95 protein-coding genes and 1 tRNA gene (2 of these 96 running past the window's edge) are annotated in these 113,382 nt (G+C 73.0%); 42 read left to right on the top strand and 54 right to left on the bottom strand.

Features of this window, described 5'->3' with window-relative positions; genetic code table 11:
- A protein-coding gene (locus AB0L33_RS21680) for a DNA methyltransferase (protein ID WP_365683798.1) crosses the window boundary here: on the bottom strand, positions 1-19 show its start. It extends 3,059 nt beyond the left edge of the window; only the first 19 of its 3,078 coding nucleotides appear in the window; it begins with the start codon at positions 17-19; the stop codon falls past the left edge of the window.
- A gap of 169 nt (positions 20-188) precedes the next feature.
- Between AB0L33_RS21680 and AB0L33_RS21675 the strand changes: the two genes are divergently transcribed.
- The 5 genes from AB0L33_RS21675 to AB0L33_RS21655 all read left to right on the top strand — a co-directional run bounded on the left by AB0L33_RS21675 (position 189) and on the right by AB0L33_RS21655 (position 5,948).
- Complete coding sequence (locus AB0L33_RS21675; RefSeq protein ID WP_365683796.1) at positions 189-1,931, top strand: AAA family ATPase; 1,743 nt, start codon at positions 189-191, stop codon at positions 1,929-1,931.
- 95 nt (positions 1,932-2,026) lie between these two features.
- Positions 2,027-2,755: a response regulator transcription factor gene (locus AB0L33_RS21670; RefSeq protein WP_365683794.1), complete on the top strand. Its 729-nt coding sequence runs from the start codon at positions 2,027-2,029 to the stop codon at positions 2,753-2,755.
- Between the two features lies 1 nt (position 2,756).
- Complete coding sequence (locus AB0L33_RS21665; RefSeq protein ID WP_365683963.1) at positions 2,757-4,805, top strand: HAMP domain-containing sensor histidine kinase; 2,049 nt, start codon at positions 2,757-2,759, stop codon at positions 4,803-4,805.
- Between the two features lie 104 nt (positions 4,806-4,909).
- A complete protein-coding gene (locus tag AB0L33_RS21660; RefSeq protein WP_365683792.1) occupies positions 4,910-5,263 on the top strand; it encodes a sortase-dependent protein in 354 nt (117 codons plus the stop codon).
- A gap of 88 nt (positions 5,264-5,351) precedes the next feature.
- A complete protein-coding gene (locus AB0L33_RS21655) occupies positions 5,352-5,948 on the top strand; it encodes a class F sortase (RefSeq protein WP_365683790.1) in 597 nt (198 codons plus the stop codon).
- Between the two features lie 7 nt (positions 5,949-5,955).
- On the opposite strand, the gene AB0L33_RS21650 is transcribed toward AB0L33_RS21655, so the two are convergent.
- On the bottom strand, positions 5,956-6,780 hold the full coding sequence (locus AB0L33_RS21650) for an RNA methyltransferase (RefSeq protein WP_365683961.1): 825 nt from the start codon (positions 6,778-6,780) through the stop codon (positions 5,956-5,958).
- 110 nt (positions 6,781-6,890) lie between these two features.
- Positions 6,891-6,975: transfer RNA gene (locus AB0L33_RS21645), tRNA-Leu, on the bottom strand.
- A gap of 257 nt (positions 6,976-7,232) precedes the next feature.
- On the opposite strand from AB0L33_RS21645, the gene AB0L33_RS21640 reads away from it, so the two are divergent.
- Positions 7,233-8,537 carry a DUF2254 domain-containing protein gene (locus AB0L33_RS21640; RefSeq protein WP_365683788.1) on the top strand — a complete coding sequence of 435 codons (1,305 nt, stop codon included), beginning with the start codon at positions 7,233-7,235 and terminating at the stop codon, positions 8,535-8,537.
- A 13-nt stretch (positions 8,538-8,550) separates the two neighbouring features.
- On the opposite strand, the gene AB0L33_RS21635 is transcribed toward AB0L33_RS21640, so the two are convergent.
- From AB0L33_RS21635 to AB0L33_RS21605, 7 genes are all read right to left on the bottom strand, one after another.
- Positions 8,551-9,555, bottom strand: coding sequence for a sugar phosphate isomerase/epimerase family protein (locus tag AB0L33_RS21635; RefSeq protein WP_365683786.1), 1,005 nt, complete (start codon positions 9,553-9,555; stop codon positions 8,551-8,553).
- Positions 9,556-9,568: 13 nt separating this feature from the next.
- A complete protein-coding gene (locus AB0L33_RS21630; RefSeq protein WP_365683784.1) occupies positions 9,569-10,783 on the bottom strand; it encodes a Gfo/Idh/MocA family oxidoreductase in 1,215 nt (404 codons plus the stop codon).
- A gap of 50 nt (positions 10,784-10,833) precedes the next feature.
- Positions 10,834-11,874 (bottom strand): substrate-binding domain-containing protein, encoded by a 1,041-nt coding sequence (locus tag AB0L33_RS21625; protein ID WP_365683782.1) that lies wholly within the window; start codon positions 11,872-11,874, stop codon positions 10,834-10,836.
- A gap of 58 nt (positions 11,875-11,932) precedes the next feature.
- A complete protein-coding gene (locus tag AB0L33_RS21620) occupies positions 11,933-12,967 on the bottom strand; it encodes an ABC transporter permease (protein WP_365683780.1) in 1,035 nt (344 codons plus the stop codon).
- Positions 12,964-14,490 (bottom strand): sugar ABC transporter ATP-binding protein, encoded by a 1,527-nt coding sequence (locus AB0L33_RS21615; RefSeq protein WP_365683778.1) that lies wholly within the window; start codon positions 14,488-14,490, stop codon positions 12,964-12,966. The genes AB0L33_RS21620 and AB0L33_RS21615 overlap by 4 nt, the downstream gene beginning before the upstream one ends.
- A gap of 65 nt (positions 14,491-14,555) precedes the next feature.
- Positions 14,556-15,737 carry an ROK family protein gene (locus AB0L33_RS21610; protein ID WP_365683776.1) on the bottom strand — a complete coding sequence of 394 codons (1,182 nt, stop codon included), beginning with the start codon at positions 15,735-15,737 and terminating at the stop codon, positions 14,556-14,558.
- 148 nt (positions 15,738-15,885) lie between these two features.
- The gene (locus AB0L33_RS21605) at positions 15,886-16,836 is read right to left on the bottom strand and encodes a beta-ketoacyl-ACP synthase III (RefSeq protein WP_365683774.1); all 951 of its coding nucleotides are present in this window, start codon (positions 16,834-16,836) and stop codon (positions 15,886-15,888) included.
- 246 nt (positions 16,837-17,082) lie between these two features.
- Between AB0L33_RS21605 and fdhD the strand changes: the two genes are divergently transcribed.
- Positions 17,083-17,955: a formate dehydrogenase accessory sulfurtransferase FdhD gene (gene fdhD / locus AB0L33_RS21600; protein WP_365683772.1), complete on the top strand. Its 873-nt coding sequence runs from the start codon at positions 17,083-17,085 to the stop codon at positions 17,953-17,955.
- Here the strand turns inward: fdhD and AB0L33_RS21595 are convergent.
- The gene (locus AB0L33_RS21595) at positions 17,916-18,938 is read right to left on the bottom strand and encodes a bile acid:sodium symporter family protein (RefSeq protein ID WP_365683770.1); all 1,023 of its coding nucleotides are present in this window, start codon (positions 18,936-18,938) and stop codon (positions 17,916-17,918) included. The two genes, fdhD and AB0L33_RS21595, sit on opposite strands and share 40 nt — an antisense overlap.
- A 117-nt stretch (positions 18,939-19,055) precedes the next feature.
- Between AB0L33_RS21595 and AB0L33_RS21590 the strand changes: the two genes are divergently transcribed.
- From AB0L33_RS21590 to AB0L33_RS21580, 3 genes are all read left to right on the top strand, one after another.
- Positions 19,056-19,949 (top strand): LysR substrate-binding domain-containing protein, encoded by an 894-nt coding sequence (locus tag AB0L33_RS21590; RefSeq protein WP_365683959.1) that lies wholly within the window; start codon positions 19,056-19,058, stop codon positions 19,947-19,949.
- A 336-nt stretch (positions 19,950-20,285) separates the two neighbouring features.
- Positions 20,286-22,085 (top strand): AMP-binding protein, encoded by a 1,800-nt coding sequence (locus AB0L33_RS21585; RefSeq protein WP_365683768.1) that lies wholly within the window; start codon positions 20,286-20,288, stop codon positions 22,083-22,085.
- Positions 22,086-22,189: 104 nt separating this feature from the next.
- Positions 22,190-23,026, top strand: coding sequence for an aldo/keto reductase (locus tag AB0L33_RS21580; RefSeq protein ID WP_365683766.1), 837 nt, complete (start codon positions 22,190-22,192; stop codon positions 23,024-23,026).
- Positions 23,027-23,103: 77 nt separating this feature from the next.
- Here AB0L33_RS21580 and AB0L33_RS21575 read toward each other — a convergent pair whose 3' ends face one another.
- Both AB0L33_RS21575 and AB0L33_RS21570 read right to left on the bottom strand, forming a co-directional pair.
- Entirely contained in the window at positions 23,104-24,039 is a 936-nt protein-coding gene (locus AB0L33_RS21575; protein WP_365683764.1) for a class I SAM-dependent methyltransferase, read from the bottom strand.
- Between the two features lie 70 nt (positions 24,040-24,109).
- On the bottom strand, positions 24,110-24,850 hold the full coding sequence (locus AB0L33_RS21570; protein ID WP_365683762.1) for a class I SAM-dependent methyltransferase: 741 nt from the start codon (positions 24,848-24,850) through the stop codon (positions 24,110-24,112).
- Between the two features lie 103 nt (positions 24,851-24,953).
- Between AB0L33_RS21570 and AB0L33_RS21565 the strand changes: the two genes are divergently transcribed.
- Positions 24,954-25,916: a LysR family transcriptional regulator gene (locus tag AB0L33_RS21565; protein WP_365683760.1), complete on the top strand. Its 963-nt coding sequence runs from the start codon at positions 24,954-24,956 to the stop codon at positions 25,914-25,916.
- Positions 25,917-25,919: 3 nt separating this feature from the next.
- Here the strand turns inward: AB0L33_RS21565 and AB0L33_RS21560 are convergent, their stop codons facing one another.
- On the bottom strand, positions 25,920-26,225 hold the full coding sequence (locus AB0L33_RS21560; protein ID WP_365683758.1) for a 4a-hydroxytetrahydrobiopterin dehydratase: 306 nt from the start codon (positions 26,223-26,225) through the stop codon (positions 25,920-25,922).
- Positions 26,226-26,288: 63 nt separating this feature from the next.
- Here AB0L33_RS21560 and AB0L33_RS21555 point away from each other — a divergent pair, with 63 nt between their 5' ends.
- Complete coding sequence (locus AB0L33_RS21555) at positions 26,289-27,101, top strand: helix-turn-helix transcriptional regulator (RefSeq protein ID WP_365683756.1); 813 nt, start codon at positions 26,289-26,291, stop codon at positions 27,099-27,101.
- 71 nt (positions 27,102-27,172) lie between these two features.
- Here the strand turns inward: AB0L33_RS21555 and secD are convergent, their stop codons facing one another.
- From secD to ligA, 4 genes are all read right to left on the bottom strand, one after another.
- Positions 27,173-29,464, bottom strand: coding sequence for a protein translocase subunit SecD (gene secD, locus AB0L33_RS21550; protein ID WP_365683754.1), 2,292 nt, complete (start codon positions 29,462-29,464; stop codon positions 27,173-27,175).
- A 44-nt stretch (positions 29,465-29,508) separates the two neighbouring features.
- The gene (locus AB0L33_RS21545) at positions 29,509-30,138 is read right to left on the bottom strand and encodes a hypothetical protein (RefSeq protein ID WP_365683752.1); all 630 of its coding nucleotides are present in this window, start codon (positions 30,136-30,138) and stop codon (positions 29,509-29,511) included.
- Positions 30,135-30,947 carry a rod shape-determining protein MreC gene (locus AB0L33_RS21540; RefSeq protein WP_365683750.1) on the bottom strand — a complete coding sequence of 271 codons (813 nt, stop codon included), beginning with the start codon at positions 30,945-30,947 and terminating at the stop codon, positions 30,135-30,137. The genes AB0L33_RS21545 and AB0L33_RS21540 overlap by 4 nt, the downstream gene beginning before the upstream one ends.
- Before the next feature lie 211 nt (positions 30,948-31,158).
- Positions 31,159-33,258, bottom strand: a complete 2,100-nt coding sequence (ligA, locus tag AB0L33_RS21535) for an NAD-dependent DNA ligase LigA (protein ID WP_365683748.1) — start codon at positions 33,256-33,258, stop codon at positions 31,159-31,161.
- A 280-nt stretch (positions 33,259-33,538) separates the two neighbouring features.
- On the opposite strand from ligA, the gene AB0L33_RS21530 reads away from it, so the two are divergent.
- The 3 genes from AB0L33_RS21530 to AB0L33_RS21520 all read left to right on the top strand — a co-directional run bounded on the left by AB0L33_RS21530 (position 33,539) and on the right by AB0L33_RS21520 (position 36,241).
- Positions 33,539-34,471 (top strand): DUF1996 domain-containing protein, encoded by a 933-nt coding sequence (locus AB0L33_RS21530; protein ID WP_365683746.1) that lies wholly within the window; start codon positions 33,539-33,541, stop codon positions 34,469-34,471.
- Positions 34,472-34,541: 70 nt separating this feature from the next.
- Positions 34,542-35,114, top strand: a complete 573-nt coding sequence (locus AB0L33_RS21525) for a DUF305 domain-containing protein (RefSeq protein WP_365683744.1) — start codon at positions 34,542-34,544, stop codon at positions 35,112-35,114.
- A 74-nt stretch (positions 35,115-35,188) separates the two neighbouring features.
- A complete protein-coding gene (locus AB0L33_RS21520; protein ID WP_365683742.1) occupies positions 35,189-36,241 on the top strand; it encodes a LacI family DNA-binding transcriptional regulator in 1,053 nt (350 codons plus the stop codon).
- Here AB0L33_RS21520 and AB0L33_RS21515 read toward each other — a convergent pair whose 3' ends face one another.
- Both AB0L33_RS21515 and AB0L33_RS21510 read right to left on the bottom strand, forming a co-directional pair.
- Positions 36,242-38,326 carry a phage holin family protein gene (locus AB0L33_RS21515; RefSeq protein WP_365683740.1) on the bottom strand — a complete coding sequence of 695 codons (2,085 nt, stop codon included), beginning with the start codon at positions 38,324-38,326 and terminating at the stop codon, positions 36,242-36,244.
- A gap of 83 nt (positions 38,327-38,409) precedes the next feature.
- Positions 38,410-38,814: a hypothetical protein gene (locus tag AB0L33_RS21510; protein ID WP_365683738.1), complete on the bottom strand. Its 405-nt coding sequence runs from the start codon at positions 38,812-38,814 to the stop codon at positions 38,410-38,412.
- Between the two features lie 223 nt (positions 38,815-39,037).
- Here AB0L33_RS21510 and AB0L33_RS21505 point away from each other — a divergent pair, with 223 nt between their 5' ends.
- Together AB0L33_RS21505 and AB0L33_RS21500 are read left to right on the top strand one after the other, a co-directional pair.
- Positions 39,038-39,820, top strand: coding sequence for an MBL fold metallo-hydrolase (locus AB0L33_RS21505; protein ID WP_365683736.1), 783 nt, complete (start codon positions 39,038-39,040; stop codon positions 39,818-39,820).
- Positions 39,817-40,443, top strand: a complete 627-nt coding sequence (locus AB0L33_RS21500; protein WP_365683734.1) for a DedA family protein — start codon at positions 39,817-39,819, stop codon at positions 40,441-40,443. The genes AB0L33_RS21505 and AB0L33_RS21500 overlap by 4 nt, the downstream gene beginning before the upstream one ends.
- On the opposite strand, the gene AB0L33_RS21495 is transcribed toward AB0L33_RS21500, so the two are convergent.
- The 3 genes from AB0L33_RS21495 to AB0L33_RS21485 all read right to left on the bottom strand — a co-directional run bounded on the left by AB0L33_RS21495 (position 40,391) and on the right by AB0L33_RS21485 (position 43,619).
- On the bottom strand, positions 40,391-41,485 hold the full coding sequence (locus AB0L33_RS21495; RefSeq protein WP_365683732.1) for an MBL fold metallo-hydrolase: 1,095 nt from the start codon (positions 41,483-41,485) through the stop codon (positions 40,391-40,393). The genes AB0L33_RS21500 and AB0L33_RS21495 overlap by 53 nt on opposite strands.
- Before the next feature lie 34 nt (positions 41,486-41,519).
- Complete coding sequence (locus AB0L33_RS21490; RefSeq protein ID WP_365683730.1) at positions 41,520-42,770, bottom strand: aminotransferase class I/II-fold pyridoxal phosphate-dependent enzyme; 1,251 nt, start codon at positions 42,768-42,770, stop codon at positions 41,520-41,522.
- Between the two features lie 75 nt (positions 42,771-42,845).
- The gene (locus AB0L33_RS21485) at positions 42,846-43,619 is read right to left on the bottom strand and encodes an IclR family transcriptional regulator (RefSeq protein ID WP_365683728.1); all 774 of its coding nucleotides are present in this window, start codon (positions 43,617-43,619) and stop codon (positions 42,846-42,848) included.
- 113 nt (positions 43,620-43,732) lie between these two features.
- Here AB0L33_RS21485 and AB0L33_RS21480 point away from each other — a divergent pair, with 113 nt between their 5' ends.
- The 3 genes from AB0L33_RS21480 (at position 43,733) to AB0L33_RS21470 (ending at position 46,626) form a co-directional block, all read left to right on the top strand.
- Positions 43,733-45,229, top strand: a complete 1,497-nt coding sequence (locus AB0L33_RS21480) for a phosphatase PAP2 family protein (RefSeq protein WP_365683726.1) — start codon at positions 43,733-43,735, stop codon at positions 45,227-45,229.
- A 176-nt stretch (positions 45,230-45,405) separates the two neighbouring features.
- Positions 45,406-46,215 carry a methyltransferase domain-containing protein gene (locus tag AB0L33_RS21475; protein ID WP_365683724.1) on the top strand — a complete coding sequence of 270 codons (810 nt, stop codon included), beginning with the start codon at positions 45,406-45,408 and terminating at the stop codon, positions 46,213-46,215.
- A gap of 57 nt (positions 46,216-46,272) precedes the next feature.
- Complete coding sequence (locus AB0L33_RS21470) at positions 46,273-46,626, top strand: VOC family protein (RefSeq protein WP_365683722.1); 354 nt, start codon at positions 46,273-46,275, stop codon at positions 46,624-46,626.
- Here AB0L33_RS21470 and AB0L33_RS21465 read toward each other — a convergent pair.
- Positions 46,623-47,159: an AAA family ATPase gene (locus tag AB0L33_RS21465; RefSeq protein WP_365683720.1), complete on the bottom strand. Its 537-nt coding sequence runs from the start codon at positions 47,157-47,159 to the stop codon at positions 46,623-46,625. The two genes, AB0L33_RS21470 and AB0L33_RS21465, sit on opposite strands and share 4 nt — an antisense overlap.
- Before the next feature lie 16 nt (positions 47,160-47,175).
- Positions 47,176-49,143 (bottom strand): DUF5107 domain-containing protein, encoded by a 1,968-nt coding sequence (locus AB0L33_RS21460; protein WP_365683718.1) that lies wholly within the window; start codon positions 49,141-49,143, stop codon positions 47,176-47,178.
- Positions 49,144-49,327: 184 nt separating this feature from the next.
- Here AB0L33_RS21460 and AB0L33_RS21455 point away from each other — a divergent pair, with 184 nt between their 5' ends.
- Positions 49,328-49,663, top strand: coding sequence for a DUF6204 family protein (locus tag AB0L33_RS21455; RefSeq protein ID WP_365683716.1), 336 nt, complete (start codon positions 49,328-49,330; stop codon positions 49,661-49,663).
- 107 nt (positions 49,664-49,770) lie between these two features.
- Entirely contained in the window at positions 49,771-51,639 is a 1,869-nt protein-coding gene (locus AB0L33_RS21450) for a transketolase (protein ID WP_365683714.1), read from the top strand.
- Positions 51,640-51,645: 6 nt separating this feature from the next.
- On the opposite strand, the gene AB0L33_RS21445 is transcribed toward AB0L33_RS21450, so the two are convergent.
- The 7 genes from AB0L33_RS21445 to AB0L33_RS21415 form a co-directional block, all read right to left on the bottom strand.
- A complete protein-coding gene (locus AB0L33_RS21445; RefSeq protein WP_365683712.1) occupies positions 51,646-52,203 on the bottom strand; it encodes a GNAT family protein in 558 nt (185 codons plus the stop codon).
- Positions 52,204-52,273: 70 nt separating this feature from the next.
- Positions 52,274-52,513 carry a DUF1049 domain-containing protein gene (locus tag AB0L33_RS21440; protein ID WP_365683710.1) on the bottom strand — a complete coding sequence of 80 codons (240 nt, stop codon included), beginning with the start codon at positions 52,511-52,513 and terminating at the stop codon, positions 52,274-52,276.
- Positions 52,514-52,635: 122 nt separating this feature from the next.
- A complete protein-coding gene (locus tag AB0L33_RS21435) occupies positions 52,636-53,580 on the bottom strand; it encodes an LD-carboxypeptidase (RefSeq protein WP_365683708.1) in 945 nt (314 codons plus the stop codon).
- The gene (locus tag AB0L33_RS21430) at positions 53,577-55,565 is read right to left on the bottom strand and encodes a prolyl oligopeptidase family serine peptidase (RefSeq protein ID WP_365683706.1); all 1,989 of its coding nucleotides are present in this window, start codon (positions 55,563-55,565) and stop codon (positions 53,577-53,579) included. The genes AB0L33_RS21435 and AB0L33_RS21430 overlap by 4 nt, the downstream gene beginning before the upstream one ends.
- A 24-nt stretch (positions 55,566-55,589) precedes the next feature.
- Positions 55,590-56,933, bottom strand: a complete 1,344-nt coding sequence (locus AB0L33_RS21425; protein WP_365683704.1) for a M20/M25/M40 family metallo-hydrolase — start codon at positions 56,931-56,933, stop codon at positions 55,590-55,592.
- Positions 56,926-57,759 (bottom strand): M55 family metallopeptidase, encoded by an 834-nt coding sequence (locus AB0L33_RS21420; protein ID WP_365683702.1) that lies wholly within the window; start codon positions 57,757-57,759, stop codon positions 56,926-56,928. Before AB0L33_RS21420 ends, AB0L33_RS21425 begins: the two co-directional genes overlap by 8 nt.
- 113 nt (positions 57,760-57,872) lie before the next feature.
- The gene (locus AB0L33_RS21415; RefSeq protein ID WP_365683700.1) at positions 57,873-58,874 is read right to left on the bottom strand and encodes an aldo/keto reductase; all 1,002 of its coding nucleotides are present in this window, start codon (positions 58,872-58,874) and stop codon (positions 57,873-57,875) included.
- A gap of 120 nt (positions 58,875-58,994) precedes the next feature.
- On the opposite strand from AB0L33_RS21415, the gene AB0L33_RS21410 reads away from it, so the two are divergent.
- The gene (locus tag AB0L33_RS21410) at positions 58,995-59,885 is read left to right on the top strand and encodes a LysR family transcriptional regulator (RefSeq protein WP_365683698.1); all 891 of its coding nucleotides are present in this window, start codon (positions 58,995-58,997) and stop codon (positions 59,883-59,885) included.
- Positions 59,886-59,915: 30 nt separating this feature from the next.
- Here the strand turns inward: AB0L33_RS21410 and AB0L33_RS21405 are convergent, their stop codons facing one another.
- The 4 genes from AB0L33_RS21405 to AB0L33_RS21390 all read right to left on the bottom strand — a co-directional run bounded on the left by AB0L33_RS21405 (position 59,916) and on the right by AB0L33_RS21390 (position 66,421).
- Entirely contained in the window at positions 59,916-60,635 is a 720-nt protein-coding gene (locus AB0L33_RS21405; RefSeq protein WP_365683696.1) for a class I SAM-dependent methyltransferase, read from the bottom strand.
- Between the two features lie 97 nt (positions 60,636-60,732).
- Positions 60,733-63,174, bottom strand: a complete 2,442-nt coding sequence (locus AB0L33_RS21400; RefSeq protein ID WP_365683694.1) for a SpoIIE family protein phosphatase — start codon at positions 63,172-63,174, stop codon at positions 60,733-60,735.
- Between the two features lie 155 nt (positions 63,175-63,329).
- On the bottom strand, positions 63,330-65,792 hold the full coding sequence (locus tag AB0L33_RS21395) for an MFS transporter (RefSeq protein WP_365683692.1): 2,463 nt from the start codon (positions 65,790-65,792) through the stop codon (positions 63,330-63,332).
- A gap of 185 nt (positions 65,793-65,977) precedes the next feature.
- A complete protein-coding gene (locus AB0L33_RS21390) occupies positions 65,978-66,421 on the bottom strand; it encodes an SRPBCC family protein (protein ID WP_365683690.1) in 444 nt (147 codons plus the stop codon).
- Positions 66,422-66,569: 148 nt separating this feature from the next.
- Here AB0L33_RS21390 and AB0L33_RS21385 point away from each other — a divergent pair, with 148 nt between their 5' ends.
- Together AB0L33_RS21385 and AB0L33_RS21380 are read left to right on the top strand one after the other, a co-directional pair.
- Positions 66,570-67,616 carry an Rv2578c family radical SAM protein gene (locus AB0L33_RS21385; protein ID WP_365683688.1) on the top strand — a complete coding sequence of 349 codons (1,047 nt, stop codon included), beginning with the start codon at positions 66,570-66,572 and terminating at the stop codon, positions 67,614-67,616.
- A gap of 132 nt (positions 67,617-67,748) precedes the next feature.
- A complete protein-coding gene (locus AB0L33_RS21380; protein WP_365683685.1) occupies positions 67,749-69,326 on the top strand; it encodes an alpha/beta hydrolase in 1,578 nt (525 codons plus the stop codon).
- A 74-nt stretch (positions 69,327-69,400) separates the two neighbouring features.
- Here the strand turns inward: AB0L33_RS21380 and AB0L33_RS21375 are convergent, their stop codons facing one another.
- Positions 69,401-70,000 (bottom strand): adenylosuccinate lyase, encoded by a 600-nt coding sequence (locus tag AB0L33_RS21375; protein ID WP_365683682.1) that lies wholly within the window; start codon positions 69,998-70,000, stop codon positions 69,401-69,403.
- Between the two features lie 319 nt (positions 70,001-70,319).
- Here AB0L33_RS21375 and AB0L33_RS21370 point away from each other — a divergent pair, with 319 nt between their 5' ends.
- The 11 genes from AB0L33_RS21370 (at position 70,320) to AB0L33_RS21320 (ending at position 84,574) form a co-directional block, all read left to right on the top strand.
- Positions 70,320-72,101, top strand: a complete 1,782-nt coding sequence (locus AB0L33_RS21370) for a 3-hydroxybutyryl-CoA dehydrogenase (RefSeq protein ID WP_365683680.1) — start codon at positions 70,320-70,322, stop codon at positions 72,099-72,101.
- A gap of 91 nt (positions 72,102-72,192) precedes the next feature.
- Positions 72,193-73,008, top strand: coding sequence for a TetR family transcriptional regulator (locus AB0L33_RS21365; protein ID WP_365683678.1), 816 nt, complete (start codon positions 72,193-72,195; stop codon positions 73,006-73,008).
- Positions 73,009-73,055: 47 nt separating this feature from the next.
- Positions 73,056-73,868, top strand: coding sequence for a GNAT family N-acetyltransferase (locus tag AB0L33_RS21360; RefSeq protein ID WP_365683676.1), 813 nt, complete (start codon positions 73,056-73,058; stop codon positions 73,866-73,868).
- 371 nt (positions 73,869-74,239) lie between these two features.
- Positions 74,240-75,580, top strand: a complete 1,341-nt coding sequence (gene ccrA, locus AB0L33_RS21355; protein WP_365683958.1) for a crotonyl-CoA carboxylase/reductase — start codon at positions 74,240-74,242, stop codon at positions 75,578-75,580.
- A 9-nt stretch (positions 75,581-75,589) separates the two neighbouring features.
- Complete coding sequence (locus tag AB0L33_RS21350) at positions 75,590-77,602, top strand: protein meaA (protein ID WP_365683674.1); 2,013 nt, start codon at positions 75,590-75,592, stop codon at positions 77,600-77,602.
- Positions 77,599-78,564 carry a CoA ester lyase gene (locus AB0L33_RS21345; protein WP_365683672.1) on the top strand — a complete coding sequence of 322 codons (966 nt, stop codon included), beginning with the start codon at positions 77,599-77,601 and terminating at the stop codon, positions 78,562-78,564. Before AB0L33_RS21350 ends, AB0L33_RS21345 begins: the two co-directional genes overlap by 4 nt.
- Before the next feature lies 1 nt (position 78,565).
- Positions 78,566-79,099: a MaoC family dehydratase gene (locus AB0L33_RS21340; protein WP_330314458.1), complete on the top strand. Its 534-nt coding sequence runs from the start codon at positions 78,566-78,568 to the stop codon at positions 79,097-79,099.
- Positions 79,096-80,301 (top strand): acyl-CoA dehydrogenase family protein, encoded by a 1,206-nt coding sequence (locus AB0L33_RS21335; RefSeq protein ID WP_365683669.1) that lies wholly within the window; start codon positions 79,096-79,098, stop codon positions 80,299-80,301. Before AB0L33_RS21340 ends, AB0L33_RS21335 begins: the two co-directional genes overlap by 4 nt.
- 181 nt (positions 80,302-80,482) lie before the next feature.
- The gene (locus tag AB0L33_RS21330) at positions 80,483-81,130 is read left to right on the top strand and encodes a phosphatidylserine decarboxylase (protein WP_018100353.1); all 648 of its coding nucleotides are present in this window, start codon (positions 80,483-80,485) and stop codon (positions 81,128-81,130) included.
- Entirely contained in the window at positions 81,117-81,971 is an 855-nt protein-coding gene (gene pssA / locus AB0L33_RS21325) for a CDP-diacylglycerol--serine O-phosphatidyltransferase (protein ID WP_365683667.1), read from the top strand. Before AB0L33_RS21330 ends, pssA begins: the two co-directional genes overlap by 14 nt.
- Positions 81,972-82,204: 233 nt before the next feature.
- Positions 82,205-84,574 (top strand): discoidin domain-containing protein, encoded by a 2,370-nt coding sequence (locus tag AB0L33_RS21320; protein WP_365683665.1) that lies wholly within the window; start codon positions 82,205-82,207, stop codon positions 84,572-84,574.
- Between the two features lie 79 nt (positions 84,575-84,653).
- Here the strand turns inward: AB0L33_RS21320 and AB0L33_RS21315 are convergent, their stop codons facing one another.
- The 6 genes from AB0L33_RS21315 to AB0L33_RS21290 form a co-directional block, all read right to left on the bottom strand.
- Complete coding sequence (locus AB0L33_RS21315) at positions 84,654-85,904, bottom strand: ABC transporter substrate-binding protein (protein ID WP_365683664.1); 1,251 nt, start codon at positions 85,902-85,904, stop codon at positions 84,654-84,656.
- Positions 85,901-86,992: a branched-chain amino acid ABC transporter permease gene (locus AB0L33_RS21310; RefSeq protein WP_365683662.1), complete on the bottom strand. Its 1,092-nt coding sequence runs from the start codon at positions 86,990-86,992 to the stop codon at positions 85,901-85,903. Before AB0L33_RS21310 ends, AB0L33_RS21315 begins: the two co-directional genes overlap by 4 nt.
- A complete protein-coding gene (locus AB0L33_RS21305) occupies positions 86,985-87,875 on the bottom strand; it encodes a branched-chain amino acid ABC transporter permease (protein ID WP_365683660.1) in 891 nt (296 codons plus the stop codon). Before AB0L33_RS21305 ends, AB0L33_RS21310 begins: the two co-directional genes overlap by 8 nt.
- Positions 87,872-88,645: an ABC transporter ATP-binding protein gene (locus tag AB0L33_RS21300; protein WP_365683658.1), complete on the bottom strand. Its 774-nt coding sequence runs from the start codon at positions 88,643-88,645 to the stop codon at positions 87,872-87,874. Before AB0L33_RS21300 ends, AB0L33_RS21305 begins: the two co-directional genes overlap by 4 nt.
- Entirely contained in the window at positions 88,642-89,442 is an 801-nt protein-coding gene (locus AB0L33_RS21295; protein WP_365683656.1) for an ABC transporter ATP-binding protein, read from the bottom strand. Before AB0L33_RS21295 ends, AB0L33_RS21300 begins: the two co-directional genes overlap by 4 nt.
- Before the next feature lie 292 nt (positions 89,443-89,734).
- The gene (locus AB0L33_RS21290) at positions 89,735-90,850 is read right to left on the bottom strand and encodes a glycerate kinase (RefSeq protein WP_365683654.1); all 1,116 of its coding nucleotides are present in this window, start codon (positions 90,848-90,850) and stop codon (positions 89,735-89,737) included.
- Between the two features lie 126 nt (positions 90,851-90,976).
- On the opposite strand from AB0L33_RS21290, the gene AB0L33_RS21285 reads away from it, so the two are divergent.
- Positions 90,977-91,468 (top strand): NUDIX hydrolase, encoded by a 492-nt coding sequence (locus AB0L33_RS21285; protein WP_365683652.1) that lies wholly within the window; start codon positions 90,977-90,979, stop codon positions 91,466-91,468.
- 14 nt (positions 91,469-91,482) lie between these two features.
- Here the strand turns inward: AB0L33_RS21285 and AB0L33_RS21280 are convergent, their stop codons facing one another.
- Complete coding sequence (locus AB0L33_RS21280; protein WP_365683650.1) at positions 91,483-91,683, bottom strand: DUF2191 domain-containing protein; 201 nt, start codon at positions 91,681-91,683, stop codon at positions 91,483-91,485.
- A 40-nt stretch (positions 91,684-91,723) separates the two neighbouring features.
- Between AB0L33_RS21280 and AB0L33_RS21275 the strand changes: the two genes are divergently transcribed.
- Together AB0L33_RS21275 and AB0L33_RS21270 are read left to right on the top strand one after the other, a co-directional pair.
- Positions 91,724-92,365: a class I SAM-dependent methyltransferase gene (locus tag AB0L33_RS21275; RefSeq protein WP_365683648.1), complete on the top strand. Its 642-nt coding sequence runs from the start codon at positions 91,724-91,726 to the stop codon at positions 92,363-92,365.
- Positions 92,366-92,604: 239 nt separating this feature from the next.
- Positions 92,605-93,189 carry a TMEM165/GDT1 family protein gene (locus AB0L33_RS21270; RefSeq protein ID WP_365683646.1) on the top strand — a complete coding sequence of 195 codons (585 nt, stop codon included), beginning with the start codon at positions 92,605-92,607 and terminating at the stop codon, positions 93,187-93,189.
- A 69-nt stretch (positions 93,190-93,258) separates the two neighbouring features.
- On the opposite strand, the gene AB0L33_RS21265 is transcribed toward AB0L33_RS21270, so the two are convergent.
- From AB0L33_RS21265 to AB0L33_RS21235, 7 genes are all read right to left on the bottom strand, one after another.
- Positions 93,259-93,759: a methylated-DNA--[protein]-cysteine S-methyltransferase gene (locus AB0L33_RS21265; protein WP_365683644.1), complete on the bottom strand. Its 501-nt coding sequence runs from the start codon at positions 93,757-93,759 to the stop codon at positions 93,259-93,261.
- The gene (locus AB0L33_RS21260; protein ID WP_365683642.1) at positions 93,756-95,246 is read right to left on the bottom strand and encodes an AlkA N-terminal domain-containing protein; all 1,491 of its coding nucleotides are present in this window, start codon (positions 95,244-95,246) and stop codon (positions 93,756-93,758) included. The genes AB0L33_RS21265 and AB0L33_RS21260 overlap by 4 nt, the downstream gene beginning before the upstream one ends.
- A gap of 96 nt (positions 95,247-95,342) precedes the next feature.
- Positions 95,343-97,055 (bottom strand): aldehyde dehydrogenase family protein, encoded by a 1,713-nt coding sequence (locus AB0L33_RS21255; RefSeq protein WP_365683640.1) that lies wholly within the window; start codon positions 97,053-97,055, stop codon positions 95,343-95,345.
- A gap of 36 nt (positions 97,056-97,091) precedes the next feature.
- Positions 97,092-98,393, bottom strand: a complete 1,302-nt coding sequence (locus AB0L33_RS21250; RefSeq protein ID WP_365683638.1) for an MFS transporter — start codon at positions 98,391-98,393, stop codon at positions 97,092-97,094.
- Between the two features lie 31 nt (positions 98,394-98,424).
- Complete coding sequence (locus AB0L33_RS21245) at positions 98,425-99,348, bottom strand: TauD/TfdA family dioxygenase (RefSeq protein ID WP_365683636.1); 924 nt, start codon at positions 99,346-99,348, stop codon at positions 98,425-98,427.
- 192 nt (positions 99,349-99,540) lie between these two features.
- A complete protein-coding gene (locus AB0L33_RS21240; RefSeq protein WP_365683634.1) occupies positions 99,541-100,143 on the bottom strand; it encodes a TetR/AcrR family transcriptional regulator in 603 nt (200 codons plus the stop codon).
- Between the two features lie 56 nt (positions 100,144-100,199).
- Entirely contained in the window at positions 100,200-101,720 is a 1,521-nt protein-coding gene (locus AB0L33_RS21235; protein WP_365683632.1) for an AMP-binding protein, read from the bottom strand.
- Between the two features lie 73 nt (positions 101,721-101,793).
- On the opposite strand from AB0L33_RS21235, the gene AB0L33_RS21230 reads away from it, so the two are divergent.
- Positions 101,794-102,411 carry a TetR/AcrR family transcriptional regulator gene (locus AB0L33_RS21230; RefSeq protein WP_365683630.1) on the top strand — a complete coding sequence of 206 codons (618 nt, stop codon included), beginning with the start codon at positions 101,794-101,796 and terminating at the stop codon, positions 102,409-102,411.
- A 24-nt stretch (positions 102,412-102,435) separates the two neighbouring features.
- A complete protein-coding gene (locus tag AB0L33_RS21225) occupies positions 102,436-104,094 on the top strand; it encodes an acyl-CoA dehydrogenase family protein (RefSeq protein ID WP_365683628.1) in 1,659 nt (552 codons plus the stop codon).
- Between the two features lie 29 nt (positions 104,095-104,123).
- On the opposite strand, the gene AB0L33_RS21220 is transcribed toward AB0L33_RS21225, so the two are convergent.
- From AB0L33_RS21220 to AB0L33_RS21210, 3 genes are all read right to left on the bottom strand, one after another.
- The gene (locus tag AB0L33_RS21220; protein WP_365683626.1) at positions 104,124-107,471 is read right to left on the bottom strand and encodes an AAA family ATPase; all 3,348 of its coding nucleotides are present in this window, start codon (positions 107,469-107,471) and stop codon (positions 104,124-104,126) included.
- Between the two features lie 82 nt (positions 107,472-107,553).
- Positions 107,554-110,451: a WD40 repeat domain-containing protein gene (locus AB0L33_RS21215; RefSeq protein ID WP_365683623.1), complete on the bottom strand. Its 2,898-nt coding sequence runs from the start codon at positions 110,449-110,451 to the stop codon at positions 107,554-107,556.
- Positions 110,451-113,009, bottom strand: coding sequence for a S8 family serine peptidase (locus AB0L33_RS21210; RefSeq protein WP_365683621.1), 2,559 nt, complete (start codon positions 113,007-113,009; stop codon positions 110,451-110,453). Before AB0L33_RS21210 ends, AB0L33_RS21215 begins: the two co-directional genes overlap by 1 nt.
- A gap of 247 nt (positions 113,010-113,256) precedes the next feature.
- Here AB0L33_RS21210 and AB0L33_RS21205 point away from each other — a divergent pair, with 247 nt between their 5' ends.
- Positions 113,257-113,382 carry the start of a hypothetical protein gene (locus AB0L33_RS21205; protein WP_365683619.1) on the top strand. It continues 1,188 nt past the right edge of the window, so only the first 126 of its 1,314 coding nucleotides appear in the window; it begins with the start codon at positions 113,257-113,259; its stop codon lies beyond the right edge, outside the window.

Genomic DNA, 113,382 nt, shown 5'->3' with positions numbered 1-113,382 from the left:
GGCTGGGGAGGTCGGACATCAGGCGGGCTTCCCGGCGGTGACGGTGGGGAGCGGAGACGGGAGCGAAATGGTATCCGAGGCGGTCGGCGTCCGGGACGCCGCTCGCCCGGCGTTGGCTATCCTGACGGCCGTTGCGGATGTGATCACGGGCGGCCGGGGGGCCAGGCGCCCGGCGAGGGGAGAGTCACGTGCGGGGTGCCGCGAGCCGGGGGTCGGCCAGGAAGGCCGAGCAGGCGTGGAACCAGGGGGTGGCCCTCATGCGGCAGGGGGACAACGCGGGGGCCGCCGCGCAGTTCGCGCTCGCCACGGACCACGACCCGGGCGCCGCCGACGCCTGGCTGGGACTGCATGTGACCGGCACGGACCAGAAGGCGGCGCTGGACGGCATGCTGCGCAGTTCGGCGCAGTTCGGGGCCCTGCGGTCGAAGTACCAGTCGCCGTTCCGGTCCACCTTCCAGATCGGCCACTACGTCACCTTCCGCCTGGAGAACTCCCGCGATCTGTGGCTTGCGGCCATGTCGGCGTTCCTGGACGACCGGCGGCTCGACGAGGCGTGGAAGGGGCTGTCCACGGCCCTGCTGGACTGCGACGAGACCCGGTTCGTGTGCACCCGGTACGCGTTCCTGAAGGAGGACTGGCCGCTCGTCCTGAAGTTCGCGCCCGGTATCGGTGACGCCTTCCTGCGCGACGAGGCGCAGTTGTACGTGGGTGGGGCGCTGTTCGCTCAGGGGGTCTGCCACGAGTCGCTGAACGTGCTGTCCGCGCTGCCGGGTCGGCTGGACGCGGGCAGCAGGTTCGACGCCGAGGTGAAGTACTTCATGGGGCGGTCGCTGGAGGCGCTGGGCCGCGAGGAGGAGGCGCTGAAGCGGTACCAGTACGCGTTCCGGTGCGCGCCCGACCTGCTCGACGTGGAGTCGCGCGCCCAGGCCCGCCCGGTGAGCAGGCCCGCCCCGCCGCCTGCCGCCCCGGTCGCGGCGACCGCGGGCGGGGGCCCGTCCCGGGCCGGTTCCGATGGTGACGGCGCGGGCGACGGCGGGCTGTCCGCCGACGAGCGGGCCCGGGTGCTCGCCGAGGCCCAGCGCGCGCTCGACGCCATGATCGGGTTGCAGCCGGTGAAGCGCCAGGTGCTGACCCTGCTCGCGCAGTTGCGGATGTCCGCGCTGCGCGAGGAGCAGGGCCTGCCCGGCGGGGCCCGTCCCCGGCACTTCGTCTTCGCGGGTCCGCCCGGCACCGGCAAGACGACCGTGGCCCGCATCATCGGCCAGGTCTTCGCCGGGCTCGGGCTGCTGAGTTCGGGGCATGTGGTGGAGGCCCAGCGCGCCGACCTGGTCGGCCAGCACCTGGGGTCGACGGCGCTCAAGACGAACGAGGTCATCGACTCTGCGTTGAACGGGGTGCTGTTCATCGACGAGGCGTACGCGCTGTACAACACCGGTACGAGCGGCGGCGACGCCTTCGGCAAGGAGGCGCTTCAGGTGCTGCTGAAGCGGGCCGAGGACGACCGGGACCGGCTCGTCGTGGTGCTCGCCGGATACCGGGACGAGATGTCGGGGCTGCTCGCCACCAACCCCGGACTGGTCTCCCGGTTCAACACCCGGGTCGACTTCCCCTCGTACTCCGCGGAGGAACTGGTCCTGATCGCCCGGTCGGTGCTGGCCTCGCAGGGCGACGAACCGGACGCGGGCGCGCTCGACGTGCTGAACTCGCTGTGCACGGCGATCGTGGACGGCGGCAAGGCCGACCTGGTGGGCAACGCCCGGTTCGCCCGCGAGCTGTGCGCGAAGGCGTCGGCGCAGCGCGATCTGCGGCTGTACTCCGCGCACACCGACTCCACGCCGTCCCGGGAGGAGATGGTCACCGTCCTCGCCTGGGACATCGTCGCCGCGCACGACGAACTGATGGAGGCACACCGGGACGCGGGCACGGCATAGGTCGTGTCCGCAAAGTCCCGTCGTACGCCCGAAGGGCGTCGCGGGCCAGACGGGACTTTGCGGACACGGCCTGGGGCCTGTCTACGATCGATCGCGTGTGCGCACATGTGGTCGTTGCCGAGGACGACGAGAATCAGGCCGAGCTCCTCCGCCGCTATCTCGAACGCGAGGGGCACCGGGTGACCGTCGCGCCCGACGGCCTCGCGGCGCTCGACGCGGTCCGGCACCGGGAGCCCGATCTGCTGGTCCTGGATGTGATGATGCCCCGCGCCGACGGCCTCGACGTCGTGCGCGTGCTGCGCGCGGAGCACCGGGAGCTGCCGGTGCTGATGCTCACGGCCCGCAGCACGGAGGACGATCTGCTGCTGGGCCTCGATCTGGGCGCGGACGACTACATGACCAAGCCGTACAGCCCGCGTGAGCTGATGGCCCGGGTGCGTACGCTGCTGCGCCGCAGCCGGAGGGGCGCGGGCGGCGGGCCGGAGGATGCCGGGGTGCTGCGGGTGGGGGCGCTGGTGGTCGATCCGGTCCGGCACGTGGTGTCGGTGGAGGGGCGGCCGGTGGAGTGCACCCCGGGCGAGTTCCGCATCCTGGCCGCGCTCGCCGCCGAGCCGGACCGGGTGTTCTCCCGGCAGCAGCTCCTGGGCGAACTGCACGGCTTCGACCGCTACATCAGTGACCGGACCGTCGATGTGCACGTGATGAACCTCCGCAAGAAGATCGAACCGGCCCCGCGCAGGCCCGTCCGGCTGCTCACCGTCTTCGGCGTCGGCTACAAGCTGACGGATCCGGCGAAGGCGGCGGCCCGTGCGGCGACTTCGTAGCGTGCGCCGCTCCCCCGGTGCCGGTGCGCGGAGGCCCGTGCCGCTGCGCAAGAGCCTGTTCGCCCGACTCCTTGCGGTCTCCGTGCTGGTCGCGGCCTGCTCGGTGGCGGCGACCGCCTGGCTCGCCGTGCAGACGACCTCGGGCGCGATCCGGCAGGAGCAGGGGCAGAATCTGGCCGCCGACGCCCGGATCTACCATCGGCTGCTCGGTTACGCGGCGGCCCATCCGACCTGGGACGGTGTCGGGGCCACGGTGCGGGAGCTGGCGGAGCAGTCCGGGCGGCGGATCGCGCTGACCACCCAGGGCCGCGCCCCGCTGGCCGACTCGGCGGCCCCGGGCGCGGCGGCGCTCCCGGCCCAGGCGTCGGCGGTGGTCGATCCGCTGTCCGTGGACACCGCGCTGTCGACGGGCGCCGGGGCGGCGGGCGGCACCACCACGGACCGGGTCGACCCGCGGGCGGTGGGGCCGTTCCGGCTGCCCGCGGCGGAGCGGACACGGCTGCGGAGGACCGCGGACCGGGGCGTGGCCTGCCTGGGCGACTTCGGGATCGCCGCGGATGTGGTGGCCGGGGCGAGCGGCCGTCCGCTGATCCAGGTGGTGGGCGGCAACGACCCGGAACGCATCCGGGGCACCGGCTGCGCCGTGGACGCGCTGGACACCCCGACGGCCACGGAGCGGAAGGCGCTGAAGGCGCTCAACCAGCTGGCCGACGCCTGTCTGGAGCGCCAGGGCCGCGACGGCGTCCACCTCAGCCTCGGGCTGTCCTGGGGTCAGGCGGCCGAACCCGTTCCGGCGGAGGCGGTGCCGGTGCCCGCCGCGCCGATGGCCACGCTGCCGCCGACCGCCGAACCGAGCGCGGTCCCGACCGAGGTCCCCCGCCAGGGGCCGAGCGCCGAGCCCAGCGCGGTGCCGGGCCCCGGCGACCAGCAGGCGGCGGCCACCAGCGAGAACGACCGGGCCGTCGCCTCCTGCGTGGGCACGGCCCGCCGGGAGCAGCTGAGTTCGTACGTGGCCTCGCCCGCCCTGCTCTTCATCGGCGATCCGGGCGGCGCGACCGTGCCCGGCTTCGACCTCTCACCGGCGAACACCGCGCGGATCGCGGGCGCGGCGGCCCTGGTGCTGGCGCTGACCGTGGGCGCGTCGGTGCTCGTCGGCGCCCGCCTCGTACGCCCGCTGCGGGCGCTGACGGGGGCCGCCCAGCGGATGCGTGACGGGGAGGACGGCGCGCCGGTGGTGGTGGCAGCGGACAACGAGATCGGGCGCCTCGCGGCCACGTTCAACGACATGTCCGCCCACCGCGCCCGCCTGGAGGCGCAGCGCAAGGCCATGGTCAGCGACGTCGCCCACGAACTGCGCACCCCGCTGAGCAACATCCGGGGCTGGCTGGAGGCGGCGCAGGACGGGGTGGCCGATCCGGACCCGGAGTTCATCGCCTTCCTGCACACGGAGGCGGTCCAGCTCCAGCACATCATCGACGACCTCCAGGACCTGGCGCAGGCAGACGCCGGGGCGCTGCGGCTGCACCCCGAAGAGGTGGACGTGGCCGAGCTGTTGGGGCAGGTCGCCGCCGCGCACCAGGCCCGGGCCGACGCGGCGGGCGTCGCGCTGGGCGTCCGGCCGCCGGACCGCCCGCTGCCGCCGCTGACGGCCGACCCGGTCCGGGTGCGGCAGGCGGTGGGGAACCTGGTGTCGAACGCGGTGCGCCACACCCCGGCGGGCGGGGCGGTGACGCTGCGGGCGTACGGCTCCGAGGACGGGGACGCGGTGCTCGTGGACGTCGCCGACACGGGCAGCGGCATCCCCGCCGAAGACCTGGCCCGCGTCTTCGACCGGTTCTGGCGCGGCGAGAAGTCCCGGTCCCGGCGGACGGGCGGCAGCGGGCTCGGGCTGGCGATCGTGCGGAAGCTGGCGGAGGCGCACGGGGGTACGGCGACGGCGGTGAGCACCCCGGGCGAGGGCTCGGTGTTCACGCTCCGCCTCCCGGCGGGCGACGGCGACCCGGCCGACGGTGCTGCCGACGACCCTGATGCGATGAACACAACGATCTGACAGCTTCCTCACAACTTGGCGCGAGCCTGTCCGCATGCCTCGCGCCGCGGTGCGCACCCGCCCCGTGGCCGCCCCTGAGGCCCATCCGGAACGGAGCCCTGCCCATGCCCCTGCGCACCACCCTGCGTACCGCCCTCCTCGCCGCCGTCGCGGCCGGTGCGGTCTGCGTACCGGCCACCACGGCCTTCGCCGACTCCTCGGCCACCCCCTCCCCCGCACCCACCGAGCCGACCGTGGCCCCGTCGGCCGAACCCTCCGCCGTGCCGTCAGCCGAAGCGACGGAGCCGCCCTCGGCGGTCCCGTCCGAGGCGCCGCGCGGCGGCGTCGCCGCCGGTGAGCAGCCCGCCGGTGCGGGCGGCGGAACGACCGTCCTCGCGGGCTCGGCGGCCGCCGCGCTGCTGCTGGGCGGCGCGGGAACGTTCGTCGTGCGCCGCCGCACCGCCCGCCGCGACGGCTGACCCCGACCGCCCCGGAAGAGCCGCAGTGGCGCCGCCCCTACGAACCGGGCGGCGCCACTGCCGTACGTACGACCTGGAGCCCTGTCCCATGCCCCGCACCACCCTCCCCGTCGCCGCGGCCCTGACCCTCGTCGCGCTCGCCGCCCTGACCGGCTGCTCCGGCGACCCCGCCCCGCGCCCCTCGAAAACCCCCGCGTCGGCGGCGGCCCACGAGGCCCCCGCCCCCGAGGCCACCGCCACCGCCGAGCCGCCCGCCCACGTCTCCATCCCGTCCCTGGGCGTGGACAGCGACATCATGCGCCTCGGCCTCAACCCGGACCGCACGGTCGAGGTGCCCCCGGCCGACCGGGGCATGACCACCGGCTGGTACACGGGCAGCGCCGTCCCCGGCGAACCGGGCGCCGCGGTCCTGATCGGCCACAACGACACCCGCTTCGGCCGGGCCGTCTTCCACGACCTGAAGAAGATCGCCGAGGGCGCGGAGATCGTGGTCCGGGACGCCCGGGGCAACGACGTCCGCTTCGAGGTCACCGCCCGCGAGACGGTGCGCAAGAACGCCTTCCCGACGGCCCGTGTCTACGGCCGCACCACGGAACGCGCCCTGCGCCTGATCACCTGCGACGGCGCCTTCGACGCGGCCGGGCACCCGGTGGACAACCTGATCGTGTACGCGAAGCGGAAGTAGGCGGGCGCTACTGGCCCCGGCGCTTCGCCAGCCGCTGCCGCCGTGCCTCGTACAGCACGATCGACGCCGCGTTCGACGCGTTGAGCGAGCTGGCCGAGCCCGTCATCGGGATGCTGATGACGTGGTCGCAGCGGTCGCGCCAGGCGCTGCTGAGGCCCGCCGTCTCGTTGCCGATGAGGAGCAGGACGGGCTGGGTCAGGTCGAATTCCGAGGCGTCGCACTCGCCGTCCTCGTCGGTGCCGACGACGACCACGGGGCGGCCCCGGTCGCGCTCCGCGTCCAGCCAGGCGCCGACCTCGTGGTGGGAGGGGGTGCGGACGACGGGGAGGGCGAAGAAGGAGCCGGTCGTCGCGCGGACCGCCTTCGGGTCGTAGGGGTCGGCCGCGTGCCCGGTCACGATGAGCCCGCGGGCGCCGAAGGCGTCGGCGGAGCGGATGATGCTGCCGATGTTGCCCGGCTGCGTCGGGCGGTCGAAGACGAGGCCGAGGAAGTCCTCGTCGACGCGGAGGCGGGACAGGTCGTCCGGCTCCATTCCGACCACGGCCAGGACCTCAGGGGCGCCCTCCGCCTTCTCGCTCAGCTCGGCGAGCAGGTCGGGGGCCATGGCGATGCGTTCCGTGGTGATGCCGCGCACCAGCTCCTCCGCCCAGCGGGAGAGCGGGCGGCTCGCGTCGTACAGGAGGGAGCGGATCGTCCAGCCGTGCTCGACGGCCATGGTGATCGGCCGGACGCCCTGGACGATGAACTCGCGGGCGCGACCGCGCTTGGTCCGGTTGGTGAGCAGCGTCTGGAACTGCTGAAAGCGGGCGTTGCGGGTGGTGATCCGCTGCACAGCCACCGGGGGTCCTCCAAGGGGTGATCGGCTCCTCCGGCGGCGGCGCGGGGCCGCCCCGGAAACCAGAAATTCCCACGGTTCGTGGTGAACCGTGGGAACTGGATGAGTGTCCGAGGGGGGACTTGAACCCCCACGCCCGATAAAGGGCACTAGCACCTCAAGCTAGCGCGTCTGCCATTCCGCCACCCGGACCAGGTGATCCGCCCCGGTTTCCCGCGGCGACAAAGAAAACAATACCAGGGGTTTGGGGTGCCTCTCACCTGCATATCCGGTGGCCGGGCGGTGGACATTGCGCTGGTCAGTGCGGTGCGGGCGCGGTGGAGAGGCATTTCGCGACCGCTTCCCGCCGGTCGCGTACGGACGGTCGCCGCGCACGTACGGACCGTACCTCCGGAGGGTCGGCGGCGGGTTCCACCGGCGGCCGGGCGGGGCGGGTTACGTTCGCGACCATGAGTGATCGCGGCTCCCGTCCTCCCCGCGCGCTGTCGCCGCTGCGCGAGCATCTGCGCGAGACGTTCTGGTTCGCCCCGGCCATGACGCTCGTGGTCGCCTGTGTGCTGTGGTTCGCCGCCTCGGCGGTGGACGAGCGGATCGTCACGTACCTGCGCGAGGAGCAGGCGTACGAGGACATCCAGGATCTGGTGAAGGTCGCCGAGGACACGAAGCAGATCGTGGTCACGGTCAGCTCGGCGATGATGACCTTCATCGGTGTGGTCTTCAGCATCTCGCTGGTCGCGGTGCAGATGGCGAGCGGCCAGCTCACGCCCCGGGTGGTGCGGATCTTCGTACGGAGCCGGATCAGCAAGCTGACCCTGTCGGTGTTCCTCGCGACGTTCGTCTTCTCGCTGCTGGTCCTCAGCTCGTACGAGAGCGAGACCGATCCGCGCCGGGTCACCTCGCTGCCGTTCGTGCAGAGCGTGCTGACCGCCCTGCTCGTCGGGCTGAGCCTGCTGCTGTTCATCGCGTACGTGAGCTCCACGCTGCGCCTGATGCAGATCGGGCCCGTCCTCGACCTCATCACCCGGGACACCTTCCGGGTGCTGGGCCGGATGCCCGCAGGACGCCCGGGCGAGGAGCCGCTGCCCGGGCAGACCGGGCAGATTCCGTACGAGGGGCGGGCCGGGGTCCTCCGCGATGTCAATGTGGCCCGGCTGGTCCGGGCCGCCCGGCGCCAGGGCGTGGTGCTCCGGCTGATCCCCCGGCTCGGGGACTTCGTGGTGCCCGGGACGCCGGTGCTCGCCGTGCACGGCGGGGCGGCTCCGTCCCGGAACGCGCTGCGCTACACCGTCTCGGTGGGCGTGGAGCGCACCCTGCACCAGGACCTGGCATTCGGGCTGCGCCAGCTGTCGGACATCGCGCTGCGGGCGCTGTCCGCCGCGACGAACGACCCGACGACGGCGGTGCAGTGCCTGGACCGGATCGTGCAGTTCCTGGCGGCCACCGTGCGGCTGCCGCTCGGCACCGTGCACCACCGGGACCGTTCCGGCGCGGTCCGGCTGGTGCAGGAGGTGCCGTCGTGGGAGGACCTGGTGGACCTCGCCTTCGAGGAGGTGCGCCGGTGCTCGGTGCCCGCCCCGCAGGTGACGCGGCGGCTGCTCGCCGGGATCGACGACCTGATGCCGCTGGCCGGGCCGGACCGGCGTGGGCCGCTCGTCCGGCACCGCGCGCTCCTCGTGCAGGCGGTGGAGCACGCGGTGCCGGGCGCCGCCGAGCGGAATTTCTCGCTGCTGCCCGACCGGCAGGGCATCGGCTGAGAGGTCTGCCCCCCTACTCCTTGCCGCCGAACGCCGCGTCGAAGGACGCGCTCGGCGGGTCGAAGTCGTATCGCTTCAGGGACGCCAGCGCCTCCGGTGCGCCCGCCAGCCGGTCCATGCCGGCGTCCTCCCACTCCACCGAGACGGGGCCCTCGTAGCCGATGGACCGCAGCATCCGGAAGACGTCCTCCCAGGGCACGTCCCCGTGGCCGGCGGAGACGAAGTCCCAGCCCCGGCGGGGGTCGCCCCAGGGCAGATGGGAGCCGAGGCGGCCGTTGCGCCCGTCGAGGCGTTTGCGGGCCTCCTTGCAGTCCACGTGGTAGATCCGGTCCCGGAAGTCGTAGAGGAAGCCGACCGGGTCCAGGTCCTGCCAGACGAAGTGGCTCGGGTCGAAGTTCAGGCCGAAGGCGGGGCGGCGGTCCACCGCTTCGAGCGCGCGGTGCGTGGTCCAGTAGTCGTACGCGATCTCGCTGGGGTGCACCTCGTGGGCGAAGCGGACGCCCTCCGCGTCGAAGACGTCCAGCACCGGGTTCCAGCGCTCCGCGAAGTCCTCGTAGCCGCGCTCGATCATGTGCGGCGGGACCGGCGGGAACATCGCGACCAGATGCCAGATGGACGAGCCGGTGAAGCCGATGACGGTGTCCACGCCGAAGGCGGCCGCGGCCCGCGCGGTGTCCGCCATCTCGGCGGCGGCCCGGCGGCGCACCCCCTCCGGCTCGCCGTCGCCCCAGATCCGGGCGGGCAGGATGCCCTGGTGGCGTTCGTCGATGGGGTGGTCGCAGACGGCCTGGCCCACCAGGTGGTTGGAGACCGCCCAGCACTTCAGGCCGTACGTGTCGAGCAGCGCCCGGCGGCCGTCCAGGTACGCCGGGTCCGCGAGGGCCTTGTCCACCTCGAAGTGGTCGCCCCAGCAGGCGAGTTCGAGGCCGTCGTAGCCGAAGTCGCGGGCGTACCGGCAGACCTCCTCCAGCGGGAGGTCGGCCCACTGGCCGGTGAAGAGGGTGAAGGGACGGGGCATGGGGTCGGGCCTCCTAGAGGGTTACGGGGGTGAGGACGGAGTTCTTCGCGGCGCTCTCCTCCACCGCGGCCAGCACCCGCTGCACCTGGAGGCCGTCCGCGAAGGACGGCAGGGCCGGGGCGCCTCCTCCGGCGATCGCGCACACCACGTCCCGGGCCTGGTGGACGAAGGTGTGCTCGTAGCCGAGGGTGTGGCCCGGCGGCCACCACGCCTCCAGGTAGGGGTGCTCGGGCTCGGTGACGAGGACGCGCCGGAATCCGGCGGTGGCCGCGGACTCGGTGTGGTCGTGGAAGGAAAGTTCGTTGAGGCGCTCCAGATCGAAGGCGAGCGAGCCGCGCTCCCCGTTGATCTCCAGCCGCAGGGCGTTCTTGCGGCCGGCCGCCATCCGGGTCACCTCGAAGGACGCCAGGGCGCCGGACGCGAGCCGGCCGGTGAAGGCGGCGGCGTCGTCCACGGTGACCGGGCCGGTGTCCCCGGCCGCCGCCCCGCCGCCGAGCCCCCCGGACGGTCCGGCGGGCCGGGGCCGTTCGCGTACGAAGGTCTCGGTCAGCGCCGACACCGCGACCAGCGGTTCCCCCGCGAGGTACTGCGCGAGATCCACGACATGGGCCCCGAGGTCACCGAGTGCGCCGGAGCCCGCGCGGTCCTTGTCGAGGCGCCAGGTGAGCGGGGAACCGGGGTCGGTCAGCCAGTCCTGGAGGTAGACGGCCCGCACGTGGCGCAGGGTGCCGAGGCGGCCCTCCACGATGAGCCGGCGGGCGTGGGCGAGGGCGGGCACCCGGCGGTAGTTGAAGCCGACGAAGGCGGAGCGGCCCCGGGCGGCGGCGCGCCCGGCCGCCGCCGTCATGGCCTCCGCCTCGGCGACGGTGTTGGCGAGCGGCTTCTCGCAGAGGACGTGCTTGCCGGCCTCCAGGGCGGCGACGGCGATCTCCGCGTGGCTGTCGCCCGGGGTGCAGATGTCGACCAGGTGCACGTCGTCGCGGGCGATCAGGGCGCGCCAGTCGGTCTCGGCGGCGGCCCAGCCGTGCCGCCCGGCGGCGGCCTCGACCGCGTGGCGGTCCCGCCCGCAGACCGCGGCGAGGACGGGCCGCATCGGCAGGTCGAAGACGTGTCCTGCGGTGCGCCACCCCTGGGAGTGGGCGGCGCCCATGAACGCGTATCCGACCATGCCGATCCCGAGCGTCGGCGGCGCTGCCGTCTGCTGCTGCGTCTGATCCCTCTGGGCCATCCGGGGCTTCCTCCTCGTCGGTGGTGCGGCGGGTACGGTGGCCGGGCGGGTCAGTTGAAGCCCGTCGGCAGGTACTGGTCGACGTTGTCCTTGGTGACGACGGCGGAGTACAGGGTGAGGCTGGTGGGGATCTCCAGTTCGGAGAGGCCGGACACCCCCTTGGACTGGCCGAGGGCGCGGGCCAGGTCGATGGCGGAGGCGGCCATGGTCGGCGGGTAGAGGACGGTGGCCTTCAGGACGCTGTTGCCGGCCTTGATGGCGTCCATCGCGGACTTGGCCCCGGCGCCGCCGACCATCAGGAACTCGTCGCGCCCGGCCTGCTGGATCGCGCGGAGGGCGCCGACGCCCTGGTCGTCGTCGTGGTTCCACAGGGCGTCGAACTTCTTCTGTGCCTGGAGGAGCTGCGCCATCTTCGCCTGGCCCGACTCCACGGTGAAGTCCGCCGCCTGACGGGCCACCAGTTCGATGTTGGGGTAGTTCTTCAGCGCGTCGGCGAAGCCCTTGCTGCGCTGCTTGGTGAGCTCCAGGTTGTCGATCCCGGCGAGCTCGACCACCTTGGCGTTCTTCTTGTCCTTGAGCTGTTCGCCGATGTACGTACCGGCGTTGAGGCCCATGCCGTAGTTGTCGCCGCCGACCCAGCAGCGGTACGCCTGAGGCGAGGCGAAGATGCGGTCGAGGTTGATGACGGGGATGCCCGCCCGCATGGCTTCCAGACCGACCTGGGTGAGGGCCTTGCCGTCGGCGGGCAGGACGACCAGGACGTCGACCTTCTTGTTGATGAGGGTCTTGACCTGGCCGATCTGGGCGGCGGTGTCGTTGGAGCCCTCGGTGGTCTCCAGGGTGACCTCGGAGTACTTCTTCGCCCGGGACCTGGCGTTCTCGTTGATGGCGTTGAGCCAGCCGTGGTCGGCCTGGGGTCCGGCGAAGCCGATGGTGACGGGCTTGCCCGGCTTGTCGTCGGCGGCGGGCGCCCCGCTCTGCGCGGGCGCGTCCTTCTCCTTGGGTTCGTTGCTGGTGCAGGCGGTGAGGAGGGCGCCGGCGGAGACGGCTGCGGTGCCGAACAGGAGCCCTCTGCGACTGGTTTGCGGCATGGCTGTGGAACCCTTCATCCGGTGGGTGGGTGAGCGGGAGGCGAACGGGCCGGGCGGTTCAGGTCTCGGTGCGGGCCGTGCGGCTCTGGACGAGGACGGCGGCGACGATGATCGCGCCCTTGGCGATCTGCTGGACGTCGCTCTGCAGGTTGTTGAGCGCGAAGATGTTGGTGATCGTGGTGAAGATCAGGACGCCGAGGACGGAGCCGGTGATGGTGCCGCGTCCGCCGCTGAGGAGGGTGCCGCCGATGATCGCGGCGGCGATGGCGTCGAGTTCGTAGAGGTTGCCCGCGGTGTTCTGGCCGGAGCCGGACAGGATGATCAGCATGAAGGCCGCGATGCCGCAGCACAGCCCGGACAGCAGATAGAGGTAGAGCCGCTGCCTGCGGACGTCGATGCCGGCGAGCCGGGCCGCTTCGGCGTTGCCGCCGATGGCGACGGTGCGGCGGCCGAAGGTCGTACGGTTCAGCAGCAGCCAGCCGGCGGCGGTGACCACGGCGAAGATCAGGACGAGCGGCGGAATGCCGAGGACGTAGGAGTCGGGCAGGCCCAGGTCCAGGACCGCGTCGACGGTGACGATCTGGGTCTTGCCGTCGGTGATCATGAGGGCGACTCCGCGCGCCGATGCGAGCATCGCCAGCGTCGCGATGAACGGCACCACCCTCCCGTACGCGATGAGCACCCCGTTGACCAGTCCGGCGCCGACGCCGACGAGCACGGCGGTGAACAGGATGCCCGCGAGCCCGTACTCCTGGGTGGCGACGGTGCTGGCCCAGACGGAGGCCAGGGCGACCATGGCGCCGACCGAGAGGTCGATGCCGCCCGAGGTGATGACGAAGGTCACGCCGACGGTGACGACCCCGATCACCGACGCCTGCGTCAGGACGAGTTGGAGGTTCCCGGTGTCCAGGAAGGCGTCGGGTTCGGTGAATCCGCCGACGGCGACCAGTACGGCGAGGATGCCGAGCAGGGACAGGGTGTGCAGGTCCAGGCGCAGTCCGAGGGCGCGCGGGGGTCCGGGCTTCTTCAGGGTCACGGGGGCGGGGCCCTGGTCCGGCCCGCTCTGCCGCGCCGCGGGAACGGGGTGGGTCATGACGTCGGGCTCCCTTCCATCACGAGGTCGAGTACGCGGTGCTCGTCCAGGTCCGCGGCGTCGGCGGTGTGCACGACACGCCCCTCGCGCAGGACGAGCACCCGGTCGGCGAGGCCCAGGACTTCGGGCACTTCGCTGGAGACGAGCAGCACGGCCAGCCCTTCACCGGCCAGCCGGCGGATCACGGCGTAGAGCTCGGCCCGGGCGCCGACGTCCACGCCGCGGGTCGGTTCGTCCAGCAGCAGCACCCGGCAGCCGCGCAGCAGCCAGCGGGCCAGGACCGCCTTCTGCTGGTTGCCGCCGGAGAGGTTGCGGACCGGGGTGTCCGGGTTGTCGGGGTGCAGCGACAGGGCCCGGGTGGCCTCGCCCGCCGCCCTGCGCTCCGCGATGCGGTCCAGCCAGCCGGCCCTGGAATAGCGGGACATGGTGGACAGCGAGACGTTACGGGTGACGGATTCGAGCATCAGCAGCGCCTGGGCCTTGCGCTCCTCGGGGGCAAGGCCGATGCCGGCGGCGACGGCGGAGCGCACGCTCCCCGGCCGCAGCGCCTTCCCGTCGACGGTGACCCGGCCCGCGGTGGCCCGGCGGGCGCCGTAGACCGTCTCCAGGATCTCGGAGCGCCCGGACCCGACGAGCCCGGCGAGGCCGACGATCTCCCCGGGCCGCACCTCCAGGTCGACCGGGGCGAACTCCCCCTCCCTGGCGAGCCCTTCGACGGTGAGTACGGGCGCGGCCCCGGCCCGCCCGGCCGGCGGCGGGATGCGGGGCGGAAAGACGTACTCCACCTTGCGGCCCGTCATCAGCGCCACGATGTCGTGGGTCGGGGTGGTCTCGGCGGGCAGCCCGGAGGCGACGGCCCGGCCGTCCTTGAGCACCGTCACCCGGTCGCCGATGCGGCGGATCTCCTCCAGGCGGTGCGAGATGTAGACGACGGCGACGCCCTCGGCGGTCAGCGAGGCGATGACCCGGAAGAGGTTGCCGACCTCGTCCGGGTCGAGTGCGGCGGACGGCTCGTCCATCACGATGAGCCGTACGTCGTGCGAGAGGGCCCGGGCCATGGACACGATCTGCTGCTGGGCGGCGGAGAGTTCACCGACCGGGCGGGCCGGGTCGATCTCCGGGTGCCCGAGCCGGGCCAGCAGGGCGGCGGCCTCGGTGCGGGCGCGGCGGGAGCGGACGACGAAGCCGGCGCTGGTGAACTCGTGGCCCAGGAAGACGTTCTCGGCGACCGACAGGCCCCGGACCAGGTCGAGTTCCTGGTAGATCGTGGCGATGCCGAGGCGCATCGCGGCCAGCGGCGACCTGAGTTCGGCGGGTGCGCCGCGCCAGGTGATCTCGCCGTCGTCGGGCTGGTGGGCGCCGGCGAGGACCTTGATGAGGGTGGACTTCCCGGCCCCGTTCTGGCCGAGGAGGCAGTGCACTTCGCCTGCCTGGACCTCCAGGTCGACGCCGTCGAGGGCGCGGACACCGGGGAAGGACTTGGTGATGCCGGACATGGTGAGCAGCGGTGGTTGCGGAGCCATGACGAATCCCCTCGGCGGACGAGGTGTGGGTGTATGGGGCCGCCCGCACGGGCGGGCCGGGCGGGTCAGGCGGGTGAGAACAGGTGGTCGCTGATGAGCCTGGCCGCACCGGTGACCCCTGCGGCGGGTCCCAGCTCGCCCAGGACGATCGGCAGGTTGCCGGTGGCCAGCGGCAGGGAGCGCCGGTAGACCTGGGCCCGGACGGCGGCCAGCAGGGTGTGGCCGAGTCCGGTCACCCCGCCGCCGATCACCACCAGGGCGGGGTTGAAGAAGCTGACGAGGCCCGCGATGACCTGGCCGACGCGATTGCCGCCCTCGCGGATCAGGAGGAGGGAGGCGGCGTCCCCAGCGGCCGCGGCGGCGGCCACGTCCGCGGCGGTCAGCCGGCCGGACGCCTCCAGGCGGGCCGCGAGCTCCTCGGACCGTCCGGCGCGGGCGGCGTCCTCGGCGTCGCGGGCCAGGGCGGCGCCGCTGAAGTGGGCTTCCAGGCAGCCGGTGTTGCCGCAGGCGCAGAGCCGGCCCCCGGGTTCGACCTGGATGTGGCCGATGTCGCCGGCGCTGCCCGTCGCGCCCCGGTGGACGGTGCCGCCGACGACGATGCCGCAGCCGATGCCCGTACCGATCTTGACGCAGAGGAAGTCGCCCACGGAACGGGCGACGCCCGCCTGCTGCTCCCCCAGGGCCATCAGGTTCACGTCGTTGTCGACCATGACCGGGCAGCCCAGCTCCTGGCTGAGTGCTTCGCGGACCGGGAAGCCGTCCCAGCCGGGCATGATCGGGGGTGCGACGGGGACGCCCTCGGGGAAGCGGACCGGTCCGGGGACGCCGATCCCGGCGCCGTCGAAGCGGTCGGCGAGCCCGGAGTCCCGGAGCTTCGCCGCCATGGCCAGCACCTGTTCGAAGACCGCGACGGGCCCTTCGCGCACGTCCATGGGGTGGCTGAGGTGGCCCAGCACCTCCAGCTCCGCGTTGGTGACCGCCACGTCGACGGAGGTGGCGCCGATGTCGACGCCGAGGAAGCGCAGGTGCGGGGCGAGCCGGATGTTGTGCGAGCGGCGTCCGCCCCGGGAGGCGGCCAGCCCGTCCGCGACGACGAGTCCGGTCTCCAGCAGCCGGTCGACCTCGACGGCCAGCTTGGACCGGGAGAGGTCGACCTGATCACCCAGCTTCGCCCGGGAGTTGGGCCCACCGTCGCGCAACAGCTTGAGCAGCCGCGCCTGGTGGGCGTTCGCGGGTCGTGCCGTCATACGTCTCACGCGCCCCTCCCGCCTCGTCGGCCTGTCCGTCGGGCTTGGGAGGGGAACGTAGCAGCGGTTGCCGGGGCTGGGAAGAAGTCGCGCGGAAATCCGGCGAACTTTCTCCTCTCTCAGGACAAAGACCGGGCGGCCCCCCGGCTCACGGGCAGCTGATCACCTGTCCGGCGTAGCTGAGGTTGCCGCCGAAGCCGAAGAGGAGGACCGGCGCACCGCTGGGGATCTCGCCCCGTTCGACCAGCTTGGACAGGGCCATGGGGATGGAGGCGGCGGAGGTGTTGCCGGAGTCGACCACGTCGCGCGCGACGACGGCGTTGACCGCGCCGATCTTCCGGGCGACCGGTTCGATGATGCGCAGGTTGGCCTGGTGCAGGACGACGGCCGCCAGGTCCTCCGGGGTGAGGCCCGCCCGTTCGCACACCTTGCGGGCGATGGGCGGCAGCTGGGTCGTGGCCCATCGGTAGACGGACTGGCCCTCCTGCGCGAAGCGCGGCGGCGTCCCCTCGATGCGGACGGCGTCCCCCATGGCGGGGACCGAACCCCAGAGCACCGAGCCGATGCCGGGGCGCTCCGTACCGGGCGGGTCGGCGACGACGACGGCGGCACCGGCGCCGTCGCCCATCAGCACGCAGCTGGAACGATCCGTCCAGTCGACGATGTCGCCCATCTTGTCGGCGCCGATGACCAGGGCGCGGGTGGCGGCACCGGCCCGCAGCGCGTGGTCGGCGGTCGCGAGGGCGTGGGTGAAACCGGAGCAGACCACGTTGATGTCCATGACCGCGGGCGCCTCCATGCCGAGCCGGGCGGCGACCCGGGCCGACATGCTCGGGGAGCGGTCGATGGCGGTGGACGTGGCGACCAGCACCAGGTCGATGTCGGACGCCTGGAGCCCGGCCGAGGCGAGGGCCTTGGCCGCCGCGTGCGCGGCCAGCTCGTCCACCGGCTCGTCGGGGCCGCCGATGTGGCGGGTCCTGATGCCGACGCGGCTGGTGATCCACTCGTCACTGGTGTCGACCATGGCCGCCAGGTCATGGTTGGTGAGCACCTTGGCGGGCTGGTAGTGGCCGAGCGCCACGACACGTGAGCCGGTCATAAACAAAGGTCCCCTCGCTCCAACTGTCAGGAACCAACCAGTCTTGGTCGCTACCGCCCGGTACGGGGGCAGGTGATCCCACAGGAATCCCGGCCCCGGCTTGGAGGGCTCGTCAGCCACCGGTGCTCCGGGACGCGGCCGTCCGGTGGCGACGCGTGGCCGCCGGTGCAGGACAATGGCGGCGTCGGGGCGCACCGCCGGTACGCCCTCAGGCCCCCTCGCCTACAGAAACCGGGTCCAACGTTCATGGGACGGGTCACCGAGCGCCGCCGCACCATCCGCATCCGGGACGGAGCCGTCTCCACCCGTCCCGACACCCTCGTCGCCGAGGAGCCCCTGGAGATCCGGCTGAACGGGAAGCCGCTGGCCATCACGATGCGCACCCCGGGCGACGACTTCGCCCTGGCGGCGGGCTTCCTGGTGAGCGAGGGCGTGATCGGCGGCCAGGCCGATGTGCGGTCGATCGTGTACTGCGCGGGCGCGACCGCCGACGGGGTCAACACGTACAACGTGGTGGACGTGCGGCTCGCGCCGGGTGTCGAGGTCCCCGACATCACGCTGGAGCGCAACGTCTACACGACGTCGTCCTGCGGGCTGTGCGGCAAGGCCAGCCTGGACGCCGTCCGCACCACGACCCGGCACCCCGTCGCCGACACTCCCCCGCTGCTGCTGGCACCCGGGCTGCTGGCCGGGCTGCCCGACCGGCTGCGGGCCGCCCAGCGGGTCTTCGACCGGACCGGGGGCCTGCACGCGGCGGCGCTGTTCTCGGAGACCGGCGAGCTGCTGGACGTACGGGAGGACGTCGGGCGGCACAACGCGGTGGACAAGCTGGTGGGCCGGGCGCTGACGGACGGGCGGCTGCCGCTGTCCCGGTCGGTCCTTTTGGTGTCGGGGCGGGCCTCGTTCGAGCTGGCGCAGAAGGCGGTGATGGCCGGGATACCGGTGCTGGCGGCCGTGTCGGCGCCCTCGTCCCTCGCCGTCGACCTGGCCGCCGAGACGGGCCTGACCCTGGTCGGCTTCCTGCGGGGGCCCTCGATGAACGTGTACGCGGGAGAACACCGCATCGCGCTGGACGAGGGTCAGCCCACGGACACGGCCCGCGGCGACGCCGCCTCCTGAGCGTCGCGGGCGCGCCGCTTGGCGAGCACCGCGCAGACCATCAGCTGCATCTGGTGGAAGAGCATCAGCGGCAGCACCGCGAGGCTCGCCTGTGCGCCGAACAGGACGCTGGCCATGGGCAGCCCGGAGGCCAGGCTCTTCTTGGACCCGGCGAACTGGATCGCGATGCGGTCCGCGCGGCCGAAGCCGAGGCGCTTCGCGCCGTACCAGGTCACCGTGAGCATGAGCGCGAGCAGGACCGCCTCGGCTCCGAGGAGCGCGCCGAGCCGGGCCGGGGTCACCTGGTGCCAGATGCCGGCGACCATGCCCTCGCTGAACGCGGTGTAGACGACGAGCAGGATCGAGCCCCGGTCGACCAGGCCGAGGACCTTGCGGTGGCGGGCGACGAAGCCCCCGACGCGGCGGCGCAGCAGCTGGCCCAGGGCGAACGGCAGCAGCAGTTGGACGCCGATCTTCAGCAGGGCGGTGCCGGAGAACCCGCCACCGCTGCCGCCGAGCAACGCGGCGGCGAGGAGCGGGGTGAGGAAGATCCCGGCGATGGAGGAGAAGGACCCCGCGCAGATCGCGGCGGGGACGTTGCCCCGGGCGATCGAGGTGAAGGCGATCGAGGACTGGATGGTCGAGGGGACGAGGCACAGGAAGAGGAAGCCGCTCTGCAGCTGCGGCGACAGGACGTACGGCACCAGGCCCGCACTCGCCAGGCCCAGCAGCGGGAAGACGACGAAGGTGCAGGCCAGGACCGTCAGGTGGAGCCGCCAGTGGCGCAGCCCGTCCAGCGCCTCGGCCGTGGACAGGCGCGCCCCGTACAGGAAGAAGAGGAGCGCGACCGCGCCCGTGGAGGCACCGCCGGCCACCTCGGCGGCCGGGCCCGAGGCCGGCAGCAGGGCCGCGAGGACGACGGTGCCGATCAGCGCCGCTATGTACGGGTCGACCGGCAGCCAGGACGGCGGCTGCGGGATGCGGCGGCGGCTCATCTGCTCCATGTTTCTCTCGGTCGGGCCGGGCGGCCCCTGGGGCGTGCCCGGGAACCATCCTGCTCGGACGCCCTCCGATCGGGAAACCCGTACACCGCTCTGACTGTCATCACGATCCGCGATAGCCTGCCCGGCATGTACGACCCCGCGCAGCTGCGTACCTTCCTGGCCGTCGCCCAGACCCTGTCCTTCACCGCCGCCGCCCGTCGCCTCGGGGTGCGGCAGTCCACGGTGAGCCAGCACGTGCGCCGGCTGGAGGACGCGACCGGGCGGCAGCTGTTCGCCCGGGACACCCACCGCGTCGACCTCACGGCGGACGGGGAGGCGATGCTCGGCTTCGCCCGGACCATTCTGGCGGCGCACGAGCGGGCGTCGGCGTACTTCACCGGGACGCGGCTGCGCGGGCGGCTGCGGTTCGGCGCCTCGGAGGACTTCGTGCAGACCCGGCTGCCGGAGATCCTCCAGACGTTCCGGCGCGACCATCCGGAGGTCGAGCTGGAGCTGACCGTGGAGCTGTCCGGGACCCTGCACCGGCAGCTGGAGGCGGGCCGTCTGGACCTGGTGCTGGCCAAGCGGCGGACCGGGGACGTCCACGGACAGCTGGTCTGGCAGGACGCCCTGGTCTGGATCGGCGCTCCGGGGCTCCGGCTCGACCCGGACCGTCCGGTGCCGCTGGTCGTCTTCCCGCCGCCGGGCATCACCCGGGCGCGGGCGCTGGAGGTGCTGGAGGAACAGGGCCGCTCCTGGCGGATCGCGTGCACGAGCGGCAGCCTCAGCGGCCTGGTGGCGGCCGCTCACGCGGGGCTCGGCGTGATGGCGCACACCCGGGGCCTGGTGCCGCCCGGCCTGGAACCGGTGCCGGCCCGGGCGGGGCTGCCGGAGCTGGGCGCGGTGGACTTCGTGCTGCTGCACGGCAGGCGCCGGGGCGGTGCGCAGCAGGCGGCGGACGCGCTGGCGACGGCGATCCTGGCGGGCGGTGACCGGCTGATCCGCGGAGTTCGTGGGCGCGAACCGGCATGACCGGCGACCACGAGGGGGAGAATGCCCGGGACGCGACCGCCGGTGCCGGGCGGGCCGGTCGCACCGGACCGGCCATACCGGGGCAGAGCCGCCCACACCGGCAGTGATCGCGGCGTACAGATTCGGTGGAGATTCCCGCGCGAGCCGCTTACCCCGCGGTCCCAAGCGCGCCCGAGCCTTGCCCATCTGGCCGGATTTCGGCCCCTGACCTGTGCATATACCAAGCGGTACGGCCCCTTCCGGACCCTCCCGCGGCGACGCCCGTTGGGGTAGCGTCGCGGCGCTGTGCGGAGCACCCCAAGGAGCAGGTCATTGCGCGAATTCACTGTCCCACCCATGGCGGCCGCGCCCCTCGTGGGCGGTCTCGCCGACGTCGTGTTCGACCACGCCGACGAGGAGCCGCACCGGGTCGCGCTCGGCCGGAAGGACGCGGCCGGAAACTGGCAGGACGTGACGTCGGCCGCGTTCCGTGACGAGGTGCTCGCGCTGGCCAAGGGGCTGATCGCGCACGGGGTGCGGTTCGGCGACCGGGTCGCCCTGATGTCGCGTACGCGCTACGAGTGGACCCTGTTCGACTTCGCACTGTGGGCGGTGGGCGCCCAGTCGGTGCCGGTCTACCCGACGTCGTCGGCCGAGCAGGTGCTGTGGATGCTGCACGACGCCCAGGTGTCGGCGGTGATGGTGGAGCACGAGGACCACGCGATGACGGTGGCCTCGGTCATCGACCGGCTGCCGCAGCTGAAGCGGCTGTGGCAGCTGGACGCGGGCGCGGTAACGGAGCTGGTCGAGGCGGGTGCGCACGTCGAGGACGAGGTGGTGCACCGGCACCGGCGGGCGGTGACCCCGGAGTCGGTGGCGACCGTCATCTACACTTCGGGCACCACGGGGCGCCCCAAGGGCTGCGTCCTCACGCACGCCAACTTCATGTTCGAGGCGGACACCATGGCCTCGCGGTGGGAGTCGGTGTTCCACTCCAGACCGGGCGACGAGGCGGTGACGCTCCTCTTCCTGCCGCTGGCGCACGTCTTCGGCCGGATGGTGGAGGTCACCGCGATCCGGGGCCGGGTCAAGCTCGGGCACCAGCCGGAGCTGTCGGCCAAGGCCCTGATGCCGGACCTGGTCTCCTTCCGGCCGACGTTCATCCTGGCGGTGCCGTACATCTTCGAGAAGGTCTTCAACGCGGCCCGGCGCAAGGCGGAGGCGGAGGGCAGGGCGGGGCCGTTCGACAAGGCCGTCGACATCGCGGTGAAGTACGCGGAGGCGATGGAGGCCCGGGCCTTCGGCACCGGCCCGGGGCCCTCGGCCGGACTGCGGATGCAGCACCAGTTCTTCGACAAGGTCGTGTACAAGAAGGTCCGCGAGGCGATGGGCGGCCGCATCCGGCACGCGATGTCGGGCGGCTCGGGCATGGAGCGCGGCCTCGGCCTGTTCTTCGCGGGCGCCGGAGTGACGGTGTACGAGGGCTACGGGCTGACCGAGACGACCGCCGCGGCCACCGCCAATCCGCCGGAGCGCACCCGGTACGGCACGGTCGGGCAGCCGATCCCCGGCAGCACGGTGCACATCGCGGAGGACGGGGAGGTGTGGGTGCACGGGGGCCATGTGTTCGGCGGGTATCTCGGCGACCCGAAGGCGACCGACGCGGTGCTCCACGACGGCTGGCTGGCCACCGGGGACCTGGGGTCGCTGGACGAGGACGGCTATCTGACGATCACCGGGCGGAAGAAGGAGATCCTGGTGACGTCCGGCGGGAAGAGCGTGTCGCCGGCCGCCCTGGAGGAGCGGGTACGGGCGCATCCGCTGGTGGCGCAGTGCATCGTCGTCGGCAACGACCGGCCCTATGTGGCCGCGCTGGTCACCGTCGACCAGGAGGCCGTGGAGCACTGGCTGGCGATGCAGGGGCGGCAGCAGCTGTCCCCGGGCGAGCTGGTGCGCGACCCGGACCTGGAGATGGAGGTGCGCCGCGCGGTGGTGGCGGCGAACACCGCGGTCTCGCAGGCGGAGTCCATCCGTACGTTCCGCATCCTGGCGCACCAGTTCAGCGAGCAGCACGGGCTGCTCACCCCGTCGCTGAAGCTGAAGCGCAAGGCGATCGAGGCGGCGTACGAGTCCGAGGTGGACGCGCTGTACCGCTAGCGCCTTCCGTTCCGGAAATCGGATCGGCGCGGGCGGGAATGCGCGGGCGTTCTTGATCGTTGTCCCTGGGAAGTCCCACCCCTCAACGTTAGGATCCTCAGCTCGTGAGCCAGGTCCCCTCCCTCACCCTCAACAACGGCGTCGAGATGCCCCAGCTCGGGTTCGGAGTCTGGCAGGTGCCGGACGACGAGGCGACGAAGGCGGTCGCCACCGCCATCGAGTCCGGGTACCGCAGCATCGACACCGCCGCGATCTACCAGAACGAGGCGGGCACGGGCAAGGCCATCGCCGCCTCGGGTGTCGCACGCGACGAGCTGTTCGTGACCACCAAGCTGTGGAACAGCGAGCAGGGCTACGACTCGACGCTGCGCGCCTTCGACGCCTCGCTGGAGAAGCTGGGCCTCGACTACGTCGACCTGTATCTGATCCACTGGCCGGTGCCGGCCAAGGACGCGTACGTCGACACCTACCGGGCGTTCGAGAAGATCTACGCCGACGGCCGCGCCAAGGCCATCGGTGTGTCGAACTTCCTGCCGGAGCACCTGGAGCGGCTGCTCGGCGAGACCTCCGTGGTCCCGGTGCTCAACCAGATCGAGCTGCACCCGCAGCTCCAGCAGGCCGAGTCCCGCGCCCTGCACGCCAAGCACGGCATCCTCACCGAGGCGTGGTCGCCGCTCGGTTCCGGCAAGGGCCTGCTGGAGGTCCCGACGGTCCTCGCGGTCGCCCGCAAGCACGACCGCACCCCCGCCCAGGCGGTGCTGCGCTGGCACCTCCAGACGGGCAACGTGGTGATCCCGAAGTCCGTGACGCCCTCGCGGATCGCGGAGAACATCGACGTGTTCGACTTCGAGCTGGACGCCGACGACCTGGCCGCCTTCGCGGCGCTGGACGAGGGCAAGCGGCTCGGCCCGAACCCGGGCGAGTTCAACCTCGGCGCCTGACCGCCCCGGCTCCACGGAACCGCCGCCCCGCTCCTGCGCGAGCCGGGGCGGCGGTTCTGCTGTTGTACGGGGCCGGGTCAGGCGGCGCGCCGGCCCAGGTGGAGGGTGCGGGCCAGGAGCAGGAAGACGTCCGGGCGGCGGTGCAGGGAGGCCGCGTCCTCGGGGTCGAGGAGCCGCTCGAGCACGGCGTTGTCCTCGGCGTCGAGGTGGTCGCGCAGCCCTTCGCGGCGGCGGGTGAAGTCCGCGACGACCTGTTCGCGGGCCGCGTCGCCGAGGGGCGCGGGCAGGTCGAGCAGGAAGCTGCGGGTGCCCTGCGGGATGAGCCCGGCCGCGCCGAACAGGGCCGCCCAGTCCTCGACCTCGCGGCGGGCGTCCGGCAGCTCGGCGCGCATCTCCTGGAAGAGTTCCGCCTCGGCGGCCTCCATCCGGGCTTCGATCCCGGGCCTCCCGAAGCCCAGGTCGCGCGGGAGCTGCCGGGCCTGGAGCCCGCCCTCGACCAGGGCTACGGTGCCGCCGGGGCGCAGCAGCCCGCCGAATCCTGCGAGCACGGCGCGCTGGTCACCCATGTGGTGCAGGGTGTTCCCGGCCCAGATCAGGTCGGCCTCGCCCAGGGCGGACAGCTCTTCGGGGAGCGTGGCGTGCAGGGTGGTGACGCGGCCGTCGAGCCCGAGGCGCCGGGCCCGGTCCCGGGTGCGTTCCAGGAGGGCGGGGGTGCCGTCGACGGCGACGACCTCGGCGTCCGGGAAGACCTCGGCGAGCAGGCAGGCGACCACCCCGGGTCCGGCGCCGACGTCGAGGACCCGGCGGACCTTCGGAGCGGTGGGCAGGGCGGCGATCCAGCGGGCCGCCTCGGTGTACTGCGCGCTGCTGAGCTCGGCGTTGCGCTCCAGGAGGGGGGCCATGACGTCCCAGTCGGGTTCGGACCCGCCGTGGTGGTGCCCGTGTGCGGAGGGTTCGTGGTGCAGGCCCTGGTGGCCGTCGTGGTGGTGGCCGTGGCCGGAGTGGTTGCTCATGGCACCAGGGTCACCACGCGCGGCCGCTCAGGCAAACATCCTTGCCGTTCCGGCAAGCCGCCGGGGTGAGCTACCCGCGCCGGAGGGCCAGCAGCCGGTACTCCGGCTCGGCGCGCCTGCGGTCCTGGTCCGGCAGGGCGGCCAGAGCCCGGACGAGCTGTCCGGCGGCGCCGTCCGGCAGGCTCAGGCGGGAGGTGTAGTAGCCCCGCCGGACCCCGCCCGCCGCGCTCACCGGCGACCGGCCCTGCCCGTGTCCGGTGAAGAACGCCTCCCCCGCCACCGCGAGGCCGCCCTCCGCCGCGTGGGCGACGACCAGGTCCTCGGCGTCGGCCGGGGTCGGCGCCAGATACGGGGCGAACGCCGCGTCGATGTCGCTGCCCACGTCGTGCGCGGCGTCCTTGTCGACGGTGGTGACGAACACCCCGCCCGGCCGCAGCACGCGCGCCGCCTCGGCGACCACCGCCCGGACCGCGCCCGGTTCGCGCAGCAGATGCAGCAGCCATACGGCGGTGACCGCGTCCACCGCCGCGTCGGGCAGGGGCAGCCGGCGGGCGTCGGCGAGCACGACCGCACCGACGCGCTGCCGGGCGACGGCGGCCATGCCGTGCGAGGCGTCGGAGCCGGTGACCCGCAGTCCGGGCCGGCCCGCGGCGATCCGCCCGGTGACCAAGCCCGTACCGCAGCCGATGTCCAGCAGGGAGCGTGCCGTGTCCGGCACCAGGCCGAGCACGGCGGCGGCCGCCGCCTCGGCACGCGGCAGCCCGCCGCGCGTGGCGTCGTAGACCGTGGCCTCTTGGTTGTAGTCGAGCATCGGGAGGCGACTCTAGGCCACGACCGCCGCTCGTGGGGCGTGAACCAGAGGTCTGAACCACCGACGTATTGCCGTGTGGCCGCGGGGGCCATAACGTGCGGTGATGGAGCTGGAGTTGCGCCATCTGCGAACCGTACGTGCCATCGCCGACACGGGCAGCCTGACCAAGGCGGCCACCGCGCTGGGGCTCGCACAGCCCGCGCTCAGCGCACAGCTGCGGCGGATCGAGAAGGCGCTCGGCGGCCCGCTGTTCGACCGCGACCACACGGGCGCGCGGGCGACGCCGCTGGGTGAACTGGTCCTGGAGCGGGCGAGGATCGTGCTGCCCGCCGTCAGCGAACTCCAGGAGGAGGCCGTCCGGTTCGCCAACGCGATGGGCACCATGGAGCGGTTCCGGCTGGGCGGCACGCACGGCCCGCTGCTCGGCGGCCTCGTCGACCGGCTGGCCGCCGCGCACCCGACGGCGCCGGTGTCCACCTACACCTCCTGGTCGGTGGCCGAGGTCGCCTCGCAACTGGTGGACGGGCGGCTCGACTTCGCGCTCATCGGGACCTGCGGCGAGAGCGCCCCGCCGGACGCGGAGCGGCTGGAGTGGCAGGTCATCGGGGTCGATCCGGTCTTCGTGATGCTGCCGGAGACCCATGCGCTGGCCGCCCGGAGCGAGTTGGAGCTGTCCGAGCTGGCGGACGAGTGCTGGGCGGACGTGCCGGGCGACGGCTGCTTCGCGGACTGTTTCGTGGCGGCGTGCGCGCGGGCGGGGTTCCGCCCGGTGTCGGTGTACGAGACGGACACCTCGTCCGTCGTCCATCTCGTCCAGGTGGGGCGCGCGGTGGGGCTGTGCCGGGCGACGTTCCCGCCGACGCCGGGGGTGGTGACGCTGCCGGTCGCCGGGGCGCCGCTCAGCTGGCGCCATCTGCTCGGCTGGCATCCGCGCTCGGCCGCCGCGTCGGCGGCGGCCGGTGCGGTGAGCGGGCACACCCGGGCGGCGTACGCCCAGGCGGTGGAGCGCAGCGAGAGCTACACGCGCTGGCTCGCCACCCATCCCGGGTTCGGCGCCGCGGTCTGAGGGCTACTCCGCGCCGTGGCCGGCTGCCACCGCCGCGACCCGGGCGGCGAGGCCGAGGTCCTTCTCGGTGACCTTGCCGCCCGCGTCGTGCGAGTTCACGGAGAGGGCGACGGTGTGGTAGCCCAGCGTCAGGTCGCTGTGGTGGTTCAGCTCGTCCTGGACCGCGGCGACGTGCATCGCGAACGCGGCGGCGGCGAAGTGCGAGGGCAGCCGGTAGGTGCGGGCGATCCGGTCCCCCTCCAGCGACCAGCCGGGCAGCTCGCGCAACCGGTCCTCGATCTCGTTCTGCGGCAGCGGTGCGGCGGGCATGGGGCGGCTCCCTCACTGGTGGTCGATGCCGGTCGGCGGTTCCGGTGACGTTACGGTCTCGGTATGACAACTGTCGCGCTCGACACGGGGGTAGGGCCGCTGCTGCGCAGCTGGCGGGAGCGGTGCCGGGTCAGTCAGCTGGAGCTCGCGCTGCGGGCCGGCTCGTCGGCCCGGCACATCTCGTTCATCGAAACGGGGCGCTCGCGCCCCAGCGAGGAGATGGTGCTGAGGCTCGCCGAGCACCTGGACGTTCCGGTGCGGGAGCGCAACGCCCTGCTGGTGATGGCGGGTTACGCCCCGCACTACACGGAGACCGCGCTCGACGACCCGGCGATGGGGGCGCTCCGGGACGGCCTCGACCGGCTGCTGCGGGGCTACGACCCGTATCCGGCGTTCGTCGTGGACGGGACCTACACCGTGGTGGCGGCCAATCAGGGGATGACCCGGCTGCTCGACGGCGTCCCGGAACACCTCCTGGCTCCGCCGCTGAACGCGATGCGGCTCACCCTGCACCCGGAGGGCCTGGCCCCGCGCATCCGGAACCTCCGCGAGTGGCGCGGGGATCTGCTGGCCCAGATGGAACGCCAGATCGCACTGGTCCGCTCGCCCGAGCTGCGCGAGCTGTACGAGGAGGTGGCGGGATACCCGCTGCCGCCGGGCCCGGGCGGGGAGGAGGACTGGCAGCCGCCCTCCTCGTCGGTGCCGTTCGCCCTGCCGCTGGTCATCGAGCACGAGGGGCACGTCCTGTCGTTCGTCGCCTCGATCGCCACGTTCAACACGCCGATGGACGTGACGGTGGCGGAGCTGGCCATCGAGACGCTGCTGCCGGCCGACGCGGACACCGCCGCGTATCTGCGCTCGCTGGGGCCTGTCTGACCCTTCCCGTCGTCCGCCCGGAGGGCGGACCGGGCCCGTGTCCGCCGGTCGGTGACACGGGCCCGTGCGCGCTACACCCGCGCCCCGTTGTCGTGCGCGTCCCGGCGTCCGGCGCGCTGCCGGGCGCGCGGGGCCCGGGTGCGGGCGGGCGGCGGGACCTTGCTGGTGCGTTCCAGCAGCAGCGCGGCCGGGACGGCGGTCATCACCGAGGAGTACGTCCCCACGACGATGCCGATCAGCAGGGCGAGCGCGAAGTCCTCCAGCGAGTCGCCACCGAGCACGGCGAGCGCGGTGAGGATGAACAGCGCGCCCATCCCGGTGTTCACCGTCCGGGGCACGGTCTGCAGGACCGCCCGGTTCGCGACCTCCGCCAGGGGTTTGCGGCGGGCCTTGGCCCACAGCTCCCGCACCCGGTCGAAGACCACGACCGAGTCGTTGACGGAGTAGCCGATGACGGTGAGGAGCGCGGCCAGGAAGATGCCGTCGACGGTGCGTCCCAGCCAGGCGAACACCCCGATCAGGATGATCACGTCGTGCACGAGCGCCCCGACCGAGGCGACGGCGAACGTCCAGCGGAACCGGACCGCCAGATAGGCCAGCTGGACGAGTACGGCGATGGCCAGGGCGATCAGGGCGTTGCGCCGCAGTTCGTCGCCGAGGCTGGGGCCGATCAGCTCGTCGCGGACCTTGGTGGTCTCGCCGCCCTCGGCGGCCAGGGCGGCCCGCAGCGCGTGTTCGCCGTCGTTGTCGAGCTCCCCGGTGCGCACGGAAATGTCGCCCGCGCCGGCCGTGGTGACCTCGGCGCCCCCGAACCCGGCGTCCGCCAGGGCGGTGCGCGCGGTCTCGACGTCCACGGGGCGGCTGGTGGAGTACTCGACCAGCCGGCCACCGGTGAACTCGACGCCCAGGTTCACCCCGCGCACCAGGACGCCCGCGACGGCCACCGCGACCAGGACGGCGGAGACCGTCAGCCAGCGGCGCGGGAAGCGCATCACCTGCGGGTCGCGCCGGGTGAGCCAGGTCCGCACCCGGCCCGGGATCGCGATGCCGTTGACGCCCCGGTAGTCCGCGACGAACCGCGAGCGCGCCGCGATCTCGGTGAGCGCGCGGGCGACGACCAGCGCGGAGAACATCGACGCGAGGACACCGATGGCGAGCGTGACGCCGAAGCCCTTGACCGGTCCGGAGCCGAGGAAGAACAGCAGCCCGGCCGCGATGAGCGTCGTCACGTTGGAGTCGGCGACGGCGGTCCAGGCACCCTTGAACCCGGCGGCGAGCGAGGCCCGCAAGCTCTTCCCGGGCCGCCCGGCGTACTCCTCCCGGGCCCGCTCGAAGACCAGGACGTTCGCGTCGACCGCCATGCCGATCGCCAGCACGAAACCGGCGAGCCCGGGCAGCGTCAGGGTGACGCCGAGGACGACGAGCGCCGCGTAGGAGATCACCCCGTACGCCGCGAGCGCCACGGCGGCGAGGGCGCCGAAGAGGCGGTAGATCACGATGATGAACAGGGCGGTGGCCGCGGCACCGATCAGGGCGGCCCGCGCGCTGGCGTCGATGGCGGCGGCACCGAGCGTCGGGCCGACCGTCCGCTGCTCCACGATCTCGACGGGCACGGGCAGGGCGCCGCCCTCGATCAGCAGGGCGAGTTCGCGGGCCTCGTCCGCGCTGAACGAGCCGGTGATCTGGGTGGAGCCGGAGGGCAGGCCCGAACCGCAGGAGACGGTCGGCGAGACCTGGGGCGAGGAGATCACCCGCTTGTCGAGCACGATGGCGACCCTGCGCCGCTCGTCCTGCACCGGGTGGCAGGCCGCCTCACCGGTCAGCCGGGTCCAGACCCGCCCGGCGTCCTTGTGGAAGTCGAGCGCCACGGTCCAGCCGGCGCCCTGCTGGGCGTCGAAGGACGCGGACGCCTCCTTGACCCCGGCGCCGGAGAGGGCGGCGGGGCCGAGGGCCAGTTCGCGGCCCTGCTCGTCGGGCAGGGTCAGCCCCTTGCCGTCCCCGGCGGTTGTGCCCGGGCCCTGGACGGCGTGGAAGGTGAGCTGGGCGGTCCTGCCGATCACATCGGCGGCCTTGCGCGGGTCCTGGACGTCCGGGAGCTCCACGATGATCCGGTCCTCGCCGGACCGGGTGAGCGTCGGTTCCGTCACTCCGAGCGAGTCGATGCGCCTGCGCAGCACCTCCAGGGTGCGGTCGGTGCTCTCGCGGTCGGCCTTCGCGGTGTCGGAGTCCTCGGCCTGGAGCACCATGCGGGTGCCGCCCTGGAGATCCAGGCCGAGTCTGGGTGACATGGTCAGCGTGATGAGCACGGAGACGAGCAGCACGGCCGCAGCCAGAACCGCCCGCACCGTGGTGGCGCGTGTCATTGCGGGTTTCCTCCGAGGGGGCGCCGGGCACGCCCCTCACCCGGTCAGGACGGCGGGAACGGCACGGCGTTGATGGATTGCGGGACCGGCAGGCGGTCCCCGGGCCGGTGGACACCGGCGCCAGGGCCTGTGTCGAGTTCCCCGTCGTCCGCCCGGAGGGCGGGGAACTCGACCCAGGCCCTGGGAGGTCCGCGCACGCCGGGCAGCGCCACGCGCGGGCGCTGGACGGCGGAGGCGGGGGCGGTACGGACGGACCAGGGGACGGAACACGGCAGAGGGGCCCGTGCGGGGCACGGCACGAGCCCGCCGGGGCCGGGCGGGGGCAACTGGTGTGCGGTACGGGGGTGCTCGGCGGCGGCCCACGGGATGGCGTCCGGGCCCCGGTCGACGGTGGCGGGCGGGGGTGCGGGCGCGGTGGTCCGGGGTGCCCCGGCGGCCGTGTTCCCTACGGGGAGGCCGGGGGCGGTCGGCACGGGGGCCGGGGACGGGGCGACCGTCACGGACAGGGTCGCCGTCGCCCGTACGGGCAGGGCCGCCACGCCCCCCGCGGACGCCCCGGCCGCGCCGCCCACGAGGGTGAGCGCGGCGAGCAGCAGCGCGAGCAGGCACCGCCGCACGGCGGTGGGCCGGCCCGGGTGCGCGTTCCCCGGGAGCGGCCCCGGGAGCGGGGTCACCGGGGGCGGCCGGGCAGGGCGGGCGCCAGGCCGTGGCGGAGGACGGAGCTGAGGACCAGTCCGGCTCCGCGCACGACCGTGGTCGCCGGGTCGTCCGTGCGCCGGACCGGGGCGCCGAGGCGGACCGCTATCCGGTTGGTGACGTCGGGGCGCAGCGCACCGCCTCCGGCGAGCAGCGGGCCCCTGCGCAGGGCGCCGAGCAGCGCGCCGTGCGGGTCCTGCCGCCACATGGCCATGACCATGTCCAGGACGGCGCGGACTGCGGCGGTGGGCGGCTCGCCCGGCTCCAGGTCGCTGAGCCCGGTCTCGGCGAGGCGCGCGTCGCGCACCAGGCCGTCCACGAGCAGGGTCGCCTCGGTCAGTTCGGCTCCGATGTCGAGGACGAGGAGGGGGCCGCCGTCCCCCGGCCCGGCGCACGCGGCGGCGGCGCGGGCGCTGTCCAGGACGATGACGTCCGAGGGGCCGAGCGCGCGGAGCAGGTCGCGGGCGGCGTCCCGGTGTCCGGGGCCGGCGAGCACGGGATGGCTGAGCACGATGACCGCGTCCTCGCGGCGCTCGCCCAGGGCCCGGTCGGCGATGCGGGCCAGCATCCGGCCGCACGCGTCCGGGTCCACGATGCGGCCGCGCCGGACGGGCCGGTCGGGGCCGTGCTCACCGGTCCCGTGGACGGTGTCCGCGACGACGCCCCGGCCGGGGACCCAGGCCCGGGTGCGGGAGCTGCCGAGGTCGAGGGCCAGGCCGCGGGTGGCGCCCCGGAAGTGCCGGTGGACGGAGCGGTCCTGCCGCCGTCCGTCGCGCAAAGAACGCATCGCCCCTCACCCCCGGCACGCAGCCGCGGCCGTACACACACCCAGTGACCCGCTGATCGCGAGGCATGGCCGAGCCCTCACTATGCAATAGGGAGGCAAAGAAAGCCACTCCCCGGCAAAATCGAAGGACACGACCCGCCCCTCTTCACAGCCCGCCCCCTCCCGGGCCGCCCGCACGCGCCACGTGCTCACCCCCGCGCGGTCACGCGCGTCACGCGTCGGCCGGCAGGAACTCCGCTATCAGCTCCGCGAACTCCTCCGGCGTCGCGATCCGCACCCCCAGGTCCTCCGCCTTGGACCGCTTGGAGCCCGCCTTCTCACCGGCCACGAGCAGCGTCGTGCGCTTGGAGACGCTGGAGGAGGACTTGCCTCCGGCGCGCTCGACCAGCTCGTTCATCTGGTTGCGCGACAGCTTCTCCAACGCGCCCGTCATGGCTCCGGTGACCACCACGGTCATCCCGGCCAGCGGGGCGCCCTCGGCACCGGCGGCCGTCTCCCCGTCGGCCTCCTCGCCCGGTGCGGGGGGCGGGGTCGCGCCCGGTTCGGTCATGTTCACCCCGGCGGCGACCAGCTTGTCGATGAGCGGGGCGAGCTCGGCCAGCTCCGCGACCACACCGGCCGCCTTCTCCTTGCCGATGCCGTCGACCCGCTGCAACTCCTGCTCGTCGGCGGCCCTGATGCGGTCCATCTCCGCGAAGTAGCGGGCGATCCGGCGGGACATGGAGCGCCCGGTGCCGCGCACACCGAGGGCGCAGAAGACCCGGGAGAGCGGCTGCGAGCGCGCCGCGTCGATCGCGGCCAGCAGATTGTCGGTGCTGGTCTCCCCCATCCGTTCCAGCGTGAGCAGCTGTTCGCGCTCCAGCATGAACAGGTCGGCGAAGTCCGTGACGAGGCCGGCGTCGACGAGCTGGACGACCCGGGTCGTGCCGAGCCCTTCGATGTCGAGCTGGTCGCGCCCGGCGGCGTACGAGACGGAGGCGACGATCCGGCAGTCCCGCCCCCGCACACAGCGCCAGCGCTGCTCGCTGCTGTCGATCTCCGAACCGCACTGGGGGCATGACTCGGGGAAGGCGATGGGCTGTTCCTCGCCGGTGCGCAGATGCGCGACGGGCGCCTCGATGCGGGGGATGATGTCGCCCGCCTTGTAGACCATCACGTGGTCGCCGATGCGCAGGTCCCGGCGGGTGATGTCGGCCGGGTTGTGCAACGTGGCGTAACCGACCGTCGATCCGTCGATCTCGACGGGCTCCAGCACGGCGCGCGGCGCGATGATGCCGGTGCGGCCCACGTTCCACTCGACGCCGAGGAGGCGGGTGACCTTCTCGACGGCGGGCAGCTTGTAGGCGATGGCCCAGCGCGGGGCCCGGGTGCCGGAACCGGCGTCGTGCCGGTCGGCGGCCAGGTCCGCCTTGATGACGATGCCGTCGATGCCGAACGGCAACGCGGCCCGCAGCGCGGCGACTTCCTCGATCCGGGCCTGGACCTCCTCGACGGTGGCGGCCGTGCGCGGCGCGGCCTCCGTGTCCGCGGCGGTGTGCACGCCGAGCTCCGCGACCCGGGCGAGCACCCGGCTGTGCGGCAGCTCGGCCAGCTCGGCGCCCGCGTCACCGGATTCGGGCAGCGCCAGGGCCCCATAGGCAAAGAACGTCATCTCCACCGTGTACGCCCGGTCCTTGGCGCGCAGGGTGCCCGCCGCGCCGTTGCGCGCGTTGGCGAAGGGGGCGCCGCCGTGCTCGGTGCGGACCGTGTTGGCCTGCTCGAACTGCTCGGTGGTCATCAGGATTTCGCCGCGTATCTCGATCGTGACCGGCTCCGCGAGCCGGGCGGGGAGCCCGACGACGGTCCCGATGGCGTGGGAGACGTCCTCACCGGCGGTCCCGTCGCCCCGGGTGATCAGCCGTTCCAGACGGCCCTCGCGATACCGCGCGGCGACCGCGAGTCCGTCGAGCTTCGGCTCGACGCTCCACGCGGTGACGGGCCGTCCGATCCGGCGCTCCAGCGAGGCGGTCCAGGTGGCGAACTGCTCGGCCGAGAAGACGTTGTCGAGGGAGAGCATCGGCACCGTGTGCGGCACGTCGCCGACGGCCGCGCCGCCCGCCACCTTGCCGGTCGGTGAGGCGGCCAGCACCTCCTGCGGGTGCTCCTCCTCGTACGCGGCGATGCCGCGCGCCAGGCGGTCGTAGGCGTCGTCGTCGAGCGTGCTCTCGCCCGTGGCGTAGTACGCGGCGGCGGCCTGTGCGGCCTCCTCGACGGCGGCGGCGTAGGAGGCATGGTCGGCGAGCACGACTGCTGAGTTCGTCATGTCCTCCATCCTGCCGCCCACCACTGACAACGCCCTGGCCGAGCCAGCCCGGAGAGCGCTCTCCCCCATCGGCGGCACGAGGTTTCGACCAAGAAACGCGCGAGAGAGCGCTCTCCTGTGGTTCACACCCCCAACGGCCCCTCTATGCGGCGAAATCGAAGGTTCGTCAGCCGTATTGACATGCCTTGAACACGCTCCTACGTTCCCTGGGCAGAGAGCGCTCTCTCACCTGATCAGACCGCCCATGATCAGGGCACATCCCCCCACCACTTCCCCGAACAGGAGTGCCGTGCTCTTCTTCCGCCAACGACGCGGCGGCGACAGCCACCGCGGGACGCCACCGCCCCGGCGCCACCGCACGGCGGCGCTCGCCGCCGCCGCGCTCGCCCTGACCCTCCTTCAGGCCACCACCGGCAGCGCGTCCGCCGGGCCTTCCGCCCCCACCGCCGAGGCCGCGGCCGACGTGGTCCGGGTGGCCGAATTCCTCGCCGAGTGCCCGTACACCCACCGGGCACCCGACGACCCGATCGTCTTCCCGGGCCTGCCCGGCGCCTCGCACATGCACAGCTTCTTCGGCAACGACTCCACGAACGGCCACTCCGATCTGGCCTCGCTGGAAAAGGCCAGGAGCACCTGCTCACCCGACATCGACCTCTCGTCGTACTGGGTGCCGACCCTGTACGACGGGGACAAGGAGGTGGAGCCCACCGGCACCACGTTCTACTACCTGGGCGAGGGTGTCCGGGACGACGTCATCCGGCAGATCAAGCCCTTCCCCCGGGGCCTGAGGATCGTCGCGGGCAACGCCAAGGCGTCCGGCCCAAACGACAACACGATCTCGCGCTGGTCCTGTCTGCACCACGGCGAGGTCAACCCGTCGCACGACTTCGTCAACTGCCCGTCCGACGCGATGCTGGAGTCGTACCTCGACTTCCCGCAGTGCTGGAACGGCAAGGACCTCGACTCGCCCGACCACAAGAGCCACATGTCGTACCCGGTCAACGGCGAGTGCCCGGCCACCCACCCGGTGCCGGTGCCCAAGCTCCGCCAGGTGCTGCGGTATCCGGTCAACGGTGACCCGTCCCGGTTCCGTCTGGCGTCCGGTCCCGGCTACACGATGCACGGCGACTTCTTCAACGTGTGGCCCGAGGCCGCGATGGCGCAGCGCGTACGCGACTGCATCAACGCCATCATCAAGTGCGGGGCCGACGGCACCCCCTGAGACACCCCCCGTCCCCACCCGCCCGTCCGGGGCCGCCGCCCCGGACGGGCCCTCCCCGAGGGAGCCCGCGATGAAGGCGGTCCGCCGCGCGGCGACGCTCACCCTGCTCCTCCTCCTGGCCGGCTGCGGGACCCCCGCGGCCGACACGGGAACCACTCCCCCGCCCGCCCCGTCCGCCACCGGCGCCCCCGCCGATCCGACGGACGCCGCGTGGGCGCAGCTGATGACCCCGATGAACGAGTCGGCCGTGGCGCTCCTCTCGCTCGCCGCCGACCGTGCCGACGACGCCTCGGTGCGGCGCTGGGCGGCGGAACTCCGCACCTCGCAGAACGGCGAACTGGCCCGGCTGCGGCCGCTGCTGGCCCGGATGGGGCTTCCGGACACCAATGTGCACGAGGGCCACCACATGCCGGGCATGGTGACGGCCGATGACCTGGCGCGGGCCCGCACGCTGAAGGGCGCGGCCTTCGAACGGTTCCTGGTGGACCGGATCGGCGGCCATCTGCGCCGGACCGCCCAGGTGTCGCGCTCCGAGACCGGGGCCGGCACCCGGCCGGACGCCAAGCGGCTCGCGGCCGCCCTGGTCGCCGCCCGCCGGGCCGAGATCGCCCGGCTGCCCGTCCCGTCCGGCGCTCCCGGCTGACGGCCGGGTCAACGTCGTCCCAAGGCAGCCCGGGCTGTTGCCCCGCCGGTCGTACCACCCGGTATAAAGACTGCATGCCTGCCGACGTCCCGCCGCCCGCCCGTCCCGTGACCTTGGAGGACGTCGCCGGAGTGGCCGGGGTGTCACGGGCGACGGTGTCCCGGGTGATCAACGGGGCGACCACGGTGGACCCGGCGCTGCGGCGGACGGTGGAGGCGGCGGTGGACGCCACCGGTTACGTCCCCAACCGCGCGGCCCGGTCGCTGGTGACCCGGCGGACCGACTCGATCGCGCTGGTCGTCTCGGAGCGGGAACGGCGCACCGTGCCCGAGCCGTTCGTCGGCCGGATGTTCTCCGATCCGTACTTCGGGCGGGTGGTGACCGGTCTCCTGGAGGTGCTGCGCCCGGCGGGCATCCAGCTGGTCCTGATGCTGGCCGACGACCAGGAGTCGCGCGACCAGCTCGTTTCGTACCTGCGCCACGGGCACGTGGACGGGGTGGTGCTGATCTCGTCGCACGCGGAGGACCCACTGCCGGGGCTGCTGCACGGGACCCGGCTGCCGGCCGTGCTCGCCGGTCAGCCGCACCGGCCGACCCCGCTCACCTATGTGGAGGCGGACCAGCGGGCCGGGGCGCGGCTGGCCGCCGACCACCTCGCCGCGCTGGGCCGCCGCCGCATCGGCACGGTGTCGGGCCCGCAGGACATGCCGGCCGGCCAGGCGCGGCTCTCCGGGTTCCTGGACGCGCTGGCGGCGCACGGCATCCGGGATGTGGTGACCGCCGAGGGCGACTTCACCCATGCCGGGGGCGCGGCGGCGATGCGGCGGCTGCTGGCGGAGCGTCCGGATCTGGACGCGGTGTTCATCGCGTCGGACCTGATGGCGCTCGGGGCCGTGCCGGTGCTGCTGCGGGCCGGGAAGGAGGTCCCGGACGACGTCGCGCTCGTGGGCTTCGACGACAGCAGTGCGGCGCTGGCCTGTGATCCGCCGCTGACGACGGTCCGGCAGCCGGTGGAGGAGATGTCGGCGGAGATGGCCCGGCTGCTGCTCAGGCAGATCGGCAAGCCGGCGGACCCGCCGCCTTCGGTGATCTTCCATCCGACGCTCGTACGGCGGCAGTCGGCCTGATCAGGCGCGGCCGGGCCGCTCGTCCTCGGTCAGCGGCACCTGGGGCCCGGACGCCTCCTGGAGCCAGCGTCTCAGAACCCGGTGCACGGCCTCGGCCCCGACGAGTTCGTCCGGGCGTTCCCCGTCCTCGCCGGTGACGGCGTCCAGCGGGTCCGTCAGCTCGCGCGGCCACAGCAGGAACGGCCGGGACTGCTCGCCGCCCAGGCCGCCGTGCGAGCCGATCTGCTCCTCGAAGGCGTGCACGGTGCCGGTGCCGGGGTCGTACATGGAGTTGACCATCACGTCGGCGACGTGCGGGAAGGTGTCCGTCCGCCGGATCGCGTCCGCGGCGCCGGGGCCGTAGGCGGCGAGCGGCCCCTCTCCGTCGGCCAGTTCCGCGACGGGCACCCGGACCCCGTCGCGGGCCAGCACCACCGAGCCGTGGCGCTCGCTGCGGACGAGCAGGAAGCCGATGCCCGGGTGGTTCGCGAGGGTGGAGAGCAGCGCGGGGTGGCGGCGCTCCAGCTGTTCCTGGGAGGCGCGGCCCTCGATGTCCGGGAAGGAGATCAGGCCCAGATTGCCGGAGGCGAGGACTATCGGGTCGGAGGGTTTCGCGACGCGCTCCTCCTGTCCCTCGGCGACCGGCCGGTGCAGGGCGATGCGGACCGCGTCGCGTGCTTCGGAGGCGCTGCGGGTGCGCTGTGCGCGCCGGGGCACGGGCAGGCCGCTGCCGGCCCGGACGAGGTCCTTGAGCGTCAGCCCGTACGCCCCGGCGAAGGTGTTCCCCGGGCTCTGGCCGTGGTCGGACAGGAGCACGATCCGGTAGGTGCGGGGCGCCTGCTCGGCGACCTTGGCGATCAGGGCGAGCGCCCGGTCGAGGCGGGCGAGCACCTTCTCCGCGTCGCGGCTGCGCGGTCCGGAGTGGTGCGCCACTTCGTCGTACGCGACGAGGTCGGCGTAGACCGCGGTCCGGCCGGCGAACATGTCGCCGATGACGGCGGCGACCACCACATCGCGTTCGACGACGGTGGCGAAGGCGCGGATGAAGGGGTACAGGCCGCCGCGCTTGATGCGGGGCGTCTCCTTGCGGAGGCGGGAGCGGGTCGACTGGGCGATCTCCCGGCAGACCTCCGCGGCGAAGGAGCCGGCGGTGCGGACGGCGTTGGCCGGGTCGGAGAAGTAGGCGAAGTACCCGGCCCGGGAGCGTCGGCCCTTGCCGCGCCGGGCGGCCATCGACAGGACGAGCGCGAGCTGGGCGGCGCCGCCGCTGAAGAGGTTGCCCCGGCTGGCGCCGTCGAGGGTGAGCAGTCCGCCGTCCCGGGTGCGGGCGACGGCGCGGCGCTGGAGTTCCAGGGCGCTCGCGGGCTTGCTGGAGACCATGACGAGGCCGGTCTCCTTCTCGTACCAGCGGAAGGCGGGCACGTCGTGGTTGCTGCCGTGCAGGATGCCGAGCTGGCTGGCGCCGGTCTGGCTGGACCAGTCGGTGCGCCAGGGCATGAGCCGGTGCCCGCCGGCCAGCCAGTGGGCGACGGTCGGCATGACGCCCCCGGCGGCCGCCGCGAGGAGGGCGTCGTGGCCGACGCCGTCGAGCTGGATGAAGACGGTGCCGGGCGGGCCGCCGCGCGCGTCGCCCGTGCCGGTGCGCCGGCGGCGCCGGTCGGCCAGGCGGGAGAGGCGGCGGCGGTAGGCGTTGTCGTCGCGCACGGCCAGGGCGGTGGAGGTCGCCGAGGCGACGGCGGACATCACGGCCGCGACGGCGACGGCGGTCTCCGGGGCCGCGGCGCCCCGGCCGTCCGGGATGAGCCGCAGCGCGATCAGCAGCAGGGAGCCGTTGAGGAAGAAGACGAGCGCGCCCAGGACGAGGGCCGGGACGATGAGCAGGGCCCGTACCAGCACGGGCCAGACCAGCGCGGAGAGCAGTCCGAAGGCGCCCGCGCCCCAGGCCGCGGTGAAGGCGGTCTTGGTGATGCTGTCGCCGTCGTGCGACTGGAGCCGGAAGTCGGGGAGGATGCCCGCGAGCGCGAGCATGGTGAGCGTCGAGACGGCCCAGACCGCGATCACGCGCATCAGGGCGCTGCCGGCTCGCCGCCATCGCCTGTCGCCCACGCCGTCTTCACCTCACGTCCGGGCCCTGCCGTTCCGGGCCCTTTCCCAGCCTTTCACAGCGGGTCCCGGGGCCTTGCGGCCGGTCAGCAGCCGTCGTACCCGGCGGTCGGCATGGAGAGGCGGCGGTGCACTCCGGCCTTGCCGTCCGCGGTGTAGGACGGCTCGGCGAGCCCGGCGATCTCCAGGCGTACGCCGCGCCGCTCGCACTCCGCGGTGAATTCGGGCACCGAGGCCAGGGCGCGGGCGAGGACCCGTTCGCAGGGGGCGACGAAGAGCTCGACCTCGCCGCTGTCGATGCCGTCCCAGAGCGCGGGGTGGTCGGGGCGCAGCCCGTAGAGCCGCAGCTGGCGCGTGACGACGTAGCCCTGGTCGGCGGCCCAGCGGGCGCACATGGCGTGCTGGCCCCGGGTGTCCACGAGGAACGGATCGCTGTCCAGCTCCTCCAGCGGCGTCAGGCTGGCGATGGCCGCCACGCGTACGTCCCCCATGTCCCGTCTTCCCCCTGCTCGTCGTTCCCCGACCCTATGCGCCGGTACGAGCGGGCCGAGGGAGCGTTCCGGGGCGGCGAGGGGGCGCACGGGCGCACGGGCCCGGACCGGTGATCAACGGGTGCGCCGGGGTGCGCCGACCGCCCGGGCGTGACTGGCCGTAGGCTCGTCGGGGCAGGTGTGGTGGGGGCCGAGGGCTCCGGTGAGCAGGAGGAGGCGGCGCGTGCCGGTGGAGATCACCTGGTGGGGTCATGCCACGTGCACGATCGAGGACTCCGGTGTCCGCCTCCTGACCGACCCCCTGTTCGTACGGCGCTTCGCGCATCTGCGGCGGCGCCGGGGCGAGCTGCCCGGTCCGGACGCGGCCGTGGCCGATGTGGTCCTCATCTCGCATCTGCACTCCGACCATCTGCATCTTCCGTCGCTGGCGCGCGTCGCGCCGGGGGCGCGGGTGGTGGTGCCGCGCGGTTCGGTGCGGTCGGTGCCGGGGCTGCGGCTGCTGCGCCGGGCGCGCGGGCTGCGGATCACCGAGGTGGTCGCGGGCGACGAGGTGCGCGTGGGCGGGGTCCGGGTCCGGGCCGTCCCGGCGCTGCACGACGGCCGTCGTCTGCCGCTGGGCCCGCACCGCTCCCCCGCGCTCGGTTACGTGGTGGAGGGCGCCGCTCGTACGTATTTCGCCGGGGACACCGGGCTCTTCGACGACATGGCGCGGGCGGTCGGCCCGGTGGACGTGGCGCTGCTGCCGGTCGGCGGCTGGGGCCCGTATCTGGGCCACGGGCACCTGGACGCGGGGCGCGCGGCCCAGGCGCTGACCCGGCTGCGTCCGCGCGCGGCGGTGCCGGTGCACTACGGCACGTACTGGCCGATCGGGATGGACGGGGTCCGGCCGCACGAGTTCCACGCGCCGGGCGAGGAGTTCGTGCGGAAGGCGGCGATGGTGGCGCCGGAGGTCGTCGTGCACCGGCTGGCGCACGGCGAGCGGGTGCGGCCGGAGGGCCGCGCGTGATCGAGTTCCTGCGCCAGACGGCGCAGCTGCCCGCCGAGTCGACCCAGCAGGCGGTCGGCTATCCGTCGTTGTTCCTGCTGGTGGCGCTGGGGGCGCTGGTGCCGGTGGTGCCGACGGGCGCGCTGGTGAGTTCGGCGGCCGTGGTGGCGTTTCACCAGTCGTCGCCGTTCGCGCTGCTGGTGGTGTTCGCGGTGGCGTCGTCGGCGGCGTTCCTCGGGGACATCTGCCTGTACTGGCTGGGACAGCGCGGGGTGCGGTCGAAGAACGGGTCGCGGTGGCTGCGGGCGATCCGGGACCGGGCGGCGCCGGAGCGGCTTGAGCAGGCTCAGCGGAAGCTGGACGAGCACGGTGCGGCGGTCCTGGTGCTGTCCCGGCTGGTGCCGGCCGGGCGGATTCCGGTGATGCTGGCATGCCTGCTGGGCCGGATGGAGCTGCGGCGGTTCGCCCGGGGCGACATACCGGCGTGTCTGGCGTGGGCGGCGACGTACCAGCTGATCGGCATCCTGGGCGGTTCGCTGTTCCCGGAGCCGTGGCAGGGGGTGGTCGCGGCGGTGGGCCTGACGCTGCTGATCAGCGGGGCGCCCGCGGTGTGGCGCCGGACGCGGACGTGGTGGGCTCGGTGACGCCGTCCGGCCGGGGCGCCAGCAGGCGGGAGCCGCCGATGGGCAGGTCCCAGAGCCGGTCGCGGGGGTGTCCGGCGCGCTGCCAGGCGGTGCGCAGCCGGGTGAGCGGTTCGAGGACCGGTTCGGCGGAGAGCAGGAAGGTCGCCCAGTGCATGGGCGCCATCGCTTGGGCGCCGAGGTCTTCGTACGCCTGCACCGCCTCCTCCGGGTCGGTGTGGACGTCGCCGAGCCACCAGCGGGGCTCGTACGCGCCGATCGGCAGCAGGGCGAGGTCGATGCCGGGGTGGCGGCGGCCGATCTCGGTGAACCAGTGGCCGTACCCGGTGTCGCCGGCGAAGTAGATCCGGGCGCCGCCGTCGCCCGCGCGGGTGGTGTCCTGGATGACCCAGCCGCCCCACAGCGAGCGGCAGGTGTCGGTGAGGGTGCGCCGCGACCAGTGGTGGGCGGGCACGAAGTCGAAACGGACGCCGTCCAGCTCGGCGGATTCCCACCAGTCGAGTTCGGTGACCGTGCCGAAGCCCCGGCGGCGGCACCACTGGCCGAGTCCGGCGGGGACGAACAGCGGGGTGTCCCGGGGCAGCCGGCGCAGGGTGGGGGCGTCCAGGTGGTCGTAGTGGTTGTGGCTGATGACGACCGCGTCGACGGGCGGCAGATCCTCCCAGCGGACCCCGACGGGCGTGATCCGGGCCGGGGTGCCGAGGATGCGGCGGGACCAGACGGGGTCGGCGAGGACGGTGAGGCCGCCGGTGCGGATGATCCAGCTGGCGTGCCCGGCCCAGGTGACGCACGCGGCGCCCGCCGGGACGGCCGGCAGCGGCTCGGGGGCGTACGGCAGGCGGTGGATGTGGCGCAGGCCCTCCGCGTTGGGCCGGAGGGCGTGCTCGCGGGCCAGCCGGGGCATGCTGCGGACGCCGGGGAGCGGGGCGGTGAGCCGGTCCGCGAAGCTCCGGGGCCAGGCGCGCACCTCGCCGAGTGGGCGCGGGGTGACGACGTCGCCGCAGACCACAGGTGGTGCGACGGGGATCTCGGTCCGGTCCGTCATCGGGGCTCCCGTCCAGGAGTGCGCCGGCGCGGGGTCAGCGCGGTGTGTCGAGGGCTGCTCGGAAAATGCTCAGCGCTGCCGCGATGTGCGGCAATTCGAGCGGGTCCGGGGCGGTGAGCGCCTCTGTCTGACGCTCCGGGTCCGTGCCGAGGAGCGAGCCGGTGCCCAGCCGGACCCGGAGCGCGCCGAGTTCGTCGCCGAAGCGGTGGCCGCCGGGGGCGGGGGTGCCGAGCCGGGCGGACAGGAACTCCTCCAGTTCGAGGGAGTCGGTGACGCCCCTGGCGGCGAGCCGGGAGCGGAGCGGGCCGAGGTCTGCGTAGAGGTGGCGGCCGGCCTGCGGGGGCCGGGCGAGGGCGCCCCAGCCGAGGACGGCGCGGTGCGCCCCGGTGGCGAGCCGGGCGTGCAGGGCCGCGGAGCGCCGGGCCCGCTCGGTGACGGCGTCGGGTTCGCGCAGCGCGTGGGCGGCGGCCGCCGCGACCGGTCCGGCGACCGAGGCGCCGAGCGCGGTGAGGACGTCGAGCGTCCGGGCGTGGCGGGCGGCGGAGCGCGCGGTGTCCGGGAAACGCGCGACGGCGACCGGCCAGGCGGCCGGGGTCAGCGCCCCGTACAGGCCGGAGACCACCGTGACGTCGTCGGGGCACATCTCGGCCGGGCTGACCAGGACCGTGTCGTGCGGGCGGTGCAGGGTGTCGCGCCAGGTCTCGTCGCTGACGATGTGCAGCCCCTCGGCCACGGCGGCCTCGCACGCCTCGCGCACGAGTTCCGGCGGGGCGACCGTGGCGGTGGGGTCGTCGGCCATCGAGAGCAGCAGCAGTCTGGGCCGGCCGCCCTCGGCGCGTACCCGCCGCACGGTTTCGAGGAGGGCGTACGGGTCGGGCACACCGCCGCACTCGGCGGGCGTGGGCACCTGGTACGCGGGGCGGCCGAGCAGCCTGGCCTGCGGAATCCAGGAGGCGGGGCAGGGGCGCGGCAGCAGCACGTCGCCGCCGTGCGCGGCGATCAGGGCGAGCAGCAGGGGCGCGGTGCCGGGGGCGGCGGCGACGCGCTCGGGGCCGCCGTGCAGGCCGCGCCGGGCCCAGTAGGCGCAGGCGGCCTCGCGCAGGGCGGGCGATCCGCCGGCGGGTTCGGGGGCGGCGCGACCGGCGGCGGAGGCCAGCACCTCGGCCAGCTCCGGCAGGACGGGCAGTCCCGGCCAGGGGGCCGGCGGCCCGTACCGTACGGGGCCGCGGTCCTCCCGGACCGTCTCCGTGCCGTGCTCGTGCCGCCCGGTCCGCTCCCGGCTCATCGGGCCTCCTTAGCCGCCCGCCCCTCGGGTCCCTTTATACGAGGGAACGGGGCGGGGCGCCTGCCCTGACCGGCCTCACACCGTGCTCCGGTCGTGTCCGAGGCTGCCCGAGAGCTCGTCGGCGGCCTCGACGGCGAGGGCGGCGAGTTCCCGCTCGCGCTCCTCGGTCCAGCGGATCATCGGGACCGATACGGAGAGGGCCGCCACGACCCGCCCCGACCGGTCGTGCACGGGTGCGGCGACACAGCTGACGCCGGGGTCGGACTCCTGGTGCTCCGTCGCGACACCGCGCTCGCGTACGGCGTCGAGCGCGGCCCGCAGCTCGCGCTCGCCGGTGAGGGTGTGCGGGGTCAGGGCGGCCCGTTCGAGGCCGTCGAGCCGGGCGTCGAGCTCCTGTGCGGGCAGCGAGGCGAGGAGCATCTTCCCGGCCGACGTGCAGTGGGCGGGCAGTCGGTGGCCGGCCGCCGACACCGTGCGGACGGCGTGGGTGGAGTCGGCCTGGGCCACGCAGACGGCGTCGGTGCCGTCCAGGATCGCCACGTGCACGGACTCGCCGCACCGCTCGGCGAGGCGCCGGGCGACCTGGCGGCCCTCTGCGGCGAGGTCGAGCTGTTCGGCGTACCGGCTGCCGAGCTGGTAGGTGCGCACGCCCAGCCGGTAGCGTCCGGGCCGCTCGGGGTCGGTGACCAGGTAGGACCGGGCGGCGAGTGTGGTGAGCAGCTCGTGGACGGTGGTGCGGGGCAGCTGGAGCTTGCGGGTCACCTCGGGGGCGGAGAGCGTGCCGTCGCCGTGGAGGAAGAGTTCGAGGACGTCGAACGCCCTGGTCACCGCCGGCACGAGTCGCCCCATGGCCCCGCATTCCCCCTTGTTCGGTTCCCGGCCCGCGACCGGTGTGACGAACCTCAGGCTACCTTCGGCGTGGCCGCTGGTTCGGTGCGGCGATGCGGGGTATCCGCTGTCGCATGTCGTCAGCGAGCAATGCTTCCGTCCCGTCCCGGATCGCCGGGCTGCGCGACCGGTTCCACCGGCGCGATCTCGCCGTGTTCCAGAATCTGGCCCGGCGGCACTGGCCGGCCGCGGGCCCGGTGCTGCCCCGTCTGAGCCGCAGCGCCAATCACGGGCTCCTGTGGTTCGGCGCCGCGGCCGGCATGGCGGCCTTCGGGGGCAGCGCCCGGGCCCGGCGGGCCGCGCTGCGGGGCATCGCCTCGCTCGCGGTGGCCTCGGCCGCGATCAACACGGTGGGCAAGGGGGCGGTCCGCCGGGAGCGGCCGATCCTGGACGCCGTGCCCGTGATACGGCAGCTGAAGCGGCAGCCGGTGACCACGTCGTTCCCGTCCGGGCATGCCGCGTCGGCCGCCGCGTTCGCCACCGGGGTCGCCCTGGAGTCGCGGGGCTGGGGGGCGGTCGTGGCGCCCGTCGCGCTGTCGGTGGCGGCGTCCCGCGTGTACACCGGGGTGCACTATCCGAGCGATGTGCTGGCCGGGGCGGTGCTCGGTGTGGGGGCGGCGTTCGCCCTGCGGGGGGTGATACCGACGAGGGGGCAGCTGCCCGCGCCGGGCAGACCGCCGGCCGACGCGCCCGCCCTGCCCGAGGGCCGGGGGCTCGTGGTGGTGGCCAACGAGGAGTCGGGGTCGGCGACCGCGACGGCCTCGCTGATCCGGAACGCGCTGCCGGAGGCGGAGATCGTGGAGTGCGCGCCCGGCCGGCTCGCCTCGGAGCTGGCGCAGGCGGCCGGCCGCTGCACGGCGCTGGGGGTGTGCGGCGGCGACGGCACGGTCAACCTGGCGGCGTCCGTGGCGGTGGAGCACCAGGTGCCGCTCGCGGTGTTCCCGGGCGGGACCCTCAACCACTTCGCGTACGACCTGGGCATCGAGACCGTCGCCGACGCCTGCTCCGCACTCGTCGCCGGGAGCGCGGTGCGGGCGGACCTGGGCCGGTTCCGGCCGGGGCCGGACGGCGCCGACGGCTACTTCCTGAACGCCTTCAGCCTGGGCGTGTATCCGGAGCTGGTACGGATGCGGGAGCGCTGGTCGCCCCGGATCGGCGGCTGGCCGGCGGGAGTGCTCGCCGCCCTGCACGTCCTGCGCGGCGAACGCCCCCTGGAGGCCGAACTCGAGGGCCGGTGCCGCCCGTTGTGGCTGTTGTTCGTCGGGAACGGCCTGTTCCAGCGGGTGGGCCCGGCGCCGGGCCGGCGGCACAACCTCGCGGACGGGCTGCTGGACGTCCGCGTGGTGCACGGCGGACGGACGCCCGGCCTGAGGCTGCTCGCGGCGGCGGTCGCGGGGCCGCTGACCCGCTCCCCGATGCACGCGGCGGTCCGCCGTCGACGGGTGCGGATCTCCGGCCTGAAGCCGGGGACGCCGTACGCGTACGACGGTGAAGTGGCCCACAGCGAGACGGAGTTGGTGGTCGACAAGCTGCCGGAGGCCCTGACGGTGTACTGCCCGAGGCCGGCGTAGGGGCCCGGGTCCGGGGACCGAAGAGGGGCGGTCGACGAGGAGTCGGCCGCCCCTTTCGCACACTCGCCCCATGTCCACATAGCAAGATACGTATCTCATTATTCGGCGTCAGGCTCTACGGTGGTCCTACCGATCAGCGCTTTCGCGGTTCGCGTTTCGAGAGAGGATGCACGGCCATGCCGAAGGAGACCGCCGTCTACACCCACGGCCACCACGAGTCGGTGCTGCGCTCGCACCGGTGGCGCACCGCCGCCAACTCCGCCGCCTACCTCGTCGGCGAACTGCGCCCGGGCCTGGACGTGCTGGACGTCGGCTGCGGCCCCGGCACCATCACCGCGGACCTGGCCACGCTGGTCGCCCCGGGCCGGGTGACCGCCGTCGACACCACCGACGAGATCCTGGCCCAGGCCGCCGCGGTCGCCGCCGAACGCGGCGTGGACAACGTGGAGTTCGCCGTCGCGAACGTCCATGCCCTGGACTACCCCGACGACTCCTTCGACGTGGTCCACGCCCATCAGGTCCTCCAGCACGTCGGCGACCCGGTGCAGGCACTGCGCGAGATGCGCCGGGTGTGCCGCCCCGGGGGCGTCGTGGCGGCGCGCGACAGCGACTACGCGGCGATGACCTGGTATCCCGAGTCGCCGGGCATGGACCGCTGGGCGGACCTGTACGGCCGGGTGGCCCGGGCCAACGGCGGCGAGCCGGACGCCGGACGCCGGCTGCTGTCCTGGGCGCAGCGGGCCGGGTTCACCGACATCACGCCCACGGCGGGCTCGTGGTGTTACGCCACGCCGGAGAACCGGGCCTGGTGGAGCGGGCTGTGGGCCGACCGCACCGTCGGCTCGGCCTACGCGAAGCTGGCGGTGGACGGCGGGCACGCCACGGCGGAGGAGCTGGCGGAGATCGCCGGGGCGTGGCGTACGTGGGGCGCGCAGGACGACGGCTGGTTCATGGTCCCGCACGGCGAGGTGCTCTGCCGCGTCTGAGCGCGGCCGGGGCCGAAAGGATCACATGGCGGCGGGTGGCCAACTAACCTTGCCGCCATGGAGATCCTGGGAACCACGCTGCGTATCTGCGTCGCCGACCTGGAGGCCGCGGTGGCCTTCTACGAGCGGCTGACCGGCGCTCGGGCCCTCCGCTTCGAGCGCGGCGGGGTGTCCGTCGCCGCGATCAGCTGCTTCCTGCTGATGAGCGGTCCCGAATCGGAGCTGGAGATCCTGCGCAAGGTCACCGCGACCATCGCCGTGAAGGACGTGGACGAGGCCCACGAATCCCTGACCCGGGTCGGCGCGCGCGTCATCGCGGGCCCGGTGCCGACCCCGGCCGGGCGCAACCTCATCGCGGTGCACCCGGACGGCTCGGTCTTCGAATACGTCGACCGCAACGTGCCGGTCTAACGGAGACCGGTCCGCTCCAGCACCAGGCGGGCCAGCTCGTCGGTCGGCAGCTCGCCGTCCAGCACCACGGTGTCCTCGCGCAGGCTGCCCACCGCCGCCACGCACTCGGCGATCCGCGACTTCCCCCAGCGTCGCGCCGCCTCGTCGCGCTCCGGGTCGTCGGGCATCAGCACCCGGTCGTGCAGCCGCCGTTCGAGGACCGGGGCGGAGACGTCGAGGAAGAAGTGGTGGACCGGGACGCCCGCCTTCTCCAGGGCCCCGAAGACCTCGTCGGCGTACTGCCTGCGGACCACGGTCATCGGCGCCAGGACCGGCCGGCCGTACTCCTCGACCAGCCCCTGGGCCAGCGACGCCACCTGCTTGCGCCACAGCGGGATGTTCTGGAAGTCGCCGCCCGGCACCTCCACGATCTCGCGCAGCAGGAAGCCGACGTACTCCGGGTCGAAGACGAGGGCGTCCGGGAGTCTGCGGTGGAGTTCGGTGACCAGGGTGGTCTTGCCGCTGCCGAAGGCCCCGTTGATCCAGATGATCATGTGGTGCTTCTCCTGCTCAGGCGCGCGGGCGCATCCGGTAGTCGTACGCGTCGGGCAGCGGTTCGTCCATGAGCCGCTGCCACACCTCCTCGAGGATCTCGGCGCCCTCGCGCAGGTCGGCCACTTCGAAGCCCGCGTCGAACACGGCCTTCGCGGCGTCGGGGCGGCCCTCCGCGAGCAGCAGCTGGGCTTCCAGCAGCCGGAACCGGCCGCGTGCCCGGGCCTCCGGGGGCAGCCCCTCCCACACCGTGCGGGCGGCCTCGGCGCGCCCCGCCGACAGCAGCGCGTCGATCGCCTCCCGGCCCAGCGCGTCGGCGGCCGCGGTCCACGACGCGACGCCCTCGCGGCGCTCCGCGCACAGCCCGTCGAACGCCTCGGCGTAGTACTCGGCGGCCAGTTCGCGCTGGCCGCTCACCAGGGCGGCGACGGCCAGGCAGCGCAGCAGCGGCCAGCGGGAGGCGGCCGTGGCCAGACCGCGTTCCCAGCTGCGGACGGCCTGGGCGCGGTCGTCGGCGTGCCACTGCGCGATGCCGAGGTGGTATTCGGTGAGCGGTTCGGCGGGGGCCGTCTCCAGCATGTCCCGCCAATGCCGGGAGACCAGGGTGGGCCCGGGGACCGCCCCTCCGGCACCGGGGAACGCGCCCTGGTCCAGGAGTCCGAGCCAGGGGGCCTGCTCCTCACCCAGCATGTCGTCGGTGAACGGCGTGCCGGGCAGCTCGTACCGGCCTCGGCGCACCTCCAGGGCGCCCCAGCCGGAGCCGGTGGCGAGCCGTTCGCCCGGTTCGGCGTCGGCGTGGGCGCGCCAGGCGGTGTACGCCGCGTCCACGTCGGCACGCGGCAGGGCGTCCGCGAGCCGCCGCTCGGTCTCGGCGCGGGCCGCCGCCCAGTCGTCGCCGTGCACGGCGGAGGGGTCGGCGGCGAGCGGCCCGTACGACTCCAGCCAGCTGAACTCGCCGCCCGGTTCCAGCGGTATGTGCTCCAGTTGGGTGCGGGCCAGTCCGGCCTGGATCTCCGCGTAGCCGCCGGTGCCGGGCTCGGTGAGCCATTCCTGCCAGCGCCGCCCGCCGGACCCGCTGCCCCAGAGGAACAGCTTGCGGCCCCGGAGCAGATCGGTGGAGGTCTGGACGAGTCCGTGGCCCTGCTCGTCCAGGGCGGCGATCCAGCGGCGGGCGCCGTCGGGCACCTCGTAGAAGTAGTCGGCGGGGTACTCGCTGCGCAGCGGGTAGGTGCGGTCGGTGCCGCCGCTCTCGGGGACCGGGACCTTGGTCAGGCTGCGCTCGTAGCCGAAGTGCCAGGCCTCGTCCGCCGGGGCGATCACCCGGGTGCGCGCGTCCTCCGGGACGGCGGTGTTGGACCACCAGTAGACCGGTGCGGGCTGCTCGTGCGGGTTGCGTATCCGTACGCCGACGTGCAGGAACGCGGAGTCGGCGGGGAGCCACAGGTCCACCTGGAAGGGCAGGTCGCGCAGCCGCTCCCACTCCCAGAGCCGGACCATTACGCCGCCGTCGGGAGCCGGGACCAGCGCGGCGTGCAACGGGGCGCAGGAGAGCGTGGTGTGCCCGGTCGCGCCGATGTTCCACTCGATGCCGCCGGAGAACCAGGCGCCGTTGAGCGCGAAGTCGGCGGGCTGGAGGACCGGGTTGGCGTAGACGAGGTCGCGGCCGGCCGGCTTGTGGACGAGCGAGTGGATGCGGCCGCCGAGGCCGGGGAGCACGGTGACGCGCAGATGGTCGTTCTCGATGACGATCGCGTCGAGGTCCGTGCGGACGCGCTCACGCCCGTAGCCGTCGAGGAGGCGTACGGGCAGCACGGTGGTCAGCGGGGCGTGGCCGAGTTGGCGGGCCATGTCGCGCGGAAGCCCGGACCGGTCCCGTGCCTCAATGACATGCGTCTCGTCCAGCGGCCGCAGCGCGGGCAGCGGGTTCTCCGGCCCGGTCGCCGCCGCGGGCAGGGTCAGAACGGCACGTCGTACGGTGGTGGCCAAGGCAACCTCGCTTCTCGCGCGGGCCGCCACAGGTCCGGGCGCCCCCCGATGACCATGGAACACGCCGGTCGCCGCCCCGACAAGGGGTGTCTCGGCGCCCGGAATTCCGTTTCCGTCCCGCTCACCACACCCGTACGCTCGCTGCGGACACCGGACACAGCGGGCGAGAGGGACAGCACGACAGATGAGTACGCAGCACACCTACCGGGTGATCGTGCGCGGCACGTTCCAGGAACTGACGGACGCGGCGCGCGAGCGGCTGCTGGCCGAGGTCGAGGAGCACGGGCTCGCCGCGATGCAGTTCACCGAGGAGGGCTCGCTCACCTACGACCGCGTCCTCAAGCACTTCAGCTTCCGCTACGTGGTCGTCTCGGACGCCGAGGACGGCGAGGAGATGGCCGGCGCCATCGCCGAGGACCGGGCGCAGACGGCGCTGCGCGAGGCGGGGTACGGCCACGGCGAGCTGCGGTCCACGGTGACGGACATGGACACGATGAAGATCAACTACAAGCGGCGGTGAGTCCCTGGGCCGCGCCCGATGGGGGCAACCTGCCCCCGGAAGGTGATGGACCGCGTGGATTCGGGAACCCGTTCCGTCGTCCCGCCCTCACGCGAAAGGTCCGGCCCATGACCAGCGAACAGTCCAGCACGCTCGGCCCCGACAGTGATCTGACCCAGGTCTTCGAGCTCGCCCAGCAGCTGCGGGTGGATTCGGTGCGGGCCAGCACCTCGGCGGGGTCCGGGCACCCCACGTCCAGCCTGTCGGCGGCCGATCTGATGGCGGTCCTCATGACCCGGCATCTGCGGTACGACTGGGACGCGCCGGAGAACCCGGCCGGTGACCACCTCGTCTTCTCCAAGGGCCACGCCTCGCCGCTCCTGTACGCCATGTTCAAGGCGGCCGGCGCGATCGACGACGAGGAGCTGATGACGACGTACCGCCGCTTCGGTCACCGGCTGCAGGGCCACCCCACCCCCGAGCTGCCCTGGGTGGACGTGGCGACCGGCTCGCTGGGACAGGGCATCGCGTACGGCGTGGGCATCGCGCTCGCCGGGCGGGACCTGGAGAAGCAGCCGTACCGGGTGTGGGTGCTGTGCGGGGACAGCGAGATGGCCGAGGGGTCCGTCTGGGAGGCCCTGGACAAGGCCGGCCAGCACAAGTTGGGCAACTTCACCGCGATCATCGACGTCAACCGCCTCGGCCAGTCCGGCCCCACCGAGCTCGAATGGGACACCGGCACCTACGCGCGCCGCGTCGAGGCGTTCGGCTGCCGCGCCCTCGTGGTCGACGGGCACGACCTGACCGAGATCGACCGGGCCCTGAGGACGGCGGCGGACGGCAGCGCCCCCACGGTGATCGTCGCGAAGACGGTCAAGGGGCGCGGGGTCGGCGAGGTCGCCGACAAGGAGGGCTGGCACGGCAAGCCGCTGCCCGAGGACCTGGCCGGGCGGGCGGTCGAGGAGCTGGGCGGCGTCCGCGACCTGCGGGTGACGGGCCCCCGGCCGCCGAAGGCCGCGCCCGCCGCGAAGCGCGCCGGAGGCACCGTGGAGCTGCCGCGCTTCGAGAAGGGCGACGAGGTCGCGACCCGGGTCGCCTTCGGCAAGGCGCTGGTGGCGCTCGGTGCGCGGCCCGAGGTCGTCGCCCTGGACGCCGAGGTCGGGAACTCCACGCACTCGGAGGACTTCAAGAAGGCGTACCCGGACCGCTTCTTCCAGACGTACATCGCGGAGCAGCAGATGGTCGCCGAGGCCGTCGGCATGGCCGTGCGCGGCTTCCGCCCGTACGCGACCACCTTCGCGGCGTTCCTCACCCGGGCGCACGACTTCATTCGCATGGCGGCCGTCTCGGACATCACGATGGCGCTCTGCGGTACGCACAGCGGGGTGGAGATCGGGGCGGACGGTCCCTCGCAGATGGGTGTCGAGGACCTGGCGATGATGCGCGCGGTGCGCGGTTCGACCGTGTTCTACCCGAGCGACGCGACCTCGGCGGCGGCTCTGACCGCGGCCATGGCGGACATCGACGGGATCTCGTACCTGCGGACCACGCGCGGCGCCTACCCGGTGCTGTACGGGAGCGAGGAGACGTTCCCCGTCGGCGGCTCGAAGACGCTGCGGCACGGCGACGCGGACCAGGTCACCCTGGTCGGCGCGGGGGTCACGCTGCACGAGTGCCTGGCCGCCGCCGAGCTGCTGGCCGAGGACGGCATCCGGGCCCGGGTCATCGACCTCTACTCGGTCAAGCCTCTCGACGCCGAGGCGCTGGCTCGCGCGGCCCGGGAGACCGGCGCCCTGGTCGTGGTCGAGGACCACCACCCCGAGGGCGGCATCGGCGAGGCGGTGCTGTCGTCGCTGGCGGAGTCCGGCAGCCACCCGGGCTTCGTCCACCTCGCCGGGAGCAACCTCCCCGGGTCCGGCACCACGGCGGAACTGCTCGACGCGGCGGGGATCTCCCGCACGCACATCGCGGACGCGGCACGGAGCCTCGTCAAGTAGCCGGTGTCAGGCGGGGCGGCGCATCTCTGCGGTGATCGCCCAGCGTTCGTGGTCGCGCCAGGCGCCGTCGATGTACAGGAAGTCCGGCGAATAGCCTTCGAGCCGGAAGCCCGCCCGGCGCACCAGCCCGGTCGACCCCGCGTTGTCCGGCTGGATGTTGGCCTCCAGGCGGTGCAGGGAGAGCGGCCCGAAGGCGTGGTCCAGGACGAGTTCCAGTCCTTCGCCCATGAGGCCGCGCCCGGCCGCGTGCGCGAACGCGCCGTAGCCGAGGGCGCCGCAGCGGAAGGCCCCGGCGACGATGTTGTTGATGTTGATGAACCCGGCGATCGGTCCGGCCCCGCCCGCCGCGTCGCGCTCGCACACCAGGAATCCGGCCCGCGTCGGGTCCTCGATGAGGGCACCGGCGTAGCGGGCGTACGCATCGGGGGTGGCGGGCGGGAAGAGCCAGGGCCGGTGCAGGGCGGCGCTCTCCCGGGCCCGGGCGGTGAACTCGTCGGCGTCGCCGGGGGTGAAGGGGCGGATCGCCGTGCGCGGCCCCTCGGCGAGACAGCGGGTGTCGGACATCGCCCCAGCTTAGGACGGCCGTGCGGGGCGGGCTCGGTGAGCCCGCCCCGTACGGCCGATGTCCGCGCTCCTACTTGGACCGTCGCCGGAAGACGTACGCGCCGCACGCCATGCCGGCCGCGAACATCACGACCAGCCATACGTAGAGCGGAGCCGTCACCAGCGGGACGATGAGGCGGACCTCGACGTCCTTGGTGTTCTCGGCGATGAACACGATCGACAGGACCGCGATCACGAGGACCAGGATGCGGGCGGGGGTGAAGGCCCCACTGCCGCTCTTCCCGCTGCTCGACACGTCCTTCGGGCTCATGAGCAGCCCCTTTCCCGGCCCTGGTACGGCCGTCGCCCCGGGGCTCCAGCATGGCTCCGCCCCCGTCCCCACCGGCGGAGATGTTCGGCCATCCGGGTGACGGGGGCGGCCGTCCTGGCAGGTCAGAGCAGTGCGGGCACCTCGACGGTGAGGGTGGCCGGGCCGCCGTCCGCCGGGGCGTCGAGCACAGCGGGGACCCCGAGCGGGATCGTGAGCCCGGTGGGCCCGTGGCCGAAGCCCAGCTCCTCCACGACCGGGACGCCCAGCCCGCCCAGCCGGTCCGCGAGCACCGCCCGCACCCGGTCGTACGGTCCGCACCCCGCCCAGGACCCGCAGGCCACCCCGGCGACCCCGTCGAGCGCCCCGGCCCGCAGCAGCTGGGTGAGGATGCGGTCCAGGCTGTACGGGTCCTCGGTGGTGTCCTCGATGACGAGCAGCCCGCCCCGGGCCGAGGCGCGGGCGTGCGGGGTGCCCAGGTCGGCGGCGAGCAGGCTCACACAGCCGCCGTAGGTGATGCCGCGCGCCCGGCCCGGGACCAGCGCCCTGGCGTCCTCCAGGCCCAGGGTCAGCTGCGTCCCCGGGTCGAAGAGCGTGGCCCGCAGGGACTCCTGGGTGCGCGGGTCCTTGAGGAAAGTCTCGGTCCCCACCATGGGCCCGTGCAGGGTGGCGAAGCCGGTCCGCAGCGCGAACGCCTCGTGGAGCACGGTGACGTCGCTGTAGCCGACGAACACCTTGGGCCCGGCCGCGCGCACCGCCGCCCAGTCCACCAGGTCCACCATGCGGTGCGCCCCGTACCCGCCGCGCGCGCAGATCACCGCGTCGACGGCGGGGTCGCACCACGCGTCCCGGAGGTCCCGGGCCCGGGCCTCGTCCGTACCGGCGAGGTAGTCCAGGTCCCGGTGCACGTCCAGCACATGGGGCATGGGCACGGGGTCGAGGCCCCAGCCGCGCAGGATGTCCAGGCCGGGTTCCAGCCGGTCGGCGGGGACCGGCCCGGACGGGGAGACGACGGCGACCTTCGCCCCGGGGCGCAGCCGGGCGGGGCGGGTCAGCGGGGTGAGGGTCACCGCTTCAGCTCCAGGGTGGCCACATCGGGCCGGTCGAAGCCGAACACCTGGGCGTACAGGGAGAGTTCGGACTCCAGCGCGTCGATCATCGTGGTCGCGCGGCGGAAGCCGTGGCCCTCGCCCGGGTAGGTGCGGTACGCGTGCGGGATGCCGCGTCCCTCGACGGCGGCGAGGAAGCGCTCGCACTGCACGGGCGGGCAGATGGGGTCGTCCTCGCCCTGGAGGAGCAGGAACGGCACGGTGAGCCGGTCGGTGCGGCCGACCGGGGAGCGTTCCCGGTAGCGCTCGGGGACCTCGGCCAGGGGGCCGACCAGCGACTCCAGGTACTGGGACTCGAAGTCGTGGGTCTCGTCGGTGCCCCATCCCGCGAGGTCGAGGATCGGGTAGATGATGGTGCCGCAGGCGTAGACGTCGGTGCCGGTCAGCGAGGCGGCGGTGGTCCAGCCTCCGGCGCTGCCGCCCCGGATGGCGAGCCGGTCCGGGTCGGCGGTGCCCTCGGCGGCGAGCGTCCCGGCGACGGCGGCGCAGTCCTCCACGTCCACGACGCCCCACTGCTCGCGCAGCCGGTTGCGGTAGGCCCGGCCGTATCCCGCGGATCCGCCGTAGTTGACCTCGGCGACGCCGATGCCGCGCGAGGTGAAGTAGGCGATCTCCAGGTCCAGGACGAGCGCGGCGTGTCCGGTGGGGCCACCGTGGGCCCACACCACGTACGGCGGCAACTCGCCCTCGGGGCCGGTGTGTCCGGGGTTGCGCGGCGGGTAGACCTGGGCGTGGATCTCGCGTCCGCCGGGTCCGGTGAAGGTGCGCAGGACCGGTTCCGGGTAGTACGCGGGGTCGACGGCGTCCTCGTGCGGGGTGCCGGTGATCCGGGTGTGGCCGGTCGCGGTGTCCAGTTCCACGAGCTCGTAGCCGCTGTGCGGGCTCGCGGCGACGCCGGTGACGCGGGAGCCGCGCACGGTGAGCGTCGGCGCCCACTCGGTCCAGGGTCCCGCGATGTCGACCAGATCGCCGGTCTCCGGGTCGAGTATGCCGAGGGTGGTGGTGCCCTTGCCGTGGAGGACGGCGATCAGCCCGCTGTCGAGGGGGCGGAACCAGACGTGCCCGATCTTCCACAGCGGTCCGGCGAACTCCTCCTCGCGCGGGCACAGTTCCCGGGTGGCGCCGGTGTCCGGGTCGAGCCGGTACAGATTCCACCAGCCGCTGCGGTCGCTCGCCAGGAGCAGATGTCCGTCAGCGGTCCACTGGACCTGGGGCACGGACTCCTCGGGTCCGCCGGCGACGGTCCGGGCGTCCTGGAAGGTCCCGTCGGCGCCGACGTCCGCGACCAGCACCTCGGTGCCGTCCCAGGGCATGCGCGGGTGGTCCCAGCCGATCCAGGCGGCGCGCCGCCCGTCCGGCGACACCTCGGGGCCGGTGACGAACCGGTGCCGTCCGTCGCTCAGTTCGCGTACGGCGGACCGGTCGCCGGCCGCTGATCCGTCCAGCGGCACGGCGGCGAGGACCCGGCGCAGTGCGGTGGGCGCCTCGCCGGTGAACTCCTCCAGGACGCACCACACCTCGCCGGCCGTGCCCCGGTCCGGGTGGAGGCGCGGGTCGGCCCAGCGCAGTCCGCCGCCGACGGCGGAGACCGGGGTGAGCGGCCATGGATCACGTTCGCCGTCGGGCTCGTAGGCGTACAGCCGCTGGTCGGCGAAGTGGACGAAGACGACGAGCGGGCCGCCCCCCGCCCGCTCGGTGCCGGCCCAGGGCTGTCCGCCGTACTCGATGACCCGGCTGCGGGCGTCCCAGGGGGCGGGCAGTTCGGTGGTGGTGCCGTCGGCGGTGCGGCGGACCAGGGCGCGACGGCCGGCTTCGGCGGGGCGCGGTTCGGTCCACCACAGCTCGTCGCCGACCGCGCCGGTGTACTCGGGCCGTCCGTCGTGGGAGGCGGCCAGTGCGGCGTCGATCGGTGAGGGCCAGCTGCCGTGGGGCTGTGCGGTGGGCATGGGTGTCGGTCTCCCCCGAGTGGTTCAGGCGGTGCGCAGGTAGTGGTCCAGGACCCGGACGCCGAAGTGCAGCGCGTCGACGGGGACGCGTTCGTCCACGCCGTGGAAGAGGGCCTGGTAGTCGAAGCCGACGGGCAGCTTCAGCGGCGAGAAGCCGTAGCCGGTGATGCCGAGCCGGGAGAACTGCTTGGCGTCGGTGCCACCGGACATGCAGTACGGCACGACGTGCCCGTCGGGGTCGAACCGCTCGATGGCGGCGCGGAGTCTGCCGTACGTGGGTGAGTCGACCGGGGCCTGGAGTGCGACCTCGCGGTGGGCGAACTCCCAGTCGACGGAGGGCCCGGTGAGCCGGTCCATCGTCGTGCGGAACTCCTCGTCGCCGCCGGGGACGGTCCGGCCGTCGATGTAGGCGGTGGCGTGGCCGGGGATGACGTTGACCTTGTAACCGGCTTCCAGCATCGTCGGGTTGGAGCTGTTGCGGACGGTCGGGGCGACGAGGGCCGCGGCCGGTCCGATCTTGCCGAGGAGTTCGTCCACGTCGAAGCCGGGGGCGTCCAGGTCCGGGTGGATGCCGTGGAGCGCGGCGAGCTCGGTGAGCGCGGCGCGGACCGTCGGGGTGAGCCGGACGGGCCACTCGTGCTCGCCGATGCGGGCGACGGCGGCGGCGAGCGCGGTGACGGCGTTGGCCCGGTTGACCTTGGAGCCGTGTCCGGCCTTGCCGCGGGCGGTGAGCTTCAGCCAGCCGGTGCCGCGTTCGCCGGCGCCGATGGGGTAGAGCGGCATGGTGGGACCGGCGTGGAAGGTGAAGGCACCGGACTCGCTGATGCCCTCCGTGCAGCCGTCGAAGAGGGCGGCGTGCCGGTCGGCGAGGAATCCCGAGCCGTCCTCGGCGCTGGCCTCCTCGTCGGCGGTGTAGGCGATGACGATGTCGCGCCGGGGACGGATGCCGGACCGGGCCCAGAACCGGACGACGGCCAGGACCATCGCGTCCATGTTCTTCATGTCGATGGCGCCGCGCCCCCACACCGTCCCGTCGCGGACCTCGCCCGAGAAGGGGTGCACGGTCCAGTCGGCGGCCTCGGCCGGCACCACGTCGAGGTGGCCGTGGACGAGGAGGGCGGGCGCGGACGGGTCGGTGCCGGGAATCCGGGCGACCACGTTGGTGCGGCCGGGGGTGCGTTCCAGGAGCGCGGGTTCCAGGCCGGTGGCGGCCAGGCGCTCGGCGACGTATTCGGCTGCGGGGCGTTCGCGGCAGTCGCCGCCGCCCCGGTTGGTGGTGTCGATGCGGATCAGTTCGGAGGTGAACGTCACCGATTCGTCGAGCGCCAGGGCGTCGACGGAGTCCTGAGGGGCGGGCGCCTCAGCCATACTGCTCCTCCACGGCGGACGAGACGATCGTCGTCACCGCCTTGAACGTGCGGATACCTTCGTACATCGTCGCGCTGGTGTAGGAGACCCGCCTCTCGCCGCTGGGCGCCGCACCGGGCACGACGGTGGCCGCCGCGGCCAGGTGCTCGGCGTCGAATTCCAGCTCCACGGTGAACGGGCCGCCCTCCACCGGTGTGTACCGCCCGGCGAGGGGGACGGCCCGGGCGGCGGCCGCCCGGATGTCGGCGGCGGTGCGGGCGGGGGTGCGGCAGACGGCGGCGTACCGCGACACGTAGTCCTTGACGGCCACCTTCTCCGCGTCGGGGGCGTATCCCCCGGCGTCCACGCAGGTCAGGTCGTCGCCGGTGACGAGGACGACGGGGACGCCGTACTCGGCGGCGACGTGCGCGTTGAGCAGGCCCTCGCTGGCCCGGACGCCGTTCAGCCAGACCCCGGTGATGGAGTTGGCGAGGTAGGTGTGGGCGAGGACGCCCTCCGCACCGGCGCCCGTGTGGTAGCCGACGAACGCGACCGCGTCGACGTCGCCGTGCTGGATGCCCTCGACCATGCTGAGCGACTTGTGCTTGCCGGTGAGCATCTGGACGCGGTCGTCCAGTCTCTCCAGGAGCAGGTTGCGCATGGTCCAGTGGGCCTCGTTGATCAGCACCTCGTCCGCGCCCCCGTCGTAGAAGCCGAGGGCGGCGGCGTTGACGTCGGAGGTGAACAGGGAGCGGCACCGCTCCCACTGCGGCGTGCCGGGCAGCACGTCGGCCGGCCAGGTCACACCGGTGGCGCCTTCCATGTCGGCGCTGACGAGGATCTTCATGCGGCCACACGGTACGCGTCGATGAAGGCGCAGGCCAGGGGTGCCGGGCACGCCACAGGTCCAATCCAATGGCGCTCCCGGCGACCCCTGCGGGCCGCCGGGAGCCGGAGTCGTCAGCCGCGCTTGGCGCCCTTCAGCAGCTTCTCGATCCGGGCGAGTTCCTTGTCGGTGAAGTCCAGGTTCCGGACCGTCTCGACGTTGTTCTCCAGCTGCGCGACGCTGCTCGCGCCGACCACGGCGGAGGTGACGCGCCCGCCGCGCAGCACCCAGGCCAGGGCCAGCTGGGCGAGCGACTGGCCGCGCGCGGCGGCGAGTTCGTTCAGTTCTCGGAGCCGGGACACCAGGTCCGGGGTGACGGCCTCGGCCGACAGGAAGGGGCTGCTGCCGGCGGCGCGGGAGCCCTCCGGAATGCCGTTGAGGTAGCGGTCGGAGAGGATGCCCTGTTCCAGCGGCGAGTAGGCGATGGACCCGACGCCCAGCTCGTCCAGGGCCGTGAGCAGTCCGTCCTCGGGGCGGCGGTCGAGCATCGAGTAGCGCGGCTGGTGGATCAGGAGCGGGGTGCCGAGCTCCTTCAGAATGCGGGCGGCCTCGCGGGTCTGCTCGGGTGAGTAGTTGGAGACGCCGACGTAGAGCGCCTTGCCCTGGCGCACCGCCGCGTCGAGCGCGCCCATGGTCTCTTCGAGCGGGGTCTCGGGGTCGGGCCGGTGCGAGTAGAAGATGTCGACGTAGTCCAGGCCGAGCCGGGTGAGGCTCTGGTCCAGCGAGGCGAGCAGGTTCTTGCGCGAACCCCACTCGCCGTACGGGCCGTCCCACATCAGGTAGCCGGCCTTGGTGGAGACGATGATCTCGTCCCGGTGGGCGGCGAAGTCCGTGGCGAGCGCCTTGCCCATCGCGGTCTCGGCGGAGCCGGGCGGCGGGCCGTAGTTGTTGGCCAGGTCGAAGTGGGTGATGCCGAGGTCGAAGGCGCGGCGCAGGATCTCGCCCTGGGTCTGCGGTGTCCGGTCCCCGCCGAAGTTGTGCCACAGGCCGAGCGAGAGGGCGGGCAGCTTCAGGCCGCTGCGCCCGGTGCGCCGGTAGGGCATGTTCGCGTAGCGGTCGGCGGACGGGAGATACATGCGGGCTCCATGAGAGAGGTGTTCCGGCCGTGACCGGCTGGCCGTCCCCAGGCTGGCCCACTTCGATCCAGTAGTCCAACAGGAGATTCCGCTGGGATTCAGGGCCTAGAGTTCTCAATCATGGAGTTGCGCCAGCTGGAACATTTCGTGGCCGTCGCCGAGGAACGGCATTTCACCCGCGCGGCGGAGCGGGTCGCCGTCTCGCAGTCCGGGCTCTCCGCCTCCGTGCGGGCACTGGAGCAGGAGCTGCGGACGCCGCTGTTCAGCCGGACCACGCGCAGCGTACGGCTGACCGAGGCGGGGCGCGCCCTGCTGGTCGAGGCGGAACGCACCCTGGCGGGGGTGCGGGCGGCGAAGGAGGCCGTCGACGCGGTACGGGGGCTGCTGCGCGGGACCCTGTCGGTGGGGGTGGAGCAGTGCGTGGCCGGGCTGCGGCTGCCCCGGCTGCTCGCCGCCTTCCACCACGCCCACCCGCACATGGAGATCCGGCTGCGCCAGGAGGGCACGGCGAGGCTGGTCGACGGGGTGGCGGGCGGGCGGCTCGACATCGCGTTCGCCGCGACGGTGGACCCGGCGGGCTGGCGCGGGGAGCTGGTCCCGCTGGCCCGGGAGCCCATGGTGCTGCTGTGCGCGCCGGGCCACCGGCTGGCGGCGGCGGACCGGGCGTCCTGGGCGGAGCTGTCCGGCGAGCCGTTCATCGACTTCCACCCGGACTTCGGGCCGCGCCGCGCGGCCGACGCGGCGTTCACGGCGGCCGGGGTGCGGCGCACGGTGGCCCTGGAGGTCACCGACGTGCACAGCCTGCTGGAGCTGGTGCACGAGCAGCTGGGCATCGCGCTCGTGCCGCACCACTTCTCCCGCAAGCCCGAGGCGTGCGGACTCGTCGCGGTGCGGCCCGAGGGTGCCGGTGAGGCGCATTACGAGAGTGCCGTGGTGCTCCCCGAGGCGCGGGCGCTGAGCCCGGGGGCGCGGGCCCTGATGGCGCTGCTGCGGGACGGGACCGGGAGCTGAGGCCGGGGGCGGGGGGCCCCGGCGCCCGGTTCAGCCCGTGGCCAGGACGAACCACCGCGCCGGGAGGTCGATCCGGGTGCCGTCGGGCAGGTTCTCGGTCTGCGGCAGGACCGTGTCGCCGCTGTCCAGGACGGTCAGCCCGGCCTCCGCGAGCAGCCGCGGGACCTCTTCGTCGGTGGCGCTCGCCGGTTTCAGCCCGTGTTCGAAGACCCGGCGCAGCTTCGGGCCGGGGCCGCCGGGGCCTTGCGAGGCGTGCTGCAGGACGTCCTTGGAGGCGGGGGTCAGCTCGGCGACGAAGGCCCGGCCGCGTGCGCCGAGGAGGGTGGCGACGGCGGCGGCGACGGCCGGGCGGGCCTCGGGCTCGCTCTGGTGGATCACCGCCCGCATGTAGACGTTCGCCTCGCCGATGCGCGCGTGCAGGGCGCGCACGGCGTCGGCGTCGGTGAGGTCGAGCGTCTCGTACGCGGCGGTCTCCGCCGGGTCCGCCTTCCGGGCGTGCTCGATCGCCGCTTCCGAGAGGTCGACGCCGAGGGCGCGGGGGAAGAGGGTCGCCAGGTGCCGGGTCTGGGTGCCGTTGCCGCAGCCGAGGTCCACGACCGGCAGGGTGGCGTCGGCGTGCGGGAGGAGCAGCCTGCTGTGCGGCACGGCGCTCAGATCGGGGCCGGAGTCCCAGATGGCCTCGCCGGGTTCGTCCGACGTGGCCGCCCAGAAGCCTTCCCACGCCTCGCGGTATTCCTGTGACACACCCATGCGTACTCCCAAGTCCCGTCGTGCAGGCTCATATTGCTCAGCCAGGGACTACTGCCCAGGGGTGCCCGGGGGCAAGGGTGCGGACGCGATCTCCTTGTCAGTGACGGCGGTCGGGCCGCGGCCGGGGGAAGCGGGACAGGGCCAGTTCGAACCAGACGGTCTTGCCGCGAGCGGTGCCGCTGGTCCCCCATTCCCTGGCGAGGCTGCTCACCACCACGAGTCCCCGGCCGGATTCGTCGCTGTCGGTGACGCCGAGGAGCGAGGCGGGGGCCGGTTCGTCGTCGCTGACCTCGCACAGCAGCGCGTCGGTGCGGACCAGCCGGAGTCCGATGTGGTGGGTGCGGCCGTGCTTGTAGGCGTTGGTGACCAGCTCGCTGACCATCAGCTCGGCCGCCTCCACGGCGTCGGGCAGCTCCCAGTCGAGGAGCCGGCCGCGCACCAGACGGCGGGCCCGGGACACCTCGCGGGGGTCCAGGGCGAGCTGCCACTCGGCGACGTCCTCGTCCGGGATGCCGTTGAGCCGGGCCATCAGCAGGGCGACGTCGTCCTTGCGGCCGTCCCCGGTGTTCAGGGCGCGGATGATGGTGTCGCAGGCGTCGTCCATCGAAGCGGCGGGGTGGGCGGCGGAGGCGCAGAGCGCGGCGAGCCCGGCCCCGATGTCCTGGCCGCGCACCTCGACCAGCCCGTCCGTGCACAGGACGAGGCGGTCCCCCGGGCGCACCCGCACGGTGGCGGTCTCGAAGGCGACCCCGCCGACTCCGATGGGCGCCCCGGTCGGCAGGTCCAGCAGCTCGGCCCGGCCGTCCTCGGCGCGGACCAGCACGGGCGGGATGTGACCGGCGTTGGCGATCTGGAGCTCGCCCGCGATCGGGTCGTAGACCGCGTACAGGCAGGTCGCGAGGTACTGCTCGCCGAGGCGCTGGGCGAGGTCGTCCAGATTGCGCAGCAGCTGGGCGGGCGGCATCTCCATGGTGGCCATGGTCAGCACCGCGGTCCGCAACTGGCCCATCATGGCCGCCGAGTTGAGCCCGTGTCCCATGACGTCGCCGACGACCAGCGCGGTGCGCGAGCCGGGGAGCTTCACCGAGTCGAACCAGTCGCCGCCGATCCGGCCGAGCCGGGTGCCCGGCAGATAGCGGGTCGCGATGTCGCAACCGGCCATGCGGGGGCTGACGTTGGGCAGCATGCTGTCCTGGAGCGTCTCCGCGACGTTCTCCTGGTAGGTGTACATGCGGGCGTTGTCCAGGACGAGACCGGCCCGCGCGGCGAGTTCGGCACCGGTGGTGCGGTCCATGTCGTCGAAGGGCTCGCGGCCGGGGCGGCGCATCAGGACCATGAAGCCGAGGACCACGTCGCGGGCCTTCAGCGGCACGATGAGCAGCGAACGGTCCGTGATCAGGGGGCGCAGGTCGCGCTTCTCGAACTCGCCGGAGATCCGGTTGCTCAGCTCCTCGCTCACATGGGGCACGAGGACGGGCTCGCCGGTGACCATGCACTGGAAGAACGGGGTGTGTTCGGGGAAGGCGATGGCCTCGCCGACGGGCACGGTGTCGTCCCAGCGGCCCGGTTCGTCGTTGTGCTCGACCCAGACGCGGTGCCAGATGGTGGTGACGTCGGGCGGTCCGTCGGGGAAGCCCTCACCGGCGAGGACGGCGGCGCGCAGATGCGTACCGGCGAAGTCGGAGAAGCGGGGGACGGCGGCGCTGGTGACCTCGCGGATGGTGCGTTCCAGGTCGAGGGAGCTGCCGATGCGGCCGCTCACCTCGTTGAGGAATTCCAGCCGCTCGCGGACCGCCGCGTACTCGAGGTCCAGCTCGGGGCGGGGCGCGGTGCTCCGGGCGGCCGCGCGCTCCTCCGCTTCGTACCGCTCCTCCCGCACCGGCAGCGCTCCGGCGCGCCTGGGCACGCCCCAGTCCGGGGTGACGGGGATGCGTTCGTGGTGGCTGAACTCCAGGACCGGGTAGCCCAGTTCGAGCACCTGGGCGACGATGCCGGTCGCCTCCTGGACGCTCATGTTCGGCAGGATCTCGGGCAGCCGCGCGGACAGCCCGGGGTGGCCGGGGAAGTCGGTGTGCAGGGCGAAGCCGGGGGCGACCGTACGGGCCGGGCCGTCCTCGCCCTCCTCCACGCCCCGCAGCTGCGCGCAGTCGGCGGCGAGCACGAGGAGCCTGGCCGGTCCGGGGCCCGCCAGCGGGTAGGCCCACCACAGCACGTCGATCCGGCCGTGCCCGGGCTCGTCCAGGCGGGCCCGGCCGGACGCCGGGTAGGGGAAGTCCCCGCTGAGCGAGCTGTCGAGCGCGGGGCCCTCGTCGTACTGAGCGGGTGCGCCGTTCACGCCCAGCACGCCGGAGACGGGCAGGAGTTCCCCGGCGGGGCAGCCGATCGCGTCCTCCCGGGCGACGCCGAAGAGCCTTCTCGCCCCGGACGACCAGTGCGAGACGAGCCCCTCCGCGTCGACCACGGCGACGGCGAGCGGCAGGCGGCCCGCCGTGCCGTCACCCGGCAGTGGTGTCCTCTGCGACGGCACACCGAGGTCCATGAGGGGAAGGCTCCTTCCTCACCGCGGCATTCCGCGGCGCGTGACTCCACGGTACGGGGATGCGACCGGCGCCCGCGGGTCATCGGCGGAATCCCCCTCGGGGGTGGTGCGCCCCGCGTGCTGCGGGGCGCAACGGCCCTCCTCGGCCCGGGCGTTCAGTCCTCGTGCCCCAGCTGGAGGTCGCGCTCGGTGCGCCCGCCGCCCGCGACCTGGAGGACCGTGGCGACGGGCGGGTAGCCGGCCGCGATCACGGTGTACTCGCCGGTGGACAGGTCCACGAAGCGGAACGCGCCGTCCGGGCCGGTGGTCACGGTGTCCACGACGTTCCCCGCCGCGTCCAGGAGCGTGACCCGGGCGTCCTCGACGGGCCGACCGGCGGTGGCCCGGACGATCCCGCGGAGCACGGCGCCGCCGGCAAGTTCGATGTCCTGCCGGGTCTCCCGGGCCGCCTGCACGCTGACCGGGAGCGCGGCGGGCCGGAAGGCCGGGGCGGAGGCGGCGAGGGTGTACTCGCCGGCGACGAGCTCGGTGATCACATAGCCGCCCTCGCGCCCGCTGCGCGTGGAGGCGACGACCTCGCCGCGTACGTCGGTCAGCGTGACGGCCGCGTCGCGCACGGGGACCCCGTCGGCCGTGACGACGGTGCCGGCGAGCCGGCCGGCGCCACCGAGCACCACGTCCAGCTCGACCGGGCGTTCGCCGACGGTGACGCTGACCGCCTGCGGCTGGTGGCCCCCCGCGGCGGCGATCAGGACGTACGAACCGGCGCCCGGCACGCTGAGCGCGTAACGCCCCTCGTCACCGCTGGCGCCCCGGCCGACCTGCTGGCCCTGGACGTCGATGAGGGTGAGGGCGGCGCGCGGCACCTTCGTACCGTCGGAGTGCTGGACGCTGCCGGATACCGGGACGCCGGAGAGGTAGCCGGCGGACGGCACGGCGGCGTCGGTGCGGGCGGAGGGGATCGGGGTGTACTCGGCGGTGGCTTCGGGGCCTGCGGTGGTTTCGGGGCTGTGGGACACCAGCGGTTTCTCCTTGAGGAAGAAGGCGAAGAACAGGCCGAGCACGAGGACCGGCACGAGGTAGAGGAAGATCCGGGGCATCGCGTCGGCGTACGCCTGGATGTAGGCGTCCCGCAGCGCGGGCTCCATCGTGTGGACCAGCTGCGGGCTGATCGACTCCGGGTCCGGGAGGTCCGCCCCGGAGGGCAGCCGGACGGCGAGCGCGTCGGCCAGCCGCCCGGCGAACAGGGTGCCGAAGACGGCGGCGCCGACGCTGCCGCCGATCTGCCGGAAGTAGTTGTTGGCGCTGGTCGCGGTGCCCAGGTCGGCGGGGCGCACGGAGTTCTGCACGGCGAGGACCAGGACCGGCATGATCATGCCGATGCCGAGGCCGAGGACCGCCTGCGCGATGCTGTATTCGAGGCGCGCGGTGTCGGTCTCCAGCCGGGACAGCAGCCACATGCCCACCGCCGAGACCGCGCTGCCCGCGATCGGATAGACGCGGTAGCGCCCGGTGCGGGAGATGAGCTGGCCCGAGACCACGGAGGCGCCGACGATGCCGCCCATCATGGGGAGCATCAGCAGCCCGGACTCGGTGGCGGTGGCCCCGTCGACCATCTGGAGGAAGGTCGGCAGGTAGCTGGCCGCGCCGAACAGCGCCACGCCGACGACCGCGCCGACCAGGGCGGTCACGTTGAAGATCGAGTCGCGGAACAGCCGGAGCGGGATGATGGGTTCGGCGGCGCGGCGCTCCACGAGGAGGAACAGCAGAGTCGTTCCGGCAGCCCCGGCGCCGAGCCCCAGGATGGTGCCCGAGCCCCAGGCGTACTCCGTGCCGCCCCAGCTGGTCAGCAGCACCAGGCAGGTGGAGGCGGCGGCGAGGAGGGCGGCGCCGAGGATGTCGAGCCGGGGGCGGACGGTGGGCCGGGGGAGCTTGAGGACGACGGTGATCACGGCGAGGGTGACCAGGCCGAACGGCACGTTGATGTAGAAGCACCAGCGCCAGGAGGCGTGGTCCGTGAAGAAGCCGCCGAGCAGCGGCCCGGCCACCGAGGCGAGGCCGAAGGCGGCGCCGATGAGGCCCATGAACCGGCCGCGCTCGCGGGGCGGGACGACGTCCGCGATGATCGCCTGCACGCCGATCATCAGCCCGCCGCCACCGATGCCCTGGAGCGCCCGGAAGGCGATGAGCTGGTCCATGGTGCGGGACCAGCCGGCCAGCGCGGAGCCGACGACGAAGACGACGATGGCGAACTGGAAGACGCCCTTGCGGCCGAAGAGGTCGCCCAGCTTCCCGTAGACCGGCAGTCCGATCGTGGAGGCGAGCAGATAGGCGGTGACCGCCCAGGACATCTTCTCCAGGCCGTGCAGCTCGCCGACGATCTTCGGGAGCGCGGTGGCGACGATCATCTGGTCGAGCGCCGCGAGCAGGAGCGTGAGCATCAGCCCGACGAAGACCAGCCGGATGCGGCGGGGGTCCGTCCCGATGCCGTCGGAGGTGTCACCGGCGGTGGTCTCCGCCGGGGCGGGGGGCGGTGGGGGCGGGACCGGCGCGGGCGCCGTTTCGGCGTCCCCCGGGCCGCCCGGCTCGTCCTCCAACAGTGTGATGCCACCCACCACGTGCCGCTCCCCTCGTCGCGCTGCCGCACATTTCTCGCATCGCGCGACAAGTGAGGGCAAACGCGACGGGGGGCGCCGGCGGCGCACTCAGGGGGCGTATCCGCCGGTGGGAGGCACTACGGCGCACAACCGTCCCGCCGCAAAGACCACCCGAACCGGTGAGGCCGGGCGGTGACGACGCGGGGTCAGTTCTCGACCTCGGCGGCGAGGTTGGCCAGCAGTTCGTCGTGGATGCGGGCGAGGCCCTTGGGCGCGAAGGCCCTCTCGAAGAAGCCGCCGATGCCGCCGGCTCCGTCCCACACGGTCGCGACGACGGCCTTGGACCTGCCCTCGCCCGCCGGGGTGACGGTCCAGGTGGTGACCATCGAGGAGTTCCGGTCCTTCTCCACGAGCTGCCCGTCGGTCGGCTCGGTGACCTCCAGGAGGCAGTCGCGCACCCGCTTGCTGGTGGCCTGGAGCTTCCAGTGGACGAGGGTGCCCTCGCCGTCTCCGCCCTCGCGCACCTCGTACTCGCTGTAGTGGGCGGGGAGCACCTTGCCGCGGACCTCCTTGTAGTCGGCCAGCGCGTCGAACACCGCCTCCGCGTCCGCCGCGATGATCCGCTCCGTCGTGGCTTCGACCTGCGCCATGCCTGCTCCTCCAGCACTCGGTTCTTCGGGGTGTGCTGAGCCAACCACCTCGCGTGTCGGGCTCAAAATCCGGGCCGGGACGAAGGGGAAAAAACGATCATGGGAACAAGTGTTCTATTCTCGGTCCAGAACTACCGAGGAGGCGTCCATGCGCTGGGACAATCTGGCTGAAGACAACGCCAACCACCCCACGAGCGGTACGGGTGCGCTCTTCGCCGCCGACGCGGTGACCACCCGCACCTTCGACACCCCGGAATTCCGGGGCATCACCTTCCACGAGATCCGGGCCCGCTCGATCGTGAACCGGGTGCCCGGCGCTTCCCGGATGCCGTTCGAATGGACCGTGAACCCGTACCGGGGCTGCACGCACGCCTGCGTCTACTGCTTCGCCCGCAAGACCCACAGCTATCTCGACCTCGACACCGGGCTCGGCTTCGACTCGCAGATCGTCGTCAAGGTCAACGCCCCGGAGCTGGTCCGCCGCGAGATCGCCTCGCCGCGCTGGCACGGCGCGCACGTCGCCATGGGCACCAACGTCGACTGCTACCAGCGGGCGGAGGGCCGCTACCGGCTGATGCCCGGCATCCTGAGCGCCCTGCGCGACCACGCGAACCCGTTCTCGATCCTGACGAAGGGCACGCTGATCCTGCGCGACCTGGAACTGCTCCGGCAGGCCGCCGAGGTCACCGAGGTCGGCGTCTCGGTCTCGGTGGGCTTCACCGACCCGGAGCTGTGGCGGACCGTGGAGCCCGGCACCCCCTCGCCCGAGCGCCGGCTCGACGTCGTACGGAGGCTGAGCGAGGTGGGCATCGGCTGCGGGGTGCTGATGGCCCCGGTCATCCCGCATCTCGGCGACAGCCCCGAGCAGCTGCGGGCCACCGTCCGCGCGATCGCCGCAGCCGGCGCGACGTCGGTGACCCCGCTCGTCCTGCACCTGCGCCCCGGCGCCCGGGAGTGGTTCATGGAGTGGCTGGGCCGCCACCACCCGCATCTCGTACGGCGTTACGAGCGGCTGTACGCGGACGGCGCCTACGCGCCGACCTGGTACCAGCGCCGCATCACCCGGTACGTGCACGAGCTGGCGGCCGAGTACGGCATCGGGCCCGCCCACCGGGGCACCGCCCGCCGCCTCCCCCGGCGCGAGCCGCGGGCACCGCTCGACGGCTCGCAGCCCACCCAGCTCACCCTGCTCTGAGCGGGCGGGGCCGCACGGGGCACGCAAACGGGTCATCTCTCACCACAACGGGTCCTTCCGGCTCCGATTGCGGGGAACATGCGGCGGGGGCTGCGTACCGCGCAGCCGTGTTCCCCCATCCCGGGAGGCCATATGACGAACCGTTCCGTACTGCTGTGCGCCCTCGGGGCGACGGTCGCAGGTCTGGTGACCGCCGCGCCGGCCACGGCGGACGCCCCGACGCCGCGTGCCGCACCGCTCGCCTGGAAGGACTGCGGTACGAAGTCCGCCCCGACGCTCCAGTGCGCGACGGTGCGTTCCCCGCTCGACCACGACGACCCGACGGGCCGCCAGGTCACGCTGGCCCTGACGCGCGTGCCGCACACCTCGAAGACCTTCCAGGGCCCGCTGCTGGTGAACCCGGGCGGGCCCGGCGGCAGCGGCCTGTCGATGGCCCCCTTCGTCGCCGCCTCGCTGCCGGAGAAGGTCGCCTCGCAGTACGACGTGATCGGTTTCGACCCGCGCGGCGTCGGGATGAGCCGCCCGGCCCTGGACTGCCTGCCCGGCTACTTCGACCCGGTCAGGCCCGACCCCGTACCGCAGTCGCTCGGCGGCGAGCGGGTCAACCGCAACCGTGCCCGTGACTTCGCCGCGGCCTGCGGCGAGAAGTACCCGGACCTGCTCCCGTACATGGACACGGTGAGCGCGGCCAAGGACCTGGACGTGATCCGCCGTGCGACCGGGGCGCGGCAGCTGAACTACTTCGGCTACTCCTACGGCACCTATCTGGGCGCGGTGTACGCGAAGCTCTTCCCGGACCGCGTCCGGCGCCTGGTCCTCGACTCGAACGTGGACCCCGAGGGCGTCTGGTACGACGACAACCTCACCCAGGACTACGCGTTCGACACCCGGCACAAGGCGTTCGCCGCCTGGGTCGCGAAGTACGACGCCACCTATCACCTGGGCGGTGACCCGGCGGAGGTCGAGGCCGCCTGGTACCGGATGCGGGACGCGGTGAAGAAGCGTCCGGCGGGCAAGAAGGTCGGCGCGGGCGAACTGGACGACACCTTCCTGCCCGGCGGCTACTACAACGGCTACTGGCCGGTGCTGGCCGAGGCGTTCGCCGCGTACGTCAACGACAAGGACGAGAAGCCGCTCGTCGCGGCGTTCGAACGGTTCGGCGCGGTGGACGCGGAGGGCGACAACGGCTACTCGGTCTACACGGCCGTGCAGTGCCGGGACGCCGACTGGCCGCGCGACTGGAACACCTGGCGCAACGACACCTGGCGGGTGCACGCGAAGGCCCCGTTCATGGCCTGGGGCAACACCTGGTACAACGCGCCGTGCGCCGACTGGCCGGTGGAGCCGCTGAACCCGGTGCGGGTGTCCAACCACGCCCTGCCCCCGGTGCTGCTGTTCCAGGCGACGGACGACGCGGCCACCCCGTACGAGGGCGGAGTCACCCTGCACCGCAAGCTGCGCGGCTCGCGCCTGGTGGTCGAGCAGGGCGGCGGCAACCACGGCGTCACCCTGAGCGGCAACGCCTGCCTGGACCGCTACCTGACGGACTACCTGGCGAAGGGCACCGTCCCCCGCGCCGGCCGGGGCGAGGCGGACGCGGTCTGCGCGAAGACCCCCGACCCGAAGCCGGAACCCGCCAAGTCGGCCCGCCCGGCGGCCCGCCCGGACCAGGGCGGCACACTGCACGGGCTGCTGGGGTTCCGGGGCTGAACGACCGGGGCCGAACGAGGGGCAAACCAGGACGCCGAGGGGCGCACGCGGAAGGACCGCGTGCGCCCCTTCGCTCATGGCGCCGGCAGCCGGCCCAGTGCCTCCCGCGCCGCCTCCGCCAGCCGGGGGCGGGGCAGCGCCGCCTCCAGGACCGGGCGGGCGGCGGCGTCCCCCAGCGTGCCCAGGCCCTCGACGCAGGCGAGTGCGACGCGCCAGTGCGGTTCGTCGGGGCCCAGCAGCCGGGACAGCGTGGTCACGAGGGCCGGTACGGACTCCGGGGCCCGGAGCGCGGTGAGCAGGCGGACCGGGTGGAGGGCGTAGGCGGTGCGCAGGGAGTTGGTGGCGAGGGCCGCCGCGGCGCGCGGGGTGCGGGGGTCGCCGAGGCGGGCCAGGGCGTGGGCGGCGCTGACGCAGCGGTCGGGGTCGCGGTGGTTGAGGAGGAGCACCAGCGTCTCGAAGGCGCGGCGGTCCCCGGCGCAGCCCAGCCGGAAGGCGGCGATCTCGCGGGCCCAGAGCGGGCGTTCGCGCTCGACCAGCACCCGGGCCAGTTCCTCGTCGTCCTCGGTGGCGAGCAGGGCGCGGCAGGCCGCCGACTCCCCCGCCTCGTCGGTCAGCCGGTGCGCCAGTGACCGGAACTCCTCGTCGTCCATGACCGTCAGCGTATCGACGGACACGGTGCGTATCGCCGGGGTCCCGAAATGTGGCACGGGCCACAACTGGCCAGGGCTGGCGCGCTCGTTACTCGCTGGTTAAGCTCAGTTGAGCGGGACGTGCTCCCGTCGCTCCGGTGGCCTGGTGACGCAGCCACCCGGAGTGTTGTCGGTTCGGCAGCTGTACGAGACGCGGCCCCGGGACAGGGTCCGTCGTCGCTCCTTTCCGGTCCCGGGCGTGGATCACGCCCGGCGGTCGGACACCACGACAGGCACCTCCCGCACGCCCGCGCCGCGCGCCCCGTGCGTCCCCTCAGTCGTCACTCATCCCTGGAGTCCCGTGATGGACATCCCTCTCTCCACCATTGCCGTCGTCGGCCTCGGCACGATGGGCACCGGAATCGCCGAGGTCCTGGCCCGCTCCGGCCGCGAGGTCATCGGCATCGACACCGACGAGACCGCCGCCCGCCGGGCCGTCGCCTCGCTGGAGGCGTCCACCGCCCGCGCCGTGGAGCGCGGGCGGATCACCGAGGAGGAACGGCGCGACGCGCTCGCCCGCTTCCGTACGTTCTCCGAACTCCGGGCCGCCGCCGACGCGGAGCTGGTCATCGAGGTCGTGCCGGAGTCGTACGAGATCAAGCAGCAGGTCTTCCGGGAGCTCGACGCGATCGTCTCCCCGGCCACGATCCTCGCGACCGGCACCAACGCCCTGTCGGTGACCCGTCTCGCGGCCGAGTCGCAGCGCCCCGAGCGGGTCCTGGGCCTGCACTTCTTCAATCCGGCACCGGCGATGAAGCTGGTCGAGGTGGTCTCCTCGGTGCTGACGGCCCCGCCCGCAGTCGAGGCGGTCACCGAGCTGGCCCGCCTGCTGGGCAAGGAGCCGGTGGCGATCGGCGACCGGCCCGGGTTCGTCGCGGACGGCCTGCTCTTCGGCTACCTCAACCAGGCCGCCGCCATGTACGAGGCGAACTACGCCACCCGCGAGGACATCGACGCCGCGATGAAGCTGGGCTGCGGCCTGCCCATGGGCCCGCTGGCCCTGCTGGACCTGATCGGCATCGACACGGCCCGGACGGTCCTGGAGGCGATGTACTCCGCCTCGCACGACCGTCTGCACGCCCCGGCGCCCGTTCTCGGCCAGCTCGCCTCCGCCGGCCTGACCGGCCGCAAGGCGGGCCGCGGCTTCTACACCTACGCCGAGCCGGGCAGCCAGACGGTGGTGCCGGACGCGCTGACGCCCGCGCCGCGCGGCGCGGAGGCCGCCGGGCGCCCCGTGCGGTCGGTGGGCGTCGCTGGCTCGGGGACGATGGCCTCGGGAATCGCGGAGGTCTTCGCCAAGGCGGGCTACGACGTGGTGCTCGCCGCGCGCGGCCAGGAGAAGGCCGACCTCGCCAAGGCCCGGATCGCCAAGTCGCTGGACCGGTCGGTCACCAAGGGGCGGCTGAGCGAGGAGGCCCGGGACGAGGCGCTGGGCAGGATCACGGCGGCGGCCTCGCTGGACGCCTTCGCGGAGGTGAACCTGGCCGTGGAGGCGGTCGCCGAGGACCTGCTGGTCAAGCAGGAGCTGTTCGCCACGCTGGACAAGGTGTGCCGGCCGGGTGCGGTGCTGGCCACGACGACCTCCTCGCTGCCGGTCGTCGCGATCGCCCGGGCCACCGGGCGGCCCGAGGACGTCGTCGGGATGCACTTCTTCAACCCGGCGCCCGCGATGAAGCTGGTCGAGGTCGTGCGGACGGTGCTCACCGCGGACGAGGTGCACGCCACGGTGCACGAGGTGTGCCACACGGTCCGCAAGCACCCGGTGGACTGCGGGGACCGGGCCGGCTTCATCGTGAACGCGCTGCTGTTCCCGTACCTCAACAACGCCATCAAGATGGTCGAGGAGCACTACGCGTCCCTCGATGACATCGACGCGGCGATGAAGCTGGGCGGCGGCTACCCGATGGGTCCGTTCGAGCTGCTAGACGTGGTCGGGCTCGATGTGTCGCTGGCCATCGAGAAGGTGCTCCACAACGAGTTCCGCGACCCGGGCCTGGCGCCCGCCCCGCTCCTGGAGCACCTGGTGGCCGCGGGCTGCCTCGGCCGCAAGACGGGGCGCGGATTCCGCGAATATGCCCGGCGCTGACCCGGGCGCGGGCTGGGGCGGGCTGCTCGGACCTCCGGGCGGTCCGCCCCCGCAGGCGCGCTCTCCCGCCCCCATGCAGTACGTTCACACCATGTCCCAGCCCGCCAGGTCCACCCGTGTGTCCGCCGCGCCCGACGTGCCGGAGAGTGCCGCAGGCACCCGAGCCGCCGCCCAGCGGCTCAAAATGCGCCGCGAGCTGGCCGCCGCGGCCATGGAACTCTTCGCGACGAAGGGGTACGAAGCGACCACGGTCGATGAGATCGCCGGTGCGGCAGGCGTGGCCCGGCGGACCTTCTTCCGCCACTTCCGCTCCAAGGAAGAGGCCATCTTCCCGGACCACGACGACACCCTCGTACGGGCCGAGGCCGTCCTCAACGCGGCCCCCGCGCACGAGCACCCGCTCGACACGGTGTGCCGCGGCATCAAGGAAGTCATGAAGATGTACGCGGCCAAGCCCGCGGTCTCCGTGGCCCGTTACAAGCTGACCCGCGAGGTGCCGACCCTGCGCCAGGCGGAGATCGCCTCGGTGGCCCGCTACGAGCGGCTGTTCACGCGCTATCTGCTGGGCCACTTCGACGAGCGCGACCATCACCCCGGCAACGACGACCCGTTGCTGGCGGAGGTCGCCGCGTCCGCCGTCGTCACCGCGCACAACCATGTGCTGCGCCGCTGGCTGCGGGCGGACGGGCAGGGCGACGTGGAGGCGCAGCTCGACCAGGCGTTCGCCATCGTGCGCGACACCTTCGGTACGGGCATAGGCGCGGGCCGCACGGCGGGCGCCGAGCCCGCCCAGCCGCCGGCCGCCTCGGTGGAGACCCAGGGCGAGGTGCTGGTCGCGGTGGCGCGCACGGACGCGCCCCTGGACGAAGTCATGCGGACGATCCAGCAGGCCCTCAAGGAGCGCTGAGCGGGAATCCGTTTGCCGGGCGGGCCCCCCGGTGCTGAGGTGTGCGGATGAACGATCATGTGACATCCGAACCCGCCCGGCTCCTCGCCCGCTACGACCGGGTCATGCGCGAGGGCGCCCGCCCCGAGAGCCCGGGTGCCCGCGTCGCACGCGTGGGGGACGTCGTCCGGCACGAGGGCGCGGCGCACGACTGGCACGGGGTGCTGTGGTCGGCGCCGGACCTGGACGCCGCCCGCGCGGACGAGGCGATCGCGGAGCAGGTGGCGTACTGCGAGCGGACGGGCTGCGAGGAGTTCGAGTGGAAGCTCTACGGACACGACCGGCCCGCCGACCTGGGCGCGCGCCTGCTGGCGGCCGGCTTCGAGGCCGAGGAGCCGGAGACCCTGCTGGTGGCGCGGGTGGCGGAGCTCGCCGCGGAGGTGCGGCTGCCGGAGGGCGTCCGGCTCGAGGAGGTGCGGGACGAGGCGGGGGCGGAGCTGATGGCGCGCGCCAATGAGCGGGCGTTCGGCCGGGACGGTTCGTGGCTGCGCCGCCTGGTCCTGGACCGGCTGCGGGAGGACCCGGAGCATTTCGTGGCGCTCGTGGCCATGGCGGGCGACGAGCCGGTCAGCTCCGCCCGGATGGACTTGTACCCGGGCACGGGCTTCGGGGGGCTGTGGGGCGGGGGCACGGACCCCGCGTGGCGCGGGCGCGGCGTCTACCGGGCGCTGGTGGACTTCCGGGCCGGCGTGGCGGCGGAGCGGGGCTACGACTTCCTCCAGGTCGACGCCACCGAGGACAGCCGCCCGATCCTGGAGCGCCTCGGCTTCACGGCGCTGACGAGCACGACTCCGTACATCTACCGACGCACGCGCGCCTGACCGGCGAAATCAGGGCGAACCAGCCGATACCGCCACCCATGTTGCTCATGCGTGGCGGTCGACTGACAATTGAGGGAAATTACTGGCACCGAGTGCCTTGTCAGCTGTCACGCAGTGCCATACGTTGAAGGCATCCGGGCGGCCGGCGTGCTGGGATCTCACGTACGCCGGCTGTCCCCGCAAACCACCGCGTTTGCGCGCCCGGACGCCTGCGTCACCAGGCACCCCTTCTGCTCCACCGAGCAAGCAGCCGAGCACCACCCGCCGAACCGACGGCACACCTCCAGACCCGTATTCCCTGTCCGCAGGGACCCTCAGCGTTCCCTGACGCAGCACCGCCGGAGGCACCCGTGAAGGAAATCCTGGACGCGATCCAGTCGCAGACCGAAGCGAAGGGCGGTTCCGACGCGCCCACCGCCGCCGACTTCGCGGCGCTGCCCGTGCCCGATTCGTACCGCGCGGTCACCGTCCACAAGGACGAGGCCGAGATGTTCGCGGGCGTCGACAGCCGCGACAAGGACCCGCGCAAGTCGCTCCACGTGGAGGACGTGCCGGTGCCGGAACTCGGCCCGGGCGAGGCCCTGGTCGCGGTCATGGCCAGCTCGGTGAACTACAACTCCGTCTGGACCTCGATCTTCGAGCCGGTCTCCACCTTCGGCTTCCTGGAGCGCTACGGCAGGGTCAGCGAGCTCACCAAGCGCCACGACCTGCCGTACCACGTCATCGGCTCCGACCTGGCGGGCGTCGTCCTGCGCACCGGCCCGGGCGTCAACGCCTGGAAGCCGGGCGACGAGGTCGTCGCGCACTGCCTCTCGGTCGAACTGGAGTCCTCGGACGGCCACAACGACACGATGCTCGACCCGGAGCAGCGCATCTGGGGCTTCGAGACCAACTTCGGCGGACTCGCCGAGATCGCGCTCGTCAAGTCCAACCAGCTGATGCCCAAGCCGGACCACCTCAGCTGGGAGGAGGCCGCGGCCCCCGGCCTGGTCAACTCCACCGCCTACCGCCAGCTCGTCTCGCGCAACGGCGCCGGCATGAAGCAGGGCGACAACGTGCTGATCTGGGGCGCCAGCGGCGGACTCGGCTCGTACGCCACGCAGTTCGCGCTGGCCGGGGGCGCCAACCCGATCTGTGTCGTCTCCAGCGAGCAGAAGGCGGAGATCTGCCGGAAGATGGGCGCCGAGGCGATCATCGACCGCAACGCCGAGGGCTACAGGTTCTGGCAGGACGAGCAGAACCAGGACCCGCGCGAGTGGAAGCGGTTCGGCAAGCGCATCCGTGAACTGACCGGCGGCGAGGACGTGGACATCGTCTTCGAGCACCCCGGCCGCGAGACCTTCGGCGCGAGCGTCTACGTGACCCGCAAGGGCGGCACCATCGTCACCTGCGCCTCGACCTCGGGCTACAACCACGAGTACGACAACCGCTACCTGTGGATGTCGCTGAAGCGCATCATCGGCTCCCACTTCGCCAATTACCGCGAGGCGTGGGAGGCCAACCGCCTGATCGCCAAGGGCAAGATCCACCCCACGCTCTCCAAGGTCTACTCGCTGGAGGAGACCGGCCAGGCCGCCCACGACGTGCACCGCAACGCCCACCAGGGCAAGGTCGGCGTGCTGGCCCTGGCCCCGCGCGAGGGCATGGGCGTGCGCGACCACGAGATGCGCGAGACGCACCTGGACGCCATCAACCGCTTCCGGAACGTCTGAGGTCCGGCCATGACGGAACGTCAGAAGGACCGCCCCTGGCTCATGCGGACGTACGCGGGCCACTCCACGGCCGAGGCGTCCAACGAGCTGTACCGGCGCAACCTCGCCAAGGGCCAGACGGGTCTGTCGGTCGCCTTCGACCTGCCGACCCAGACGGGGTACGACCCCGACCACGTCCTGGCGCGCGGCGAGGTCGGCCGGGTCGGTGTGCCCGTGTCGCACCTCGGCGACATGCGGCGGCTGTTCCAGGACATCCCCCTGGAGCAGATGAACACCTCCATGACGATCAACGCCACCGCCATGTGGCTGCTGGCGCTCTACCAGGTCGTCGCGGAGGAGCAGGGCGCCGACCCCGGCAAGCTCCAGGGCACCACGCAGAACGACATCGTCAAGGAGTACCTGTCGCGCGGGACGCACGTCTTCCCGCCCGCGCCCTCGCTGCGGCTGACCACCGACATGATCACGTACACGGTCAACCGCATCCCCAAGTGGAACCCGATCAACATCTGCAGCTACCACCTCCAGGAGGCGGGGGCCACCCCGGTCCAGGAGATCGCGTACGCCATGTCGACGGCCATCGCCGTCCTCGACGCCGTACGCGACTCCGGGCAGGTGCCCGAGGAGAAGTTCGGGGCCGTCGTCGCGCGGATCTCGTTCTTCGTGAACGCGGGCGTCCGCTTCATCGAGGAGATGTGCAAGATGCGCGCCTTCGGCCGCATCTGGGACCGGGTCACCCGCGAGCGCTACGGCATCACGGACGCCAAGCAGCGCCGGTTCCGCTACGGCGTCCAGGTCAACTCCCTCGGCCTGACCGAGGCGCAGCCGGAGAACAACGTCCAGCGCATCGTGCTCGAAATGCTGGCCGTGACCCTCTCCAAGGACGCCCGGGCCCGCGCGGTCCAGCTGCCCGCCTGGAACGAGGCGCTGGGGCTCCCCCGGCCCTGGGACCAGCAGTGGTCGCTGCGCATCCAGCAGGTCCTGGCGCACGAGAGCGACCTGCTGGAGTACGAGGACATCTTCGCCGGTTCGCACGTCATCGAGGCCAAGGTGGACGAGCTGGTCACCGAGGCGCTGGCCGAGATGGACCGGATCGAGCAGATGGGCGGCGCCATGGCGGCCGTCGAGTCCGGCTACCTGAAGTCCGAGCTGGTCTCCTCGCACGCCGCGCGGCGGGCCCGGATCGAGGCCGGCGACGAGAAGATCGTCGGCGTCAACGTCTACGGGACGACCGAGCCCAGCCCGCTCACCGCGGACCTCGACGCGGCGATCATGACGGTCGACCCGGCGAACGAGGCGAAGGTCGTCGCCGCGCTCCACGCGTGGCGGGACAACCGCGACGAGCCCCGGGCCACCGAGGCGCTGGCCGCGCTGAAGAAGGCCGCCGCCGGCACCGGGAACCTGATGGAGGCGACCGTCGAGTGCGCCCGCGCCGGGGTGACCACCGGCGAGTGGTCCTGGGCGCTGCGCGACGTGTTCGGCGAGTTCCGGGCCCCGACCGGGGTGTCGTCCGCCCCGGTCGCGGTCACCGCCGAGGAGGGCTCGCCGCTCGCTCTCGTACGCGAGAAGACCGCGCGGACCGCCGAGGAGCTGGGCGTCGGGCGGCTGCGACTGCTGGTCGGCAAGCCGGGCCTGGACGGGCACTCCAACGGTGCCGAGCAGATCGCGGTCCGGGCCAGGGACGCCGGATTCGAGGTCGTCTACCAGGGCATCCGCCTGACGCCCGAGCAGATCGTCTCGGCGGCCGTCGCCGAGGACGTGCACTGCGTCGGCCTGTCCATCCTGTCCGGCTCGCACGCCGAGCTGGTGCCGGACGTGCTCGCCCGGCTGCGCCGCACCGGGGCCGGCGACATCCCGGTCATCGCCGGCGGCATCATTCCCCCGGCCGACGCCGAGGCCCTGATCAGGGCGGGCGTCGCCGCCGTGTTCACCCCGAAGGACTTCGGCATCACGGAGATCATCGGCCGTATCGTCGACGAGATCCGGAAAGCGAACAAGCTCGACCCTCTGGAGGTCCCCGCATGACCACCCCCGTCAACCGACTGCGCCCGCGCCGCTCGTGCCTGGCCGTGCCCGGCTCGAACCCCCGGTTCCTGGAGAAGGCCCAGGGCCTCCCGGCCGACCAGGTGTTCCTGGACCTGGAGGACGCCTGCGCGCCGCTCGCCAAGGAGGGCGCCCGCCACCACATCGTGGACGCCCTGAACAACGGCGACTGGACGGGCAAGACCCGGGTGGTCCGGGTCAACGACTGGACGACGCACTGGACGTACCGCGACGTCATCACGGTGGTCGAGGGCGCGGGGCCGAACCTGGACTGCATCATGCTGCCGAAGGTCCAGGACGCCCAGCAGGTCGTCGCGCTGGACCTGCTGCTGACCCAGATCGAGAAGACGATGGGCTTCGAGGTCGGCTGCATCGGCATCGAGGCGCAGATCGAGAACGCCAAGGGCCTCGTCAACATCGACGAGATCGGTGCCGCCTCGCCCCGCCTGGAGACGCTGATCTTCGGCCCGGCCGACTTCATGGCGTCGATCAACATGAAGACCCTGGTCGTCGGCCAGCAGCCGCCCGGCTACCCGGCAGACGCCTACCACTACATCCTGATGCGCATCCTGATGGCCGCCCGTACGCACGACCTCCAGGCGATCGACGGCCCGTTCCTCCAGATCCGCGACGTGGACGCCTACCGCGAGGTCGCGGGCCGCGCCGCGGCGCTCGGCTTCGACGGCAAGTGGGTCCTGCACCCCGGTCAGGTCGACGCGGCCAACGAGGTGTTCTCGCCCTCGCAGGAGGACTACGACCACGCCGAGCTGATCCTGGACGCCTACGACTGGTGCACCTCCGAGGAGGGCGGCAAGAAGGGCTCGGCGATGCTCGGCGACGAGATGATCGACGAGGCCAGCCGCAAGATGGCCCTGGTCATCGCGGGCAAGGGCCGGGCGGCCGGCATGCAGCGCACCTCCAAGTTCGAAGCCCCGGAGGCCTGAGATGCAGTTCGGACGCACTTACGAGGAATTCGAGGTCGGTGCGGTCTACAAGCACTGGCCCGGAAAGACGGTCACCGAATACGACGACCACCTCTTCTGCCTGCTGACCATGAATCATCACCCGCTGCACATGGACAGCAACTATGCGGAGAGCACCACGGATTTCGGCAAGAACGTCGTCGTGGGCAACTACATCTACTCCCTGCTGCTCGGCATGTCGGTGCCGGACGTCTCCGGTAAGGCCATCGCCAACCTGGAGATCGAGTCGCTGAAGCACGTGGCACCGACCTTCCACGGCGACACGATCTACGGCGAGACGACGGTCCTGGACAAGACACCGTCGAGGTCCAAGAGCGACCGCGGAATCGTTCACGTGGAGACCAAGGGCTACAAGCAGGACGGCACGCTCGTCTGCGTGTTCCGCCGCAAGGTCATGGTCCCCACCGAGACGTACATCAAGGAGCGGGGCGGGGAGCAGCCCGGCCGCCCGGAGCTCAGCCAGCCTTCGCAGAAGAACGTGGAGAAGCAGTCATGACGCGACTCGCCCAGACGGCCGGGCTCACCGAGGTCCAGCAGGAGATCCTTTCGACGGTCAGGGACTTTGTCGACAAGGAGATCATTCCGGTCGCGACACAGCTGGAGCACCGGGACGAGTACCCCACCGAGATCGTGGAGGGGCTGAAGGAGCTCGGGCTGTTCGGGCTGATGATCCCCGAGGAGTACGGCGGTCTGGGCGAGTCACTGCTCACGTACGCGCTGTGCGTGGAGGAGATCGCCCGGGGCTGGATGAGCGTGTCGGGCATCATCAACACGCACTTCATCGTGGCGTACATGCTCAAGCAGCACGGCACGCAGGAGCAGAAGGACACCTTCCTGCCGCGCATGGCGCTGGGCGAGGTGCGGGGCGCGTTCTCGATGTCGGAGCCGGCGCTCGGCTCGGACGTCTCGGCGATCAGCTCGAAGGGCGTCAGGGACGGCGAGGAGTACGTCCTGAACGGCCAGAAGATGTGGCTGACGAACGGCGGTACGTCGTCACTCGTCGCCGTGCTGTGCCGGAGTGACGAAGGACACCCCGAGGGCACGGCCCCGCACAAGTCGATGACGACGTTCCTGGTGGAGAAGGAACCGGGCTTCGGAGAGGTCCGGCCCGGGCTCACCATCCCCGGAAAGATCGACAAGATGGGATACAAGGGGGTCGATACCACCGAGCTCATCATGGACGGACTGCGAATTCCGGCCAATCGCGTGCTGGGGGGCGCCACCGGCCGGGGGTTTTACCAAATGATGGACGGGGTCGAGGTCGGCCGGGTCAATGTGGCGGCCCGTGGCTGTGGAGTCGCACAGCGTGCATTCGAACTGGGCGTTTCCTACGCACAGCAGCGCCAGACCTTCGGAAAGCCCATCGCGCAGCACCAGGCGATCCAGTTCAAGCTGGCCGAAATGGCCACCAAGGTCGAGGCCGCCCATGCGATGATGGTAAATGCGGCACGCAAAAAGGACTCCGGGGAGCGAAACGACCTGGAGGCAGGGATGGCGAAGTACCTCGCCTCCGAGTACTGCAAGGAAGTCGTCGAGGACGCCTTCCGTATCCACGGCGGCTACGGCTTCTCCAAGGAGTACGAGATCGAGCGCCTCTACCGCGAGGCACCGATGCTGCTGATCGGTGAAGGTACCGCCGAGATCCAGAAAATGATCATCGGGCGCCGGCTGCTCGAGGAGTACCGTTTCCAGGGTTGATCGCCCCTTTCGTGGTGATTTGGCCGCGAAGAAGATCACACCCTGTCATCCTCAACCGGTGCCTTCCAGACGTCCGACTCGGCTGCTGGCTTGCCCAGTTGCGGCCAGCAACCGATAACATCGCCGGAAAAGCCGCCGTCCCCCGTTGCCAGCGCGGCTCAATCCGCTACGAAGGTCATCCATGCCCGACAGCCATACCTCTGCCTCACGCGGCCGGGTCCGCATCGCACGCGGAGCTTCGCCGTGGCTCCTGCCGACCGTCGCCACCGCCGCCCTCAGCCTGACCCGCGCCCGCCGGTCCGGGCGCTGGGCGGCCGTGGCCGTGCCCACCACCGCGCTCGCGGCGGGCATGCTCTGGTTCTTCCGGGACCCGGAGCGCGAGATCACCCGGGGGCGCGTCATCTCACCGGCCGACGGCGTGGTGCAGAGCATCATGCCGTGGAAGGACGGGCGCACCCGCGTGGCGATCTTCATGAGCCCGCTGAACGTGCACGTGAACCGCGCGCCGCTCGCCGGCACGGTGACGTCGGTGGAGCACGTGCCCGGTGGCTTCGTCCCCGCGTTCAACAAGGAGAGCGAGAACAACGAGCGCGTTGTCTGGCACTTCGACACCGAACTGGGTGACATCGAGATGGTGCAGATCGCCGGCGCGGTGGCCCGGCGCATCGTGCCCTACATCCCGCAGGGCACGAAGGTGGAGCAGGGTGAGCGCATCGGGCTGATCCGCTTCGGCTCCCGCGTCGACATCTACCTCCCGGAGGGTGTGGACGTCGCGGTCGAGGTCGGCCAGGCCACCACCGCGGGGGTGACTCGCATTGACCGTGATTGATCCCGACACACAGGCCGGCTGGGTCCCGGAGGCGGACGCGGAGGACGACGCCGACGACATGCCGCTCTCGCTGCGGCTGTCGATAGCGGACACCCTCACCCTCGGTAACGCCACCTGCGGGTTCATGGCGGTGTACTTCACCACCACGGGCATCCTGATCCCGCACCTCACGGGCAGCGACGAGAGCGGCATGGCGCGGCACTCCGCGGCCACCGCCGTGATCCTCATGCTCATGGCGGCGATCTTCGACCTGTTCGACGGGCTCGTGGCCCGCAAGCTGCGTTCCTCGCCGATGGGTGCCGAGCTGGACAACCTCTCGGACCTCATCAGCTTCGGGCTCGCCCCGGCGTACTTCGTCCTCGTGTACGGCATGGTCGCGGACGACGCACACCAGCGGGTCTCGGCGCTCGCGGCGATCGTGGTGCTGCTGGCGGTGGTGCTCAGACTCGCGCGGTTCTCGTGCGTGACGATGAAGGACGGCATGTTCCAGGGCATGCCGAGCCCCTTCGGAGCGCTCACGGTCATCTCGATCGTGCTGCTGGAGCTCCCCTTCGTCCCGACGCTCCTCGCGATCATCGGGGTGGCGTGGCTGATGGTGAGCCGGGTCGAGTACCCGAAGCCGCGGGGCGTCCTCGCGGTGGCGATGCTCGGCTGGATCGTGGCCGCGATGGGGCTGCTGGCGGCCTGGGCGCTGGACGCCCCCGGCGGTCAGCTGCTCCTCCAGACCGGCTGCGCGCTCCAGGTGGTCCTGGGTGCGGTCATCCCGCTCTTCGCGACCGCCCGCCGGGTGAACACCTTCCGCGACAACCGCCGCGAGGCACGCGCGGCGCAGCTGCCGTAGCGGACAGCACGAACGACACGAGGGCCCGGATGCCGGACGGCATCCGGGCCCTCGTGCGTGCTCCGGCGCTTCCCTCCTCAACCCCCGCACAGCGCACATTCTTCCCATGCTCACGTCGATTATTTGAGCTTGTACGACGAATTCTTGCGCAGCACCGTGGACTTCCTTGCGGCGGTGCTCCTAGCCTGTGGGACGTCCGCAGAGCCCCCACGAGCCGCAAGGACGACTTCGACGTGACTTCCCCACCCCGACGACCGCTGCTCAAGCGGTCGGCATCCGCCTCCCTCTCGCTGGCACTCGCCGCGTTCGGCACCGCCGCCGCCGTGGTGCTGACCGGTGCGCCGGCCGCCCAGGCCGCCGGTGTCCCCGCCCCCTCGCCGCTCTCCGTGCCCGGCCGCGGCGCGACCGTCCCGTTCAAGGAACAGGAGGCCGAGTACGCGGCCACCAACGGCACCCTGATCGGCCCGAACCGCCTCTACGGCACGCTCCCGTCCGAGGCGTCGGGCCGGCAGGCGGTGACCCTGGACTCGGTCGGTGAGTACGTGGAGTTCACGCTCACCGCCCCCGCCAACGCGATGTCGTTCCGGTACTCGCTGCCGGACAACGCCGCCGGGACGGGCCGGGACGCCTCGATCGACGTACGCGTGAACGGGGCCTCGCCCAAGGCGGTGCCGGTGACCTCCAGGTACGGCTGGTACTACGGCGGCTACCCGTTCAACAACAACCCGGGCGACACCAACCCGCACCACTTCTACGACGAGGCCCGGACCATGTTCGGGTCGACGCTGCCGGCCGGTACGAAGGTCAGGCTCCAGGTCTCCTCGACCGCCGACTCACCGTCGTTCACCATCGACCTGGCGGACTTCGAGCAGGTGGGCGCGCCCATCGCCAAGCCCTCGGGCGCGCTGGACGTCGTCTCCGACTTCGGGGCCGACCCGACGGGGGCCGCCGACTCGACCGCCCGGATCCAGGCGGCCGTGGACGCGGGCCGGGCGCAGGGGAAGGAGGTGTACATCCCGCAGGGCACCTTCCAGGTCCGCGACCACATCATCGTGGACAAGGTGACCCTGCGCGGCGCCGGGCCCTGGTACTCCGTGCTGACCGGGCGCGACCCGTCCAACCGGAGCAAGGCCGTCGGCGTCTACGGCAAGTACGCCGGGGACGGCGGCAGCAGCGGCGTCACGCTCAAGGACTTCGCCATCATCGGTGACATCCGCGAGCGGGTCGACAACGACCAGGTGAACGCCATCGGTGGCGCCCTGTCCGACTCGACCGTCGACAACGTCTGGATGCAGCACACCAAGTGCGGCGCCTGGATGGACGGCCCGATGGACAACTTCACCATCAAGAACAGCCGCATCCTGGACCAGACCGCCGACGGGGTGAACTTCCACTACGGCGTCACCAACTCGACGGTCACCAACACCTTCGTCCGCAACACCGGTGACGACGGGCTCGCCATGTGGGCGGAGAACGTTCCGAACGTGAAGAACAAGTTCACGTTCAACACGGTGATCCTGCCGATCCTCGCCAACAACATCGTCACCTACGGCGGCAAGGACATCACCCTGTCCGACAACGTCATGGCGGACACCATCACCAACGGCGGCGGCCTGCACATCGCCAACCGCTACCCCGGGGTCAACTCCGGTCAGGGGACGGCGGTTTCCGGCACCACCACGGCAGCCCGCAACACCCTGATCCGGACCGGGAACAGCGACTACAACTGGAACTTCGGGGTCGGCGCGATCTGGTTCAGCGGGCTCAACGAACCGATCAACGGCAACATCAACATCACCGACAGCGAGGTCCTGGACAGCTCCTACGCCGCGATCCACCTCATCGAGGGCGCCTCCAACGGGCTGCACTTCAAGAACGTCAAGATAGACGGGGCCGGCACCTACGCGCTCCAGATCCAGGCCCCCGGCACCGCCACCTTCGACAACGTCACGGCGACGCACATCGCGCAGTCCAACCCGATCCACAACTGCGTCGGCAGCGGCTTCCAGATCACCCGGGGCTCCGGGAACTCCGGCTGGTACGCCGACCCCCCGGCCTGCACCGGCGTCTGGCCGGACCCGGTGTGGACCAACGGCGGGGTCCCGGGCGGCGGCACCGACCCCACCGACCCGCCGACCGACCCCACGGACCCCCCGACGGACCCGACCGACCCGCCGGAGGAGACCGGTAACCTCGCCCAGGGCCGTCAGGTCACCGAGTCCGGTCACGCCGACGTGTACGGCGCTTCCAACGCGGTCGACGGCAACGCGAACACGTACTGGGAGAGCTCCAACAACGCCTTCCCGCAGACGATCACCGTGGACCTCGGTGCCTCGAAGTCCGTCAAGCGGCTCGTCCTGAAGCTGCCCCCGTCGTCCGCCTGGGCGACCCGCACCCAGACCCTCGGCGTGTCGGGCAGCACCGACGACAACACGTACAACTCCCTGAAGGCTTCGGCGGATTACACCTTCGATCCGGCGAGCGGCAATCAGGCGACGGTCACCCTGCCGGGCACGTCGGCGCGCTATCTGAAGCTGACGTTCACCGCCAACACCGGCTGGCCGGCCGCGCAGCTCTCGGAACTGGAGGCGTACACCAGCTGACCCGGCGACGGACGGGACACCGGTGGGCGGCACGCGCGACGCGTGCCGCCCACCGGGCATGCCCCCCCCGCTGGGGAAGCTACTTGAGCGTGTAGGACTTGGCCGCCGCCGCGACCTCGGCCGGCCTGACCACCTTCAGGCCGCCGGGGACCTTGTCGTCCGGCTTCATGATCACACTCTCCCGGGTGGAGGGCGCCGCCGGGTCGGTGAAGTCGTGCGAGACCCCGAAATCGGTGCCGAATCCGGTGATGGTGAGCAGCGCCTTGCCGATGCCCTCGCGGGTGAGGTCCTTGGCCGTGCACGCCTTCTTCAGGGCCTCGCCGTACAGTTCGGCGGCCGTGTAGCCAGCGATGACGCCGTTGTCGAGAACGTCCTTCGGGTAGGCGGCGGCGTAGTCCTTCGCCAGCTTCGCCGGGCCGGTGCCCGGGTCGCCGATGGGCAGGGTCGACGCGGCGACGTAGTAGTCCCGCATCAGGGCGGGGCCCGCCTGCGTCTTCAGCAGCTGCGGCGCGTACGCGGAGTTGTTGCCGATCACCGGGACCTTGAGGCCGGTGGCGGCGGCGACCCCGACGAGCGAGGCCGCCTGGCGGGGGCCCGCGCTGACGACGACGGCCTTGACGCCCGCCTGCTTCAGCGCGGCGACCTGGCCGGTCATGTCGTCGTCGGACGGCTTGATCATCTGCTCCACCACGGTGAGGCCCGCCCGCTTCGCCGCGTACTTCGATCCGGCGAGCGCGTTCTCGCCGTAGTCGCCCTCGAAGTACACATGGCCGATCTTGTCGCCCTTGGCGATGCGCTTCTCCGCGAGCAGGTAGTCGATGGCGTTGATCGTCTCGACGTCGTACGTCGCGCCGATGATGCGTACGTACTTGCTGCCGAGCAGGTTCGCGGACCACGCCTGCGGCAGGACGAGGCCCTTGTCCAGGCCGTCGATGCGCTTCTCCACCGCGCCGACGAACGGGGAGCCGATGAACTGGACGAAGCCCAGCACCTTCGGTTCCAGCTCGGTGTATCCGGCGACCGCCTTCTGCGGGTCGTAACCGTGGTCGCGCACGGTCAGCTCGATCTTGCGGTCGCAGATGCCGCCCTTGGCGTTGGTCTCCTTCACCCAGAGCTGCTGGGCCTGGGTGACGCTCTTGCCGAGCGAGGCGTAGACACCGGTCATGTCGGTGAGCGCGCCGAGTGCGATCACGGAGTCGGTGACTCCCTTGCCGGCCTTCACCCCGCCCTTGGCCTCCGCTCCCCCGTCGGAGGACTTGGCCTTCTCGCTGCATCCCGTGAGGGTGAGGGCGAGGGCCGCGCACACGGCCCCGAGCACACGCAGTTTCATTTCTTCTCCCCTGGGTTCTTCATCGGGCGCGTCAGGCCGCCGGGCAGGAACAGGACCGCCGCGACGACCGCGGCGCCGTACAGGTAGCGCGAAGCCTCGCCCGGGGTGAGGCCGCCCGTGCCGGGGGCGGCGACCAGGGGCAGGGAGTCGCTGTAGTGGGTGAGGAGCTGCGGCAGCAGCGAGACGAACGCGGCGCCGACGACCGCCCCCGCCACGGTGCCGAGCCCGCCGATCACGATCATGGCGAGGTATTCGAGGGACAGGACCATGCCGAAGTACTCCGGCACCGTCCGCTGGAAGACCAGGGCCAGGAGCACCCCGGCCAGTCCGGCGTACATGGAGGACAGGACGAAGACGCCGGCCCGGTAGCGGGCCACCGGGACGCCCATCACACCGGCCGCGATGCGGTGGTCGCGGATGGCGTTCAGCGCCCGGCCCGGCCGCCCGCGCAGCACGCCGCGCGCGAACAGACCGCTGAGGAGCAGCGCGAGCAGCGCCGCGTACCAGAGTTTCTCGGAGGACTGGAACGGCACCGCGGCCACCAGCACCTCGGTGTCGTCGAAGGTGAGGCCGAAGAGCGACAGCGGCGGCACCGAGCGGCCGTTGTAACCGCCGGTGAGGGACGAGGCGTTGAACAGCACGTGCTGGCCGATGAAGATCAGCGCCAGGGTGGCGATGCCGAGGTAGGCGCCGCGCAGCCGTCCCGCGATCGGGCTGAACAGCCCCCCGGCGGCCCCGGCGAGGAGGACGGCGAGCACGGCCGCGAGCCAGCTGGGCAGGCCGAGCCCGGACAGGGTGTGCCCGTTCTCCGTGCCGCCCTCCCCCGCCAGCACGCAGTAGCCGTAAGCGCCCACGGCGAGGAAGAACGCGTGGCCCATGGACAGCTGCCCGGTGGCCCCGGTCAGCAGGTTCAGCCCGATCGCGCCGATCGCGGCGGCCATCGCGAACAGCCCGGCCTGGAGCCAGAAGCGGTCCAGGTAGAAGGGGAGGGCGAGCAGCAGCACCGATCCCGCCGCCCAGGCCCAGGTGCGGGGAGTGCGCAGCCGCGCGGTGAGGGCGTACGCGAACGGGGTGGCGGTCTCAGACACGGACGGCCTCCTTCGTCCCGAGGAGTCCGGCGGGGCGTACGAGCAGCACGATCACCATCACCAGGTAGGGGGCCAGGTCACCGATGCCCCGGCCGAGGAACGCCAGGTCGCTCTGGTAGCCGGTGGCGAGCGATTCGGTGACACCGACGATGAGACCGCCGGCGAGGGCGCCGGTCGTGGAGTCGAGGCCGCCGAGGATGGCGGCGGGGAACGCCTTGAGCGCGGCGAGCGAGGTCGCCCGTTCCAGGCCGGGCGTGGGGAAGACGGTGAGGAACAGCGCGGCGACGGCGGCGAGCGCCCCGGCGACCGCCCAGGCGGCGAGCGAGACCCGGCCGAGCCTGATCCCCATCAGCGCCGCCGTCCGGGGGTTCTCGGCGGCGGCGCGCATCGAGACGCCCCACGAGGTGAAGCGGAAGGCGAGCAGGAAGACGGTGATGAGAAGGGCGGCGGCGACGAACGCCGCGACCCGGGTCTGGGCGAGCGTGACCCCGCCGATCGTCAGGACCCGGTTGCCCCAGGGGTCGCCGAGCGCGAGCACCTCCGTGCCCATGCGCCGGGTGAGTTCGGTGGTCAGGAGGATGTCGACGCCGATGGTGACGATGGCGAGAACGCTGTGGTCGCCGCCCCGGTAGCGGCGCATCACCAGGAAGTCGACGGCGGCGCCGACGACGGCCGCGCCCGCGATGCCGGTCGCGAGGGCGGGCCAGAAGCCGATGTCGTCGTGGAGCACGGCGGTGACGTACCCGCCCGCGAGCAGCAGTGACGCGTGGGCGAAGTTGACGACCTCGGTGGCCTTGAAGATGACGACGAAGCCGAGCGCGATCAGGGCGTAGACCGAGCCGATGGACAGTCCGCCGAGGAGGAGTTCGATGAAGGTGGTCATTGTGGTGCTCCCAGATATGCCTCGACGACGGCGGGATCGTTCTGGACCTCGGCGGGGGTGCCGTCGGCGATGCCGCGCCCGAAGTCGAGTACGGTCACGGCGTCCGCGAGCCGCATCACGACCCCCATGTCGTGCTCGACCAGCACGATCGAGATGCCGAGGCCGTCGCGGACCCCGGCCACGACCGCGGCCGTCCGCTGCCGCTCGTCGGCGGTCATCCCGGCGACGGGTTCGTCCAGCAGGAGCAGCTGGGGCTCCGTGCACAGCGCCCGGCCCAGCTCGACCAGCTTCTGCAGGCCGTACGGCAGGGTGCTCGCGGGCTGGTCCAGCACCGCTTCCAGGCCGATGAACTCAGCGATCTCGCGGACCCGTTCGCGGTGCGCGCGGGCCTCCCGGGCGGCGGACGGCAGCCGTAGTCCGGCGGCCAGGAACCCGGCCCGGGTGAGCCGGTGCCGCCCGAGCATGAGGGTGTCGGCGACGGTGGCGTACGGCGGGAGCGCGAGGTTCTGGAAGGTGCGGGCCACCCCGAGCGCGGCGATCCGGTGCGGGGCGAGTCCGGTCAGCTCGGTCTCCCCTAGCCGGACGCTGCCGGAGGCCGCCCGGCAGACCCCGGACAGCACGTTGAACGTGGTCGACTTGCCGGCGCCGTTGGGCCCGATCACGGCGTGCACGCTGCCCGGCTCGACGGTGAACGAGACGCCGTCGAGGGCGGTGAGCCCGGCGAAGCGGACGGTGACGTCCTGGACGGTGAGCTGCGCGGGGGTGGTCATGCGGACCACCTGCTCAGGGTGCGTACGGTGGTGGCCGCCGCGCGGTCCGCGTCGGCGGCGGCCGCCTCGTCCACGACGCCCAGATAGCGGCGGCGCACCTCGTCCGATGCGGCCAGTTCGCCGGCGGGCCCGTGCAGGGCGACCTCGCCGACCTCCAGGACGTACGCCGTGGTGGCGAGGCCCAGGGCGATCGACGCGTTCTGCTCCACGAGCAGGACGGAGGTGCCGGAGGCGTTGATCTCGCGCACCGTGTCGGCGATGCGCTGCGCCATCAACGGTGCGAGGCCGAGCGAGGGTTCGTCCAGGAGGAGCAGCCGGGGGCGGGCCATCAGGGCACGGCCCATGGCCAGCATCTGCTGCTCGCCGCCGGACAGCAGCCCGGCGTTCTGGTGGGCGCGGCGGGCGAGCACGGGGAAGAGCTCGTGCACGCGGTCGAGCGCCTGCGCCGCCGCCCTGCGGCCTCCGCCCGCGCCGAGGGCCCCGGCGCGCAGGTTGTCCGCCACCGTCATCCGGGCGAACACCTGACGGCCCTCGGGCACGTGGACGATCCCGGAGGCGACCACCCGGTCGGGGCGCAGCCCGTCCAGGGGGCGCCCGTCGAACCGGACGGTGCCGGTGGCGGTGCCTCCGTGGAAGCGGAGGCACCGCGAGATGGCCCGGAGCAGGGTGGTCTTCCCGGCGCCGTTGCCGCCGAGCACCGCGGTGATCGTGCCGGCCGGGACGTCGAGGTCGATGCCGCGCAGTGAGCGTACGGGGCCGTAGGTGGCGGTGAGTGCGCGGATCTCCAGCGTGGGCATGCGGTTCGTCCTCCTTCCGCGTTCCTGTGTTGCCACAGGTCAGCAGGGGGAGGAGGGGGGCGTCCATGGGGTGTGGGGGGACGTGTTGCGGGTGCCCCGGGTGGGCGGGGGCGGGTTGTGCGGGCGCACAGGGCGGGGGGTGCGCCTGCGGCGGGCCTTGTCCCCTACCCGCCCCTTCCCGAAACTGGGGCTCCGCCCCGGACCTCGCGCCCCAAACGCCGGCGAGGCTGGCTTTTCAGCCCCTCCGGCGATTGAGGAGCGGGGGTCCGGGGGCAGAGCCCCCGGTAAAGCCTCAGACCAGAAAGTCCCGCGCGATCGACTCCGCGGCGCGCTCAAGGAGCGCCCCCGCCTCTGCCATGCACACCGCCGGATCCGGCTCGAGGTCCAGCAGCGCGTACGCCCGCCGGATCCCCGCCCCCTCCAGTGCCTCCGGTGTCAGCGTGAGGCGGCCGCACACCGCGACGACGTCGACGCCTGCCGCCCGCGCCGCCGCCGCGACGCCCGCCGGGGCCTTGCCGTGGAGGGTCTGGGCGTCGAGGGAGCCCTCGCCGGTGATGACGAACGTCGCCCGGTCCAGCGCGGGCGCGAAGCCCAGGACGTCGAGCATGACCTCGATTCCGGGGCGGAAGCGCGCGCCGAGGGCGACGAGCGCGCCGTAGCCGATGCCGCCCGCCGCCCCGGCGCCGGGGAGTTCCGCCTGGTCGGGGCCGAGGAGCGACGCGTAGTGCGCGAGGGCCGCGTCGAGCGTCGCGATGTCCGCCTCGGTCGCGCCCTTCTGGCGGCCGTAGACCTCCGGCGCGCCCTTGGGGCCGGTCAACGGGTTGTCGACGTCGCTGGCGAGGACCAGGTCGATGCCGGCGAACCGCGGGTCGAGCCCGGACAGGTCAGCCGCTGCGAGGTCCGCGAGGCCGCCGCCGCCCGGCCCGACCGGCTTGCCGTCGGCGTCGAGGAAGCGGGCTCCGAGCGCGGCGAGCATGCCCGCGCCGCCGTCCGTGGTCGCGCTGCCGCCGACACCGAAGACGATGGTCCGGGCCCCGGCGTCGACCGCGGCGAGCAGGAGTTCCCCCGAGCCGTACGTGGTGGCCGTGAGGGGTGCGAAGACACCGTCGGGCAGGTGCTGGAGGCCGGACGCCTCGGCCATCTCGACCACCGCGGTGGTCCCCCGCATCGCGTACGCGGCGGTGACGGGGTCGCCCAGGGGCCCGGTCACCCGCGCCTCGCGGCGCTCGAAGCCGGCGGCCACCGCCGCGGCCACCGTGCCGTCGCCGCCGTCGGCGACCGGCAGGGTCTCCACCCGTACATCGGGAACGACGCGCCGCAGCCCGGCCGTCACCCGCTCCGCGACCTGCACGGCCGTGAGCGAGCCCTTGAACTTGTCCGCCGCGACGAGCACGCGTGCGGTCTCCATCACTGCTCCGTCCGTCACCATGATTCCCTTTGCATTCGAACAGGCAGTCGCGCCGCCCCGACCTTATCCGCCGACCCCCCTGCCTGCCCATGGTCTGATCGATCAAAGTCCCCCTAGGCTGACCGTGTGACCACTACTGACTACGCCACGTACATCGCCGGTCTTCCCAAGGTGCTCGTCGGTGCCGCCTGCGTCTTCCGCGACGCGGGTGGCCGGGTGCTGCTGGTCGAGCCGAGCTACCGGGAGGGGTGGACGCTGCCCGGCGGGACGGTCGAGTCGGCCGACGGGGAGGGGCCGCGCCAGGGTGCGCGCCGCGAGTCGCTGGAGGAGATCGGGCTGGACATCGCGCCGGGCCGGCTCCTCGTCGTGGACTGGGCGCGCGGCAGCGACCGGCCGCCGATCGTGGCGTACGTGTACGACGGCGGAGTCCTGGACGAGGAGCAGCTGAAGGCGATCCGGCTCCAGGAGTCGGAGCTGCTGTCCTGGAAGCTGGTCGAGCCGGCGGAGATCGGCCGGTACCTGACCGGTGCGCGCGCCGGGCGGATGCACGCCGCGCTGGAGGCCCTGGAGTCCGGCACGGGCGCCGTGGAGCTGGAGGACGGCCGCCCCGTCGGCTGAGGCGGGGCGGGCGGTCAGCCCTGGGTGTCCGGCGGCCTGGTCTCGTCCTCGCGCCGGGTCTCGTCGCGCGCCGCGACCCGCGCCTCGGTGCGGTGGCCGCGCGCGATGTAGTCGCGTACGACGAGCTCGACCGCGTCCTGCGGGTTGCCGACCCCCGCGAGCACCATCACTTCGACCACGAGTTCCGCGTCGAGGCTGACCGCTACCTTCGCCATGGCGCGACGGTAGCACCGCCGCCCCGGTACGGTCCCGGGCATGACTCTTCGCGCCACCCGGGCCTCGTACGACACCGTGGCCGCCGACTACGCCGCGCTCCTCGCGGACGAGCTGGCGGCGAAGCACCTGGACCGGGCGATGCTCGGCGCCTTCGCCGCGTATGTGGAGGCGGGCGGGGGCGGGCCGGTCACCGATCTCGGCTGCGGGCCAGGGCGGGTTACCGCGTATCTGCGGGACCTGGGCCTCGACGCCTCCGGCACGGATCTCTCGCCCGGCATGGTCGCCGAGGCCCGGCGGCGCCATCCGGAGCTGCGCTTCGAGGTGGGCACGATGAGCGCGCTGGACCTGCCCGACGGCTGGCTGGGCGGGGCCGTCGCCTGGTATTCGCTCGTCCATACGCCGCCCGGGGAACTGGGGCCCTACGTGTCCGAGTTCCACCGGGTCCTGGCACCCGGCGGCCATCTGCTCCTCGCCTTCAAGGCGGGCGGCGACGAGGGCGTGCGGCTTGAGCACGCGTACGGGCACCCCGTGGACCTCGATGTGTACCGCTTCGACCCGGACCGGGTGGCCGGGCTGCTCGAAGGAGCCGGTTTCGAGGTGCGGGCCCGGCTGGTGCGGGCCGCGGACCCGGACGAACGCACCCCGCAGGCGTTCCTGATCGCACGGCGTCCGACCGGGTGAGGTAGTGTGGACGGCTGCGAAGGGGAGTAGCCCCGCAAACCGGTCGTCGACACACTGGAGCCTCGCGGTTCCCGGTGGCCGGGCTCGTGGATCATCACGGGTGGGCGAGACCTTCGGTCAGGTGTGACACGCCCACGCCCCGTGGGCGGTGCCGTCATGCCGGGCCGAGTGGTCCTCCGAAACGCCGAACGGCACTTCGCGGAGATCCGGGGCCCGGCTCGTACAGAAAGCCACCCGGAATGCATCTCGACCCCCTGGCGATCATCACCGCTTTCGGGCTGATCTTCCTCGCCGAACTCCCGGACAAGACGATGTTCGCGTCGCTCGCCATGGGCACGCGCATGCGCCCGCTCTACGTCTGGTTCGGCACCTCGTCCGCGTTCATCGTGCACGTCGCCATCGCGGTGGGTGCGGGCGGGCTGCTCGGTCTGCTGCCCGACTGGATCGTCAAGCTGGTCTCGGCCCTGCTCTTCGCGTTCGGCGCGTTCATGCTGCTGCGCGGTGGTGGGGACGACGAGGACGACGAGACGGGCCCGAAGACGGTGACCGGGTTCTGGCCGGTGTACTCGACGGCGTTCATGGCGGTGTTCATCAGCGAGTGGGGCGACCTCACGCAGATCACGACCGCCAACCTGGCGGCGAGCAACGGCACCTGGTCGACCGCGATCGGTTCCGCCGCCGCGCTGATGTCCGTGTCGGCGCTGGCGCTGCTGGCGGGCCGGTTCATCGCGAAGCGCGTACCGCTGAAGACCGTGCAGCGGATCGGCGGGCTGTGCATGCTGGGCCTGGCGATCTGGACGGTGACGGAGATCTTCACCGGCTGAGCCACGGCGAGCGCCGTACGGCGAAGGGCCCCGCACGCGTGTGTGCGGGGCCCTTCGCCGTACCCGCCCTCAGAACAGCGCCGGAGTGCTCGCCTGCGTACCGTTCTCGAACGCCAGCAGGCGCTGCTTGCGGTCCAGGCCGCCCCCGTAGCCCGTGAGGCTTCCCGAGGCCCCGATCACCCGGTGGCAGGGGACGATGATGCCGACCGGGTTCTTGCCGTTGGCCAGGCCCACCGCCCGGGAGGCGCCGGGCTTCCCCAGGTTCTCGGCGAGTTCGCCGTACGAGCGGGTCTCGCCGTACGGGATGAGCCGCAGCTGCTCCCAGACGCTGCGCTGGAACGGGGTGCCGTCCAGGTGCAACGGCAGGTCGAAGTCGCGCAGTTCGCCGGCGAAGTAGGCGTCGAGCTGGCGGATCGCCTCGGTGAAGGGGCGGGGGTCGGGCTCGCCGAAGGTCTCCTCGGGGGGCCGGTGGCGCTGGGCGGTCATGTAGAGGCCGGCCAGGACGCCGTCGGTGGCGACGAGGGTCAGCGGACCGTAGGGGCTGTCGGTGACGGTGTGCTGCCGGGTCACGGGGCACTTCCTTCCGCGTCCGGGAGGTGGTTGATGGGGTGGTCGTCCACGGTCCAGAGGTACTGGACGGCGTACGCCCGCCAGGGGCGCCAGGCCGCCGCGCGGGCGGTGAGGGCGGCCGGGGTGGAGGGCAGGCCGAGCTGCTGGGCGGACCTGCGGATGCCGAGGTCGGTCGGGAGGAAGGCGTCCGGGTCGCCGAGGGCCCGCATCGCGATGACCTCGACGGTCCAGGGGCCGAAGCCGGGCAGCGCGGCCAGTTCGGTGCGGGCCCGCTCCCAGTCGGAGTCGGGGCCGAGGCGCAGCGAGCCGTCCGCGAGAGCCCGGACGAGGGTGGTGAGCGTGCGGCGGCGGGTGCGCGGGAGGGCCAGTCGCTCGGGGTCGAGTCCGGCCAGCGCCTCCGGGTCCGGGAAGAGGTGGGTGAGTCCGCCCTCCGGGTCGTCCACCGGGGTGCCGTGGGCGGTGACCAGGCGGGCGGCGTGGGTGCGGGCGGCGGCGGTGGACACCTGCTGGCCGAGCACGGCGCGGACGGCGAACTCGGCGCCGTCGACGGTCCTCGGCACGCGGCGGCCCGGGCCCGCGTCGACCAGCGGGGCGAGCAGCGGGTCGGCGCGCAGCTGTCCGTCTACGGCGACGGGGTCGGCGTCCAGGTCGAGGAGCCAGCGGCAGCGGCTGATGGCGAGGGTCAGGTCGCGCGGGTCGGTGAGGGAGAGCCGGCAGGCGATGTGGTCGGGGCGCGGGGTGAGCGCGACGATGCCGTGGCCGTGCGGCAGGGCGAGGGTGCGGCGGTACGCGCCGTCGCGCCACTCCTCGACGCCGGGGACGGCCGTCGCGGCGAGGTGGCCGAAGAGGTTGCTGGGGTTGAGCGGGGCCCGGTACGGGAGGCGCAGCGTGATGACGCCGGGGGTGGCGGGCGCGGGTGCGGTGCGGGCGGCCCGGGTGCGCAGTTCGCCGGGGGCGAGCGCGAAGACCTCGCGGACGGTGTCGTTGAAGGTGCGCACGGAGGCGAACCCGGCGGCGAAGGCGATCTCGGCCATGGGGAGCGCGGTGGTCTCGATGAGCACGCGTGCGGTCTGGGCGCGCTGGGCGCGGGCCAGGGCGAGCGGTCCGGCGCCCAGCTCGGCGAGCAGCTGGCGTTCGATCTGGCGGGGCGAGTAGCCGAGGCGGGCGGCGAGGCCGGGGACGCCTTCGCGGTCCACGACCCCGTCCCGGATGAGGCGCATGGCGCGGGCCACCGAGTCGGCGCGGGCGTTCCACTCCGGGGAGCCGGGGCTGGTGTCGGGGCGGCACCGCTTGCAGGCCCGGAACCCGGCCTGTTGGCAGGCGGCCGCGCTGGGGTAGAACGTCATGTTCTCGGCCTTGGGCGGCACGACGGGGCAGCTCGGGCGGCAGTAGATCCGGGTGGTCAGGACGGCCGTGAAGAACCAGCCGTCGAAGCGGGCGTCCTTGGACCGGACCGCCCGGACGCAGCGCTCGGTGTCGGTGTGCATGGTTCAAGGATGGGCCACCGGTGGGGCCGGAGGCTGGCGGGAATCCGACATGGGCGTCGGGCTGCGTGGGGCTGCCCGGCGCCCATGTCGTCCGGATCAGCCGAGGAGCGCGGAGGCGAAGATGCCGGGGAGCCTCGTCGCCTTCGGGTCGGCGGTGTACGCGGTCAGCCGTTCCATGGTCGTACGGCCGGTGCGGTTGGTGACGTAGTACGGCGGGCGCGGGGACAGGGACGGGGAGCCGGTGAACAGGCCGCGCGGGGCGGGTGCGAAGGGGGCGCGCACGACGGTCTTCTCGACGTGCTCCAGCATGAACGCGTTGTGCACGAAGCCGACACCGCTGCCGATGTCCTGGCGGCTGTGTCCGGGGAAGGCGCCCCAGGGGGTGTAGCCGAGCAGGAAGCCGAACGCCGACCAGCAGTTGACGCCGAGGGTGCCGTAGCGCAGCCCGGCGACCGCCTCGTCCACCGCGCGGCGGTGGGCGCGTTCGGTGCGGGGGTGGACCAGCAGGGTCGCGCCGAGGGTGCCGGGGAGCCGGTCGTTGGCGAATTCCGTCGCCGCGCGCAGGAAGGCGGGGGCGTCGGCGCCCGGCAGGCGTACGACTCCGAGGGCGCTGGCGAAGACCTCGATGTCCAGCATCGGGTCGCCCATGTCCGTGATGTCGGGCACCAGGAGGCGGCAGGCGCCCTCGCCGTGCGTCTCGGCGTCGGGGTGGGCGCGGACGACCGCGCCGAGGCGGTCGGCGGCGCCGGGGTAGTAGTCGGCGCGGGGCGGCAGTTCGCGCAGGACCCGGCGGATCTCGGCGAGCAGCCGCTCGGTGCCGTCCCAGTCGCGCGGGACGACGAGGATCTGGCTGGCGACGCAGTTGTGGCCGGAGTTGTTCATCTTGCTGGTGACGATGTGCTCGGCCTGGAAGCGGAAGTCCGCCGCGCTCCACGGGCCGGGGGTCACGATGCAGGGGCTGATGCCACCGAGTTCGCTGGTGAACGGCTTGTCGTTGAGCGGGGTGTCCTCCCTCCTGCGCCGCTCGGCCTGCTCGTCGGTGCCCCAGACGATCGCGTCGTGGGTGCGCTCGCTGCCGGTGACGTGGATGGTGTCGACGCCGTCGTGCGTGGTGAGGTAGGCACCGGTTTCGGCGCCGCCGTCCACGAAGCGCACCCAGCCCTGCTCGATGAACTCGGCGAACACCTTCTCGAAGTGCGGGCGCAGGTAGGCGTTGACGGGGTTCATCTTGGCGAGGACGACCTCGCCCTCCGCGTACAGCTTGTGCAGGATGTCCAGCGGGGTGATCGCGGGGACGTTGCCCGCGCCCAGGACCAGGGCGACCGCGGGGCGGCCCTGGCGGCCGCGGTACTCCCCCGCGGCGTCGGCCAGCGCCTGCGCCCGGGTGGTCCCGGGGAGGGTCCAGACCTCGGCGGTGTACCCGCTCAGCAGGAGGCGGTCGGAGCCGGTGGCGGGGAAGACGTCGACCAGGACGCGGCCCTCCCGTTCGCGGACGGCCTTGCGGTCGACGGGGTCCTGTCCGGCGGCGAGCCTGCGCAGCACGTGGAGGTGGGCGCTGACCGTCTGGGCCAGGGCCCAGGGGGCGGTGACCCAGTCCTCGGCGGCCCAGGCCGAGTCCGCGGCGTACCCCTTGGCCGCGGCGGCGTCGGCCACCATGGCGGGCGCGGCCTCGGCGATGCGCGGCAGCATGCGCTCCAGGAGGCGGACGCGTTCGGGGAGCGGGGTGGCGGTCCAGGTGGCGGCCCGGTCGCGCAGGCCGGCGACGGCGAGGTCGAGCGAGCTGGTGTCGAGTGCGGGGGCGGCGCTCACGGCGGGCTCCTTGGGTGGGTGCGGTGGGGGGAGGAATCAGGGGGTCGGGCGGGCGGCATCGCGGGCCGGGTCGATGAGCCAGAAGGATGCCGCAGCCCCCAGGACGAGGAGAAGACCCGAGAGCACGACGGCGTTCTGGTAGCCGCCGGTCCCCTGGGAGTCCACGAGGGCGCCCACGACGGCCGGGGCGGCCAGTCCGGCCATGGTGACCAGCGCGTTCATGACGCCCAGCGCGCCGCCCGCCCTGTTCGGCGGGGCCAGTTCGCTGACGGTGGTCGCCGCGACGGCCGCGTACGAACCGCCGAGCCCGAAGCCGAGGGCGATCAGCACCGTCTTGGCCGCGGTGCCGTCCGCGAGCGGAACGGCCAGGCAGCACAGGGCGCCGAGCGCGAGCAGCGTGCCGCCGACCCAGCCCCGGGCGCGGCGGCTGCCGACGCCGCGCCGCATCAGCCGTCCGGTGACCCCGGCCTGGGCGAGCACGACGACGGCGCCGATGGTCCAGGGCGCGACGACGACGGTGCCCGCCTCGCCGGCCGTGTAGCCGAGGGCGTTGCGGAGGTAGGACGGCAGCCAGACCAGCATGAGGGCGACGGTCCAGTAGCTGGTGAAGTAGGCGAAGGTGGTGCCGATCCAGGTGCGGCTGGTGAGGATCGCGCGGTACGGGACCGGGGTGGCCGGCACCTCCTCGCGCACGGCCGTGCGGACGGTGTCGACGCGGTGCCCGCCGTCCGCGCCGAGCGCCTTCCAGACGGCGGCCCAGACCAGGCCCACCCCTGCCAGCACCCACAGGGCGGTGCGCCAGCCGTGGTGCTGGATGACCCAGGACAGGCCGGGCGCCGAGACGATCACGCCGAGGGTGACGCCGAGGGTGATCAGGGCGCCGGGCAGGTTGCGCCGGTCGTTCGGGAACCAGGCCAGGGTGGCCTGCTGGGCCACCGGGAAGGCCGGGCCCTCCGCCGCGCCGAGGAAGACCCGGGAGGCGACGAGGACGGCGAGGCCGCCGCCGATCGCCGCGGGCACCTGGGCCACGGACCAGAGCAGGGCCATGATCAGCAGCAGGACCTTCGGCGAGACCCGGTCGGCGGCGAGCCCGACCAGCACGGCCGCGACCGAGAAGAGCAGGAAGAACGCGCCGTTGACCAGGCCGAACTGAGTGGCGGTCAGGTGCAGGTCCGCGCGGATCTCGTCGGCGGCGAGGCCGAGTACGGACTTGTCGGCGAAGTTGACCATCATGAAGACCACGAGGAGCACGGTCACCGTCCAGGCCCGGGTGCGGGTGCCGGCGGGTGCCACCGTTTCGGTGGGGTGCTGGGGCCGTTCGATCGGTGCCGCGGTCATGGGATCTCCTGGGAAGGGGGTGCGGAGGGGGTCAGGAGAGCGGCACGCCGGCGATGGCGATGCGCTCCATGATCCGGCGCTGCGGGAAGTAGTCGTTGATCGCGTAGTGCTGGGTGGCGATGTTGTCCCAGATGGCGATCGAGTCGGCCTCCCAGTGGAAGCGGACCTGGTACTCGGGGATGCGGGCCTGGAGGACCAGGATGTCGAGCAGTTCGCGGCTCTCCGCGTCGGACAGGCCGTTGATGCGGGTGGTGAAGGGCTCGTTGACGTAGAGGGTCTTGCGGCCGCTGCGCGGGTGCCGGACGACGACGGGGTGTTCGACCTGCGGCCAGGACTTGCGGAACTCGGCCTTCTGCTCGTCGTTCATGAGCGCGCCCCAGCTGGGTGCCCAGTCGTGCACGGCGGTGAGCTCGGCGATGCGGGCCTTCAGGTCGTCGGGCAGGTTGTCGTAGGCAGCGGCCATGTCCGCCCACATCGTGTCGCCGCCCGCCTCGGGCACCTCCACGGCGCGCAGCACGGAGCCGAGCGCCGGGTTGACCATGAACGAGTGGTCGCTGTGCCAGATGTTCTTGTTGCCGGCGGCCTTGGCGTCCTTGGCGAGGCGCGAGACACCGGCCGTGCCGGTCTTCGGGAAGAACGGGTTGGGCTCGGGCGGGCCCCAGATTCCGGACAGGGCGAGCTGGTGCTCGGCGGTGAAGCCGGTCTGCTTGCGGAAGAAGATCACCTTCCACTCCAGCAGGGCCTGGCGCAGTTCCTCGGCGAGCTCTTCGGTGACCGGGCGGGTCAGGTCGACTCCGCCGAGCACCGCGCCGAAGTGCGGGGTGAGCGGGCTGATCTCAACCTGCCGGTACGTGGCCGGTTCGGCGCCGGGGGCGAGCCGTTCGAGGGTCCGGCTCCCGTAGTGCATGAGCGGCTTGTCCAGGACCGGCCTCGGGTTCGTCACAGCGGTCTGCATGGGTGTTCCTCCCGACGGCGGGGCGAATTACGTAACCAGCAGTATCGATATGACGTCGCGGCGGGGCAAGGGGTGCGGCGCATTGATTTCCCGGGGATTTCTTCGGTCCATTCGGTGACCGTTCCGGGTGGTTCCGGGCATGCCGAAGGGCCCGGCGGCGGGGCCGGGCGGAGGGTGCGGAAGGGCGCGCGGTTACGCCGGGGCGGCGACCGCCCGGCCGATCAGGTCCACCACGGAATCCACCAACTCCTGATCCGGCAGGCGCTGTTCACCGACCATGCGGAAGAGCAGGGACGCGGCGACGAGCGTCGCGGCGGCGGCGACGTCCACGTCGGCCCGGACGTCGCCACGCGCCACCCCGCGCTCCAGGAGGTGCCGGGTCTCGCTCATCACGCGGGCCGTGTAGTCGCGGTACGCGCCCGGCTCGGCGCCCGCCTCCGACGCGGAGCCGATCACGCCGGCGAGCAGCCGCGCGACACCCGGCTGCCGGTACGCCTCCATGCGCGCCGTCAGCACGGCGCGCAGCTCGGCACGGAAGTCGCCCATGTCGGGGACGGTGAGCGGGCCGATCCGGGTCTCGGCGGCGGCGAGGACGAGGTCCTGCTTGGTGGCCCAACGCCGGTACATGGCCGGTTTGCTGACGCCGGCCCGGGCCGCCACGGCGTCCATCGTCAGGGCGCCCATGCCGTTCTCCGTCACCAGGTCCACGACGGCGTCCAGCACGGCCCGGGTGACGCGCTCCTCGCGGGGTCTGCCGGGGCCCCGCTTCGCCCCGGTCACCTGTTCGTCGGCCATGCACCGACCCTACGCGGGCCGGCCCCACCGCCTCCCGCAGGGGTGCGGGCCCGGGTTCACCGCGTCAGCTCGTCGCGCAGGACGTGCTTCGTGATCTTCCCGGACGGCGTTCGCGGCAGGGCGGGGCGCAGGATCAGCTCGCGGGGCACCTTGTAGCGGGCGATCCGGGTCTCCAGCCAGGCGCGGACGCCCTCCAGGTCGAGCGCGGCACCTTCGCGCGGGACGACCACGGCGACCACGGTCTCGCCCCACTGGGGGTGCGGCCGGCCGACCACGGCGACGTCCAGGACGTCCGGGTGGCCGCGCAGGGCACCCTCCACCTCCTGCGAGGCGACGTTCTCGCCACCGGTGATGATCACGTCCTTCATGCGGTCCACGACCGTGACGAACCCGTCCTCGTCCACCCGGCCCAGGTCACCGCTGCGGTACCAGTCGCCCGCGAACGCCTCGGCGGTGGCCTTCTCGTCGTCCAGGTAGCCCACCATGCGGGTGCCGGAGCGCAGCCAGATCTCGCCGGTCTCCCCCGCCCCCGCGTCCGCGCCGTCCTGGCGCACGACCCGCAGCTCGACCCCGGGCATGCCGCCGCGGCCGATGGCGCCGGCCTTGGCGACCTGCTCGGCGGGCGGGAGGGAGGCGCCGACGGGGCCCATCTCGCTCATCCCGTACACCTGGTGGAAGTCCTCGGAGCCGTACGCCTTCATCAGGCGGCGGGCGGTGTCCGCGTCGAGCGGTCCCGCTCCGTAGATCCAGGCCCGCACGGACGAGAGGTCGTACGAGGCGAAGTCGGGGACCGCCTGGGTCGGCGCGATCAGGGCGATCGGGGCGGCGAACATCGCGGTGACGCGTTCGCGCTGGATGACCTCCAGCATGCCCCGGGGCTCGTACTCGCGCTGGAGCACCAGCGTGCCGCGGGTCAGTAGCGTGCCCATCACCCAGTTGTTGAGCGGGGACGCGTGCCAGACGGGCATGCAGATCAGGAAGCGCTCGTCGCGGTGCAGCGGGATGGCAGCGGCGGTGTAGGCGGCCGTGAGGGTCACCGACCGGTGGGTGTGGACGCAGCCCTTGGGGGCGCCGGAGGTGCCCGAGGTGTACAGGATCTGCGCGACCTCGTCGTCCGGCCCCGGCTCCCCGGCGTACGGTTCGGCGGCCGCGATCCGCGCCTCGAAGGCGTCGGCGGGCAGCGCGTCCGGCCCGGCGTCGGGGTGGCTGACCAGCCAGGTCGCCTCGGCGTCGGCGGCGGTGGCGCGCTCGCCGATCTCGGCGTCGACCACGGCGATCCGGGCCCCGCAGTGGTTCAGCTGGCGTGCCACCTCGGCGGTCTGGAGCTTGTGGTTGACGGGGACCAGGGTGGCGCCCGCGTACCAGGCGCCGAACGCGGCGAAGAGGAAGGCCGGGGTGTTGTACGTCATCACGGCCAGCCGGTCGCCCGGGCGCAGCCCCGCCTCCCGCAGCACGGTCGCGGCACGGCGGGCCGCGTCGGCGAATTCCCGGTAGGACCACCGCTGCTCACCGTGGACGACCGCTTCGTGGTCGCCGGCCGAGCGGACTGCGCTGTCCAGCAGGGTACTGAGGTGCATCACGTTCTCCTGACGAGCCGGACCGTGCGAACGGGCCATGGCGGGAAACTCTGAATGATGGTTCACTTCTTTCATGGCCTACCGCAAGACCCCAGCCGAAATCAGTCGGCTCGAAGCAGCCAGGGAGCATCTGATCGCCGCCGCCACCTCGGTGGTCACGGAGGTCGGCTGGTCGCAGGCGTCGGTCACCGCCGTCGCCGACTCGGCCGGCATCGCGGCCGGCTCCGTCTACCAGCACTTCTCGTCCAAGGCGGCCCTGGCCGTCGAGGTGTTCCGGCGGGCCGCCGGGCGCGAGGTCGAGGTGCTGGGCACGGTGCTGCGGGAGCCGGGGACACCCGTCGAGCGGCTGGCCCGGGGCGTCGAGGTCTTCGCCCGCCGCGCCCTGGAGAACCGGGGCCTGGCCTACGCGCTGCTCGCCGCCCCGGCCGATCCGGCGGTCGGCGCCGAACGCCTCGAATACCGCCGCCGCTACCGCGCCCTGTTCGCCGAGGTCGTCCACGCGGGCATCGACGAGGGCCTGCTGCCCGCGCAGAACGGCGAGATCACCGCCGCCGCGCTCACCGGCGCGGTCGGCGAGGTCCTGGTCGACCCGCTCGGCGCCGGTGACGGGGAGACGACCGAGGCGCTGCTCACCGAACTCGTCGCCATGGCCCTGCGCTGCGCGGGCGCCCCGCCCGCGCAGCAGCCCTGACCCCCCTTCCACCAGGAGGTTCCCGTGCCCGAAACCGTCGCCCCGCGCAGCAACCCCACCGCCGCGACCCACGAAGTGACCAACCAGGCACCGCCGTTGACCGGGCACGACGTGGCCGACGACGCGGTGCTCCTGGAGGGCCTGCGCCGCGAGGGCGCCGAATGGCACACCGAGGAGCTGCACCGCCTCGGCCGCTACGCCGGCAGCGCGCAGGCCCAGGAGTGGGCCGAGCAGGCCAACGTCAACGAGCCCGTGCTGCGCACCCACGACCGCTACGGCCACCGCGTGGACGAGGTCGACTTCCACCCCGCTTACCACCACCTGATGAACGCCTCGGTGGGCGCGGGCCTGGCCGGCGCGGCCTGGGCGGACGAGCGCCCCGGCGCGCACGTGGCCCGCGCGGCCGGCTTCATGGTGATGTCGACGCTGGAGGCGGGCCACCTCTGCCCGGTCTCCATGACGTACGCCGTCGTCCCGGCGCTGCGGCACGCCCCCGACCTGGCGAAGACGTACGAACCGCTGCTGACCGGCCGGGTGTACGAGGCCGGGCTGCGCACCCCCGCCGAGAAGCCGGGGCTGCTCGCCGGGATGGGCATGACGGAGAAGCAGGGCGGCACCGATGTGCGCGCCAACTCCACCACGGCCACCGAGGCGGGCGACGGGACCTGGCGGCTGCGCGGGCACAAGTGGTTCACCAGCGCCCCGATGAACGACCTCTTCCTGGTCCTCGCCCAGGCGCCGGGCGGTCTCTCCTGCTTCCTGGTGCCGCGCGTCCTGCCGGACGGCAGCCGCAACACCTTCCGCATCCAGCGGCTCAAGGACAAGCTCGGCAACCGGTCCAACGCCAGCAGCGAGCCCGAGTTCGACGACACGGTCGCCTGGCTCGTCGGCCCGGAGGGCAAGGGCGTCCGCACCATCATCGACATGGTGACGATGACCCGGCTGGACTGCGTCATCGGCTCGGCCGCCGGCATCCGGGCCGCGCTCGCCCAGGCCGCCCACCATGTGCGCCACCGCTCGGTGTTCGGCACCAAGCTGATCGACCAGCCGCTGATGCGCAACGTGATCGGGGACCTCGCGGTCGAGTCCGAGGCGGCGACCACGCTCGGGCTGCGGCTGGCCGGCGCCGCCGACCGGGCCCAGCGCGGCGACTCCGGTGAGCGGGCGTTCCTGCGGCTGGCCACGGCGGTGTCCAAGTACTGGGTGTGCAAGCGCCAGCCGGTCGCGGTCGCGGAGGCGCTGGAATGCCTCGGCGGCAACGGCTACGTCGAGGAGTCGGGCATGCCGCGCATGTACCGGGAGGCCCCGCTCAACGGCATCTGGGAGGGCTCGGGCAATGTGAACGCGCTGGACCTGCTGCGCGCGCTGGCCCGGGAGCCGGAGTCGCTGGACGCCTTCCGCGCCGAGGTCGAGGCCGCCTCGGGGGCGGACCGCCGGCTGGACGCGGCCTGGCAGGAGCTGCGCGGCGAGCTGGTCCTCAGCGAGGACGCCCCGCTGCGGGCCCGCCGGCTCATCGAGCGCGCGGCGCTGGTGCTCCAGGGCTCGCTGCTCGTCCGGCACGCGCCGACGGCGGTCGCGGACGCGTTCTGCGCCTCGCGCCTCGCCGGGGACCGGGGGCTCGCCTTCGGCACCCTGGCGCCGGACACCGACTTCGCGGGGCTGCTGGAGCGGCTGCCCGCGTAAGCACCCCCGAACGGAGCCGGACCGCCCCGCTAACGGGCGTCCGGCTCCGTTTCCATGAGCGCCCGCGCCCCGGCCACATGGGCCGCGCCCGCCGGGTAGGGCAGGGACCGGACCAGCTCGTCGGCACGTGTCAGCGCCTCCCGGGCCGCCTCTCCGTCGCCGAGTCGGTGCAGGGCCAGGGCGAGGACCGTCCGGGCGTCCGCCTCGGCGAGCCGTTCGCCGGTGCGGGCGGCGCGGGCGACCTCGTCGGCGGCCAGCCGGCGTGCCGGTTCCGGGCGGCCGCTGCGCAGCTCGGCCCAGGCCGCGAGCACGGGCACGTCCCGCTCGTGTCCCTCCAGGGCGCGCCGGGCCTGCCCGGGCAGCCCGTCGCGCAGGGCGAGTTCGGCGCGGGCCGCCCGCACCTCGTGGCCCGCCTGCCGGTCCACCAGGCCCGGTGAGGACTGCGCGCGGTCCAGCAGCGCGGCGGCGTCGGCCGCGTCCCCGGTGCGCATCCGGACGAGGGCGAGGGCCGCCAGGGTGTAGGGAAGGCACCAGGCGTCGTCCTGCTCGGCGCCCGCGACCGCCGCCTCGGCGAGGGTGCGCGCGGTGTCGAAGTCTTCGAGGAGGAGCCAGAGTTCGGCGAGGTTGGCGCGCTCGAAGGCGGCGCCCGCCGGGTCGCCGGACTGCTCGGCGAGGTCGAGGGCCCGCTGTCCGGTGGCGACGGCCTCGCGGAGCCGGCCGCCCCGCCGCTCGTTCTCCCGCAGCGTCGAGAGCACCGAGCCGAGCAGGGTCGGGTCGCCGTACGCCTCGGCCGGGGGAAGGGCGAGGGCGACCGCCTCGCGGGCCTCGTCCAGGCGGCCGCTGAGGCCCAGGATGCTGGCCCGCAGCGAGTGGGCCCGGGCCATCAGCCCCTCCCCGGCCCGTCCGGCGACCCGCTGCCCGGCGGTCACCGCCTGCTGGGCGGCCGGGTAGGCGTCCTCGTACCGCCCCTGGATGCGGCACAGCACGGCCTGGGCCAGGTAGTGCCCGGCGGCGGGCTCCGGGGCGGTGTCGGGGGTGACCGGGTGCGCGGCGAGCACCTGCCGGCCGGCGTCGGGGAGGCCGGTGCGTCCGAGGGTGTCGGCGAGCCAGGCCGCCGCGAGCACGATGTCCTCGTGGTCGCCGCGCCGGACGAACTCGTCGAGCGCGAGGCGCAGCACCTCGGCGGCCTGGGCGAAGTTGCCCATGCGGCGCAGCACCTGGCTGTGGGCGAGGCGGGCGCGGGCGGCGTCCACGTCGAGCCGGGCGACCAGGTCGCGGTAGTAGCGGTCGGCGGTGTCGTTGGCGAAGAGGGCGGCGGCCCGGGCGGCGGCGCGGCGCAGGTACTCGGCGGCGCGCGGGTCGTCGGCGCGGGTGAAGTGCGAGGCGAGGGTGTCCACGGCGTCGGGGCGGCGGCGGAGCACCGCCTGCGCGAAGGCGCCGTGCAGCTGCCTGCGGCGGATGGCGGAGAGCTTCTCGTAGCAGGTGAGGCGGACCAGCGGGTGGCGGAAGGTCAGCCCCGCCTCGTGCCTGCCTCCGACGAGTATGTCCCGCTCCTCGATCAGCGAGGCGTCCATGGCCCGTTCCAGGGCATCGGTGGCGGCGCCTCCGGTGACGGCGGGATGGAGCCCGTGGGCGGCGACGTCGAGCAGCTCGGACAACGATGTCTCCGGTCCGGCCACGGAGAGCGCCTCGACGATTCTCCGGGCGTCGTGGTCGAGACGCGCCAGCCGGTCCGCGACGAGCTGCCGGACGCCGTCCGGGGCGATGGTCCCGGTGCCGTCGGCCATGCCGTGAGCCAGCTCGACGGCGAACAGCGGGTTGCCGAGGGAGAGTTCCCAGATCCTGTCGGGGGTACGGGAGGCGGGGGCGGCCGTCTGCCCGACCGTGTCGCGCACGACGGCGAGGCACGCCGCCTGGTCCAGGCGCGGCACGTCCTCGCGGACGGCGAGGCCCTGGCGGACCAGGGAGGACAGGCCGGCACCGCGCGGATCGCCGTCGGGTATCTCCTCCTCCCGGTACGTCACGAGGAACCGCCAACCGTCCCTCTGCGCGGCCCGCCGCGCCAGGTGGCTCAGCAGCTGGAAGGAGCCCAGGTCCGCGGCGTGCAGGTCGTCCAGCACGATCAGCACCGGCTGTGCGGTGGCCAGTTCGCCGAGCAGCGCGGCCGTGGCGCGGAAGAGGCGGTCGCGCTCCTCCTCTGGGCTGCGTTCGGAGTCGGCGCGGACCCGGCCGAGCGCCGGCAGGAACGCGGCCAGTTCGGGGTACTCGCCGCCGACGCGGGCGCGTTCCGCCTCGTCGCGTTCGGCCAGCCAGCCGTCCAGGGCCTCGGCGAAGGCGCCGTACGGGGTGTGGCCCTCGGCGTCGTGACCGCCGCCCCACAGGACGGCGGTTCCGGAGGCGGCCGCCCGTCGGGCCACCTCGCCGACCAGCCGGGTCTTGCCGACGCCCGCCTCGCCGGTGAGCACGGTGACGACGGCGGGCCCGTCCGCCGTGAGCAGCCGCCGGAGCACGGCCTCGCGCCCGCGCAGCGGGGTGGCGGCCGGGACGCGGAGCGAGGCGGGCAGGGAGGGTGCGGACGGCGGCCCGGCGGGCTCCGCCGCCAGTGCCGCGCGGTGCAGGCGCTCGGTCTCCGGCCCTGGCCGTACGCCGAGCTCGGCGTCCAGGGCCGCCCGGCAGACGTGGTATTGCCGCACCGCGCGGCGGCGCAGCCCGAGCCGCGTGTAGGCGTCGATGAGGAGGCGGTGGGCCAGCTCTTCGGCGGGGCTGGAGCCGAGGACCAGCTCCGCGACGGTGACCGCTTCCTGAGCCGCGCCCGCTTCGAGCTGCGCGCCTGCGAGGGCGAGGAGCAGCCGCTCCTTGAGTTCGGCCAGCTGGGAGCGGCGGCCCTCGGCCCAATCGGCGTAGCGGTCCTCGGGGAGGAACTCGCCGGAGAAGCGGTCCAGGGCCTGCCGGAGTTCGGCGACGCCGCCCGTGGCAAGGGCGGTGTGCGCCCGCTCCTCCGCGCGGTCCGCGTCGATCCGGACCCTCACGGGGTCGAGGTAGAGCAGTCCGCCTTCGGAGGCGAGGTACGAGGAGGTGGCGCGGGAGGCGAGCTCGGGTTCCAGGGCGCGGCGGGCGGCGTGCAGAGCGACGCGGAGACTGCCCTGGGCCGCCTGTGGGTCGGTATCAGGCCAGCAGACGTCGATGACCTGTTCGCGGTGGAGCCGGTGTCCGGGTACGACGGCGAGGAGCTTCACCAGGGACTGCGCGGTCTGTCTCGGCCAGCGCTCGGCCAGGGCCGGACCGCCGTCGCGAGTCACCCGGAATCCACCGAAAAGGCGTATTCGGACCAGGGGTGGAGCCGGGTTCGTGCTGGGTGCTGTGTGCCGCTCGTTCATGAGGGCGCCCACTTTAACCGGACATGCCGCCGCCCCCTCCGGCGAGTGCCGGAGGGGGCGGCGGACGGGGCGACCGCCCGACTCAGGAGAGCTTGAGAGTGATCGTGTAGGGGGTGCTGTTGTTGGGCACCGAGTAGCCGCCGCCGATCAGCTCCGCCGCCTGGTTCACGCCTCGGTGGTCGAAGTTGAGCATGACGGCCTCTTCCTTGCCGTCCCCGTCGAGGTCGCCCACGATGTAGTTGCGGGCAGCTCCGGCCGCGGGCGCCTTCCCGAGGTAGCTGGGATACTGCTGATCGCCGGTCAGCACGGCCGGGTCCCAGAGGTAGACCCCGCCCTCACCCCCGGTTGCGACCACCTTTTCGCCATTCGGGGCGGTGATCCAGGACGCGTACTGAGCCGGCGGGATGGTGTACACGCGGTTGTCCGCGTCACCGTCGGCGGTGAAGGAGTAGATCGCCGCGGTGCCCGATGCGAGCAGGGTGTTGTCCCCGTCGAAGTAGTTGCTGTGGGTCCACAGGCCGCCGAGGACCGCAGTGTGCAGCACCTTGCCCGTGCGGCCGTCGCGGATCTCCATCGCGTTGTGCGGGCTGATGGCGTCGGCGCCGCTGAGGCCGGTGGGCGTCCAGACGACCCAGGTGTAGACGACGGCGTGGCCATCGGCGTACGGGATCGCGGGCGAGGCGTACACCGAGTGGTCGAGCAGGCCGGCGCGCACCTTTCCGTCCTGGGCGCCGGCCGGAGCCTCCGGCTCCGCGGCCCAGCCGAGCGCACCGGTCTTCGCGTCCAACTGCACGGCCCGCATGGCGGGGGCGTCCAGGTGGAGCGAATCCTTGCTGGTGTACTGCGCGTACACCTTGCCGTCACCCAGCGACGGGTCGGAGAACGTGACATCGCCCGAACCGTCCGGGGCGGCGTACGTCCAGAGCGCCTTGCCGTCGCCCTTGTAGACGCGCAGTGCGTCGGTCGGGACGAGGATGTCGGCCTTGTTGTCACCGTCGACGTCCGCGAGGGTCACCGAGCGGACGAACTGGCCGCCGCCGTCGATGGTGTTGAGGACGGCACCGGTCCGCGAGTCGAGGACCACGACCGCGCTGTCCGCGGCCACGACGATCTCGGGCGTCTTGTCCCCAGTGACGTCGGCGGTCTCGATGCGGTGGACCGCGCCGGGCAGCGTCGCCCTCCACAGCATCTTCGGCTTGCCCGCGAGCAGCGAGGTGCCCGAGTAGGCGAAGACACCGTTGGAGGTGCCGCCCTCCACGAGGTCGTCCTTCTGGTCGCCGTCGACGTCGACGGTCTTCGCGTAGGCCATGAGGCCCTGAAGCGGCGTCAGCTGCTCCTGGCCGCCGTCCTTGAAGGCGTAGGTGCGGACGTTCTGGTCGGTGTCGACGACACGGATGTGCCGGCCGCTCTTGTCCGTGAACACGTCCTGGAAGGTGGGGGACGCGGTGGCGCCCTTCGTCTGCCAGCTGAGCTTGCCCTTGCCGGTGAAGACCGTCAGGGAGGCGAAGCGGCTGCCAGGGTTCTCGGCGGTCCCGCTCTTCGCGTCGTCCGAGGCGGCGGCGACCAGATTTTTCGCGACGACGTCGAGCTTCCAGGTGCTCGGCCCGTTCTCCGGGTTCGAGGCGTCGCGCTTGGTGGTGTGCTGCCACAGCGCGGTCTGCGGGGCGTCACCGTCCAGCACGCGGATCGTGTTCGCGTTCACGAACAGCGAGTCCGTCAGCGACGACTCGGCGACCGCGTACTCGGCGTCCCCGCTGCCCTGGAGGTTGCCGACCGTGAGGGCGGTGGGCAGCACGTTGACGCGGGAGTCGAGCGTGGTGCGGCGGCCGTCCGACAGGTCGTAGGCGACGAGCTCGTAGCGCACCCCGTCGCTGTAGTCGGACTGCTCCACGGCGACGAGCTGCCCGCGGCTCTCGTCCACCCGCAGTTGCCGCACGTACAGGGAGCTGGCCGTCTGCCACTGCACCGCGCCGTCGTTCATGTCGAGGACGAGGGTGCGCCCGCTCGCGGCGGTGGTGGCGGTCTTGCGGATGTTCCACGCCACGGCGGCCTTGCCGCCGCCGAGGTCCTGGAGGGCGCCCCAGGTCGCCGGACCCGTCTCCCCGGTGTCGTACGTCCAGGTGCCGGCCTCGGTGAGCTTGCCGTCGGCGTACTCGAACCGGGTGCTGGTCAACTTCGCCGTGCTGCCCGCCGGGGCGGCCGGGTTGTACGCGGGCGAGTCGGCGACGAGCAGCGCACCGTCCACGATCTTGACCTGGCTCGCGTACGTGTAGAACTTCGACCAGACCGTCTTCCCGGTCTCGCCGTCGAGGATCGTGACCATGGTGCCGGCGGTCAGCGTGGTGCCCGGGATGCTCACACCGACCGGCGGGTTCATGCCCATGTCGGCGGTGAAGACCACGTCGGGCACACCGTCGCCGGTCAGGTCTCCGGAGTCGTAGCCCTGGTCGGAGTTGGGGGTGAACGGGCCGACGGCGTTGTAGCTCATCTGCACGTGAGGGGGGTAGATCTCCTTCTCCCACACACGTGTCGGCCTGACGCCCCAGTCCGCGTACAGCGACTCGACGGAGCGGGTCCACTGCTCCGTGCCGTCGGCCGTGGTGCGGGCGGCATGGCCGTTGCTGTGCAGCGTGATGTAGTCACCCTGCGTGTTGCCGACCGGCATCGTGGTAGCCAGGCCGGCCACGTTCTCGATCCTGGACGTGTCCTTGACCGTGATGTTGGCGGCGGCGTCGGTGGAAGCCGTCGGGCCCGTGCCCGAGTCGGAACCCGCCGGGTCCGCGTCCGTCTCGGCGGCGCCGGCCTGCGGGTCCACCTCCATGCGCTCGGCCAGCTTCTCGGCCTGGGCGTCCGTCAGGCGCATGGCCGAGCCCGAGCCGGTGTCGGCGGCGAGGGCGTGCGGTGCGGCGGTCAGGGCCAGTCCGGCAGCGACCAGTCCGGAGGCGAGCCGCAGGGCGCGCCGCGAGTTGTGGGCTCTCATCACTTGTCTTCCTGCGCGATGTGGACGGCCGAGCCGGCGGTGATGACCGACTGGTCGAAGGAGTACTGGAGGGCGTCGTCACCGGTCTGGTTCTCGATGCCGACGGTGGCACCTGCCCCGCGGTCGGCGACGGACTGGTACTGGAGGGTGACCGAGCCGGTGGCCTCGTCGAAGACGGCCTCGAAGGTGGCGCGGCCGGTGGAGCCGTCGGCGTAGGCGGCGTTGTTCCAGACGATGGCGAAGGAGCGGTTTCCCTGCGAGCCGGTGGTCGCGGTCTGCACGGAGGACTTCTTGTCCAGGACCAGGTCGTCCCAGAGGGCCGCGACGGCGCCGTTGGGGCGGGCCGCCGAGGGGAGCGTGGTGTTGGCGTAGTCGCCGATGCGCGGCTCCATGAAGTTGACCAGGCCGTTGGTGGTGACCGAGGCGCTGGTGTAGGAGACGCCGTAGAGCTTGACCGGGAAGGGCAGCGAGACCGTCTTGGCGTCCTCGTCACCGGTGAGCGCCACCTTGGTGGAGCCCTTGATCCAGGAGTAGGTGGCCGGCGAGCAGGTGTTGCCGTAGGCGTCGGTGCGGTTCGGCAGCTTCACGTCCGCCGTCATGTCGCCGTCGACGGTCAGCGAGCCGCGCGAGATGCCGTTGCACAGGACCGGGGCGGCCGGGCTCACGGTGAGGGTGTAGCTGCCCTCGGAGACCTTCGGCAGGGTGTACGTGCCGTCGGTGGCGGTGGTGACCGCGGCGACCGGGGAGCCGGTGACCTGGACGGTGGCCTTGGCGAGCGGGCGGCCCTGGACGTCGAGGACCTTGCCGGAGACCTTGTGCGCGGCGACCGCGTCGAGCGCGAAGTCCTTGGCGAGGGCCTGGCCCGTGGTGACCGTGACGTCGGGGACGGAGACCGGGGCGTAGCCGTAGCCGCTGAGCTTGAAGGAGTACGTGCCCGGGGCCAGCGTCAGCCGGTAGGTGCCGCCGGAGATGCTGCTGACCGTGCGGGTGCCGGTGGCACCGGTGGCCTCGATCGTGATGCCGGTCAGGGCGGCGCCGCTGGCCTTGTCGGTGACCTTGCCGGTCATCGTGGCGGCGGTGTGCGGGGCCTTGTCGACGGAGGCGAAGATGTCGAGCTTGCCCTCGCCCCAGACGTTGTTGGCGTCGGCGGTGCCGCCGCAGTGCGTGTCGTCCACGTCGGTCGCGCCGTCGTTCAGCAGGGCGCGGGTGGCGTCGATGTCGCCGATGAGCGACGGGGCGGCGGACCACAGCAGGGCCACCGAGCCCGCGACGTGCGGGGTCGCCATCGACGTACCGGAGATCGTGTTGTACGCGTTGCCCGGCCAGGTGGAGCGGACGTCGACGCCCGGCGCGGAGATGTTCGGCTTCATGGAGCCGTCGACGAGCGACGGGCCGAAGCCGGAGAAGTTGGCGATCTTGCCGCTGGAGTCGTAGGCACCGACGCCGTAGGAGGGAGCCTGCGAGCCGGGCGCGTGGCCGGTGGAGCAGGTCGTGCCGTCGCCGTCGTTGCCGGAGGCGAACGCCTCGAAGATGCCGGCCGCGTTCCACGCCTCGACGATGTCCTGGTAGAACGTCGTGTCGCCGCCGCCCCAGGAGTTGTTGACGATGTTCGGCGCGAGGTCCGGGCGCGGGTTCTTGCCCTGTGCGTCGGTCGGGGCGAGTATCCACTGGCCGGCCGCGAGCAGCGAACTGTCCGCGCACTCGTCGGTCTCGCAGCCCTTGGCGGCGATCCAGGTCGCGTTCGGGGCGACGCCGACGCCGTTCTTGCCGACCATCGTGCCCATGGTGTGGGTGCCGTGGCCGTTGTTGTCGCAGGGCGCGTCGGTCGGGCACTCACCACTGGCGTCGTACCAGTTGTAGTCGTGGGTGAACGAGCCGTCGCCGTTGTTGCCCCGGTAGTTGTCGACCAGGTCCGGGTGGTCGTACTGGACGCCCGAGTCGACGTTGGCGATGACGATGCCCTCGCCGCGGTCCTCGTAGTCGTCCCAGACCCGGTCGGCCTTGATGTCCTTGACGCCCCACTCGGGGGTGCCTTCCTCCGCCGCCTGGGCCTCGGTGGCGGCCTTCACGGCCGCCTCGGTCTGGGCGCCGCTGGGCTGCGACTCGATGTCGTCCAGCTTGTAGTGCTGCTCCTTGACGATGCGCTCGACGTCCGAGCGCTTCGCGAGCTGTTCGACGAGGTCCTGGTCCCCCGTGACCTTGACCGCGTTGGCGATCCAGAAGTCCTGGTGGCCCACCTTCTTCTTGTCGAGGAAGGTGTTCAGCGACTGCTGGCTCTTGTGGGCCTTCGCCTTGAGCTCGTCGAACGCCGACTTGGTGCGAGCGGCGTGGCCGTGCGCCCGCTTGGCGGTCGTGAGGTCGGCCTTGTCCTTGAGGACGACGAAGAACGAGCTCTCGCCGCCCTTCTCCACGGCCTTCAGCAGGGCGGAGTCGACCGGGGCGGCGGTCGGGCCGGATGCCGCGGCGGCGGTCGGTGGGGCAATCAGCAGGCCCGTGACGGTGAGCGCTGCTGCCGCCCAGGCGGCAGTTCTCCGCCGGGGCGATCGGGACAGGTGCATCGGGATGCTCCTCCAGGAACGGTACGGGGGATTCCGCACGCTAGGAGGGCGGCGTTACTCGGGCATTACAAGCCGGTCCGGCGCCATGTTTCCGCAGCTCGAACCGGTTCGGAGACGCTTCTCGGCCACTTCCGCGAACGGCTCGCGTTACACACGGACCTGTCCGTTCGGCGCAACCCCGCTCGCGCGCGCCCGCCCGTCGCCGTTGCCTGGACAGTCAGGGAGTACGGACCCGGCAGGAGGCGCGGTGGACGACGGCGGCGCGACGGCGAGTGACGGCTCCTCAGCCGCGGAGGTCGAGGCCCTGCGGCGACGGGTGGCCGCGCTGGAGGAGGCGCGCACCCGGCCGCCCCGGCACCGGGGCCGGTCCTTC

Origin of the sequence: Streptomyces sp. NPDC052299, assembly GCF_040679335.1 — a bacterium.
GTDB lineage: Bacteria > Actinomycetota > Actinomycetes > Streptomycetales > Streptomycetaceae > Streptomyces.
This window is presented reverse-complemented; position numbering and strand designations above follow the sequence as displayed.

What these genes read in the sequence shown, in the direction of transcription:
- AB0L33_RS21660 (WP_365683792.1), top strand. Translation starts at nt 4,910, where the DNA reads ATGCCCCTGCGCACCACCCTGCGTACCGCCCTCCTCGCCGCCGTCGCG.
- AB0L33_RS21655 (WP_365683790.1), top strand. Translation starts at nt 5,352, where the DNA reads ATGCCCCGCACCACCCTCCCCGTCGCCGCGGCCCTGACCCTCGTCGCG.
- AB0L33_RS21640 (WP_365683788.1), top strand. Translation starts at nt 7,233, where the DNA reads ATGAGTGATCGCGGCTCCCGTCCTCCCCGCGCGCTGTCGCCGCTGCGC.
- AB0L33_RS21635 (WP_365683786.1), bottom strand. Translation starts at nt 9,555, where the DNA reads ATGCCCCGTCCCTTCACCCTCTTCACCGGCCAGTGGGCCGACCTCCCG.
- AB0L33_RS21630 (WP_365683784.1), bottom strand. Translation starts at nt 10,783, where the DNA reads ATGGCCCAGAGGGATCAGACGCAGCAGCAGACGGCAGCGCCGCCGACG.
- AB0L33_RS21625 (WP_365683782.1), bottom strand. Translation starts at nt 11,874, where the DNA reads ATGCCGCAAACCAGTCGCAGAGGGCTCCTGTTCGGCACCGCAGCCGTC.
- AB0L33_RS21620 (WP_365683780.1), bottom strand. Translation starts at nt 12,967, where the DNA reads ATGACCCACCCCGTTCCCGCGGCGCGGCAGAGCGGGCCGGACCAGGGC.
- AB0L33_RS21615 (WP_365683778.1), bottom strand. Translation starts at nt 14,490, where the DNA reads ATGGCTCCGCAACCACCGCTGCTCACCATGTCCGGCATCACCAAGTCC.
- AB0L33_RS21610 (WP_365683776.1), bottom strand. Translation starts at nt 15,737, where the DNA reads ATGACGGCACGACCCGCGAACGCCCACCAGGCGCGGCTGCTCAAGCTG.
- AB0L33_RS21605 (WP_365683774.1), bottom strand. Translation starts at nt 16,836, where the DNA reads ATGACCGGCTCACGTGTCGTGGCGCTCGGCCACTACCAGCCCGCCAAG.
- fdhD (WP_365683772.1), top strand. Translation starts at nt 17,083, where the DNA reads ATGGGACGGGTCACCGAGCGCCGCCGCACCATCCGCATCCGGGACGGA.
- AB0L33_RS21595 (WP_365683770.1), bottom strand. Translation starts at nt 18,938, where the DNA reads ATGGAGCAGATGAGCCGCCGCCGCATCCCGCAGCCGCCGTCCTGGCTG.
- AB0L33_RS21585 (WP_365683768.1), top strand. Translation starts at nt 20,286, where the DNA reads ATGGCGGCCGCGCCCCTCGTGGGCGGTCTCGCCGACGTCGTGTTCGAC.
- AB0L33_RS21575 (WP_365683764.1), bottom strand. Translation starts at nt 24,039, where the DNA reads ATGAGCAACCACTCCGGCCACGGCCACCACCACGACGGCCACCAGGGC.
- AB0L33_RS21570 (WP_365683762.1), bottom strand. Translation starts at nt 24,850, where the DNA reads ATGCTCGACTACAACCAAGAGGCCACGGTCTACGACGCCACGCGCGGC.
- AB0L33_RS21565 (WP_365683760.1), top strand. Translation starts at nt 24,954, where the DNA reads ATGGAGCTGGAGTTGCGCCATCTGCGAACCGTACGTGCCATCGCCGAC.
- AB0L33_RS21560 (WP_365683758.1), bottom strand. Translation starts at nt 26,225, where the DNA reads ATGCCCGCCGCACCGCTGCCGCAGAACGAGATCGAGGACCGGTTGCGC.
- AB0L33_RS21555 (WP_365683756.1), top strand. Translation starts at nt 26,289, where the DNA reads ATGACAACTGTCGCGCTCGACACGGGGGTAGGGCCGCTGCTGCGCAGC.
- secD (WP_365683754.1), bottom strand. Translation starts at nt 29,464, where the DNA reads ATGACACGCGCCACCACGGTGCGGGCGGTTCTGGCTGCGGCCGTGCTG.
- AB0L33_RS21540 (WP_365683750.1), bottom strand. Translation starts at nt 30,947, where the DNA reads ATGCGTTCTTTGCGCGACGGACGGCGGCAGGACCGCTCCGTCCACCGG.
- ligA (WP_365683748.1), bottom strand. Translation starts at nt 33,258, where the DNA reads ATGGAGGACATGACGAACTCAGCAGTCGTGCTCGCCGACCATGCCTCC.
- AB0L33_RS21525 (WP_365683744.1), top strand. Translation starts at nt 34,542, where the DNA reads ATGAAGGCGGTCCGCCGCGCGGCGACGCTCACCCTGCTCCTCCTCCTG.
- AB0L33_RS21520 (WP_365683742.1), top strand. Translation starts at nt 35,189, where the DNA reads ATGCCTGCCGACGTCCCGCCGCCCGCCCGTCCCGTGACCTTGGAGGAC.
- AB0L33_RS21510 (WP_365683738.1), bottom strand. Translation starts at nt 38,814, where the DNA reads ATGGGGGACGTACGCGTGGCGGCCATCGCCAGCCTGACGCCGCTGGAG.
- AB0L33_RS21495 (WP_365683732.1), bottom strand. Translation starts at nt 41,485, where the DNA reads ATGACGGACCGGACCGAGATCCCCGTCGCACCACCTGTGGTCTGCGGC.
- AB0L33_RS21490 (WP_365683730.1), bottom strand. Translation starts at nt 42,770, where the DNA reads ATGAGCCGGGAGCGGACCGGGCGGCACGAGCACGGCACGGAGACGGTC.
- AB0L33_RS21485 (WP_365683728.1), bottom strand. Translation starts at nt 43,619, where the DNA reads ATGGGGCGACTCGTGCCGGCGGTGACCAGGGCGTTCGACGTCCTCGAA.
- AB0L33_RS21480 (WP_365683726.1), top strand. Translation starts at nt 43,733, where the DNA reads ATGTCGTCAGCGAGCAATGCTTCCGTCCCGTCCCGGATCGCCGGGCTG.
- AB0L33_RS21475 (WP_365683724.1), top strand. Translation starts at nt 45,406, where the DNA reads ATGCCGAAGGAGACCGCCGTCTACACCCACGGCCACCACGAGTCGGTG.
- AB0L33_RS21470 (WP_365683722.1), top strand. Translation starts at nt 46,273, where the DNA reads ATGGAGATCCTGGGAACCACGCTGCGTATCTGCGTCGCCGACCTGGAG.
- AB0L33_RS21465 (WP_365683720.1), bottom strand. Translation starts at nt 47,159, where the DNA reads ATGATCATCTGGATCAACGGGGCCTTCGGCAGCGGCAAGACCACCCTG.
- AB0L33_RS21455 (WP_365683716.1), top strand. Translation starts at nt 49,328, where the DNA reads ATGAGTACGCAGCACACCTACCGGGTGATCGTGCGCGGCACGTTCCAG.
- AB0L33_RS21450 (WP_365683714.1), top strand. Translation starts at nt 49,771, where the DNA reads ATGACCAGCGAACAGTCCAGCACGCTCGGCCCCGACAGTGATCTGACC.
- AB0L33_RS21445 (WP_365683712.1), bottom strand. Translation starts at nt 52,203, where the DNA reads ATGTCCGACACCCGCTGTCTCGCCGAGGGGCCGCGCACGGCGATCCGC.
- AB0L33_RS21440 (WP_365683710.1), bottom strand. Translation starts at nt 52,513, where the DNA reads ATGAGCCCGAAGGACGTGTCGAGCAGCGGGAAGAGCGGCAGTGGGGCC.
- AB0L33_RS21430 (WP_365683706.1), bottom strand. Translation starts at nt 55,565, where the DNA reads ATGCCCACCGCACAGCCCCACGGCAGCTGGCCCTCACCGATCGACGCC.
- AB0L33_RS21425 (WP_365683704.1), bottom strand. Translation starts at nt 56,933, where the DNA reads ATGGCTGAGGCGCCCGCCCCTCAGGACTCCGTCGACGCCCTGGCGCTC.
- AB0L33_RS21420 (WP_365683702.1), bottom strand. Translation starts at nt 57,759, where the DNA reads ATGAAGATCCTCGTCAGCGCCGACATGGAAGGCGCCACCGGTGTGACC.
- AB0L33_RS21415 (WP_365683700.1), bottom strand. Translation starts at nt 58,874, where the DNA reads ATGTATCTCCCGTCCGCCGACCGCTACGCGAACATGCCCTACCGGCGC.
- AB0L33_RS21410 (WP_365683698.1), top strand. Translation starts at nt 58,995, where the DNA reads ATGGAGTTGCGCCAGCTGGAACATTTCGTGGCCGTCGCCGAGGAACGG.
- AB0L33_RS21405 (WP_365683696.1), bottom strand. Translation starts at nt 60,635, where the DNA reads ATGGGTGTGTCACAGGAATACCGCGAGGCGTGGGAAGGCTTCTGGGCG.
- AB0L33_RS21400 (WP_365683694.1), bottom strand. Translation starts at nt 63,174, where the DNA reads ATGGACCTCGGTGTGCCGTCGCAGAGGACACCACTGCCGGGTGACGGC.
- AB0L33_RS21390 (WP_365683690.1), bottom strand. Translation starts at nt 66,421, where the DNA reads ATGGCGCAGGTCGAAGCCACGACGGAGCGGATCATCGCGGCGGACGCG.
- AB0L33_RS21385 (WP_365683688.1), top strand. Translation starts at nt 66,570, where the DNA reads ATGCGCTGGGACAATCTGGCTGAAGACAACGCCAACCACCCCACGAGC.
- AB0L33_RS21380 (WP_365683685.1), top strand. Translation starts at nt 67,749, where the DNA reads ATGACGAACCGTTCCGTACTGCTGTGCGCCCTCGGGGCGACGGTCGCA.
- AB0L33_RS21370 (WP_365683680.1), top strand. Translation starts at nt 70,320, where the DNA reads ATGGACATCCCTCTCTCCACCATTGCCGTCGTCGGCCTCGGCACGATG.
- AB0L33_RS21365 (WP_365683678.1), top strand. Translation starts at nt 72,193, where the DNA reads ATGTCCCAGCCCGCCAGGTCCACCCGTGTGTCCGCCGCGCCCGACGTG.
- AB0L33_RS21360 (WP_365683676.1), top strand. Translation starts at nt 73,056, where the DNA reads ATGAACGATCATGTGACATCCGAACCCGCCCGGCTCCTCGCCCGCTAC.
- AB0L33_RS21350 (WP_365683674.1), top strand. Translation starts at nt 75,590, where the DNA reads ATGACGGAACGTCAGAAGGACCGCCCCTGGCTCATGCGGACGTACGCG.
- AB0L33_RS21345 (WP_365683672.1), top strand. Translation starts at nt 77,599, where the DNA reads ATGACCACCCCCGTCAACCGACTGCGCCCGCGCCGCTCGTGCCTGGCC.
- AB0L33_RS21340 (WP_330314458.1), top strand. Translation starts at nt 78,566, where the DNA reads ATGCAGTTCGGACGCACTTACGAGGAATTCGAGGTCGGTGCGGTCTAC.
- AB0L33_RS21335 (WP_365683669.1), top strand. Translation starts at nt 79,096, where the DNA reads ATGACGCGACTCGCCCAGACGGCCGGGCTCACCGAGGTCCAGCAGGAG.
- AB0L33_RS21330 (WP_018100353.1), top strand. Translation starts at nt 80,483, where the DNA reads ATGCCCGACAGCCATACCTCTGCCTCACGCGGCCGGGTCCGCATCGCA.
- AB0L33_RS21315 (WP_365683664.1), bottom strand. Translation starts at nt 85,904, where the DNA reads ATGAAACTGCGTGTGCTCGGGGCCGTGTGCGCGGCCCTCGCCCTCACC.
- AB0L33_RS21305 (WP_365683660.1), bottom strand. Translation starts at nt 87,875, where the DNA reads ATGACCACCTTCATCGAACTCCTCCTCGGCGGACTGTCCATCGGCTCG.
- AB0L33_RS21300 (WP_365683658.1), bottom strand. Translation starts at nt 88,645, where the DNA reads ATGACCACCCCCGCGCAGCTCACCGTCCAGGACGTCACCGTCCGCTTC.
- AB0L33_RS21295 (WP_365683656.1), bottom strand. Translation starts at nt 89,442, where the DNA reads ATGCCCACGCTGGAGATCCGCGCACTCACCGCCACCTACGGCCCCGTA.
- AB0L33_RS21290 (WP_365683654.1), bottom strand. Translation starts at nt 90,850, where the DNA reads ATGGAGACCGCACGCGTGCTCGTCGCGGCGGACAAGTTCAAGGGCTCG.
- AB0L33_RS21280 (WP_365683650.1), bottom strand. Translation starts at nt 91,683, where the DNA reads ATGGCGAAGGTAGCGGTCAGCCTCGACGCGGAACTCGTGGTCGAAGTG.
- AB0L33_RS21275 (WP_365683648.1), top strand. Translation starts at nt 91,724, where the DNA reads ATGACTCTTCGCGCCACCCGGGCCTCGTACGACACCGTGGCCGCCGAC.
- AB0L33_RS21270 (WP_365683646.1), top strand. Translation starts at nt 92,605, where the DNA reads ATGCATCTCGACCCCCTGGCGATCATCACCGCTTTCGGGCTGATCTTC.
- AB0L33_RS21260 (WP_365683642.1), bottom strand. Translation starts at nt 95,246, where the DNA reads ATGCACACCGACACCGAGCGCTGCGTCCGGGCGGTCCGGTCCAAGGAC.
- AB0L33_RS21250 (WP_365683638.1), bottom strand. Translation starts at nt 98,393, where the DNA reads ATGACCGCGGCACCGATCGAACGGCCCCAGCACCCCACCGAAACGGTG.
- AB0L33_RS21245 (WP_365683636.1), bottom strand. Translation starts at nt 99,348, where the DNA reads ATGCAGACCGCTGTGACGAACCCGAGGCCGGTCCTGGACAAGCCGCTC.
- AB0L33_RS21240 (WP_365683634.1), bottom strand. Translation starts at nt 100,143, where the DNA reads ATGGCCGACGAACAGGTGACCGGGGCGAAGCGGGGCCCCGGCAGACCC.
- AB0L33_RS21235 (WP_365683632.1), bottom strand. Translation starts at nt 101,720, where the DNA reads ATGCACCTCAGTACCCTGCTGGACAGCGCAGTCCGCTCGGCCGGCGAC.
- AB0L33_RS21230 (WP_365683630.1), top strand. Translation starts at nt 101,794, where the DNA reads ATGGCCTACCGCAAGACCCCAGCCGAAATCAGTCGGCTCGAAGCAGCC.
- AB0L33_RS21220 (WP_365683626.1), bottom strand. Translation starts at nt 107,471, where the DNA reads ATGAACGAGCGGCACACAGCACCCAGCACGAACCCGGCTCCACCCCTG.
- AB0L33_RS21215 (WP_365683623.1), bottom strand. Translation starts at nt 110,451, where the DNA reads ATGAGAGCCCACAACTCGCGGCGCGCCCTGCGGCTCGCCTCCGGACTG.
- AB0L33_RS21210 (WP_365683621.1), bottom strand. Translation starts at nt 113,009, where the DNA reads ATGCACCTGTCCCGATCGCCCCGGCGGAGAACTGCCGCCTGGGCGGCA.